Annotated in this window: 114 protein-coding genes, 5 tRNA genes and 12 pseudogenes (1 of these 131 running past the window's edge); 52 read left to right on the top strand and 79 right to left on the bottom strand. The window is 66.0% G+C overall.

From position 1 onward, the window contains the following. Positions 1–564 precede the first annotated feature (564 nt). A complete protein-coding gene (locus ACVWWN_RS10675; RefSeq protein WP_457143870.1) occupies positions 565–726 on the bottom strand; it encodes a hypothetical protein in 162 nt (53 codons plus the stop codon). 140 nt (positions 727–866) lie between these two features. On the opposite strand from ACVWWN_RS10675, the pseudogene ACVWWN_RS10670 reads away from it, so the two are divergent. Continuing rightward, a pseudogene (locus tag ACVWWN_RS10670) lies at positions 867–1,048 on the top strand (recombinase family protein); the annotation flags it as partial. Positions 1,049–2,404: 1,356 nt separating this feature from the next. Continuing rightward, positions 2,405–2,545, top strand: a pseudogene (locus tag ACVWWN_RS10665) (tyrosine-type recombinase/integrase); the annotation flags it as partial. A 91-nt stretch (positions 2,546–2,636) separates the two neighbouring features. Here ACVWWN_RS10665 and ACVWWN_RS10660 read toward each other — a convergent pair. The 3 genes from ACVWWN_RS10660 to ACVWWN_RS10650 all read right to left on the bottom strand — a co-directional run bounded on the left by ACVWWN_RS10660 (position 2,637) and on the right by ACVWWN_RS10650 (position 2,935). Next, positions 2,637–2,710 (bottom strand) — tRNA-Phe (locus ACVWWN_RS10660). 44 nt (positions 2,711–2,754) lie between these two features. Next, a tRNA-Asp gene (locus ACVWWN_RS10655) sits at positions 2,755–2,831 on the bottom strand. Between the two features lie 31 nt (positions 2,832–2,862). Beyond that, a tRNA-Glu gene (locus ACVWWN_RS10650) sits at positions 2,863–2,935 on the bottom strand. 134 nt (positions 2,936–3,069) lie between these two features. On the opposite strand from ACVWWN_RS10650, the gene ACVWWN_RS10645 reads away from it, so the two are divergent. After that, positions 3,070–3,142 (top strand) — tRNA-Lys (locus ACVWWN_RS10645). Between the two features lie 142 nt (positions 3,143–3,284). On the opposite strand, the gene ACVWWN_RS10640 is transcribed toward ACVWWN_RS10645, so the two are convergent. Together ACVWWN_RS10640 and ACVWWN_RS10635 are read right to left on the bottom strand one after the other, a co-directional pair. Next, complete coding sequence (locus ACVWWN_RS10640) at positions 3,285–3,599, bottom strand: hypothetical protein (RefSeq protein ID WP_457143869.1); 315 nt, start codon at positions 3,597–3,599, stop codon at positions 3,285–3,287. A gap of 160 nt (positions 3,600–3,759) precedes the next feature. After that, positions 3,760–3,924: a hypothetical protein gene (locus ACVWWN_RS10635; RefSeq protein ID WP_457143868.1), complete on the bottom strand. Its 165-nt coding sequence runs from the start codon at positions 3,922–3,924 to the stop codon at positions 3,760–3,762. 106 nt (positions 3,925–4,030) lie between these two features. On the opposite strand from ACVWWN_RS10635, the gene ACVWWN_RS10630 reads away from it, so the two are divergent. From ACVWWN_RS10630 to ACVWWN_RS10620, 3 genes are all read left to right on the top strand, one after another. Further along, entirely contained in the window at positions 4,031–4,234 is a 204-nt protein-coding gene (locus ACVWWN_RS10630; RefSeq protein WP_457143867.1) for a hypothetical protein, read from the top strand. A 19-nt stretch (positions 4,235–4,253) separates the two neighbouring features. Further along, positions 4,254–4,562: a DUF732 domain-containing protein gene (locus ACVWWN_RS10625; RefSeq protein WP_457143866.1), complete on the top strand. Its 309-nt coding sequence runs from the start codon at positions 4,254–4,256 to the stop codon at positions 4,560–4,562. A gap of 650 nt (positions 4,563–5,212) precedes the next feature. Continuing rightward, entirely contained in the window at positions 5,213–5,347 is a 135-nt protein-coding gene (locus ACVWWN_RS10620) for a hypothetical protein (RefSeq protein ID WP_457143865.1), read from the top strand. Positions 5,348–5,608: 261 nt separating this feature from the next. On the opposite strand, the gene ACVWWN_RS10615 is transcribed toward ACVWWN_RS10620, so the two are convergent. From ACVWWN_RS10615 to ACVWWN_RS10585, 7 genes are all read right to left on the bottom strand, one after another. Then, positions 5,609–6,238 carry a hypothetical protein gene (locus ACVWWN_RS10615; protein ID WP_457143864.1) on the bottom strand — a complete coding sequence of 210 codons (630 nt, stop codon included), beginning with the start codon at positions 6,236–6,238 and terminating at the stop codon, positions 5,609–5,611. Between the two features lie 20 nt (positions 6,239–6,258). Then, a complete protein-coding gene (locus ACVWWN_RS10610) occupies positions 6,259–6,447 on the bottom strand; it encodes a hypothetical protein (RefSeq protein ID WP_457143863.1) in 189 nt (62 codons plus the stop codon). Positions 6,448–6,519: 72 nt separating this feature from the next. After that, positions 6,520–6,732: a hypothetical protein gene (locus ACVWWN_RS10605; protein ID WP_457143862.1), complete on the bottom strand. Its 213-nt coding sequence runs from the start codon at positions 6,730–6,732 to the stop codon at positions 6,520–6,522. Continuing rightward, positions 6,729–7,103, bottom strand: coding sequence for a terminase (locus tag ACVWWN_RS10600; RefSeq protein ID WP_457143861.1), 375 nt, complete (start codon positions 7,101–7,103; stop codon positions 6,729–6,731). Before ACVWWN_RS10600 ends, ACVWWN_RS10605 begins: the two co-directional genes overlap by 4 nt. 253 nt (positions 7,104–7,356) lie before the next feature. After that, the gene (locus ACVWWN_RS10595; RefSeq protein ID WP_457143860.1) at positions 7,357–8,166 is read right to left on the bottom strand and encodes a hypothetical protein; all 810 of its coding nucleotides are present in this window, start codon (positions 8,164–8,166) and stop codon (positions 7,357–7,359) included. A 36-nt stretch (positions 8,167–8,202) separates the two neighbouring features. Next, entirely contained in the window at positions 8,203–8,439 is a 237-nt protein-coding gene (locus ACVWWN_RS10590) for a hypothetical protein (protein ID WP_457143859.1), read from the bottom strand. Further along, positions 8,436–8,807 carry a hypothetical protein gene (locus tag ACVWWN_RS10585; protein ID WP_457143858.1) on the bottom strand — a complete coding sequence of 124 codons (372 nt, stop codon included), beginning with the start codon at positions 8,805–8,807 and terminating at the stop codon, positions 8,436–8,438. Before ACVWWN_RS10585 ends, ACVWWN_RS10590 begins: the two co-directional genes overlap by 4 nt. Positions 8,808–8,911: 104 nt before the next feature. Between ACVWWN_RS10585 and ACVWWN_RS10580 the strand changes: the two genes are divergently transcribed. Continuing rightward, positions 8,912–9,214, top strand: a complete 303-nt coding sequence (locus ACVWWN_RS10580) for a hypothetical protein (protein ID WP_457143857.1) — start codon at positions 8,912–8,914, stop codon at positions 9,212–9,214. A gap of 73 nt (positions 9,215–9,287) precedes the next feature. Further along, a complete protein-coding gene (locus ACVWWN_RS10575; RefSeq protein ID WP_457143856.1) occupies positions 9,288–9,560 on the top strand; it encodes a hypothetical protein in 273 nt (90 codons plus the stop codon). Here the strand turns inward: ACVWWN_RS10575 and ACVWWN_RS10570 are convergent. The 4 genes from ACVWWN_RS10570 to ACVWWN_RS10555 all read right to left on the bottom strand — a co-directional run bounded on the left by ACVWWN_RS10570 (position 9,550) and on the right by ACVWWN_RS10555 (position 13,487). Beyond that, positions 9,550–9,768 (bottom strand): hypothetical protein, encoded by a 219-nt coding sequence (locus tag ACVWWN_RS10570; protein ID WP_457143855.1) that lies wholly within the window; start codon positions 9,766–9,768, stop codon positions 9,550–9,552. The two genes, ACVWWN_RS10575 and ACVWWN_RS10570, sit on opposite strands and share 11 nt — an antisense overlap. Before the next feature lie 444 nt (positions 9,769–10,212). After that, a complete protein-coding gene (locus tag ACVWWN_RS10565) occupies positions 10,213–11,817 on the bottom strand; it encodes an AAA family ATPase (protein ID WP_457143854.1) in 1,605 nt (534 codons plus the stop codon). A gap of 72 nt (positions 11,818–11,889) precedes the next feature. Then, on the bottom strand, positions 11,890–12,084 hold the full coding sequence (locus ACVWWN_RS10560) for a helix-turn-helix domain-containing protein (RefSeq protein ID WP_457143853.1): 195 nt from the start codon (positions 12,082–12,084) through the stop codon (positions 11,890–11,892). 188 nt (positions 12,085–12,272) lie between these two features. Then, entirely contained in the window at positions 12,273–13,487 is a 1,215-nt protein-coding gene (locus ACVWWN_RS10555; RefSeq protein WP_457143852.1) for a tyrosine-type recombinase/integrase, read from the bottom strand. A gap of 110 nt (positions 13,488–13,597) precedes the next feature. On the opposite strand from ACVWWN_RS10555, the gene ACVWWN_RS10550 reads away from it, so the two are divergent. The 3 genes from ACVWWN_RS10550 (at position 13,598) to ACVWWN_RS10540 (ending at position 17,046) form a co-directional block, all read left to right on the top strand. Beyond that, a tRNA-OTHER gene (locus ACVWWN_RS10550) sits at positions 13,598–13,657 on the top strand. 537 nt (positions 13,658–14,194) lie between these two features. Then, positions 14,195–15,607, top strand: coding sequence for a DNA methyltransferase (locus ACVWWN_RS10545; RefSeq protein WP_457143851.1), 1,413 nt, complete (start codon positions 14,195–14,197; stop codon positions 15,605–15,607). A gap of 320 nt (positions 15,608–15,927) precedes the next feature. After that, the gene (locus ACVWWN_RS10540; protein ID WP_457143850.1) at positions 15,928–17,046 is read left to right on the top strand and encodes a hypothetical protein; all 1,119 of its coding nucleotides are present in this window, start codon (positions 15,928–15,930) and stop codon (positions 17,044–17,046) included. Here the strand turns inward: ACVWWN_RS10540 and ACVWWN_RS10535 are convergent. The 8 genes from ACVWWN_RS10535 to ACVWWN_RS10500 form a co-directional block, all read right to left on the bottom strand. Then, a complete protein-coding gene (locus ACVWWN_RS10535) occupies positions 17,043–18,488 on the bottom strand; it encodes a tyrosine-type recombinase/integrase (RefSeq protein ID WP_457143849.1) in 1,446 nt (481 codons plus the stop codon). The two genes, ACVWWN_RS10540 and ACVWWN_RS10535, sit on opposite strands and share 4 nt — an antisense overlap. A gap of 2 nt (positions 18,489–18,490) precedes the next feature. After that, entirely contained in the window at positions 18,491–18,787 is a 297-nt protein-coding gene (locus tag ACVWWN_RS10530; protein ID WP_457143848.1) for a hypothetical protein, read from the bottom strand. A gap of 310 nt (positions 18,788–19,097) precedes the next feature. Continuing rightward, complete coding sequence (locus tag ACVWWN_RS10525; RefSeq protein ID WP_457143847.1) at positions 19,098–19,784, bottom strand: recombinase family protein; 687 nt, start codon at positions 19,782–19,784, stop codon at positions 19,098–19,100. Continuing rightward, positions 19,781–20,197 carry a hypothetical protein gene (locus ACVWWN_RS10520; RefSeq protein WP_457143846.1) on the bottom strand — a complete coding sequence of 139 codons (417 nt, stop codon included), beginning with the start codon at positions 20,195–20,197 and terminating at the stop codon, positions 19,781–19,783. Before ACVWWN_RS10520 ends, ACVWWN_RS10525 begins: the two co-directional genes overlap by 4 nt. 141 nt (positions 20,198–20,338) lie before the next feature. After that, positions 20,339–21,265 (bottom strand): hypothetical protein, encoded by a 927-nt coding sequence (locus tag ACVWWN_RS10515; protein WP_457143845.1) that lies wholly within the window; start codon positions 21,263–21,265, stop codon positions 20,339–20,341. 265 nt (positions 21,266–21,530) lie between these two features. Beyond that, positions 21,531–23,078 carry an AAA family ATPase gene (locus ACVWWN_RS10510; RefSeq protein WP_457143844.1) on the bottom strand — a complete coding sequence of 516 codons (1,548 nt, stop codon included), beginning with the start codon at positions 23,076–23,078 and terminating at the stop codon, positions 21,531–21,533. Between the two features lie 118 nt (positions 23,079–23,196). Beyond that, positions 23,197–23,790, bottom strand: coding sequence for a hypothetical protein (locus tag ACVWWN_RS10505; protein WP_457143843.1), 594 nt, complete (start codon positions 23,788–23,790; stop codon positions 23,197–23,199). Continuing rightward, entirely contained in the window at positions 23,787–24,065 is a 279-nt protein-coding gene (locus tag ACVWWN_RS10500; protein ID WP_457143842.1) for a hypothetical protein, read from the bottom strand. The genes ACVWWN_RS10505 and ACVWWN_RS10500 overlap by 4 nt, the downstream gene beginning before the upstream one ends. A gap of 340 nt (positions 24,066–24,405) precedes the next feature. Here ACVWWN_RS10500 and ACVWWN_RS10495 point away from each other — a divergent pair, with 340 nt between their 5' ends. Beyond that, positions 24,406–25,596, top strand: coding sequence for a hypothetical protein (locus ACVWWN_RS10495; RefSeq protein ID WP_457143841.1), 1,191 nt, complete (start codon positions 24,406–24,408; stop codon positions 25,594–25,596). 305 nt (positions 25,597–25,901) lie between these two features. Here ACVWWN_RS10495 and ACVWWN_RS10490 read toward each other — a convergent pair whose 3' ends face one another. Further along, on the bottom strand, positions 25,902–26,219 hold the full coding sequence (locus tag ACVWWN_RS10490; protein ID WP_457143840.1) for a hypothetical protein: 318 nt from the start codon (positions 26,217–26,219) through the stop codon (positions 25,902–25,904). A gap of 891 nt (positions 26,220–27,110) precedes the next feature. Continuing rightward, entirely contained in the window at positions 27,111–27,746 is a 636-nt protein-coding gene (locus ACVWWN_RS10485) for a TetR/AcrR family transcriptional regulator (RefSeq protein WP_457143839.1), read from the bottom strand. A gap of 76 nt (positions 27,747–27,822) precedes the next feature. On the opposite strand from ACVWWN_RS10485, the gene ACVWWN_RS10480 reads away from it, so the two are divergent. Beyond that, on the top strand, positions 27,823–28,353 hold the full coding sequence (locus ACVWWN_RS10480; RefSeq protein WP_457143838.1) for a cupin domain-containing protein: 531 nt from the start codon (positions 27,823–27,825) through the stop codon (positions 28,351–28,353). Here ACVWWN_RS10480 and ACVWWN_RS10475 read toward each other — a convergent pair. From ACVWWN_RS10475 to ACVWWN_RS10465, 3 genes are all read right to left on the bottom strand, one after another. Then, entirely contained in the window at positions 28,350–29,534 is a 1,185-nt protein-coding gene (locus ACVWWN_RS10475) for a serine/threonine-protein kinase (protein WP_457143837.1), read from the bottom strand. The genes ACVWWN_RS10480 and ACVWWN_RS10475 overlap by 4 nt on opposite strands. 38 nt (positions 29,535–29,572) lie before the next feature. Further along, complete coding sequence (locus tag ACVWWN_RS10470; RefSeq protein ID WP_457143836.1) at positions 29,573–29,908, bottom strand: hypothetical protein; 336 nt, start codon at positions 29,906–29,908, stop codon at positions 29,573–29,575. 244 nt (positions 29,909–30,152) lie between these two features. Then, positions 30,153–31,607 (bottom strand): PE-PPE domain-containing protein, encoded by a 1,455-nt coding sequence (locus ACVWWN_RS10465; RefSeq protein WP_457143835.1) that lies wholly within the window; start codon positions 31,605–31,607, stop codon positions 30,153–30,155. Between the two features lie 66 nt (positions 31,608–31,673). Here ACVWWN_RS10465 and ACVWWN_RS10460 point away from each other — a divergent pair, with 66 nt between their 5' ends. Beyond that, on the top strand, positions 31,674–32,030 hold the full coding sequence (locus ACVWWN_RS10460) for a DUF2510 domain-containing protein (RefSeq protein ID WP_457143834.1): 357 nt from the start codon (positions 31,674–31,676) through the stop codon (positions 32,028–32,030). A gap of 3 nt (positions 32,031–32,033) precedes the next feature. On the opposite strand, the gene ACVWWN_RS10455 is transcribed toward ACVWWN_RS10460, so the two are convergent. Further along, positions 32,034–33,032, bottom strand: a complete 999-nt coding sequence (locus tag ACVWWN_RS10455; protein ID WP_457143833.1) for an oxygenase MpaB family protein — start codon at positions 33,030–33,032, stop codon at positions 32,034–32,036. 74 nt (positions 33,033–33,106) lie between these two features. Here ACVWWN_RS10455 and ACVWWN_RS10450 point away from each other — a divergent pair, with 74 nt between their 5' ends. Continuing rightward, a complete protein-coding gene (locus tag ACVWWN_RS10450) occupies positions 33,107–33,691 on the top strand; it encodes a TetR/AcrR family transcriptional regulator (protein ID WP_457143832.1) in 585 nt (194 codons plus the stop codon). 3 nt (positions 33,692–33,694) lie between these two features. Here ACVWWN_RS10450 and ACVWWN_RS10445 read toward each other — a convergent pair whose 3' ends face one another. Next, a complete protein-coding gene (locus ACVWWN_RS10445) occupies positions 33,695–34,120 on the bottom strand; it encodes a hypothetical protein (protein ID WP_457143831.1) in 426 nt (141 codons plus the stop codon). Between the two features lie 365 nt (positions 34,121–34,485). Here ACVWWN_RS10445 and ACVWWN_RS10440 point away from each other — a divergent pair, with 365 nt between their 5' ends. From ACVWWN_RS10440 to phoU, 4 genes are all read left to right on the top strand, one after another. Next, positions 34,486–35,490, top strand: a complete 1,005-nt coding sequence (locus ACVWWN_RS10440; RefSeq protein WP_457143830.1) for an acyl-ACP desaturase — start codon at positions 34,486–34,488, stop codon at positions 35,488–35,490. Then, a complete protein-coding gene (gene dusB / locus ACVWWN_RS10435) occupies positions 35,385–36,638 on the top strand; it encodes a tRNA dihydrouridine synthase DusB (protein WP_457143829.1) in 1,254 nt (417 codons plus the stop codon). Before ACVWWN_RS10440 ends, dusB begins: the two co-directional genes overlap by 106 nt. Before the next feature lie 197 nt (positions 36,639–36,835). After that, complete coding sequence (locus ACVWWN_RS10430; RefSeq protein WP_457143828.1) at positions 36,836–38,980, top strand: LCP family protein; 2,145 nt, start codon at positions 36,836–36,838, stop codon at positions 38,978–38,980. A gap of 104 nt (positions 38,981–39,084) precedes the next feature. Then, on the top strand, positions 39,085–39,753 hold the full coding sequence (gene phoU, locus ACVWWN_RS10425) for a phosphate signaling complex protein PhoU (protein ID WP_457143827.1): 669 nt from the start codon (positions 39,085–39,087) through the stop codon (positions 39,751–39,753). A gap of 3 nt (positions 39,754–39,756) precedes the next feature. Here phoU and ACVWWN_RS10420 read toward each other — a convergent pair whose 3' ends face one another. Both ACVWWN_RS10420 and ACVWWN_RS10415 read right to left on the bottom strand, forming a co-directional pair. Continuing rightward, positions 39,757–40,683, bottom strand: a complete 927-nt coding sequence (locus ACVWWN_RS10420; RefSeq protein ID WP_457143826.1) for an NADP-dependent oxidoreductase — start codon at positions 40,681–40,683, stop codon at positions 39,757–39,759. Positions 40,684–40,711: 28 nt separating this feature from the next. Then, positions 40,712–41,032, bottom strand: a pseudogene (locus ACVWWN_RS10415) (MarR family winged helix-turn-helix transcriptional regulator); the annotation flags it as partial. Positions 41,033–41,107: 75 nt separating this feature from the next. Between ACVWWN_RS10415 and ACVWWN_RS10410 the strand changes: the two are divergent. Next, positions 41,108–41,605: pseudogene (locus tag ACVWWN_RS10410) on the top strand (zinc-binding alcohol dehydrogenase family protein); the annotation flags it as partial. On the opposite strand, the gene pstB reads toward ACVWWN_RS10410, so the two are convergent. The 6 genes from pstB to ACVWWN_RS10380 form a co-directional block, all read right to left on the bottom strand. Next, positions 41,592–42,368, bottom strand: a complete 777-nt coding sequence (gene pstB, locus ACVWWN_RS10405) for a phosphate ABC transporter ATP-binding protein PstB (RefSeq protein ID WP_457143825.1) — start codon at positions 42,366–42,368, stop codon at positions 41,592–41,594. The pseudogene ACVWWN_RS10410 and the gene pstB sit on opposite strands and share 14 nt — an antisense overlap. Before the next feature lie 11 nt (positions 42,369–42,379). Beyond that, positions 42,380–43,294, bottom strand: coding sequence for a phosphate ABC transporter permease PstA (pstA, locus tag ACVWWN_RS10400; RefSeq protein WP_457143824.1), 915 nt, complete (start codon positions 43,292–43,294; stop codon positions 42,380–42,382). Next, a complete protein-coding gene (gene pstC, locus ACVWWN_RS10395) occupies positions 43,291–44,334 on the bottom strand; it encodes a phosphate ABC transporter permease subunit PstC (protein ID WP_457143823.1) in 1,044 nt (347 codons plus the stop codon). Before pstC ends, pstA begins: the two co-directional genes overlap by 4 nt. A gap of 48 nt (positions 44,335–44,382) precedes the next feature. Then, positions 44,383–45,528, bottom strand: coding sequence for a phosphate ABC transporter substrate-binding protein PstS (pstS, locus tag ACVWWN_RS10390; RefSeq protein WP_457143822.1), 1,146 nt, complete (start codon positions 45,526–45,528; stop codon positions 44,383–44,385). A 101-nt stretch (positions 45,529–45,629) separates the two neighbouring features. Then, complete coding sequence (gene mshD / locus ACVWWN_RS10385) at positions 45,630–46,538, bottom strand: mycothiol synthase (protein WP_457143821.1); 909 nt, start codon at positions 46,536–46,538, stop codon at positions 45,630–45,632. Next, the gene (locus ACVWWN_RS10380) at positions 46,535–47,314 is read right to left on the bottom strand and encodes a winged helix-turn-helix transcriptional regulator (protein ID WP_457143820.1); all 780 of its coding nucleotides are present in this window, start codon (positions 47,312–47,314) and stop codon (positions 46,535–46,537) included. Before ACVWWN_RS10380 ends, mshD begins: the two co-directional genes overlap by 4 nt. Positions 47,315–47,467: 153 nt before the next feature. Here ACVWWN_RS10380 and lmeA point away from each other — a divergent pair, with 153 nt between their 5' ends. The 9 genes from lmeA (at position 47,468) to ACVWWN_RS10335 (ending at position 52,131) form a co-directional block, all read left to right on the top strand. Next, a complete protein-coding gene (lmeA, locus tag ACVWWN_RS10375) occupies positions 47,468–48,289 on the top strand; it encodes a mannan chain length control protein LmeA (RefSeq protein ID WP_457143819.1) in 822 nt (273 codons plus the stop codon). Next, positions 48,286–48,708 carry a thioredoxin family protein gene (locus ACVWWN_RS10370; protein WP_457143818.1) on the top strand — a complete coding sequence of 141 codons (423 nt, stop codon included), beginning with the start codon at positions 48,286–48,288 and terminating at the stop codon, positions 48,706–48,708. The genes lmeA and ACVWWN_RS10370 overlap by 4 nt, the downstream gene beginning before the upstream one ends. A 5-nt stretch (positions 48,709–48,713) precedes the next feature. Beyond that, positions 48,714–48,830: an Ms5788A family Cys-rich leader peptide gene (locus ACVWWN_RS10365; RefSeq protein ID WP_457149073.1), complete on the top strand. Its 117-nt coding sequence runs from the start codon at positions 48,714–48,716 to the stop codon at positions 48,828–48,830. 90 nt (positions 48,831–48,920) lie between these two features. After that, the gene (locus ACVWWN_RS10360; protein ID WP_457143817.1) at positions 48,921–49,400 is read left to right on the top strand and encodes a DUF4395 domain-containing protein; all 480 of its coding nucleotides are present in this window, start codon (positions 48,921–48,923) and stop codon (positions 49,398–49,400) included. A 34-nt stretch (positions 49,401–49,434) separates the two neighbouring features. Next, complete coding sequence (locus ACVWWN_RS10355; RefSeq protein WP_457143816.1) at positions 49,435–50,268, top strand: sulfurtransferase; 834 nt, start codon at positions 49,435–49,437, stop codon at positions 50,266–50,268. A gap of 1 nt (position 50,269) precedes the next feature. Beyond that, positions 50,270–50,572 carry a DUF1416 domain-containing protein gene (locus ACVWWN_RS10350; RefSeq protein WP_015309369.1) on the top strand — a complete coding sequence of 101 codons (303 nt, stop codon included), beginning with the start codon at positions 50,270–50,272 and terminating at the stop codon, positions 50,570–50,572. Between the two features lie 199 nt (positions 50,573–50,771). Then, positions 50,772–51,092, top strand: coding sequence for a DUF732 domain-containing protein (locus ACVWWN_RS10345; protein ID WP_457143815.1), 321 nt, complete (start codon positions 50,772–50,774; stop codon positions 51,090–51,092). Between the two features lie 152 nt (positions 51,093–51,244). Further along, positions 51,245–51,874, top strand: a complete 630-nt coding sequence (locus tag ACVWWN_RS10340; protein WP_457143814.1) for an FABP family protein — start codon at positions 51,245–51,247, stop codon at positions 51,872–51,874. Beyond that, positions 51,874–52,131, top strand: a complete 258-nt coding sequence (locus ACVWWN_RS10335) for a hypothetical protein (protein WP_457143813.1) — start codon at positions 51,874–51,876, stop codon at positions 52,129–52,131. The genes ACVWWN_RS10340 and ACVWWN_RS10335 overlap by 1 nt, the downstream gene beginning before the upstream one ends. A 270-nt stretch (positions 52,132–52,401) precedes the next feature. Here ACVWWN_RS10335 and ACVWWN_RS10330 read toward each other — a convergent pair whose 3' ends face one another. Next, the gene (locus ACVWWN_RS10330; RefSeq protein WP_457143812.1) at positions 52,402–53,283 is read right to left on the bottom strand and encodes an aminodeoxychorismate lyase; all 882 of its coding nucleotides are present in this window, start codon (positions 53,281–53,283) and stop codon (positions 52,402–52,404) included. A 51-nt stretch (positions 53,284–53,334) separates the two neighbouring features. Here ACVWWN_RS10330 and ygfZ point away from each other — a divergent pair, with 51 nt between their 5' ends. Together ygfZ and ACVWWN_RS10320 are read left to right on the top strand one after the other, a co-directional pair. Continuing rightward, positions 53,335–54,408 (top strand): CAF17-like 4Fe-4S cluster assembly/insertion protein YgfZ, encoded by a 1,074-nt coding sequence (ygfZ, locus tag ACVWWN_RS10325; RefSeq protein ID WP_457143811.1) that lies wholly within the window; start codon positions 53,335–53,337, stop codon positions 54,406–54,408. 123 nt (positions 54,409–54,531) lie between these two features. After that, entirely contained in the window at positions 54,532–54,720 is a 189-nt protein-coding gene (locus ACVWWN_RS10320; protein WP_457143810.1) for a DUF3073 domain-containing protein, read from the top strand. On the opposite strand, the gene purM is transcribed toward ACVWWN_RS10320, so the two are convergent. Further along, a complete protein-coding gene (gene purM, locus ACVWWN_RS10315; RefSeq protein WP_457143809.1) occupies positions 54,717–55,790 on the bottom strand; it encodes a phosphoribosylformylglycinamidine cyclo-ligase in 1,074 nt (357 codons plus the stop codon). The two genes, ACVWWN_RS10320 and purM, sit on opposite strands and share 4 nt — an antisense overlap. Positions 55,791–56,057: 267 nt before the next feature. On the opposite strand from purM, the gene ACVWWN_RS10310 reads away from it, so the two are divergent. Beyond that, positions 56,058–57,008: an NAD(P)H-binding protein gene (locus ACVWWN_RS10310; RefSeq protein WP_457143808.1), complete on the top strand. Its 951-nt coding sequence runs from the start codon at positions 56,058–56,060 to the stop codon at positions 57,006–57,008. A gap of 1 nt (position 57,009) precedes the next feature. Here ACVWWN_RS10310 and purF read toward each other — a convergent pair whose 3' ends face one another. Together purF and ACVWWN_RS10300 are read right to left on the bottom strand one after the other, a co-directional pair. Further along, entirely contained in the window at positions 57,010–58,578 is a 1,569-nt protein-coding gene (gene purF / locus ACVWWN_RS10305; RefSeq protein WP_457143807.1) for an amidophosphoribosyltransferase, read from the bottom strand. Positions 58,579–58,797: 219 nt separating this feature from the next. Further along, positions 58,798–59,193: a sterol carrier family protein gene (locus ACVWWN_RS10300; protein WP_457143806.1), complete on the bottom strand. Its 396-nt coding sequence runs from the start codon at positions 59,191–59,193 to the stop codon at positions 58,798–58,800. Between the two features lie 16 nt (positions 59,194–59,209). On the opposite strand from ACVWWN_RS10300, the pseudogene ACVWWN_RS10295 reads away from it, so the two are divergent. The 3 genes and pseudogenes from ACVWWN_RS10295 to ACVWWN_RS10285 all read left to right on the top strand — a co-directional run bounded on the left by ACVWWN_RS10295 (position 59,210) and on the right by ACVWWN_RS10285 (position 62,173). Next, positions 59,210–60,273: pseudogene (locus tag ACVWWN_RS10295) on the top strand (MCE family protein). A gap of 40 nt (positions 60,274–60,313) precedes the next feature. Beyond that, positions 60,314–60,736, top strand: coding sequence for a PPOX class F420-dependent oxidoreductase (locus ACVWWN_RS10290; protein WP_457143805.1), 423 nt, complete (start codon positions 60,314–60,316; stop codon positions 60,734–60,736). Between the two features lie 120 nt (positions 60,737–60,856). Then, a complete protein-coding gene (locus ACVWWN_RS10285) occupies positions 60,857–62,173 on the top strand; it encodes an MFS transporter (protein WP_457143804.1) in 1,317 nt (438 codons plus the stop codon). Between the two features lie 25 nt (positions 62,174–62,198). On the opposite strand, the gene ACVWWN_RS10280 is transcribed toward ACVWWN_RS10285, so the two are convergent. The 5 genes from ACVWWN_RS10280 to ACVWWN_RS10260 form a co-directional block, all read right to left on the bottom strand. Beyond that, positions 62,199–62,810 (bottom strand): Rv0804 family intramembrane glutamic endopeptidase, encoded by a 612-nt coding sequence (locus ACVWWN_RS10280; RefSeq protein ID WP_457143803.1) that lies wholly within the window; start codon positions 62,808–62,810, stop codon positions 62,199–62,201. Next, a complete protein-coding gene (locus tag ACVWWN_RS10275; protein ID WP_457143802.1) occupies positions 62,810–64,534 on the bottom strand; it encodes an alpha/beta hydrolase in 1,725 nt (574 codons plus the stop codon). Before ACVWWN_RS10275 ends, ACVWWN_RS10280 begins: the two co-directional genes overlap by 1 nt. Continuing rightward, positions 64,531–66,828: a phosphoribosylformylglycinamidine synthase subunit PurL gene (gene purL, locus ACVWWN_RS10270; protein WP_457149072.1), complete on the bottom strand. Its 2,298-nt coding sequence runs from the start codon at positions 66,826–66,828 to the stop codon at positions 64,531–64,533. The genes ACVWWN_RS10275 and purL overlap by 4 nt, the downstream gene beginning before the upstream one ends. A 20-nt stretch (positions 66,829–66,848) precedes the next feature. Further along, complete coding sequence (locus ACVWWN_RS10265; protein ID WP_457143801.1) at positions 66,849–68,057, bottom strand: cation:proton antiporter; 1,209 nt, start codon at positions 68,055–68,057, stop codon at positions 66,849–66,851. Between the two features lie 137 nt (positions 68,058–68,194). Beyond that, a complete protein-coding gene (locus tag ACVWWN_RS10260; RefSeq protein WP_457143800.1) occupies positions 68,195–68,539 on the bottom strand; it encodes a VOC family protein in 345 nt (114 codons plus the stop codon). Between the two features lie 114 nt (positions 68,540–68,653). Between ACVWWN_RS10260 and ACVWWN_RS10255 the strand changes: the two genes are divergently transcribed. Then, positions 68,654–68,881, top strand: coding sequence for a hypothetical protein (locus ACVWWN_RS10255; protein WP_457143799.1), 228 nt, complete (start codon positions 68,654–68,656; stop codon positions 68,879–68,881). 2 nt (positions 68,882–68,883) lie between these two features. On the opposite strand, the gene ACVWWN_RS10250 is transcribed toward ACVWWN_RS10255, so the two are convergent. Next, entirely contained in the window at positions 68,884–70,143 is a 1,260-nt protein-coding gene (locus ACVWWN_RS10250; protein WP_457143798.1) for a M18 family aminopeptidase, read from the bottom strand. A gap of 44 nt (positions 70,144–70,187) precedes the next feature. Between ACVWWN_RS10250 and ACVWWN_RS10245 the strand changes: the two genes are divergently transcribed. Next, positions 70,188–71,222, top strand: coding sequence for a Dyp-type peroxidase (locus ACVWWN_RS10245; protein WP_457143797.1), 1,035 nt, complete (start codon positions 70,188–70,190; stop codon positions 71,220–71,222). Continuing rightward, the gene (locus ACVWWN_RS10240; protein ID WP_457143796.1) at positions 71,219–72,016 is read left to right on the top strand and encodes a family 1 encapsulin nanocompartment shell protein; all 798 of its coding nucleotides are present in this window, start codon (positions 71,219–71,221) and stop codon (positions 72,014–72,016) included. Before ACVWWN_RS10245 ends, ACVWWN_RS10240 begins: the two co-directional genes overlap by 4 nt. A gap of 226 nt (positions 72,017–72,242) precedes the next feature. Here ACVWWN_RS10240 and purQ read toward each other — a convergent pair whose 3' ends face one another. The 3 genes from purQ to ACVWWN_RS10225 are packed head-to-tail and all read right to left on the bottom strand — an operon-like array spanning position 72,243 to position 73,861. Beyond that, positions 72,243–72,917, bottom strand: a complete 675-nt coding sequence (gene purQ / locus ACVWWN_RS10235; RefSeq protein WP_457143795.1) for a phosphoribosylformylglycinamidine synthase subunit PurQ — start codon at positions 72,915–72,917, stop codon at positions 72,243–72,245. Further along, on the bottom strand, positions 72,914–73,153 hold the full coding sequence (gene purS / locus ACVWWN_RS10230) for a phosphoribosylformylglycinamidine synthase subunit PurS (RefSeq protein WP_457143794.1): 240 nt from the start codon (positions 73,151–73,153) through the stop codon (positions 72,914–72,916). The genes purQ and purS overlap by 4 nt, the downstream gene beginning before the upstream one ends. A 36-nt stretch (positions 73,154–73,189) precedes the next feature. Then, complete coding sequence (locus tag ACVWWN_RS10225; protein WP_457143793.1) at positions 73,190–73,861, bottom strand: ATPase; 672 nt, start codon at positions 73,859–73,861, stop codon at positions 73,190–73,192. 43 nt (positions 73,862–73,904) lie between these two features. On the opposite strand from ACVWWN_RS10225, the gene ACVWWN_RS10220 reads away from it, so the two are divergent. Then, on the top strand, positions 73,905–74,558 hold the full coding sequence (locus ACVWWN_RS10220; protein ID WP_457143792.1) for an MBL fold metallo-hydrolase: 654 nt from the start codon (positions 73,905–73,907) through the stop codon (positions 74,556–74,558). A gap of 7 nt (positions 74,559–74,565) precedes the next feature. Here the strand turns inward: ACVWWN_RS10220 and ACVWWN_RS10215 are convergent, their stop codons facing one another. From ACVWWN_RS10215 to ACVWWN_RS10200, 4 genes and pseudogenes are all read right to left on the bottom strand, one after another. Beyond that, positions 74,566–76,236 (bottom strand): FAD-binding dehydrogenase, encoded by a 1,671-nt coding sequence (locus ACVWWN_RS10215; RefSeq protein WP_457143791.1) that lies wholly within the window; start codon positions 76,234–76,236, stop codon positions 74,566–74,568. Between the two features lie 27 nt (positions 76,237–76,263). After that, complete coding sequence (locus tag ACVWWN_RS10210; RefSeq protein WP_457143790.1) at positions 76,264–76,968, bottom strand: DUF2334 domain-containing protein; 705 nt, start codon at positions 76,966–76,968, stop codon at positions 76,264–76,266. 66 nt (positions 76,969–77,034) lie between these two features. Next, positions 77,035–77,335 (bottom strand): annotated as a pseudogene (locus ACVWWN_RS10205) (hypothetical protein). A 26-nt stretch (positions 77,336–77,361) separates the two neighbouring features. Further along, the gene (locus ACVWWN_RS10200) at positions 77,362–77,916 is read right to left on the bottom strand and encodes a TetR/AcrR family transcriptional regulator (RefSeq protein WP_457143789.1); all 555 of its coding nucleotides are present in this window, start codon (positions 77,914–77,916) and stop codon (positions 77,362–77,364) included. Positions 77,917–78,032: 116 nt separating this feature from the next. Here ACVWWN_RS10200 and ACVWWN_RS10195 point away from each other — a divergent pair. Then, positions 78,033–78,401: pseudogene (locus ACVWWN_RS10195) on the top strand (DoxX family protein); the annotation flags it as partial. On the opposite strand, the gene ACVWWN_RS10190 reads toward ACVWWN_RS10195, so the two are convergent. Then, positions 78,357–80,483, bottom strand: coding sequence for a S9 family peptidase (locus tag ACVWWN_RS10190; RefSeq protein WP_457143788.1), 2,127 nt, complete (start codon positions 80,481–80,483; stop codon positions 78,357–78,359). The pseudogene ACVWWN_RS10195 and the gene ACVWWN_RS10190 sit on opposite strands and share 45 nt — an antisense overlap. Beyond that, positions 80,480–81,373, bottom strand: a complete 894-nt coding sequence (locus ACVWWN_RS10185; RefSeq protein ID WP_457143787.1) for a phosphoribosylaminoimidazolesuccinocarboxamide synthase — start codon at positions 81,371–81,373, stop codon at positions 80,480–80,482. Before ACVWWN_RS10185 ends, ACVWWN_RS10190 begins: the two co-directional genes overlap by 4 nt. A gap of 29 nt (positions 81,374–81,402) precedes the next feature. Here ACVWWN_RS10185 and ACVWWN_RS10180 point away from each other — a divergent pair, with 29 nt between their 5' ends. Then, positions 81,403–82,041 carry a hypothetical protein gene (locus ACVWWN_RS10180; protein WP_457143786.1) on the top strand — a complete coding sequence of 213 codons (639 nt, stop codon included), beginning with the start codon at positions 81,403–81,405 and terminating at the stop codon, positions 82,039–82,041. 234 nt (positions 82,042–82,275) lie between these two features. On the opposite strand, the gene ACVWWN_RS10175 is transcribed toward ACVWWN_RS10180, so the two are convergent. After that, positions 82,276–83,136: a GNAT family N-acetyltransferase gene (locus ACVWWN_RS10175; RefSeq protein WP_457143785.1), complete on the bottom strand. Its 861-nt coding sequence runs from the start codon at positions 83,134–83,136 to the stop codon at positions 82,276–82,278. A gap of 444 nt (positions 83,137–83,580) precedes the next feature. Between ACVWWN_RS10175 and ACVWWN_RS10170 the strand changes: the two genes are divergently transcribed. Further along, entirely contained in the window at positions 83,581–84,162 is a 582-nt protein-coding gene (locus ACVWWN_RS10170) for a hypothetical protein (RefSeq protein ID WP_457143784.1), read from the top strand. Next, a pseudogene (locus ACVWWN_RS10165) lies at positions 84,132–84,305 on the top strand (hypothetical protein); the annotation flags it as partial. The gene ACVWWN_RS10170 and the pseudogene ACVWWN_RS10165, both read left to right, overlap by 31 nt. Positions 84,306–84,485: 180 nt before the next feature. Here ACVWWN_RS10165 and ACVWWN_RS10160 read toward each other — a convergent pair. Genes ACVWWN_RS10160 through purB form a run of 4 tightly spaced genes read right to left on the bottom strand, consistent with a single transcriptional unit; the run spans position 84,486 to position 89,110 of the window. After that, complete coding sequence (locus tag ACVWWN_RS10160; RefSeq protein ID WP_457143783.1) at positions 84,486–85,523, bottom strand: nitronate monooxygenase; 1,038 nt, start codon at positions 85,521–85,523, stop codon at positions 84,486–84,488. A gap of 34 nt (positions 85,524–85,557) precedes the next feature. Further along, positions 85,558–86,490: a tellurite resistance/C4-dicarboxylate transporter family protein gene (locus ACVWWN_RS10155; RefSeq protein ID WP_457143782.1), complete on the bottom strand. Its 933-nt coding sequence runs from the start codon at positions 86,488–86,490 to the stop codon at positions 85,558–85,560. Next, on the bottom strand, positions 86,487–87,668 hold the full coding sequence (locus ACVWWN_RS10150) for a cytochrome P450 (RefSeq protein ID WP_457143781.1): 1,182 nt from the start codon (positions 87,666–87,668) through the stop codon (positions 86,487–86,489). Before ACVWWN_RS10150 ends, ACVWWN_RS10155 begins: the two co-directional genes overlap by 4 nt. Beyond that, positions 87,665–89,110, bottom strand: a complete 1,446-nt coding sequence (purB, locus tag ACVWWN_RS10145; protein ID WP_457143780.1) for an adenylosuccinate lyase — start codon at positions 89,108–89,110, stop codon at positions 87,665–87,667. The genes ACVWWN_RS10150 and purB overlap by 4 nt, the downstream gene beginning before the upstream one ends. A gap of 41 nt (positions 89,111–89,151) precedes the next feature. Between purB and relZ the strand changes: the two genes are divergently transcribed. Beyond that, entirely contained in the window at positions 89,152–90,885 is a 1,734-nt protein-coding gene (relZ, locus tag ACVWWN_RS10140) for a bifunctional ribonuclease/(p)ppGpp synthase (protein ID WP_457143779.1), read from the top strand. 163 nt (positions 90,886–91,048) lie between these two features. Here relZ and ACVWWN_RS10135 read toward each other — a convergent pair. The 6 genes and pseudogenes from ACVWWN_RS10135 to ACVWWN_RS10110 all read right to left on the bottom strand — a co-directional run bounded on the left by ACVWWN_RS10135 (position 91,049) and on the right by ACVWWN_RS10110 (position 96,205). Further along, a pseudogene (locus ACVWWN_RS10135) lies at positions 91,049–91,956 on the bottom strand (DUF222 domain-containing protein). A gap of 264 nt (positions 91,957–92,220) precedes the next feature. Next, on the bottom strand, positions 92,221–93,645 hold the full coding sequence (locus tag ACVWWN_RS10130) for an APC family permease (RefSeq protein WP_457143778.1): 1,425 nt from the start codon (positions 93,643–93,645) through the stop codon (positions 92,221–92,223). Between the two features lie 38 nt (positions 93,646–93,683). After that, positions 93,684–94,061 (bottom strand): hypothetical protein, encoded by a 378-nt coding sequence (locus tag ACVWWN_RS10125; RefSeq protein WP_457143777.1) that lies wholly within the window; start codon positions 94,059–94,061, stop codon positions 93,684–93,686. Then, positions 94,048–94,704, bottom strand: coding sequence for an SDR family NAD(P)-dependent oxidoreductase (locus tag ACVWWN_RS10120; protein WP_457143776.1), 657 nt, complete (start codon positions 94,702–94,704; stop codon positions 94,048–94,050). Before ACVWWN_RS10120 ends, ACVWWN_RS10125 begins: the two co-directional genes overlap by 14 nt. A gap of 5 nt (positions 94,705–94,709) precedes the next feature. Then, positions 94,710–95,321 carry a TetR/AcrR family transcriptional regulator gene (locus ACVWWN_RS10115; RefSeq protein WP_457149071.1) on the bottom strand — a complete coding sequence of 204 codons (612 nt, stop codon included), beginning with the start codon at positions 95,319–95,321 and terminating at the stop codon, positions 94,710–94,712. 50 nt (positions 95,322–95,371) lie between these two features. Further along, a complete protein-coding gene (locus ACVWWN_RS10110; RefSeq protein ID WP_457149070.1) occupies positions 95,372–96,205 on the bottom strand; it encodes an oxidoreductase in 834 nt (277 codons plus the stop codon). 91 nt (positions 96,206–96,296) lie between these two features. On the opposite strand from ACVWWN_RS10110, the gene ACVWWN_RS10105 reads away from it, so the two are divergent. Both ACVWWN_RS10105 and ACVWWN_RS10100 read left to right on the top strand, forming a co-directional pair. Further along, complete coding sequence (locus tag ACVWWN_RS10105) at positions 96,297–96,881, top strand: TetR/AcrR family transcriptional regulator (RefSeq protein ID WP_457143775.1); 585 nt, start codon at positions 96,297–96,299, stop codon at positions 96,879–96,881. A 12-nt stretch (positions 96,882–96,893) separates the two neighbouring features. Beyond that, a complete protein-coding gene (locus ACVWWN_RS10100) occupies positions 96,894–97,781 on the top strand; it encodes an alpha/beta hydrolase (RefSeq protein ID WP_457143774.1) in 888 nt (295 codons plus the stop codon). Here ACVWWN_RS10100 and purD read toward each other — a convergent pair. Continuing rightward, positions 97,778–99,046: a phosphoribosylamine--glycine ligase gene (gene purD, locus ACVWWN_RS10095; protein WP_457143773.1), complete on the bottom strand. Its 1,269-nt coding sequence runs from the start codon at positions 99,044–99,046 to the stop codon at positions 97,778–97,780. The two genes, ACVWWN_RS10100 and purD, sit on opposite strands and share 4 nt — an antisense overlap. 268 nt (positions 99,047–99,314) lie before the next feature. Between purD and ACVWWN_RS10090 the strand changes: the two are divergent. After that, a pseudogene (locus ACVWWN_RS10090) lies at positions 99,315–100,447 on the top strand (cytochrome P450). 2 nt (positions 100,448–100,449) lie between these two features. Here ACVWWN_RS10090 and ACVWWN_RS10085 read toward each other — a convergent pair. Further along, positions 100,450–100,575, bottom strand: coding sequence for a hypothetical protein (locus tag ACVWWN_RS10085; protein ID WP_457149473.1), 126 nt, complete (start codon positions 100,573–100,575; stop codon positions 100,450–100,452). Here ACVWWN_RS10085 and ACVWWN_RS10080 point away from each other — a divergent pair. Beyond that, a pseudogene (locus ACVWWN_RS10080) lies at positions 100,523–101,077 on the top strand (TetR/AcrR family transcriptional regulator). The gene ACVWWN_RS10085 and the pseudogene ACVWWN_RS10080 overlap by 53 nt on opposite strands. A 6-nt stretch (positions 101,078–101,083) precedes the next feature. Here ACVWWN_RS10080 and ACVWWN_RS10075 read toward each other — a convergent pair. The 7 genes from ACVWWN_RS10075 to ACVWWN_RS10045 are packed head-to-tail and all read right to left on the bottom strand — an operon-like array spanning position 101,084 to position 106,966. Then, the gene (locus ACVWWN_RS10075) at positions 101,084–101,356 is read right to left on the bottom strand and encodes a DUF6295 family protein (RefSeq protein WP_457143772.1); all 273 of its coding nucleotides are present in this window, start codon (positions 101,354–101,356) and stop codon (positions 101,084–101,086) included. 3 nt (positions 101,357–101,359) lie between these two features. Then, on the bottom strand, positions 101,360–102,118 hold the full coding sequence (locus ACVWWN_RS10070) for a dienelactone hydrolase family protein (protein WP_457143771.1): 759 nt from the start codon (positions 102,116–102,118) through the stop codon (positions 101,360–101,362). Between the two features lie 43 nt (positions 102,119–102,161). After that, positions 102,162–103,388: a hypothetical protein gene (locus ACVWWN_RS10065; protein ID WP_457143770.1), complete on the bottom strand. Its 1,227-nt coding sequence runs from the start codon at positions 103,386–103,388 to the stop codon at positions 102,162–102,164. Further along, positions 103,378–103,842, bottom strand: a complete 465-nt coding sequence (locus ACVWWN_RS10060) for a carboxymuconolactone decarboxylase family protein (RefSeq protein ID WP_457143769.1) — start codon at positions 103,840–103,842, stop codon at positions 103,378–103,380. Before ACVWWN_RS10060 ends, ACVWWN_RS10065 begins: the two co-directional genes overlap by 11 nt. Before the next feature lie 2 nt (positions 103,843–103,844). Next, positions 103,845–104,714 carry an NAD(P)-dependent oxidoreductase gene (locus ACVWWN_RS10055; RefSeq protein WP_457143768.1) on the bottom strand — a complete coding sequence of 290 codons (870 nt, stop codon included), beginning with the start codon at positions 104,712–104,714 and terminating at the stop codon, positions 103,845–103,847. Further along, on the bottom strand, positions 104,711–105,475 hold the full coding sequence (locus ACVWWN_RS10050; protein ID WP_457143767.1) for an SDR family oxidoreductase: 765 nt from the start codon (positions 105,473–105,475) through the stop codon (positions 104,711–104,713). The genes ACVWWN_RS10055 and ACVWWN_RS10050 overlap by 4 nt, the downstream gene beginning before the upstream one ends. A 9-nt stretch (positions 105,476–105,484) precedes the next feature. Then, positions 105,485–106,966 carry an aldehyde dehydrogenase gene (locus tag ACVWWN_RS10045; RefSeq protein ID WP_457143766.1) on the bottom strand — a complete coding sequence of 494 codons (1,482 nt, stop codon included), beginning with the start codon at positions 106,964–106,966 and terminating at the stop codon, positions 105,485–105,487. Positions 106,967–107,150: 184 nt separating this feature from the next. Here ACVWWN_RS10045 and ACVWWN_RS10040 point away from each other — a divergent pair, with 184 nt between their 5' ends. The 4 genes and pseudogenes from ACVWWN_RS10040 to ACVWWN_RS10025 all read left to right on the top strand — a co-directional run. Further along, entirely contained in the window at positions 107,151–107,747 is a 597-nt protein-coding gene (locus ACVWWN_RS10040; protein ID WP_457143765.1) for a TetR family transcriptional regulator, read from the top strand. Continuing rightward, positions 107,744–108,958, top strand: coding sequence for a cytochrome P450 (locus ACVWWN_RS10035; protein ID WP_457143764.1), 1,215 nt, complete (start codon positions 107,744–107,746; stop codon positions 108,956–108,958). The genes ACVWWN_RS10040 and ACVWWN_RS10035 overlap by 4 nt, the downstream gene beginning before the upstream one ends. Then, positions 108,958–109,785 (top strand): SDR family oxidoreductase, encoded by an 828-nt coding sequence (locus ACVWWN_RS10030; protein ID WP_457143763.1) that lies wholly within the window; start codon positions 108,958–108,960, stop codon positions 109,783–109,785. The genes ACVWWN_RS10035 and ACVWWN_RS10030 overlap by 1 nt, the downstream gene beginning before the upstream one ends. Then, positions 109,782–110,913 (top strand): annotated as a pseudogene (locus ACVWWN_RS10025) (cytochrome P450) (it continues 222 nt past the right edge of the window). The gene ACVWWN_RS10030 and the pseudogene ACVWWN_RS10025 overlap by 4 nt, the downstream one beginning before the upstream one ends.

Genomic DNA, 110,913 nt, shown 5'->3' with positions numbered 1-110,913 from the left:
GGTAGGTGGCTTCGGTTCGAGGTGGCGGCTACCTGGAGTTAGAGTCAGAAGTCAACCGCGGCCTTTGGGCGCGCCTTCATGAAAGGCTCCCCGCCATGGCGTTCTCTGTCTACGCGATCGCACCACCCGAAGAAGGCTCGGAGCCGCATGACAGGTGGGTTATCCACCATTTCGGTGATGGGGCTCGTTACGTTGTCCATCCGGGTGGAGTGCTTGGGATTGAGGTAGAGGGCACCAACTTCTGGTTGCTGAGCCCCGACCGCTGGCAGTGGGTCCGGAGTGACAACCACCCGCCAGGTCGGGTGGTGGGTTAGCGCCACAATGACCCGAGCGTGTTTAACGCCCTTTGCGTCTTTGTGTGGCGGTCCTGCCGCAGGTGTTCGGCCACTCCTTGATGGCGCGTAGAAGGTCGGGGATCGAGAATCAGTCATGTGGCTCTTCCTCGTCCCGGTCGCTGATGGAGATGACCCGGATAGGCGGTGTCTGAGGGACTCGCACTCGTGCTCTGCGACAGCGGGGGCGGCTCGCCCCGCACCTTGCATGGGTCAGTTACGGCCCCGAAGGTTATCCCTCGCCGCCCATCTCGGCTTCGTCCCGCTCGGTCTCGGCGGTGTCCTGGGCCATCACCGACTCGTCGAGCCACTTCTGGATATCGCCGCCGAGTCGATCCGCGGACAGGTGGGCGAAGTCCAGGGCCTGTACCGCCAGCGCTGCCAAGACATTCATGTGGCCCGTCCGCTGCGGTGGATCTCCGCCATCAGCGCACCAAGCGCCTGATTGCCTTCGGCGCACAACGCCGACAGGTACCGCAAGTGGTGAGACGTATGCGTATGACGGTGATGCTCGGCTAGGCGCGGGTCAGCACCATCGGCCAGGACCTGGAGTTCGACTTGCCGCACTTGATGCCGGAGTCGATCCGAGTCGGGTGTTCACCGACAAACTCTCAGGGTCAGCCAAGACGGTCCGGCCGGGATTGGTCGCGCTGCTCGACTATGCCCGACCCGGAGACAGCGTGGTCATTGCCCGCAAGCACCGACTGCTTCGATCCCAGTATTTCGCAACGGTTTTCGTGCAGCTTGAGGGCCATACCTAGGCGAGTTCAACAGATTCTGTGCCCAATGGGATACTGCTACTGTTTTGTGGCGGCGGCCGCGGTAGTCATAGCGATGTGACAACTCGACCCCTTCGGCCTGGGCCTTATCGAGATCGGCGCTCATTGCGCGGACATGGCGCGGTCCCCGCTTGCCCCGAGTCTCGACCCACCTGGCCCGCTACTCGGGCAACCACACCAACAGCAAAATGCCGGTCGGCATGCCGTTCAGTTAGTTAGGTGTAGTACTTGTCGCGGCACTTGAGCTATTTGCATATCAGCGGCATATCCTCTGCCTCTACAGGAACCATCTGTTCTGTTCGACCCGTTTGCGCTTTGCACACAACGCATTGCCGACCCAACGTAATCTTCCGAATTGGCTTGTCAGGGAACAACTTATGGAAGCAATCAAAGCAAATTTTCTGAGTCATCAGATCGGATCTTTCAGTCAGAGATCACGTAGTGGTCGAGGTTCGTGACCCCGGCCTGGCGGCGACGACGCGGGTTCGGTGTAGCGGATGTGTAGATCGCGACGCGAGTCGATCGTGGACCCAACACCTTTCGCGATTGCGCAACTCAGTCGCGAGCCCGAGGTGCCGCCGGTAGCCAGGCAGTCCTCCACCGCGGCCCAGCGGTGAAACCGGCGGGTGGCCGTTGATCGACACACCGGGTCGCCCGGCCTGCGTCCACTAGTCGGCACTTCTCAAGCTTAAGGCCGCGGGGCGCGTTAGCGCGTGCTGCTCACGCTCCGCCTCCCGACCCCGGCGATAAGGCCCCCAATTGCGGCGTACTCACGGTTCAACCACGCGTACAGCCAATGCGCCAAACGCACCGCGCCCGACGACGTGAGCGTCAAGAACTCGGCACGCGGCACGTCACTGAGCCCATCGAGCTCCCCCGGCTCACCGTTGGGTCCTTTGCATAGACCGGCGAGCGCGGACACGGCAACGATCATCAGCCAGCAGTCGTCAATCCCGACTCGTTGAGGATGATGAGCAGCCGTCGGAGTCACCCTGAAGTCGTGCTCAACGATGCACGAACCGAAGTCATCCTTCGGCCCCTCAGCCGCGAAGACTTCTCAGCGGTCTGGCAATGGGGAAAGAACGGCCGGTTCATCTTCCCGATTCCACAAGAGGGCGGCGGTTCCGGCGACAGCGCTCGAGCGTCCGTTTGACGCGGTCGCCGCACGCATCCGCGAAACAGCAAGTATGTGGGATGAGGAGCCGCCCGAGTGGTTCGGCTGGTCAGTCGCCTGAAGGCAACGTGGCCGCCGAACACTAACCTCACACAACCTCCGCAGTGGGTGGGTGCCCCGGACTCCTCCAAGAGGCGATGGGCCACGCATCGACCACCGTCACCGCACATACCTACGCGGACCTGTTTGACGATGAGCTTGACCACATCGCCACCGCGCTCGACTCGCTCGACGATGCGTCTCGCGCAGCTGGCAGCTGATGCAGTTTGGCCCCATTCCGTCCGCTTTCTCAGGGAACGGCGTGCCGGCCAAAGATGGTCTACAGCACTTTGATCTGCATAAATAACGCTGTGGCCAGGGCCGGGATCGAACCGGCGACCTTCCGCTTTTCAGGCGGACGCTCATACCAACTGAGCTACCTGGCCCGGAAGGCACCGGTCATGTCGTGAACCGACGTGCCTCGCCGTAATGGCGACCCTGACGGGACTCGAACCCGCGACCTCCGCCGTGACAGGGCGGCGCGCTAACCAACTGCGCCACAGGGCCTTGCTGTGCGACCCCATCGTAGTGCCGCGCGTACCCCCTACGGGATTCGAACCCGCGCTACCGCCTTGAAAGGGCGGCGTCCTAGGCCGCTAGACGAAGGGGGCCAAGCCGAATCTCTCCGGGGTACTCGCAACGCTGTGACGTTGGGAGCCTCGATAGCTTAGGTCACACGGACCCCAATCCTCAAACGAGGCGGCAGTCGGCAGGCAGTATCCTTTTCAGGATTCAGTTCAACACCGCCCCTATAGCTCAGTTGGTAGAGCTACGGACTTTTAATCCGCAGGTCGTAGGTTCGAGCCCTACTGGGGGCACCGATAACAGCAGCTCACAGCGTTATCTAGGTCAGCTCGACACGGCTACTGGTGTCACGGGTGGTGACAAGGCCCGCGCCTTGACCAGCGGAAACCCGAAGCCCCCCAAGCTTGGATCACGTCTGCCCGCCGGAGATCTGGATCACACCTCGGCGTCGATCTCGTCGGCGGCGTCGATCAGGTCGGCGGCTAGGTCGCGGGCGCTGGCCGCGTCGAGCTCGGCGGCCCCGTGCCGGTCGTTCGGGTAGACACTGATGATCCGGTTCAAGACTTCGCCACTGTGATCCTGTTCGCCGTAGATCGTCACGCGGACCGCGGTGCCGCGTGACGCGCCGGCGAACACGCGGGTAACTCGCTCATCTGCGCCGACCCCCCAGCTATCCGCCGCGGTGGCGTCTGGCGGCAGTGGAATCCGCGACGTGGTGGAGTTGCCAATTGTCTGGTGCGTTGTCGTCATGACATGGGACGGTACGCTGAAACCCGTTGTGCAGCAAGCGATTTCATGTCCAGCTTTCGGACATTTTGTCCAGTTTTCGGACATTTAGTCCCGAATATGGACAGAGGCCCCGCTGCTGCGCATCACGCGGTAGCGGGGCCGTTTAGCGTGGCGACGCGATTTAGCCCCTCGGCGTCTGCGTGCCGTGCTTCTCGCAGTAGTACGAGATCCTGTCGGGCCTCGTGATCGTGCCCTGCCAGGTGCGTTTCGACAGACCCGGCTCGACCTCTTTCACCAATTCGAGATCACAATCCGTGACGGGGCACACCAGCGGTTCATCGGCCATACCCAAGGCTATGTCGACGCCCCGTTTGGATTGTTGCGAATGCAAGAAAATGATGCTCTCATCTCCTACGCTCCGTGTGTCCACACCATACGAGAAGGGGGTTGCAGTGACTGCACCCGACCCGTTCCCCATCGCGGCGGAGATCACGCGCTACCGGATGCAGCATCCGCTACGTTTCGGCGGCCAGGGGATGAGTGCCGAGGCCGCTTGGGAATACGCGGACCATGTCGCCGACCAGGTCATAGCACTCGAGAAGCAGGTCGCCGAGCAGTTCTCGGCGCTCGTACGAGAGCTCACCGGCGGCATCTAACAGAGGGGGCGCCCACCGCATGAAACTGTTCACCGCCACCCTCGTCGCCCTGGTGCTGACCACCGCGGCGCCGTCGGCCACCGCGCGCGCTGACACTGCCGACACCGCGTATCTCCGCGCGGTGCGTGACATCGGGATCACCGACAGTACGTACACCGCCGAACAGAATGACGCGGTCATCACGCTCGGAAAGACGGCGTGCACCGACCTTGAGGGCGGTTCTTCGCGGGAGTCCGTCGCAGGGTCACTCGAAATCGGTGTGATCACCGAACTGCAGGCGTTGCGGTGGGTCGCCGCGGCCGCCGACGCCTACTGCCCTACCTACTGATCAGCTGCCGCATCTAGGTCCACAACAACAAGAAGCGCCGCCGGATACCCCCCTTGAGGGCACGGCGGCGCTTCGTCGTTCTCAGGGTCAGGCAGCGTCGCCGTGCAAATCGTTGACGGCCCGCGTCACCGTGACGCCCTCAGCCACCTGGCGGGCAGCAGCCGCTGCGGAGTGAGGCCCGCCTGAAGACCCGCCGACGGCCCGTCATCGTGAAGATGGCGGGCCGTCGGGCGTGCGAGGATGAATTTCTGGCGATCTCCCGCGGAAGCCATTAGCTAATGGCATCTTGGTCGACGTGACAACCCCATGCCAGGTGTATCGATGCACCGCCGAAGCGACTGTTATGCCCTTCACCCTCCGGGAACGGAAAGCGTGGATGGATTACCCCATGGAATTCGCGGTCTGCGAACCGCACCGAGACGAACTCTCTAGGCCAGAGACAGAGTGGATGCTGAGCAACGACGCGGACGGACGAAAATTGCAGCTCGGGCAGTCATTACGCGACCTCGACGAGTACATACTGCTCGACGCGCCAACAAGATTGGTCGGATATGGGGCAGGCCGAGACTTCAGCCACCCCGAGCACGACGGATATCACCTTCCATTGAGTGTGCGGCGTCGCGGCGATACGGCCGCAACCGAGGCTCACCGTGGTCATCCCCGCCGGCCTGATCGCCGACTTCGCGGATTTCTTACAGAAGGTCGTGCCCGAGTCTGAGCGACAGCTCGGTTCCCGCGCGATGCCGTGGCCTCCGGTCGAGGGCGAACACCGGCCCGTGACCTAGCCCAGCGAACGGTCCGCCATCGTGAAGGTGGCGGGCCGTTTGGCGTGTTGCGTCGACGGGGCTACGCGGGGACTAGATCGTCTGCCCGAACGAATCGGTCGATCGGATCGTCGGCCCCATCCAGAGTGACGCTCACGTGGAGGTGGTGGCCGCGAACGCTGGTGACAACACCCTCGACCATGTGCGCTCCAAATCGGATGCGCACGCGGTCGCCGGGGCGCGGGACTGCTTCGTGGCGCCGTGCCATCTGGTCTTCCCCTTTCACCAAGCTTTGCTTCCCGTTAAGTCCAACAAGTATGTACCGACGACTTTATCCATCGCCCTAGCCGCGCTGTTGAGGGAACTTCGCCACGTTCTGAACGTCCTCAACGTAAGCCCATGTTCGCGGTCAACCCTGACAAGCTTCTCAGTGTCGCTATGCGCAACACCGTTGCGAGCTTCGTTTAGCCTGTTCAGGGTAGTTTTCCACTTCGGGGTCATGGATGGATAAGCGACCGCGAGATCAGCCCATAGGTCCATCGAAAGTATCGAATAGTCACTCGATAGCGCATCGACATTGACGTTCCCCATATCCAATCGTCGCTTCTTCTCTGATTTCGTGACCGAAATGCTCCGCTCACGCACGAGCGCGCCGAGCACTACGGGGGCAATCGCGGCGTTCTCCGGGACCAGCGCCACGCTCGCGGTGATATGAATCGCTGCGTCTTCGTGCAAGTCGCGGGCAAAGCCTTGAAACTCTGCGCAAAGCGCAACGAACAGCGCTCGATTCAAGTGCTTGGTAGCGCGCTGACGCCCACGCTGTCGACCAGTGACCTTGCCGTGTATCTCTTCGAGGCTATCGAGCCCCGCGCAGCGCTCGGTGGACCACCGCTCTAACGCGCTAGACGCCACGTGCGCGAGCGTAGCGCTGGCTAACCCATTCGCCACTCATCCACGCCGTTAAATCTTCCAATTGGAAGATTTAACCCCCAGGGTCGCAGCTCGTCATCAGCGGTCAGCACGAACTCGTCATACTCGCCGCCGGCGAAACGCTCGACATGATCGTCGGGCAGATCGTTGCGTCGTAGCCGATACTCACCGCCGCCGGCCAACTGCTGCACCGGGCGGTCGAGTTCCCCGTGAATAGCGGCCTCGACCTCCGGGCTGTTGCGGGAAGGGCGCTGCCTGATCTTTCAACCCCACGGCGTCACATGCCACAAGGCACGACACTCCGCATCGCACGGCGACGGCAGACCATGCGCCTCGAGGTACTCGTGCGCGGCCGTCTCATCCCAACCCACCAACTCGCCGGTCTCCTCATCAACGATCGCCACCGCGTCGGGCACGGCGCCGGCCAGCTCGATCGGATCAACCTGTTCCGGCTCCGGCCGGCGGGCCCGCTTCATGACCGCTGAGCTTGACGCGTATAGCCGGAGCCGGCATACACACCGCGCACCGCGCCGCGAGGCTTCGGCTCATCGTCCTCGGAGCGGATCCCCAGCGACGCGGTCAAGCGGGCAACGACAATCCGCTGCTGGCGAATTTCCGCGATCGCCGGATGCATCTTCGGGCCCCGTTGGCCATCCACGACCGTGCCATCGGTGTCCAGCCGGCGTTGCAACACCTCGCACAGAGACACGGTGCGGCACAATTCGAGCAGTGTTGCGCGCTCGTGCGGCTCAGGCGAAAACTCGGCCGTCAGCTCACGCCACAGCGTCAAACCGGACCCGTCCAACATATCGGGATCCTGGAGCGGTTCTAGCTCATTCTCGGCCATCTGAGGCCCCTAACTGACTTGGTTTGAACTTGCGGGAGGCTTTTATTGGCATATGCCAGGAGTGGCGTCGCAGGGTCGGGTGGAGTTACCCCCCAGGTGGCCATTGGGCTGCGATTATGTTGCGTACAGCAAACCCAGCGGCGCGCGGACATCTCACGCATTGAAAAGGACACGGGCCGCTGGGCTGCTGGCATGCTCGGCCATGCCCGGCGAGCGGATGCTCGCCTGTGACGGGGCATGGTCGATGGTCATATCAGGGTGCGAAGGCGTGGCTATCAGCGGTCTGCTGCTTGCGCACCTCGGCCAATCGTTGCGCCTTGCCCTGCTCCTCGTACGCGATGGGCTCGGCCTGAGCCAGCGCCTCATCCTTGTTCGGAAACCAGAGCTTGCCGCCGCTTCGGATGCCGCGCAGCAGCGCCGAGCCCAACGTCTGCTCATCCGTCCGGTGGGGCTGGCCATGATGTGCAGCACTGTGATGGTCGGGCAGGCGTGGATCCATCCACTGACTGCAGTCGGTGACGCCGATGCGCATCGCCTTGGCCCCGCCCGACACGATGTAATTGTCGCGCAAGTTGTACAGCGCGAGGAGTTCCTCAGCTGATGTTTCGAGCTCAGCCATCGCTTTCGCGTCGTCGGTGCGTCCTTGGCGTACCAGGTCCGCCAGCCTGATGTCGGGATCCAGTGATGCCACCGTGGTGATGACCGTAATCAACTGCTGCGCCTGCTCGGCGAGCTGCTCAAAGATGGCGTCGTGCTCCTCCCTGAATGCTTGCAGGACGCGGATTGCAGCTTCCCGTTCCGCTTGCTGGTACTCGGCGAACAAGCGGGAGTGCCCGATGTCGTCGACGACGGCGGCGCTGATCAACTCCGGGCCGACGTCGGCCAAGATGAGTTGCCGGATTGTGTCGGCGGCTGGTTGGGTGGGTCGCTGCACGGTGACCCATTCCATGGTGGCCACCGCGGCAGTCACCGTGTCGGGCAGTTTGATTTTGCGGGCCGCGAATTCCTTCAACGCGGTGCGCGCCGTGTAATGCTGGGTTGCGCTTTCGCTGTTCCAAGCCATCTCGTGAATGTCCTTCTGTGCGTAGGTGTTTCGAGCCTATTTGCTGCGAAATTTGCGCATCGCAGCCGCGGCGCGCGCTTTATTGGCAGCGCTGGTGCCGGTGCCGCGTGCGTGAATGCCGAGCTCGCGGCGCATCGCGCTGATTGCGCGCTCCTTCGGGTCGAGCGGGAGTGGTTCATCCAACGGCCGTACCCGGGCGCACAAAGCGTTGAAGTCTGCGGTACTCATCTCGCCGAGCTGCTCCTCAGCCTCCAGCGATAATTCCTCGCTCACTGCTCAATCTCCTTGCTCTGCAATGCTTTCCGATATGTTTCAATACTTGCTGCCGGAAACCATAGTCGGCCGCCGATCAACTGCCCGTCGAGGTCCGCGGAATGCCGCTGCACTTTCCGCGCATTCCATCCCAGCGTTTGCGCTGCGAGCCTCGTACCCATCCATGCACTCAATTCTGTCTCGCCCCCACCCGTTTCATGTCGCGACGGCGACACCGCTGTGCGGGGTTGCATCATGACCGGATCCAACCGGCGGTACAACGCCTCCGCCTGATGCGGTACCGGCCGATCCGACTTCTCGTGCATCCGAATGAAAATCTTGACCGCCGCATACGCGGCACGGACCTCGTCGTAATCCAGTGTGATCACTGTGCGCCACCGGTCGGCCAGCCGTGCCGTTCACGGGCCGCGCGGAGCAGGGTTTCGACACAGTACGTTCTGCGCCCACTGCGACCCTTGGACAACGTCACCTGATGACCGACCCTGTTTGTGCACAGGACCGGCCGCAGAACTTGACCTTTCACGTGGCGGCGGGCACCGGCTGTGTCGACGACGGTTCGCGGCAGGGATCGCACGGTGCCGACGCGCAAGTTGATCGCATAGTGCGGGTTGTTCTCGACCGCCCTAACCCATTCGGCGTTCACGGCTGGGCCTCGCTCATCCGCATGGAGATGCCGCGCGAGATACGCGAGCTGTGTGTCTTCCGTGCCCGGCAGGGCTCGCCGGCCGGCGCGTGGCACCCGGCCGTCGTGCATGACACGTTCTGGATGGCGTAGCGCTCGACTTGCTGGCGGGTGGTCATGAGGCGGGCCGCATCAGCGTGCGGGCGAGCTCGATCACGCTCGGGCAATGGGTGCAGGTGCACAACAGACTGTCGGCCACCAGCTGGTCGCCGTATTCGACGTCCTGGGCGATGGCGTCGGCGAGGATTTTCCGCGCGATGCTGGCCCGCCTGTGGCGTTGATGGGCGGCGCAGGCGATACCTCGGACGGCTACCGGGGTGCCGCAGTTGTGGCCGTCGTGGCGTGGCTGGCCGCAGCGGGGTTGATGACCGTTCACCGGGCGGCCGCCATCGAACGCCAGGCCCAGCATCTTGGTTGTTCCGATCGGATCATCGCGTAACCACACGGAATCGGATGTCTCCGTCGCGCATGCCGGTGACGGCTAGGTCGCCTCGGCGCCATGCGTCGACACATGTGGCGCCCGCAATGAGCGTCTCGAAGGCGAGTAGTGCGGCGCCGGCTTCATCTTCGGTGACGCCTTCGGGGCGCTTGGCCAGTTCGATGAGGAGTCGGTCTGTTTCCTCATCGGTGAGTGGCTCGATCTTCATGTTTCTGGTTCTCCCCTGACTGCTTGTTGATGGATTGTTTGGCGGCCGTCGCGATGGTGGCCATCGTCGGCGCTCTTCTGGTCACCCGGCGGCGTGATGGATTGGAGCCACCGGTGGCTGCCACGGGCAACCTGTTCGACCGTGACTTTGCTTGGTTGTTGCGCTTCCCGGGCCGCCTAGCTTCCCTGCTCCCGACTCCCTAAGGGTCGTCGGGAAACAGGGAAACTGGCTGTACCGCTGCTCCTGGAAGTAGGGAAGCTAGGGAAGCTGGACTGATTTAATGCTTCTACCTGCGGTTCCAGTTTCCCTACCCGCATCCGGGAAGCTAGGGAAGCCGACTGGGCAGAGTTTGCTGGGTGTCCATTTTCCGGACAGGGGTAGGGAAACTGGAACCGCAGGTCAGAGCGTTGCGCCGAAACTGCCCGGAAAGCTCGGGAGGCTGGCTCATTCGCACTCGCGGTGCGTGTTCCGATCCGTCTCCGCGACCGGGTTACCGCACCGTTGGCACGGGTTCGCGAGACGGTAGACCTTCGCTCCCCGCTGCCCAACATCTAGAGCGACGGATCCGTCGGCGACACCCTTCGCGATGGCGTCATCGGTCTTGTTCCGCCCGATCCGGTGGTGCAAAGACAGCAGGTCGACCAGATCTTGACGCTTCATCCCAGCGCCGTCAGCGAGGTGATCGTCGACGAGGGCCGCGATGATGTGATGGAGCGCTTCGCCGGCACGGACCGCGGCGGCAGCCTCTTTCCGTCCGCCCTCGTCGTAGGTGTAGCGGCCGGTGGCCTTATCGAAGGTGAGCGCGCCCTCGGCGACCTCGCACAGTCGGCCGAACGCTTTGAAGTAGCGCTGAGAGGCGGGGTCGTCGGTGTCTTCGCGGATCATGCGCCAGGTCTGGTCGGGCCAGTCCATGAAGCGGGAATCACCGCGCGCCCGCTCCCCTGTGTGACCCATGTGCTGGACGACGAGCGCGTTGCGTATCCCAGCTTCGTCGCACAGCGCGTCGAACGCGGTGAGGAATCGGCCGCCGTCGTGGTTCTCGTCCAAGCCGAGGGCGTCGAGGACGGGGCGTAGGCAGTCCAGCATCAGGTAGTCGGCGTTGACGTCGCGGAGTCGTCGCGCCCACCGCGACCGGGTTTTGTCGTCGAGCAGGTTGAGGGTGCCGGTCTTGCCGCGCAGCGAGATCACGTCGGCCACCGCGTCCGTGTTCTTGATGCCGGATCGGCGTAGCCATCGGCGCAGCATGTCCTCGTCGAGTTCGTCGTCGATCAGGACGAGTCCGGTCACGGTTTGGTTGACGGTGAAGCGGCCGAGGAACGGTGTGCCGTCGACCAGTGCCGGTATCAGGTTGCCGTGCAGCAGCGTCGATTTGCCGGACTTGTACTGGGCCAGCAGCATGACGCGGGACCCTTGGGTTGCGAGGTCTTCGATGAGGTAGGGGTCGTCGGTGTCTGGTTCAGCGAGCAGCGCGGTCAACGATCTGACTGGCGGCAGTTCTGGTGTGGGGTTTTGGGTTTCGTTGAAGCGGCGCCGCGCCTCCGCATCAATCTCCAGCGTCTTCAGCTTGAGTTGTACCGCGTCCTCGTATGGGTCGGTGATTACGGGTAGCGGGACCGCGCTGCTGTCGATGCCCTTCGCTGCGAGGACTTGAGGAGCAGATTTGGCTGCGGAAACGAGTCCATCGGTGCCGCGTTCGGCAGCGGCAATGGTGCCGAGGGTGCCCGCGCCGTAGGCGGCGAGCAGCATCATCTTGTCCTGTTCGGTGAGGCCGCCTGCCGCGACAGCCTTTTCGATCGCTGCGGTCGTATTGACGCTGAGTAGGCCGGCGGTGACGGCGGCCTGGGCTTGCAGGTCGAGCAGGTCGAGCGCGTGCAGCTTTTCGAGTGGGGCCACCGGCTCATTGGTGGACGCTTTGATCATCACCGTATGCGGGGCCGCGGCGACGTTTTCGTCTGCTGTGGTGTCGTTCCAGAAGTCGACTTGACTCTGCCACGCGTCTGCGTGACCGACGTTCTGGGTTTGGTGGTCACTTCGTGCTAAGCTCGACATCAGGAGCCCTTCTCGATAGCGGGAAGCGAAAAGCCCAGACACTCGCAATGTCTGGGCTTTCTGTTTGTGGTGTTATGCGGCGGGACCGGTTTCGGATTCGAGGCTGGCGACGAACTCCGCGATCGCCGATGCCGGTATCAATCGCCTGCGCCCAATCGTGATGCTGCGTAGACGGCCGCTGCCGAGAAGATCGAACATGGTGGATCGTCCGATGCGAAGTAGTTCCTGCGCTTCGGGGATCCGGTAGAGCGTGACGGTGTCAGGCATGGGTTGTTCCCTCCGAATAGGTGTTGAAACAAGAACGCGCGCAGCATGTTTCGCTACGCGCGTCAGTATTCCTGGTGTGCGGTCCGGGGTGGTGGACCTGGATGCGGACAGACCGGTATTGCTGCAAAATCGATTGTAAGGCGATAATCGCGTACCGCCGCGTACCCCAACAGAGCTGCGGTGATCAGCTACGGCAGCAGCGCACCAAGGCTCCCGGCCGCCGTGCGCGCCAACGACAGATCAACATGCTGATACCCACGCGTAACAACCACATCGGAATGCCCGAGTATCGCGGCGATTATGTGCGCGTCGACGCCGGCCTCAAGCAACAATGTCGCAGTCGTGTGCCTGGCCGTGTGAATCGGCACGGGCTCAATCTTCGCGGCGGCCAACAGGTCACGCCAGGCGTGGTGATCGTCGCGGGGACTGACCGGGCGGCCATCATCATGTCGCCACACAAGGCGATGTGGATTCACGCCGGACGGGCGGGCGTGCTCGACAAGCATTAGGCGCAAAGGTTCAGCCAACGGGACGACACGCGTACCGGCCGCCGATTTTGGGCGCGTCAGGCAGAGCGAGCGGTGTATGACTCGGTGCTCGAACCCTGGCGGCAGGCTCCAACGCCGCTCGGGGCACCATCCGGGCCGCGTCTTGCCGCACGTGCCGCCGCAGCCGTGCACCTGCTGCAACTGCTGCAACTGCCAAGCCAAATCGATCGTCCCGGCGTCGAGGTTGACACGGTCCCACGTCAGGCCCAACAGTTCGGCCTGGCGGGCGCCGGTGAGGAACGCGGCTGCCCACCTCGTCGCCAGGAACGGCGGACCCTGCTCGCGGTCGATCGCGGTGCGGATGACATGCCGCGCCACATCAGCAGACAGGGCGTCACGACGTGCGGGTGTGTGGCGCGGCTTCCTGACGGCCGCGGCCACGTTGAAACGCAACAGATCTTCCGCGATCGCGTCGTCGAGGGCGCGCGCCAACGTTTGGTGTGCTTTCTGCGCCGCCCTGGTCGATGATGCCTGCACGGCGCGATGCATTCTGCGGACGTCGTCGGCCGACAGCTTGTCAAGCCGCCTGTCACCGATATGAGGCTTGATGTACAGGCGGATCGCCTGCTCATAGTGCCGGCGGGTCGAAGGGCGCACGTGGTCGCCGTGGATGTCATCAAGCCACTGGTCGAGCCACGCGCCTACTGTCATCGACGGCGCAGCGGTGACCTTGCCGTCCTTGACGTCGCGTCGTAGATCGTCGAGCTTGTCGGCGGCCGTCCCGCGGTCGCGGCTGTAGACACTCTTGGCCTTGCGCTTCCCGGTGGCCGGGTCGATGACGTGGACGCGTCCTGTCCACATGCCGTCAGGACGCTTGTACAGTCCGCCCTCGCCCGGTGCCCGTCGCTTCCCCATAGCGGTGACGGTACCGCGCTACTGGTGTCACCACTGGTGTTTCGCCGGTACTACTGTGCACTACTGCACGGCAGTGCGGGCGGGCGTGACCTGGCGTTTCCCCAGCTAGGGCACCCTATCAATGCGGACTTTTAATCCGCAGGTCGTAGGTTCGAGCCCTACTGGGGGCACTCAGTCCGGCCTGGTCAGGCCGTGATCTAGAAGTTAGTCCTACTAAGAGTCGGCGTCTCACCCCGGCGATACCCCGGCGGACGAGCGGAACGGCTGGTTGTCGACTTAGTTCGCAGGGGGCTTGCCTAGCTCGTCAGCGAGCTGTTGGAGGTCGGACAAGTCATTACCCATCTGCTCGATGGTCTCGGGTGCGCTAGGGCTCCCGTGCCGCTCGTCACGTGCCGTATGCCATCCTTTGCGCCACACCAAAGCGCGGCTTCTGTCGCCCGCGTACGGACATTCGAGCGTCTCCGGGAAAGCGTCCTTACCCTCTTCGAAAATGCGTGTGAACTCACTTGCGTTACTCATGGGCAGCCACTCAACGGAAGTTAGCCGCTAAACCACTAACCGCGTGGTCATTTACTGGTCCGTCTCTGCAGCGAGGGCTAGTTGCGGAGCCGAGGAATCCGGCTCGCCGTTCGGCTTACTGCAGTCTGTCGGCACGACGTCATACGCTCGCGGCGTGGACAAGAACCGGCTGTATTACGGCGACAACCTTGAGGTGCTCCCATGAGCACATCGGTACCGAAACCGTCGACCTGATCTATCTCGACCCGCCGTTCAACTCCAACAAGAATTACTCTGCCATCTTCAGCCGCGACCGTACGGAAGATGAGAACGCTGCTCAGATTCAGGCCTTTGAGGACACTTGGCGGTGGACTCCGACAACTGATGCTCAGTACGACGAATTTATTATTCAAGCCAGCGGGACAGTCGCAGACACGCTTGCCGCTTTCCGAAACTTGCTCGGCGAGAACAGCGCAATGGCCTACCTCGTAAACATGGCCCCTCGGCTAGTTGAATTACATCGCGTCCTAAAGCCGACCGGTTCTCTGTATCTTCATTGCGATCCTACAATGAGCCACTACCTAAAGATATTACTCGACGCGATTTTCGCTCCCCCCGGGGGATTTGTCAATGAAATCATCTGGTCGTATAAGTCCGGAGGCGCGTCAAAAGCTCACTTCAGCCGTAAGCACGACACAATTTTCCTCTATGCCAAAGACAACAAGAAGCGCAAATTTAATACTCAGAAAGAGAAGTCTTATAATAGGGGTTTCAAACCATATCGGTTCAAAGGCGTTGAAGAGTTTCAGGACGACGTGGGTTGGTACACGATGGTTAATATGGTCGACGTTTGGCAGATCAACATGGTAGGGCGCACATCAAGCGAACGCCTCGGGTACGCAACGCAAAAGCCACTCAAGCTCGTCGAACGAATAATCGAGGCTTCTTCTGACGCGGGCGACTTGGTGCTTGATCCGTTCTGCGGTTGTGGTACGAGCGTGGACGCTGCTCAACGTCTTAATCGCCGATGGATTGGGATCGACGTCACATATATCGCGGTGGACCTCATCGCTAAACGCCTTGAGCATACTTACGGGAAGAAGATTCTCGACACATTTGACATAATTGGCAATCCTAAAGATGTCACCGGCGCCAGGGCGTTGTTCGCCCAATCGCCTCTCGACTTCGAGCGATGGTCGGTATCAATGGTCGGTGCCGAGCCAAATCAAAAGCAGGTCGGCGACAAGGGTATCGACGGCGTAGCCCGGTTCCCTCTTGGCGCCAAGGGGCAGCTCGGCCGGGTACTCGTCTCCGTCAAAGGCGGACGGAATCTCAATCCCAGTATGGTGCGGGACCTTGCGGGCACCGTGCAGACGCAAAATGCGCAAATGGGTGTGCTCGTAACACTTGAGCCTGGAACAAGGGGCGTTCAGGACGCGATCAATCGCGGCGGAACTTACAAACACCCAGGTAACGGCCAGGTCTATCCCAAGCTTCAGCACATCACAATTGCGGAGCTGTTTGAGGGAAAGCGGCCGAACCTACCGCCTACTGTCCTGCCTTACATTGCTGCGCAGAAGTTGCCCGAGGTCGCCGAGGCGGACACACTCCCCTTCGACTAGCCAAACGGCCGCACTACCGACGAGTCCGACGACGGAATTGCCGTTGCTTGGCGGCTCGGGAAGATGGCTGACGTCGGCGGCGTCCTCTTCAGGAATCCAGTCGCCATACGTGTTGAGGGTCAGCGTATACGTCGCGTGGCCGAGCCATTTTGAGACCTGCATGAAATGCGTTCCCGCCATCAAGTGCATGGTGGCGAACGAGTGACGCAGATCGTGCAGCCGGACGCCACGTGTGCCCGGCTCATCCTTCGTGGCGCGCGTGCTCGGGCAGACCAACATCCTCCAGGGCGGGTCGAAAGATCGTTCGGTAGAAACCCGTCATGTCGATCGGCTCGTACCACCCCTTCGCGGCGCTCGGAGGTGAGCGTATTCGGCGCGGCGGAACCGCCAGGGAGGGTGTCCTCCATAGACTCAGAGTTGTGACTGATCGAGGGCCAGCAGCGAAGCCAAAGTGGCCGCTTGAGGGATATTTCGGGTTTGGAAGCAGTGGGCTTCACGTCAAGCTCGAGTGCCTCGGTATGACATTCGAGTCACGTACGGAGTCACACGCGCTCACGATCACGCTGCCGCATCTTGACTCACCCAAATCGCAAGCCCCGCTTGCCCGCCCACCCTGGAAGTTTGTGCGAGCAGACAGACCTAACGACGCCATCGCAATCGCGGATGACGAGTGGGGGACAATCGGGTCGATGCGCGAAAAGGGCGAGGAGTTCCCTGCTTACGCCATAGTCCACCGGTGCGTTATTGAGTCCGAGATCGAAGCTTCCGACGAGTGGGAGTTTCGCAATGGTGTCTCAGCCCTCAGCCGGGAAATGGACTCATGGTTGATCGCCGTCACTGACTGGCTTGCAGCGTTGACAGATCAGAACTTCGTACAACTCGGTAGCTCGCAGCTCAGTGTCTCCGAGATCGGGTTTCGCGCTTGGAGCGGCGATGAGGCTGGCAGGCGGCATACTTCGTCTGGCTCGAATCTCATTAATGTCAGGCGAGAGCCCGAGGCAGTAAGTGCCAAGGAACTGCACGTTTGCATGCACTTGGCGCGGAAATGCCACAAGCCCCCGACCGAGTGGCTGTTGATCCGAGATGCGCGCTCGCTCGCCGCAGAAGGGGAATCGCGACGCGCAGTGCTCGACGCAGGGAGCGCGGCAGAACTAGCGCTGACAGCGCTACTGGAAACTCATCTCTACCCGGCGGGCGACAAAATCCGGAAGGCATTGTTCGAGCGCTACACGACATTAGGCTCGCTTAAAGAGTTGGCCCTGAAGCTCATTCCAGACAAGGTGCCCGGACAGCTACAAGAAGACGTAATAACTCCGAGGAATCGCGCCGTACATCAGGCTGACGAACCCGTCACGAGAGATACAGCGGCAAAGGCGATCGCGAAGGCAGCTGAGGTCGTTGCAACCGCGCATCCGATTCCCGATGTCCTGGGTGTCTAGCCAATCCGCCTTGGCAGGCTGACTACATTGCCGTTGCTTGGCGGCTCGGGAAGATGGCTGACGTCGGCGGCGTCCTCTTCAGGAATCCAGTCGCCATACGTGTTGAGGGTCAGCGTATACGTCGCGTGGCCGAGCCATTTTGAGACCTGCATGAAATGCGTTCCCGCCATCAAGTGCATGGTGGCGAACGAGTGACGAAGGTCATGTAGCCGAACTCCGCGCTCCGCAGGAACCGGCGTGCCGTCGGGAAGGGTCTGGGCAGGCGTACTTGCAGGCAGACCAACTGCCTCCAGGGCCGGTCGGAAGATCCGACGGTAGAACCCGGTCATGTCAATCGGCTCCGACCAGTCGAGGGCAATTTCGCGGCGGACCGTCTTGTTCTCACCACGAGTAGCGCGCCAGCCTCCGGCATTCGTGCGCCCCGGCCATAACGGGGCATCCGGCTCGTCGGCGCGCGGGTGCTCCGTCGCCAGGTACGCATGCATGCGCTCCGCCAGCCAAGGCGGGAGGGGCACGCTGCGACGGCTGCGCTTGCTCTTGGGCGTGCCCGTCAACCATCCGCCGTCTCGACGGTCCTTCGTCCGACGAACCTGCACGCTTGCGCGTACGGGCTGGTTGGGGGCCGTCTTGAACACAAGGTCTCGGACCTCCAGGCCTGCGTTCTCCGCTGCGCGTAGACCGGTGTAGGCCAGTAAAGCCACCATCAGCCCATACACGGGATATGCCGGAAGGTCGGCGATACCCTCCCCGGCGATAGCGTCGCACAATGCAGCGACCTGTGCAGCCGTCAGTGGATGGTGCTCGAACCTGGCGTGGTCGCCGGTGGCGCGTCCTGCTGCGAAGTCAACCCGCTCGCACGGATTCGACAGGATGGCGTCGTGGCGAAGGGCGTACCGCATCACCGAGCGCAGGATTCCCCAGGCGTGCGCGACCGTGGCCGGCGCGAGCGTGCCCTGCGTCCCCTGGCGGCAGCGCTGGTTGACGAGCACGGCAAGGAACTCCTCGCAGTCGCGCGGCGTGATGCTCGCGATGGCCTTCGGCCCGAACCGATCGAGCACGTAATGCCGCAGACGCTTCCGGCAGTCGTCGTACGTCCGCTGCTTAAGTCGACCCTGGTTGACCCGAACCTGGAGACTGTCAAGCCAGGCCTGGGCGTAGTACCCGAATGTCAGGTCACCCGCCTTCTTCTGGTCCGCCAGTGTGGAGGTGCCGGTTGTGTGGCGGGCAGCGTTCAGCTCATCACGCCGAGCCTCGGCCTCCTCTCGGCTGGCGTACGACTCCTGACGGGACCGCATCTTCTTCGACCCCTCCGGATGGTCCGGATTCTCGGGCACGGGCAGTCCGAACGCATCGTGTACCGGCTCCCGCCAGCAGACCTCGTACCTCTTGACCGGCTTGCCCTTCTTGCGCTGGGCAGTCTCGTGGGCGCGGATGTACGCCATTGCTATAACTCCTCCTCTGCCCGGAGGACGACGTCACCGATGATCTCGGCACCCTCCTCGACCTCATACCTGTCAGGGTCAATGCCGTCGTCGCCGCCGACGAGGGGCTTGGTCATGCGTACGTCCCACCACTCCTGGTTGACCGCCAGATGCTCTGGATTGATATCCAGCGTGGCGCTGCGGAATATCGCGTCCTCCTGTACCTGGCGCCGCCGTCGGTTCTCGCGAGCCTCAATGTCAATCGGATCGTGGTACCCGTATCTCGGACCGCGATACCTGCTCTCGTTGCCGTTGCTCATCGGCGCACCTTTCGTAGTGGGGTCGTCCGTGCGTCGCACCGCACGATCGGAGGGGCCTGCACGCTCCGTGCACGCGATGGCGGGGTGGGACGGGCCGGTTGGCTAGGCCGGAAGCTCGCCACCGTTGCCGAGGCGCGTGCATAGTCCGCAGCGCAGCGAGCCTCCACAGCAGCACGTCGGGCTTGCCTCCGGTCGTACATAAATGCGGCCGCGCCGATTGTGAGGACAGGAATCATGACCTCTGGGTAGGCCACCAGAAGTAGGAGAGCGAACATGAGCGCACAGGCCATCGGCCAGTTGAGTTTTCGCATCACGCCGTCTCCTTCGCGCCGTTGGCGCGGTCGAAAATGCGGCGCACGGTACTGGTCTCCCATTTCGTGTGGCCAGCAGGCGACAGGATGCCATCCGCCACGAGTTCGGCTGCGATAGCGGCATAGGTGTCTCCGCTGTTGCGGCCTTTGACAATTCGCCGCACGACAGCTGGTTCGACTAGCGGCTTCCGACCGAGCGGCTCCCTGCGCGCCTTCTTGGCCGCGAGAGCAGCCTTGGTCCGCTCGCTGATCAGCTCGCGCTCATACTGCGCGAAGTTCATCAGGTTGTGGGCGATCATGCGTCCTGCCGCAGTCGTGAGGTCAAGGTTGATATCAAGCAGCACCAGCGACCAGCCCTGGTCATTGGCGCGCTGAATGATGTCCGCTGCGTTGATGATCGAGCGAGACAAGCGGTCGAGCTTCGCCACCACAAGGCCGTTCGCCTGCCCGGACCCCAGCATCCCCAACACTTCCCGAAGCTGCGGGCCGATAATCTTCCCACTCACGCCCTCGTCCGAGAAGTGCTCAACGACCCAGCCCCGACGGTCGGCCTCGGTGTCGATGGCATGGCGCTGCGCCTCTAGACCCAGGCCGCTGTTGGCCTGCTCCTCGGTGCTGACCCTCGTGTATGCCAGGAACAGAGGAGCTCGCGCTCCCCCGTCCAGTTGGCCATTCGCCCTGGTCACGCGCTCAGTGCCTCGGTCTTGGCGGGAGCCTTGCTGTTCCGCCGTACGGACGCAGGCTTGGGCTCCTCAGGCTCGGGCGATGCCGCGCCGGTCGACTCAATGCCGCTGGCCAGGCGCTCGAGCTCGGCCACGCGCTCCTTCGCCTTGGCCAGACGATCTGCCAGCTTCTCTTGGCGCTCGGCAGCACGCGCCCGGTGCTCAGCATCGCGCTTGGCCTTGGCCTCCTGCTCTGCCTTCCGCTGGGCCGCGCGAACCTCGGACTTCTGGAACTCACCGTGGTACATCAGGATTCCGCGAACCTGCGCAGCAGTGACCTCGATCCCCTTGGCATCAAGCAACCACTGGGCCTCGGCTTCCGCCAGCGGGCCTGGCGACTCAACACTGAAGCGGGGCTTCTTGACACCAGCATTCACCTGAGATCCTTGCTCTGACATGGGTTTTCCTTTCATTCGGGCGGGGCGCAAACGGACGTTAACGCCTCACGCCCCGAAACGTACGCCATGCCTCGGAGTATGGCTATCCCCGAATCCTCTGCGAGTCAACAGCTTTCACTGCTACTTCCGCCGGAGTCGCGTGTTGGGCGTGGGCTTGACCCCTCGCTGTAAGCGCATCTCGGCAGCAACCTGCTCGCGGGTGTGCGTGATGTTGCGACGGTCGGAGATTGGAGCGGGGCTGTGGTGGCGGACCTCGGTATCGACCTCGCCAGCTGCCTGCCGACTCTTGTTGTCCGCCTCCCAGACGGCATCGTCCTTCTCCGACTGGCGATCTCGGAGTGCTCCTCGACGTTCGGTCTTGTCGCGAATCGCGCGCTCCTCGTCGGTCATAACCGCCAGGGCCGAGAGGGCCTCTCCTGCAAGGCCCATAGCCGATGGCGGGCCGTCGCTTGGGCCGGTTACCCCGCCTGTGCCGGCAATGTCGTGCATGCCGCGTGCAGGCTCGTGCTCGGTTGGGTCGTGCGCCTCGTCGGGCCAGCCGCCAGCGGGCTCCTCAACGACCTCGGCCTCGATTACGTCGTCGGGCTCAAACTGTCCAGAGGACAGGGCTGGTTGACCCGCTCGGAGTGCTCGGCTCTCCTCGCGGGTCATCGTGGCCATGCCCGTGACCTGCCCGAGGATGCGCTCGTATGGCTTGACCTCAACGCCGACCTCGACTTTGTCAGCAGGCCTGTGGCCGGCTCGGTCGAGCATGTCGCGCGCAGCAGCGAGCGCGACGGCGGGCGGAACGTCCTCACTATCGGCGATTCCCAACACACGCAGCACCATCCGATCCGCTGCTTCCTGGATGCGCTGTTGGGTCCTCGCCCGGACCTGCCGGGCCTTTCCCCCATGGGACGGACACACCGTGCCGCCGACGATCGCGACCTTGGTGCAGCGCTCGCCGGTTTTCTTGTGCGCGGTACAGCGTCGGTCGGGGTTCCTTGCCCCCGTCCAGGGACGGCTCTGAAGGCCCTCGATGGGTTGCTGGCTCGATAGGTCAGTCATTGGTGTTGTCCTTTCGATTTCGTGCTCAATCGTGTTTCCATGGCGTTTTGTCCCTCCCCGGTACTCCCGCCTAGGGGTAAACCCCTATAGGCGGGGGGAGTACCGGTACTCCGGGTTTGCGGTACCGGTACGGGTACCACCCTCTGACCAGGCCTTTCAGTGGGGTACCGGTCGGGTACCGTTAGCGCATTTTGACGAGGGTGGTACCGGACGGAGGGGGTACCACTATCGCGCCTGGTCAGAGGCGTTTCAGCTCCATCACGAATCACGGCCCTGCACCAGCCAAATTCACGTTGAACGAATGGTCATCAGCAGGGCTCTTCTGCGCTCGGGAGTGCCATATCGGCTTGCCGGCACCGGCGCTGTCATCAATCAAGATCCATCCCTTATCCCCCGCCAAGCGGATTGCGCCCACGCATTCGTCGCGCTTCCTGCCCTTGCCCTTCACGCCCATTGCTTCAAGCAACTTGGTCTGGTTCAGCTTCTCGTCGGCCTGCCATACGACCCGCGCTGCCTTCTTGGCAAGCTCAAGCTGCCGATTGTCGGCGCGGCTGCCGCCCTCGGGCGAAACGGTCAGCTCGCCAGTTGCAGAATTCCAGTCAATCGCCGTCTCGGGCAGGTCAATCCGCCGCCCGAATGCCCGCAGATACCGTTTGTTGTCTGGCGGCAGGCTTCCGTGGTCGCCGCCGTGGCGGTACTCAAGCAGCACATCGGGGTTGCCCAACATGGCTGAGGTACCACGATGGCGTCCATCACCAGCATGACCCGAGTGGTGAACGAGCACGACCACTCGCACGCCAGCGCGCTTCGCGATTTCTTCGAGAATCGCCCACCACTGGTTGAACTCCGTGCTGCTGTTCTCTTCGCCGTGATACAGCTTGCTCAGGGGGTCAATAACCCAGACCTTGATGTTGCGCTCGCGCAGCCAGCCAACCGCCCACTCGACAGCGATCGGGTTCCGGAAGTCAACAGCCCTATTGCCCCGCAGGCATTGGGGGAAAATGCGCTTCCGCTCCTCGTCGGGGATGCCGATCTTGTCGAGCTGATCAACAAGGTCTTGGCGGTCAACCTCCATGTTCCAGATCCCGACGCACTCATCGGGACCGAAGTTGACGCCGAACCGGCCGAGGAACGGCTGGCCCGTCACGAGAGCCTTGGGCAGATTGACCGACAGCAGCGCCGTCTTGCCAACCTTGTACTGCGCCCCGAGGCTGACAATGCCGCGCGATCGGATCAGCCCCTCAACAAGATGCCCGATATTGGGCTCGGGGTTCGCGATCTGGTGACCGAGGTGGCCCTCGTTCTCGGGCTCTTCCCAGTCCTCTAGCGCTGCAAGCGATCTGGCATCCTTCCGCGCAGTAGTGCGCACTACCTCGGTGCTCAGCTGCTTCGGGAAGTCCGGATGGGTACGAGGGTCGTCGGTAAGCGGGTCAAAGCCGGTCGGATCCTTGCCCTCCAACAAGTAACCTGCGCTAGTCATGAGCTTGTCGGAGTTCGGCGACGTCACCAGGCCATAAACAACCGCGGAGACGAGCTCGAGGCTCTTAGGAGGGATTGGGCCGAGTTCGCGAACAGCCGCTGCGACTTTGGCCGCGGCCTTGGCGTTCACGGCGCTATCGCCGAGCCCTGCAGAGGCCGTGGAGCCGTCGTCACCGGACGGGTGGGCCGTTGGGCCGGGATCGGCTTCACCATTAGCTGCACAGCCGTCGCCGCCGAACAAATTGGCATTTTGCAAGACATTATCTGCGTCCCATGCTGAATTGTCGGGTAGCTCGGCACCGGGGTACAGAGGTAAAGTTTTAGTCGTACTCACTCGGTTCCTTTCAATTGGGAAGCCCCACCAAGCTCGTCACTTGGCGGGGCTTTCTTTTGTCGGTAAGTCAGTCCGTCAGTCGGTCACATGTCGCCAGTTTCTCCGGTGGAGAACCCCATTACTGTTGCGAGCCGGAAATGCCAGAGTCGTGAAATGCGACCGACCAGTCACCGCCCAGCCATTTCAGGCAGAAATCGCAGCAGGGCGTCGCATTCAACCATTGACCCCGAGCGGCGATAATGACATTGCTGACTTTTGTCGGCAGGAGGTCATAGCACTTCCTGACGACGCAGGACTGGCTTTGCCGAATATGCTCCAACCACCTCAGCACCTCGCCCGAGGCGATAACATAGACGTTCGCGTCATCGGACGAGACGATTCCGAGGATCTTTCCGCCGACGCTCTCTTGGCGGATGAACTCCCGAATCTCGTTGGTTTCGCCGATGAGCTCCGACTTGACCCGCCAGCGGTCAGGCTCGAACTCAATCTTGAGGATCGGCACGGTCGCTGTCATTTTGCGATTGATGGCCGGCGACATGTGGCCCTCAAGACGCTGCGAGTAGTGGAGCCCGAAGCTGTCAACATTGTCGTGGTCGGCTGCCTCCGCCACGGCGGCTTCCGCCTGCTCCGTGCCCGCGTGAATGGCATCGACGTACTCCCGAGGAATGCCAAGGCGTGCCATCTCGTCGTCGGTCAGCCTTGCGCCACTCATCGGGACACCGCCAAGCGGTCGGTCTCCGACGGACGACGGTGGCTCATCATCCAGCGCCACAGGTCGCGAGTGCTGAACCGGATCGCACCCATGTACAGCGAGCTGCTGAGCTTGCCGTTCCTGAGAGCCTTGTCGATGGTGACCTCGGAACACGGCAATCCCAGGGTCTCAATGACCCACTCGGCTGCGGCAGCCTTGCCCTTGATCGACGGCAGGTCAGACAGATTGAGCTCTGGCGGCTCGGGCGGATACGGCGGGAGTGGTGGCTTTGACACGAATGCTCCTCGATGGTTTCCGGCATCGTTCCCCGAGAAGCAGAAAGACGACGCAAGTCGGAGAAGCGACACCTGCGGGTTGGCAGGGTTTGCTTTCCGATGCACGCCGTCTCATGGTTTAGCGCATCGCGTTGTGGTCCGTAGAGATGCTGCCCGAATCCAGCGGGCTCGCTCATGTGGCCTATGCGGTTGTAACCCAAGCGTACCGCGTTGTGGGGGCGCAACGGTATCTGCGTGAGGGCGAATCGAATTACCATTGTTAGGGCAAATCACTTACCAACTGGTTGGTTGGCATTTCCGCGTAACGTAATTATTTAAGGAACCAACAAAGGAGTTCAACATGAATACGAGTTTTCTCGACCTGCTTGATGACCACGAATTGTCGGGTGGCCAAGGCCCCGGATACTTCACGTGGGATGACGCTGTTTCCCGCAAGCACGGCGACACATTCAAGACCACTGACGGAATCACGCTCGGCGTCGTCATTCAGGAGTTCCTTGACACGCTGGCGGTCTATAACAGTAAGCAGCGAAAGCTTGTTTCTCTGCTGAGCTACCCAACCACGGATTTCTTCGCGGCCGATGCGACCGACGGAAACGTCAAGTTTGAGAAGGCCACTGAGTTTGGTGTGCCGAAGGGCATTGAGACTGGCGACCTGATCACGCTCGGGTTCGACTTCAAGGACTACGACGCGGCAACACGATACACATGGAAGTACCTCCGCGAGACAAGCTCGGTAGAGCTCGCGCGGGTTCACGGTGAGGTCATGGCCGCCGATCAAGAGTTGCTGACGAAGTCGATCCTGCGGCGGATTATGACCCCGACCGCCGCTAGCCCGGTTAAGAACGAGCGCGGCCATTCGGTCTATTCGCTGTACAATGGCGCTGATGGTGTGGTTCCTCCGTCCTTTGAGGGGAAGACCTTCTCAAATTCGACAACCCAGTACCTGAGCACGGATAGCGCCACCATTGACAGCGGCGATATCGAGGCAGGAATTAGGGCTGTTCAAGAGCACGGCTTCGGCATTCAGGAAAAGGGCCAGCAGCTCGTCATCCTGGCCAACGCTGCCGAGTCCAGCCAGATCCAGAAATTCCGAGCTGGCGTGGAGAACAACAACGAGCAAATCGCGTCCTACGATTTCATTCCGAGCACAAATGCACCAGCTCGGATTGAGAACGGCACCCTGTTCGGTAGCGAGCCTGCTGGTGACTTCCATGGCGTGCCGATCAAGGGCTCGTACGGTCCTGCCCTGCTGGCGGAGTCCTATCTAATGCCTGCGGGCTGGGTCCTCGTGTTCAGCACAGCTGGTCCTGACAGCGTCGAGAACGTCTGCGCCTTCCGCGAGCATCCGGACGCTGTGTGGCAAGGACTTCGCCTCCTGCCCGGAAATCAGGTGGCATACCCGCTCGTTGACAGCTTCTACGCTCGCGCATTCGGTACGGGCGTGCGCCATCGTGGTGCTGCCTGCGCGATCAAGGTGGCGGCCAGCACCACGTACACCGCCCCGTCGATCGCTTTGCCCCTCTCGTAGGCAAGTCATGTCTCGCGACCCTGACAAGATCTATGACCAAAGTGCGCCAAGCGAATTCGGCGGACGAAACATCGGAGCTCACGACCATCCGCCAGGGCAGCCTGAGCCGTATCGGGGCAAGGCGGCAAGCCAAGGCGAACGGCCTCCGAAGAACCAGCGCCGCGTCCGATAACCCAGCGCCGGACGCGCGGCACACCCAGGCTCACCAAGCCGGCGAGAAACGGGCTGCACCTTCCCCAGGGTTGTGATCGTCGGCCCGGTGGGCCGCTTTACCCGACCGGACGCGCCATAGCGTGCAGGCTGGCTCAGCCGCCGACCTGAGCTTCCGGGGAAACCCTGGTGCCGATCTTGCCGACCAATGAGCCTGCCACTCTCCCCTTGATCGTCAGCTCGCCGCCCTGGTTGTGCGCATCGCCGGAACACGTGCCGTCGAGATCAGCCTTGCCGCCAGGCTCGACAACGAGACGGCCAACCGTCCCACATACGTGTGCGTAACCACCGGTGCCGACGGTCAGCGTGCCATTGATCATCCCAAAGAGGGTTAGCGAGCCGCCATCACTCACGAGCACGTCTTCCCCCATAGATCCGTGCTCAATCTTTGCGTTCGCAATAACAATCGTCATTGCCTGAGGGTACGGCTGTTTGTTACATCTATTGGGAGTGACACGACCCGGCCCGAACGCCGTTCGAAACCCGGCCCCACCCCGGCGTCACCCCGGCGGCCGAGGGGGTATCTAAGCGGTATTGCGTCGGTACCTAGGTGAGCCCGCAGCGGTACCGCAGATAGGGCCTGACCTGCGCGTTATGGCAAGAACCGATTCAATCGCCGCACGTAGCGACGCTAGGCGAAAACCGGCGCGGGGTTCTTTTAATCCGCAGGTCGTAGGTTCGAGCCCTACTGGGGGCACTAAGCAAACGCCCAGGTGACGGCGTCACTGGCGGGAGTGCACCGCACCGGGCACCCCAGCTGGCATGCCATCTCCACACCACGTCCACATTCGATTTCTGCCACGTGTTGTCACCCGTGCCAGCAACCCCCACCCTGCACTGTCTGGTCACCTGGCCGGACTGCTGTGGGCGTAGTTGCTCCTGAGACGCCGACAACCGAGCCTGAACCGGAGCTTGCGTCGACAGCGGCTGACTAGGCGGCAGCTATCGGTGATCGGCGGTTCCCGCCGGATGAGGCCTCGACTGCCGACGCCGGCCCGAAGAAAGCCAACGCTGCGGATGAACGCCAGAAGTCGAGCGATCAACTAATTAACTGCAGCGTGAATAAGCGTGTCAACGCGGTTCCACCGCGAGCGATGGCGGCTCGGCATCGCGCATGTGAAACGTCGCCGTCATTCGAGAGATGCCCGTGGCGGCCGAATGCGCCGCTGTTTGCTGGGGTCGCATCTGTTCGCACCGCTGCTTTTGCTCCTGACCGTTGACGCGCGCCTCGGCCTGATCTCGCTTGAGCTACGGACTTCTCATCGCAGTCGTGGGTTCGAGCCCTCCTGGGCGCACCGCACCGTTCAGTCCGCGTTGAGCACGGCCGTCTCGACGCGCGTACGCAGCCATTTCTCGACCTCGTCCCACGTCCATCCCAGTTCGACCACGAAGGTGAGCCAGGCCTGGTGTCCGAGATAGAACCAGAGCAGGTCGGCGGCGTGCTGATCGGTGAGATCGTCTCGAAGCGGAGCCAATTCACGTAGTCGCGGCAGTACGTCGGCCAGGGCCTGACGGTAGATGCGATCGGAACGCAGCAGGATCTCCATCGCATTCTCGTCGACGGCGGCCGCCGTCCTGTTCACCCGGATGATGTCGTGATAGCGCTCGTTGTCGAGCCTGACGCCGTGGACCAGCACCCGGATCGCCTCGCGCGCGTCGCCCGCCCTGCGCACCCCGGCGAGCGTGGCGTCGACGACGGGGTCACGGACGGCTTCGTCGATGATCGTGGCCAGGATCGCCGTCTTGCCCCCGGCACTGGCATAGACGGTCGGCACCGCCACGGCCGCCTCCCGTGCGATGTCATTGACGGTGACGTTGCCGTAGCCCTTGCCGACGAACAGCCGCATGGCGGCGTCGAGAATGCGCGCGCGCGTGTCTTCGGCGGCCTCGGCGCGGCGTGCGGATCGGTACGGCCGCCCTTCCGGTGTTTCCGAGCTCATCTCCGACCTTCGATATAGGTATCCTATAATGAATGGAGCATCAGAATGATTTTAGAGCCGAAGGGGCTGATGGCACGTGAAATCAGAGTTCAGCACGGTCTTCCACAATTTGGCCGCTGAGCCGCCCACCGAGAGTTATGAGGTGTTCGGCGGAGTTGTCGAGTTCCTCAGCTGGTCCGAGGAGTTCTGCGTGTTGCGCGGCACCGTGGCCCCGGGTTCGGTGGTGGCGCTGCACAGCCATCCCGACGCGGAGGATTTCTTCATCCTGTCCGGTAGCCAACAGGTTCTGGTGCAGAGGGTGGGCGGCGACCTGGAGTGGCGCGACGCACATGCCGGCGACTACATCCGCGTACCTGGCGACGTGCTGCATGCGTGGCGAAATGTGACGGATCAGCCGGCCGTCGACCTCATCGTCACGACGGCTCGGCTCGGACGGTTCTTTGCCGAGGTCGGCCGCCCGGTGACCGATACCCTCGGGCCGCCCACACCGGAGGAGGTGGCGAATTTCGTCGCGGTGTCGGAGAAGTACGGCTACGTACTGGGCACCCCGGAGGAAAACGCCGCGGTCGGTATCACGCTGCCGATGTTCTCGTCGGCGGACGGTTAGCCATCGTCATTGCCGCCCTTGGGCTTCCGCCCATGGCCGTGATCGCCATGCTTGCGGTGCCCGGGCGGTAGATACTCCGCGGACACCGGTGGCGCGACGCTGGGCGACGGCATCGTGCTGGCCGGTGACGGCGGAGCCGGAGCCCGAGCCGGCGCAGGCGCCGGAGTGCTCGTGCTTGCGGGTGCCGGTGCGGGCGGCCCCGATTCCACCGCCACCAGCACGAGGGCAAGGGCAATGGCGGCCACCACGGCGCCCAGCACCAGGATCTTCCGCGCCGGCCTCGGCCGAGCCGCCGGCGACACCGTCACCGTCGGCGGCGGAGGAAGCGGCGCGGCCATCACCCGGGTGGCCGGCCGCGGCAACACACCCGGGACGGAAAGGCCATCAAGCGCCGAGCGCATCGCGGCCGCACTGTCGAACCGCCGCCGCGGATCCCGCGCCATCGAGCGTTCGAGAACGGCGGCAAGGGCCGGATCGACGTCGGGTCGCACCAGCCCCAGCGGCGGCGGGGTGTCTTCGGCAATGGCGCGGGCCAATGCGGCCAAGTTCTGCTGCGGAAATGCCCTGCACCCCGTCAGTGCTTCATAGCCGACCACGCCAACCGCATAGACGTCGTCGGCAGCAGAGCCGGAGCCGCCCGCAACGCGGTCCGCGCTGAGGTAGGCCATGGTCCCGACGATCTGACCGGTCACGGTATGGGGCGTTTCGGCACTCTTCGCGATACCGAAGTCGGCCACCTTCACGTCGCCGGAGGCGGTGAACAGGATGTTGGCCGGCTTGATGTCGCGGTGCAGAACGCCTGCGGCATGCGCGGCGGACAGCGCCGACAACACGCTGTCCAGAATCATCCGCACCTGCCGCTGCGGTAACGGCCCGTGTTCGATGGCGTCGGCAAGCGTCCGCCCCGACAGCCGCTCCATCACGATGTAAGGCACTCCCCCGTGCTCACCACTGTCGTGCACCGCCACGATGTGCGGATGGGTCAGCGCGGCGGCCGCCCGCGCCTCGACCTCGAATCGCCGGCGATTATCAGGTTCTGCGCTGATCCCCGGATAGAGCAGCTTGACCGCGACCGCGCGACCGAGGCGAGTATCCCAGCCGTCGCGGACTTCGGCCATCCCGCCGCGGCCCAGAACCCCCCGCAGCTCATAGCGGCCGCCAAGAATTTCTGGCGCCTGCATACTCCCAAACTAGCCGGTGAGCGCCGGCAAACGTTCAGCTAGGTGGCGCGCGGAGCGGGGATGGCGATCGGCGGAGGCGTGCTGACGACCTCGACGACATTCGCGATGGCCTCCGCGATCGCCTCGATGAGACGCATGCCCAGTGTCACCGGAACGTATGGCACGAAGTCCTGATCGTTCAAAAGGGACGCGGCCAGATTCCCGTTGGCCACGTGGCCGTGGTCTTCATTCGACGTGGGCACGAGGGACCCCGTGGCCGCAAGCGGCGTGGTGGTGAACCCGATCACCAGCGCGGCCACCACCGTCAGAATCGACAGGCCGATGGACCGAGATGCCCGCGCGATGGTGTGCCGAGGCTTCTTCCCTCGCGACACATGAGAATCGTGCCCGACTGCCGCGGAAAGGCCCAGCCGAAACGCCGAACTCTCATCAGCTTGTTACCTTGCGGGCACGGTTGGCGCTGCTGCGCTAAGCGGCCAGCAACCCCACGGGCCGATGCCGGCTTCGCGCCCGACCTCGAGACATTCGCTGACCAGCGCATCGATCTCGTTGCACACCGCTGCGTTGTCCGGTGGCAATTTATTGGTGGCACAGCAACATTGGCCCGATACGCCGGGATCATGAGTCGCTGTCGCCGCCGTCTGGTCCGCCGCCGATCCCGGATCCCGAGGCGCTGCCCGCCGACGAATCGGATGAATCTGAAGGAGACGGTTCGCGGTCGCGGGTCTTCGCGGACTCGGCGTCGGTGACCTCGTCGCGCTCGGCATCGTCGCGCTTGTCGTCATCTTTGGCATCGTCGCCCATGACGGCGTCGTCCTTGACGACCGACTCCTCGACGTCGTCGGCCACAACCTCGTCGGTCCCGACTTCTCCCACCGGCGCTTGCTGCGGCGTCGGCGACGATCCGCCCGCCGGCTTTGCGACAGGTTCGGCGTCCTCCGGTGGGGCGAAGCGAAAGGCATTCACATCAGCCGGTGCGCCGGCTGGCAACGGCTGCTCCCGTTTCGCCGACGGTTCGGGTGCCATCTGTGGCGCGGCGACCGCCCCCGGAATGGCAGCCGGCGGTGGTGCCCCCAGAAGCGCCATCGTGTTGACGACCTTCCGGTTGACCGCGGCGAGGAAGTCGCTGATGACCTTGGCGGGATCGTGCATCGGGATCAACCTCACCGGCGACGGCACCCACGGCTCGATGTCGCGCCGGTAGCCCAATTCCACGATGAACGTGGTGAGCGGCTCGACGACGTCGATGAGGGCCTCGGGGACGCCGAGACTGCGCAAGGGACCGAACAACGGCAGGTTCTCGGTGTTGAAGAAGTAGTAATCGGTGTCGCCGTGGCTGCCGTCGAAATGCAGAGCCGGGTCCGGCGCGAGCGTGACATCCGCGTATTCCTCGTGCACGTAAAAGAACCCCAGCACCGCGTTGAGGACCGCAGGCGCGTCGATCGGGTAGATCGGGAAGTCGGCGAAGCCGTCCCATCTCTGGGTGACGATGTCGGTGTGGAACGGGGTGTCCGTCGGGGCGGGGCCGTTGAAGTAGAAGTCGACGGACGGCAGGTACAGCCCCCACAGCCGGGTCATCACGCCGCCGTTCGGCAGGTTGAGCGTGCCGATGGTGACGAAGTTGATGTTCGGCGGGTTCGGGTCTCCCGCGAATTGCGCTGCGAGCTTTCGCTTCTCGAGGTAGGAGATCACCGAGCTCTGCGAGTGGCCGAAGATCACCAGGTCGTCGTTGCCGTGCGCGGCCATCGCCTTCTCGAGATCGCTCAGGCCGATCCGAACGGACACCCCGAACGGGTAGTCGAACAGTCCGGTGACGGGCCAGGCCTGTTCGGGGGTGTCGACCGCCTCGAACTGATTGTCGAAGTCGACCGTCGGATGTGTGGGCACGATGAACTGGTTCTCGGCCATCTTCACGAACCAGGGCGGCGGGTCGGGGGTGAACGTCCCGCTCATGATCAACGCCGTCGTCGCGAGAAGTTGGACGGCCGTCGACACGGTGGCCACCAGGGCCAGCGCGACGGTGGTCAGCAGCACCAGAAGCGCGACGACGGTCGACCGCGCCACCCGGATCATCGATTGATCGTCCTCGCAAGTGCGACTCCGGCGTAGGGGAACACCGAAGTCGGTAATCTCGACCTCATGCTCTACCAGCAGGTTCGGCGGGCGTTCTGGCGGCGACACCCCCTGATGAGCGGCCTCGGGCTCGCCGTGATCGCGTGGTGGCTCTGGCTCGGCTGGTACGAGGCAGTGGCGGTCACGGTCGTCGCCGGCCTGCTGATGTACGCCTCTCGCCGCCGGCGCGCACGGACGCTTCGCGACGCCGCACTGCGCGCCCGCGCCGACTTCGAGTACCGGCTGGACTTGGCCGGTGACCCCCGAGGAGTGTTCGGCCGGTATCCGCCGGTGCAGCCCGGCTGGTTTCCCGATCCCCGGAACGGCCGCGCGATGCGCTATTTCGACGGATCGATGTGGACGGGTTACGCGGTCTGGCGGTAGCCCTCAGACATTCGGGCAGTAATGCATCGGTTGGCCTCGCTTGTCCAGCGGCGGCAGATTGCGACCCGGCGTCTGCGGCAGCGGAGCGTCGGCGCGGATCCGTCCGGTGGCACGATCCCAGCCCGCCCGGGCCCGTGGATGCTTACGGGCGCGTTTCGGCAAGAGGGAGAACATGATTCGTACGGCCTGGCCGAAGCGCCGGTGCAGCAATTCGTCGCGCCGCGACCACCTGAAGCCGAGCAGGTCCCGCACCGGTTGGTCGTAGAGCCCAATGCACAGCCAGCGCATGAACGGCGCGACCAGATGTCGCTGCATCGGCCTGAACAAGATGTCGGGGACCCGCTTCATGAACCAGGGCTTCCCGTAATTCTCCAGAGCAAGCACGTCGCGGGTTGCCTGGTTGTCCTCCAACACGTTTCGGCACATGTGATCCCAGTAGTCCTGAAAGTCCTCCCAGGTTCCCGGTACCGGCCGCATGCTCATGCCGTACATGCGGTACCAGGCGACGTGCTCGTCGAACAGTCGGCGCTTGTCGTCCTCGCTGATCCCACCGCAGAAGTTTTCGGCCACCAGGATGGTGCCGACGAAGAACGTCGAGTGCGCCCAGTAGAAGACATCGGGGTTGAGGGCGTGATAACGCCTGCCCTTGGCGTCCACCCCCTTGATCGTCGTGTGGTAGTCGCGCACCTCGGCACCGGTGACCGGCGCCCGCTCTCCGTCGAATACCACGCCGCCGATCGGATACAGCGAGCGCAGCACCCGGGGCCAGGGTTCGCGACGAAACGTCGAATGCTCCTCGACCGCCGCGCCGAGTTGGGGATGCATGTTCTGCATTGAACCCGCCCACGGGCCCTGCAACATCCCGCGCCAGTCACCGAAGTACTTCCACGTCAGCGAATCGGGTCCCAGCGGCGGCGCGTGATAGCCGCCGGGCGCCGCGGGACAGCCGATCGCCGGCGGCCCGGTGGCCACCGTGCACGCCTCAGAAGTATCTTGAGTCACTGGTTGACTTCCTATCCGGCCAGGACAGCAGATTGTGACTACATGCGTTGTCACCGTCCGAGCTTAGGAGTGATGTGTCTTCCGGTCAACGACGGAGCCGCTGGTCGGGCGTCCCCCTGCAGGACCGCCAGGTGCTGCGGCGCGACGAACTGATCGCGGCAGGCGTCGAATTATTGGGCGGTGAGTCGGGTCCCGCGCTGACCGTGCGCGCGGTCTGCCGCGCCGCCGAACTGACCGAACGTTACTTCTACGAGAGTTTCACCGACCGGGACCAGTTCGTCCGCGCCGTCTATGACGACGTGTGTGCGCGCGCGATGTCGACCCTGATGAGCTCGGAGAGCCCGCGCGACGCCGTCGAGCGGTTCGTGGCGCTGATGGTCGACGACCCCGCCCGCGGCCGGGTGCTGCTGCTGGCGCCGGAACGCGAACCGGTGCTCATCCGCTCGGGTGCGGAATGGATGCCGGACTTCATCGATCTGTTGCAGCGCAAGCTGACACGCATCACCGACCCCGCAGTGCAGGCCATGGTGGCCACCGGGTTGATCGGCGCGCTGACGGCGCTGTTCACCGCCTACCTGAACGGACGGCTGCCGGCCACCAGGGAGCAGTTCATCGACTATTGCGTCGACATGCTGCTCAGCCGGGTGTCGAGTTACTAGCGACTACTCGTCGGGCGTGCTGACCTCTTCGAGCGCCTGCTCTTCCTCTTGTTGGGCCTGCTCGTCGGCCGCCGCCTTGGCCTCGCGGCCCGTCTGCGAGCCCAGCGAATCGCCAGGGGTGGTGGCGGTGGCGTATCCGCCGTTGCAGTTGAGGTAGAACTGCACCTGGCCGTCGACGTGCGTGCCGTCGTCGGCGTCGGCGAACGGTGCGGTCTGAGACCTGGTCACGATGCAGTCATCCTGCGCCAGCTTGTCTCCTACCCGGCCGGCGACCACCACGGTCAGCCCGGCGTCACTGGCAGCCGACGAGGCGTCGGCGTAAGTCTGGCCCGCATAGTCGTCCGCCGCGGCGACGCCGGCGCCGAACAAAGCCATGCAGGCTGATGCGGCCACGACGGAACCGGCCGCTGCGACCATAGACTTCTTCACTGAGCCCGACCTCCGATATGTCTGAGTGATTACTGCCACTTTGATGGTGGCAGCTTATTGCCTGGCCTGTTCAACCGCCACCGAACACGACAGGTCCGGGTCTCACGCAACCAAGGCAGCCGAGGCCACCGCCGGGTATCGCGGCGAAGCAGGCGAAAGCCGTGGGCGTCTGCACGGGAAAAACGTCCTTCGAAACGGTCGATCCGGTCGGCGAACCGGGCTCCCCGCAGTGCCCGCGGCGGTGGTACCGCGACAGGAGTTGTCGCGTGTGGCCTGTGTGACACTCTGGCGCGGAGCTTGATGTCACCGGGTTACACAGATATATTGAGTGCAACCAACAGGTACAGATAACTGGGGAGGGGCACATGACGACGTCGGACCTGACGGATCTGCGGCTACTACATGAGCTTGAGCCCGTGGTCGAGAAGAATCTCAACCGGCACCTGACCATGCGCAAGGACTGGAATCCCCACGACTACATCCCGTGGTCGGACGGCAAGAACTATTACGCCCTCGGCGGCAAGGACTGGGACCCGGACGACTCCAAGCTCTCCGAGGTCGCTCAGGTCGCAATGCTGCAGAACCTGCTGACCGAGGACAATTTGCCGTCCTATCACCGTGAGATCGCGATGAACTTCGGCATGGACGGCGCGTGGGGCCAGTGGGTCAACCGCTGGACCGCCGAGGAGAACCGGCACGGCATCGCCCTGCGCGACTATCTGGTCGTCACCCGCGCGATCGATCCGGTCGAGCTCGAACAATTGCGGATCGAACAGATGACCCGCGGTTTCAGCCCGGGCCAGAACCAGCAGGGCGACCTGTTCGCGGAGAGCCTGTTCGACTCCGTCATCTATGTGACGTTCCAGGAGCTGGCCACCCGGGTTTCGCACCGCAACACGGGTAAGGCCTGCCAGGAGACGGTCGCCGACCAACTGCTGCAACGCGTTTCGGCCGACGAGAACCTGCACATGATCTTCTACCGCGACGTCTCCGAGGCCGGCTTCGAGATATCGCCCAGCCAGGCGATGGCCTCGCTGCACCGCGTGCTGACCAACTTCAAGATGCCCGGCTTCACCGTGCCGGAGTTCAGGCGTAAGGCTGTGGTCATCGCGGTCGGCGGCGTGTATGACCCGCGGATTCACCTCGACGACGTCGTCATGCCGGTTCTCAAGAAATGGCGCATCTTCGAGCGTGAGGACTTCAACGGCGAGGCGGCGCGGTTACGCGACGAACTGGGCGTGCTTGTCGACGAGCTCGAGGAGACATGCCAGAAGTTCGAGATCGCCAAACAGCGCCGGCTCGAACGCCAGGCCAAGGTCGCCGAGAAGAAGGCGGCCAAGAACCTCTTGGTGACCTCATCAGCGTCCTGACCGAGGAGGCTCCGCTTCAGATCGGTCCGATCGCCCTGCGGAGCCCCGTCGTCCTGGCGCCGATGGCCGGCGTGACGAACGTCGCCTTCCGGACCCTGTGCCGCGAGCTCGAGCAGGCCCGGGCCGGCACGGTCAGCGGCCTCTATGTGTGCGAGATGGTGACCGCGCGTGCACTCGTCGAGCGCCACCCGGTGACCATGCACATGACGACGTTCGCCCCCGACGAGTCGCCCCGCTCCCTGCAGCTCTACACCGTCGATCCCGACACCACCTTCGCCGCGGCCCGCATGATCGCCGATGAAGGGCTCGCCGACCACATCGACATGAACTTCGGCTGCCCGGTGCCGAAAGTCACCCGGCGCGGCGGGGGTGCGGCCCTGCCGTTCAAGCGGCGGCTGTTCGGCCAGATCGTGGCGGCGGCTGTTCGCGGCACTGAGGGCAGCCCGATACCGGTGACGGTGAAATTTCGGATCGGCATCGACGATGCCCATCACACCCACCTGGACGCCGGCCGGATCGCCGCTGAAGAAGGGGCCGCCGCCGTCGCGCTGCACGCCCGCACCGCGGCGCAGCGCTACTCCGGCACCGCCGACTGGGAGCAGGTGGCCGCGCTGAAACAGCATGTCACGACTGTCCCGGTACTCGGCAACGGCGACATCTTCGATGCCGACGACGCGCTGGCCATGATGGCCACGACCGGCTGCGACGGTGTCGTCATCGGCCGCGGTTGCCTGGGCCGGCCCTGGCTGTTCGCCGAGCTCTCGGCCGCGTTCACGGGCCGTCCGCAGGCGACGCCGCCCACGCTGGGCGAGGTGGCGACCATCGTGCGCCGCCACGGCGAGCTGCTGGCCGACCATTTCGGCGAGGACAAGGCCATGCGGGACATCCGCAAACACGTCGCCTGGTACCTGCACGGCTTCCCCGCGGGCGCCGAGTTGCGCAGGGCACTGGCCCTGGTGAAGACGCTTGCCGAACTGGATGCGCTGCTCGATCAGCTGGATGCCGGAGTGCCGTTTCCGCAGGCCGCTCAGGGTCCGCGCGGCAGACAGGGTTCTCCGGCTTCGGTGGCACTGCCAGACGGATGGCTGACCGATCCCGACGACTGCGCAGTGCCCGCGGGCGCGGACGTCATGCACTCCGGAGGCTAAGTCGTCTCGATACCGAGACGACTCTGACATCTGATCTCTCAGGATGTCTCAGTACGATATGAATCTCGTCGAAGGTGGCCTCCGGTGGCGGAGCCACATGAAGTGCTGGTAGAAGACTATAGGCACTGCTTGATACCCATGCGCACCGACGCGCACAATGCCATCAGGGGCCATCAGAGTTGGAGGCCGGTAGGAACATGAGTGACGGCGACAGCGCCACTCCTGGCCCCCGTGGCTCGTCTTCAGGTGCCCACGGACCGTCGGACCACGACGGGTCCAATCAATGGCTTACCCGAAGTCCACGACCTTCACCAGGCGCCGCGCCGTGGGAACGTCACGCCGCTTCCGAATCCGAACCGCCCGCGGTCTCCGAGTCGACCGGTAATCACACCGACGGGGTGACCGTCGCCGACCTGATCGCCAGGGTCAGCGGTGACGCCAGCGTGCCCGAGGAGCTGAGACGTAACCGCGCCGAATCCGTGCGCGAACTCCCGCCGCCCCCGCCGCCTGCACCAGTCCCACAGCCCACCGAGATCATCGACGCGGTGCGCGAGGAGCCCGAGCCCATCGCGCCCGCCTTCGCCTACAAATCCGGCCGTGCCTACGAATCCGCTCGTGCGGACACCGAGATAATCCCGCTCGGGTCGCTGCGGTCCTTCAACCTGCCGAACCGGGCATTGCGTCGGGTCCGACGACTGTCGCCGCTGCAGGTCGGCGCGGAACCGGGCACCAAGCCCCAGACGACTCCGACGACGCGCCGCAGTCGCCGGAAGACGATCATCGCCGGGCGCGCGATCGCTGCCCTCATCGCCGTGCTCGCCCTCGCCGTGACCGGTGGGGCCTGGCAGTGGCAGTCGGCGAAGAACAACATGCTCAACAAGGTGTCGGCGCTGGACCTCGGCTCCCGGGACATCCTCGATCCCACCGCGCAGTTCGGCGACGAGAACTTCCTGATCGTCGGCGTGGACAGCCGATTCGGCGAGAACAGCGACATGGGCGTTGGCACCACCGAGGACGCAGGTGGGTCCCGGTCCGACACGGTGATGCTGGTCAACATTCCCGCCAATCGCAAACGCGTTGTGGCTGTGTCGTTTCCGCGCGACCTGGCCATCACGCCGATGCAGTGCCAGGCCTGGAACCCCGAGACCGGCCAATACGGTCCGCTCTATGACGAGGACACCGGGACGTATGGCCCCGATCAGGTCTACACCGAGACCAAGCTGAACTCGGCGTATTCGCTGGGCGGCCCCAAGTGCCTGGTCAAGCTGGTCCAGAAACTGTCGGGGCTGTCCGTGAACCGGTTCATGGCAGTCGATTTCGCCGGCTTCGCGAAGATGGTGGACGCACTGGGCGGCGTCGAGGTGTGCAGCACGACGCCGCTGGAGGATTACGAGCTCGGCACCGTGCTCGCCAACGCCGGCCGCCAGATCGTCGACGGGCACACCGCCCTGCAATATGTGCGTGCCCGCCAGGTGACCACGGAGACCAACGGTGATTACGGGCGGATCAAGCGGCAACAGCTGTTCCTGTCATCGCTGCTTCGTTCGCTGATCTCCAAGGAAGTGTTCTTCTCGCTGTCCAAGCTGAACGAAGTGGTCAACATGTTCATTCAGGACAGCTACGTCGACAACATCAAGACCAAGGATCTGGTCGACCTCGGCCAGTCGGTACAGGGCGTCAACGCCGGGCGGATCACCTTCGTGACCATCCCGACCGGCGAGACCGATTCCGAGGGCAACGAGCCGCCGCGCACCGGAGACATGCGCGCGCTGTTCGACGCGATCATCAATGACGATCCGCTGCCCGAGGAGAAGAACGCCGACAACACGCCGGTACCGGGGACGCCCGAGTCCGCGGCCAGCGTGGCACCGGATTCGGGCGAGTCGGCCTCGTCGGCGCCGGCTCCATCGTCCTCAGCCGCCGAGCTGGTCGACGCGGTCACCACCAACCCTCAGGACGTCACCGTGCGGGTGTCGAACTCCACCGGCGAGAACGGGCTGGCTTCCACGGCCGCCGGCGAATTGCAGTCACACGGCTTCAACGTCACGACCCCCGACGACTACCCGGGTCCGCTGAACTCGACGACGGTGTTCTTCTCGCCGGGCAATGAGCAGGCGGCCGCGACCGTCGCGTCGGCCTTCACCAATCCGACGATCGAACGGGTGTCGGGCATGGGAGAGGTGGTGCAGGTGGTCCTGGGCAGCGACTTCTATTCCGTCGCCGCGCCGTCGCCGAGCGGTTCGCCGGTGCAGGTCCACGTCATGCGCGGAACCAGTAGCCCGCCGACTCGTCTCCCGGAGGATCTGACCGTCACCAACGCGGCCGACACCACGTGTGAGTAGCCGCTCCAGGCCCGGTCGCCGTCCACGTTTCGGCAGGTGGCATTCACCTTTCGTTCACCGCCCGCATCGTGACGATTTGATGCCGATACCCGTAGGCTGAGCGCATGCGAACCGCGTACCACGAGCAGCTAGAAGCCTTGACGGACCAGCTCGGCGAGATGTGCGGGCTGGCGGGTGCGGCAATGGAGCGCGCGACGCAGGCCCTGCTGCAGGCCGACCTTGTGCTTGCCGAGCAGGTGATCACCGACCACGAACAGATCGCCGCGATGAGCGGCCGCGCCGAGGAGGCCGCATTCGTGCTGCTGGCACTTCAGGCGCCGGTGGCAGGTGACCTGCGGGCCATCGTCAGCTCGATCCAGATCGTCGCGGACGTCGACCGGATGGGCGCGCTCGCGCTGCACGTCGCCAAGATCGCGCGGCGGCGCCACCCGCAACACGCGCTGCCGGAAGAAGTCAACGGGTATTTCGCCGAAATGGGCCGCGTCGCAGTCGAATTGGGTAACAGCGCGCAAGAGGTGCTGGTCAGCCGCGACCCGGAGAAGGCCGCCAGGATCAGCGAGGAAGACGATGCGATGGACGACCTGCATCGTCACCTGTTCACGGTGCTGATGGACCGCGAGTGGAAGCACGGGGTTGCCGCCGCCGTCGACGTGACATTGCTGGGGCGCTTCTACGAGCGCTTCGCCGACCACGCCGTCGAGGTGGCCAACCGGGTGATCTTCCAGGTCACGGGCAAGCACCCCGACGAAGAAGCGATCCCGACCCCACGCTGACCCTTACGGCACGAGCACCAGCTTGCCCCTGGTGTGCCGCTCTTCCAGGATGCGAAACGCCCGCCGGACATCGTCGAGGGGAAACACCTCCGCGATCGGCACCTCCAGCTGACCTGTCGCGATGAGCGCGGCCAGCTCTGCCAGCACGGCCGGATTCGATCCCTCGGCACTGCCGACGGATTGAGTCCCGAACCGTTCGACGGCCGCGAAATCGATGATGGTGTCCACCCGCTGCGGTTCGATGCCCAGCTCGGTCACGGCGAACTCCACGTAACCGCCGCCGAAGAAGTCGAGGAACGCGTCGACACGGCCGTTCGGTGCCGCTGCCCGCAGGCGGTTGGCCAGATCGGGTCCGTAGTTGACCGGGGTGACGCCGTGCGCGGTCAGCCAGTCGTCGTTCGACGGGCCGGCGATGCCGAGCACGGTCGCCCCGCTCCGTCTGGCCAGCTGCACGGCGATGGAGCCGACCCCGCCCGCGGCACCGGCGACCGCGACGGTGTCGTCCGCCGTCAGGCCGACCGAACCCACCGCGGCATACGCCGTCGCCCCCGCGACATACAGGGCTCCGGCCACCTCCCACGGAACGGCTTGCGGCTTCGCCGTGACCTGGTCGGCCGGGACCGATACGAATTCGGCCTGACTGTTGCGGCGGTCGCTGAAGCCGATCACCTCGTCGCCCTCCGCGAAGTCCTGCACCCCGGGACCCACTTCTGCGATCACCCCTGCAAGATCGCTGCCCTGACCGGACGGGAAGGTGGCCGGCCATCGGTCGTGCAGGGCGCCCCGGCGAATCATCGCCTCGCCGGGGTTGATGCCCGCCGCCTTGACCGCGACCAGCACCTCACCCTGCCCTGGCACCGGTCTGTCCACGTCGCGCACCTCGAGCACATCGATTTCGCCGTACCGGTCGAACTGCACCGCCTTGCCCATAGGAGTTACGACCGACCGCGACGCCGCTCTATTCCGCGGGCGCGATGCGGACCTCGACCTTCTCGGCGGCCATCACGTCGCCGAGCACTTTGGTCAACACGGCCAGCTCCGCATTGCTGTAGCGCTTCAGGAAGTCGGCCGGTCCGTCGGCGGTCAGCGTCAACTCGATCTCCTTGCGGTCGCCCGGCACCGGCGTGCGTCGCATCAGGCCGGCGTCGACCAGACGCTGGACGTGCTCGGACACCGTGCCCTTGCGCTGGCCCGACCGGGGCGCGAGTCCGACAACGCTCACCGGGCCGTCGTCGATGTGGTCGAGCAGATGCATGGACAACGTGGCCAGCTTCCGCACCGTCCCCCACCGCGCGGACCAGCTGTCCGATCCCGTCGATGAGCCTTCAAACCATTTCTGGAGCGAGGAGTCGCCATGAAAGCCGCGGTGGTCGAAAACTGGGGTGAACCGCCGACCTATACCGACTTCCCGGATCCGGCCCCGTCCGAGTCCGCCGTGGTCGCCGAGGTCGAGGCGTCGGCGCTGACCAACCTGACCCGCGGGCGGGTATCGGGAAAGCACTACGCCAGCAACGACATCCGGCTCCCCGCCGGACCCGGGGTCGACGGGGTGACGCGCCTCGAGGACGGTCGCCGGGTGTACACGGGCGCGCTGGCTCCGTACGGGATGATGGCCGAACGAACGAGGATCGACCCCGGCGGGGGGATGTCGGCATGGATGACACTGGAACACGCCACCGCGATACGCCCCGGTGACCACATCGTGGTGCTGGGCGCCACGGGAGTCACGGGCTCCCTCGCGGTCCAACTCGCCGGTCGGTGTTCGACGCGGGCCGGATCGTCGTCGCCTGTCGTGACGTCACGGCTCGAATGGCTGGGTGGTGTTGAGGCCGTGGCGATTATCCGAAGCGGCCGGAGATGTAGTCCTCGGTGGCCTTCTGTGTCGGGTTGGAGAAGATCTTCTCGGTGTCGTCGATCTCGACCAGTCGGCCCGGCTTGCCGGTGGCCTCCAGGTTGAAGAACGCGGTCTGGTCGCTGACGCGGGCCGCCTGCTGCATGTTGTGCGTGACGATGACGATGGTGAAATCCTGCTTCAGCTCGGAGATCAAATCCTCGATCGCCAGCGTGGAGATCGGGTCCAGCGCCGAGCATGGTTCGTCCATCAACAACACGTCGGGCTGCACGGCGATCGCGCGGGCGATGCACAGCCGCTGCTGCTGACCACCCGAGAGGCCGCCGCCGGGCTTGTCCAGACGGTCCTTGACCTCGTTCCAGAGGTTGGCCCCCTTGAGCGAGCGCTCGGCGACCTCGTCGAGGGTCTTCTTGCTGCGCACTCCCTGAAGCTTCAGTCCGGCCACCACGTTGTCGCGAATCGACATGGTGGGGAACGGATTCGGCCGCTGGAAGACCATTCCGATGGTCTTGCGGACACCGACCGGATCCACGCCGGCCCCGTAGATGTCCTCACCGTCGAGCAGCACCGATCCCTCGACGCGGGCGCCGGGGATCACCTCGTGCATGCGGTTCAGCGTCCGCAGCACCGTCGACTTACCGCAGCCCGAGGGTCCGATGAACGCCGTCACACTGCGTGGCTGGACGGACAGCGCCACGTCGGCAACGGCGTGGAACGAGCCGTAGTAGATGTTGACGTCCTTGAGGTCCAAACGCTTGGCCATGTGCGTTGCTCCTAAACCTTCTTGGGGGCGAAGATCTTCGCGACCAGGCGCGCCCCGATGTTGAGAATGGCGACCAACAGGATCAATGTCAGAGCGGCACCCCAGAGTCGGTCGGTGGGAACGACATTGGCTCCGGCGCCCGCCGAGATCTGGTCATACATCATGCCCGGCAGCGACCCCATGAACCCCGAGAACATGTCGAAGTTCATCGCCTGGGCGTACCCGACCAGGATCAGCAGGGGTGCCGTCTCGCCCATCACCCGGGCCAGCGCCAGCATGATGCCGGTCACGATGCCCGACAGCGCCGTCGGGATGACGATCCGTGCGATCGTCTTCCATTTCGGGACGCCCAGCGCATAGCTGGCTTCCCGCAGATCCATCGGCACGATCCGCAACATCTCTTCCGTGGCGCGCACGATGACCGGAATCATCAACAACACCAAGGCGAGTGCGACGGCGAAGCCCGAGCGCTCGAAACCGAGGGTGGCGACCCACAGTGCGTAGATGAACAACGCGGCCACGATCGACGGCACACCGGTGAGGATGTCCACCATGAACGTGGTGATCTTGCCGAGGCGCGTTCCGCCGCCGTACTCGACGAGATAGATGGCGACGAAGATGCCGATCGGTATCGAGATGATCGAACAGACCAGGCCCTGCAGCAGAGTCCCGATGATGGCGTGATAGACGCCACCGCCCGGAGAGAACGTCGTCATCCCCGCTTGCGAGTGGGTGAACCAGGTGGGCGACGTTATCGCCTTGAAGCCCCTGACGAACACCGAGTACAGCACCCACAGCAGAGGCACCAGCGCGATGAGCACCGAGAGAGTCACGAGCACGGTCGCGGCGTTGTTGGTCACCTTGCGTCGCATGCTGACACCCTGGAAGACGGGCGCCTTTACTGGACGGTCCAGAGTCGACGTCATCGGGCACCCTTCCCGGCGACCGCAGCCCGCGCCAGCGAGTTCACCACGAACGTCAGGATGAACAGCACCAGGCCCGCCGCGATGTAGGCGCCCGCTTTGTACTGGTCGTTGAATTCGCTTGCGGTAGCGGCGATTTTGCTGGCGAAGGTGTATCCGCCGTCGAACAGCGACCAGCCGAATGCCGTCTGCGTGCCGCGCAGGATGATCAGCAGTGCGATCGTTTCGCCGAGCGCGCGACCGAGGCCGAGCATCGCACCGCTGATGTAGCCCGACAGTCCGAACGGCAGCACCGTCGTCTTCACGACCTCCCAGCGGGTGGCGCCGAGTGCCAGGGCCGCCTCGATCTGACCACGCGGCGTCTGGATGAAGACCTCGCGGGTGACCGCGGTGATGATCGGCAGGATCATCACCGCGAGAACGATTCCCGCGGTGAAGATGGTGCCGCCACCGGCTAGTGAGACGTTGCCGGTCTGGAACAGAAACAGCCAGCCGAGACTTTCGTTGAGCCAGACCGCGAATGGCTTCAACGCCGGCGCCAGCACGTACAGGCCCCAGACGCCGTAGACGATCGACGGCACCGCGGCCAGCAGATCCACCATGTAGGCGAGCGGACCGGCCAGGCGCCGAGGCGAATACTGCGTCAAGAAAATCGCGATGCCCAGCGCCACCGGCATGGCCAGCAGCAGCGAGAACACCGAAACGAACACCGTCACCTGCAGCAGGTCGAAGATGCCGAAATGCATCGCCGACGTGTCGGTGGTGACCCAGTTTCCGCCGAAGAGAAAGAAGTTCTCCTCGTTGCGGGCCAGCGCCGGAACCGCGCGCCAGAGCAGGAACAGTCCGATCGCCGCGATGAGGACGACGATGAAGACCCCGGAGCCCTCCGCCAACCCGCGGAAGATCCGGTCGCCCAACCGGACCTTCCCGCCCTTGGAGGGGTTGGTCGAGATGGGCGACGGTTCGGGGAAGGGTGAGGCGATTACCTCACCCGACCCCGCGTCCGCTGGATTAGGTGTTGTCACATCGAGCCTATCCGTCATCGGTCACAACACCCATCCTCATTGCGATCGTGCTGGCGCGCTAGGTAACTATGCAATTGCATCGACGGACTTGAGCAGGCGCTCCTTGAACTTGTCGGGCAGCGGGATGTAGCCGGCTGCCGACAGGTTCGCCTGCCCCTGGTTCGCCGAAACCGTCAGGAACGACTTCACCGCGGCGGCAGTGTCGGCGTCATAGCCCTTCGAGCAAACGACCTCGTAGGTCGCGAGCATCAACGGGTATGCGCCGGCTTCGTTGGTGGCGTAGATCGAATTCAGATCGAGCGCCAGGTCGTTGCCCTCGGCAGCGAACTTGGCCGCCTCGATGGCCTTCTTCGCCGTGTCGTCGTTCAACTCCACTGCACCGCCGCCGTTGTCGATCTGCGCGAACGGGAGACCGGCCGCCGCCGCGGGGCTCTTCTCGACGTAGCCGATGGCGCCCGGGGTAGCCTGGACCGCCTGGACGACACCGGAGGACTTCTGCGCGCCCTCGCCGGCGCCGCCCTGGAATTCGCTGCCCGCACCCTTGGTCCAGCTCTGCGGCGCGGCCGCGCCCAGGTACTTCTGGAAGTTGTCGGTGGTGCCCGAGGAGTCGGACCGGTATACCGGCTTGATGTCGGTGTCGGGCAGGGTCGCGCCACTGTTCAGGGCGGCGATGGCCGGGTCGTTCCACTTCTTGATCTGGCCCTGGAAGATCTTGGCCAGCACGTCGCCGTTGACGACCAGCTTGTCGACGCCTTCGAGGTTGTAGGCCATTGCGACGGGTCCGAACACCAGCGGCAGGTTCCACGCCGGATTGCCGCCGCAGCGGTCCGCGGCCGCCTTGACCTGATCGGCTCCGAGCGCCGAGTCGGACCCGGCGAAATCGACCTGCTTGGCAATGAACTGATCCCGGCCCGCACCGGAACCCGTCGGGTTGTACGACAGGTTCTTGCCCGAGCAGGTTTGGCCCCACGCCTTGTTGAATTCGGCGATCGCGTTCTGCTGGGCGGTCGAGCCCTCACCAGTGAGCTGGTTCTTGCCACCGCAATCAGCGGATGCCGTCGCGGTCCCCGAACCGGATGCCGCCGGGGAGGAGGACGTCCCGGCGTTGTTGTCGCTGCCGCATGCGGTCAGCGTCATCGCCGCGATCGCCGCCGCGGACAGTGCCATTTGAAGCGGCGTGCCAACGACCCGGCCAATGCTGTTGAGCTTCACTGATCCCACTTTCTTCTGAAGGCTTTGAACTCCCCGGCAACGTATGCGGCCGCAGTGGACGATGCACTGATGGAAAGTGAACAGACCGTGAACAGGTCCAGCTAGTTCGCGGTTCCGACCGCGTAGGCAACATCAATGTTGTAGACCTCGAAACCCAGCCGTTGATAAGTCTTCACGGCCGCGGCGTTATCCCCTTCGACGTAGAGCATCACCGTCGGGTTTCGACTCTGGGAGAGGCCCTCGGCGAGGTGGTGCAGACCGATCAGGGTGAGCACACCGCCGAGCCCGCGGCCCTGCGCTGCGGGGTCGACGCCGACGATGTAGACCTCACCCAGATCGGGCGTGTGACGCTTCGTCCAGTGGAAGCCGAGCAACATGCCCGAATTTTGATCGACGGCCATGAACAGACCGTCAGGGTCGAACCACGGTTCGGCGCGGCGCTCGGCGATGTCGGCGTCCGTCCACCCGCCCTGCTCGGGATGCCAGTCGAACGCGGCGTTGTTCACCCGCAGCAGTTCGGCGTCGTCGCCGGGCCCGGTGTAGGTGGTGATGCGAACACCCTCCGGGACGGCGACGGCCGGAAGGTCGGTCAGCGATCGCCGCATCTGCAGCAGTTCGCGGACGGCGTCGAGGCCGAGCGCCGTCGCGGTCGCGCGGGCGGGCCCGATGTTGCCGTGCGCCCAGATGCGGGTCGCGTCGCCGCCCTCGGCCAGCCCAGTGCGCGCCATCGCCGAGCCGATTCCGCGCCGCCTGGCCCCGGGGTGCACGACCAGTTCGGCCATGGCCGACGCCGCGTCGCCGGCGAGGTTCAGGTAGCCGACAACGTCGTTGCCCCGGTCGCCCCCGACCGCCAGCAGGTGTCTGGTGCGATCGTGCGGGAGTTCACGCAGAACCTGGTCGCCGACGGGGGCGACCCCGTCCTCGCGGGACGCCGCCGCGAAGAGTTCGCGAATGTGACGCTGTTGGGCGTCGGTGAGGCCGGTGTGCCAGCCGATATCTGCGCCTGTCACTGAGTGCGCAGCGGGTCAGCCAGCACGTCGGGCAGGCTGTCGGCGTCGAAGGCCGGATCGTCGGGCAGCTCCTCGGGCGGCTCGGAGCCCTGCGCGGCCGGGCGGCCCCGCGCCGGGCGCACGGCCTTGTAGCCGACGTTTCGGACGGTGCCGATCAGCGATTCGTACTCCGGGCCCAGCTTGGCGCGGAGCCGTCGCACATGGACGTCGACGGTGCGGGTGCCACCGAAGAAGTCATAGCCCCACACCTCCTGAAGCAACTGTGCGCGGGTGAACACGCGGCCGGCGTGCTGGGCGAGGTACTTCAGCAGCTCGAATTCCTTGTAGGTCAGATCGAGCGGGCGGCCACGCAGCCGGGCCGTGTAGGTGCCCTCGTCGATGCCCAGCTCACCGAGGCTGATCTTGCCGGCGTTCTCCTGGTTGGCCAGCCCGCCGCGGCGCCCCACCAACAGCCGGAGCCGGGCGTCGATCTCCGCCGGGCCGGTGCTGGGCAACAAAATCTCGTCGAGCCCCCACTCGATGTTGACGGCCACCAGGCCGCCCTCGTTGACGACAGCCACCACGGGAACCGATGTGCCGGTCGTGCCGAGCAGGCGGCACAGGCCGCGCGCGGCGGCCAGGTCAGCGCGCGCGTCGACGATCGCGACATCCGCGGTGCCGGCCTCGAGCAGAGACGACACCTCTGTCGGCGCCGTCCGCACGTTGTGGGCGAGCAAAGACAACGACGGCAGCACTGATTCCGGATGCGGATCGACGGTCAGTAGCAGTAGATCCAACTGGCCCTCCTGCAGCCATGGGGACCTCTCCGATGACAACAGTGTCGGTGGTGACTTCCCAGATTCATGCTTGACACACGGCCGTTACCCGCCCGTTGGTCACCCTACGATAGCGCGCTACCTGCTCGTTAGCCGTGCGGAGGTCGGCAGAGGATGCCGGTGGGCCAGAATGTGCGGGTGCGCAAGGTGCTGATCGGTATCGTCGCGACGGTGCTGGTGCTGATCCTGGGCGCCTTGGGGATTGATTTCGGGACGGCGATCTTCGCCGAATACCACCTGGCCAGGACCGTGCGCACGGCGGCAAACCTGAACTCCGATCCGTCGGTGGCGATTCTCGGCTTCCCGTTCATCCCCCAGGCCGCGAACCGCCATTACAAAGAGATCGAGATCAAGGCCACCGGTGTCGATCACGCGGTCGTCGGCAAGGCGTCGCTCGAGGCGACGATGCATTCGATCGATCTCGCCGACGCGTCGTGGCTGATCGGACCCGACGCCACGCTGCCGATCGGCAAGCTGGAAAGCCGCATCATCATCGACTCCACCCACGTCGGACGGTTCATGGGAATCCCCGACCTACTGGTCGAGGCGCCGTCGCGCGAGACGAACGACGCCACCGGCGGCACCACCGAGTCGGGCATCTCGGGCAACACCGGGCTGGTGTTCACCGGCACGCCCACGAAGGCCGGCTACGACAATAAGGTCAGCGTGGCCGTCGACCTGTCGGTCGCCGGGCCGGAACAGACCACGCTGACCTTCACCGGAACCGGCGTGCTCACCGGCGCCGGCACCGCCGACCAGACGGTGCCCGATGACAAGGTGCACGCGGTCCTCGCGGCGTTCAGCATGGACATGCCCGGCCAGAAGTTACCGTTCGGGGTCGCGCCCACCAGTGAGGGCGTACGCGGCTCCGACATCATCATCGAAGGCATCACCGAGGGAGTAACCGTGCACCTCGATCGGTTCAGGTTGTCATGAGCACGTCATGGGCCCTCGTCATCGTGGTGTTGATCGCCGCGTTCGGGCTCGCCTACGTGGTCGGGCGGTTGCTCACGCTGCGGGCGGGCCTGCTCAGGGAAAGCGTCAAGCCGATCGATGTGGACACCACCGATCTCGGCCTGTCCACGACCGGTCCGACGGTGGTTCACTTCAGCGCGGTGTGGTGCGGGCCCTGCGCCGGGGTCCGGCGGGTGGTCGATCAGGTGTGCGCGGAACTGCCCGGTGTGACACATGTGGAGATCGACATGGACGCCAATCCGGAAGCGGCCCGGCGGCTTTCGGTGCTGTCCCTGCCGACCACGTTCATCTTCGACGCCCATGGTGCTCAGCGGTATCGCACCTCCGGCGTGCCGACCGCCGCTGACCTGCGGTCGGCGCTGACACCGCTGTTGGCTTGATCACCATGTCTTTGGGTAAGCTGACGGGCGTGTTCGCCCGCCTTGAGCCGATGCTCACCAAGCGCCGCGCAGTTGATCTGTGCCGCATCGCGGGTTCTTGCTGTTGTTGTTGTAGCTGCTGAGCGCAGCCGCGCGGTTTCGCGCACTCGCTCGGAGCAGGTGTTTTCCCCTGTTCACCCCCAGCCCCCTCCAACACAACAGGAGTCTGTTCCATGTCGACCTACATGCCCGGGACCGCCCGCGGAGCCGGCGGGCAGGTCGACGTGCGGGGTCCTCGGTTCGCCGCGTGGGTGACCACCGCGGTGCTGGTGGCCACGTTGGTCGTCTCCGGCGTCAGCGCCGTCGCCGCCGCGGCGCTTCTCGGCCTGCAGGCGGTGGCCTTCGCGATCGGCGCGGCACTCGGCCCGCGCCACCACCCCTACGGCCTGGTGTTCGCCAACCTCATCGCGCCGCGGCTGAGCCCGGTCAGCGAGCGTGAACCGGCGCCGCCGCTGAAGTTCGCCCAACTGGTGGGCTTCGTATTCGCCGTCGTGGGCACCGTCGGATTCGCGGCGGGCGTCCCACTCCTGGGCCCGATCGCCGCCGGCCTTGCGCTGGTGGCTGCCTTCCTGAACGCGGCCTTCGGCATCTGCCTGGGCTGTCGGCTCTACCCGCTCGTCGCACGGCTGCGCCGTGCGCCTTTTCCCGCATAACCTCAAATAGCAAGCAACCGAAGGGATTTCGTACATGGCACGCTCAGACGTCCTGGTCACGACAGACTGGGCCGAGAGCAATCTCGACGCGCCGAACACCGTGTTCGTCGAGGTGGACGAGGACACCAGCGCCTACGACAACGGCCACATCGCGGGCGCGGTCCGGCTGGACTGGAGAACCGACCTCCAGGACCCGGTCAAGCGCGACTTCGTCGACACTGCGCAGTTCTCGAAGCTGCTCAGCGAACGCGGAATCGGCAACGACGACACCGTGATCCTCTACGGTGGCAACAACAACTGGTTCGCCGCCTACGCGTACTGGTACTTCAAGCTCTACGGCCATGACAAGGTCAAGCTGCTCGACGGTGGCCGCAAGAAGTGGGAGCTCGACGGACGTCCGCTGTCCACCGACTCGGTCAGCCGCCCGGAGACCAGCTACACCGCCAAGGAGCCCGACAACTCGATCCGGGCTTTCCGGGACGAGGTGATCGCCTCCATTGGCGTCAAGAACCTCGTCGACGTGCGCTCCCCCGACGAGTTCTCCGGCAAGATCCTCGCTCCCGCGCACCTGCCGCAGGAACAGAGCCAGCGGCCGGGCCACATCCCCGGGGCACTCAACGTGCCCTGGAGCAAGGCGGCCAACGAGGACGGCACCTTCAAGTCCGACGAGGACCTGGCCAAGCTCTACGCCGAGGCCGGCTTGGACGGTGAGAAGGACATCATCGCGTACTGCCGCATCGGTGAGCGGTCGTCGCACACCTGGTTCGTGCTGCAGGAATTGTTGGGACACCACAACGTCAAGAACTACGACGGCAGTTGGTGCGAATACGGCTCCCTGGTGGGGGCCCCGATCGAGTTGGGAAGTTGATATGTGCTCTGCACCCAAGCAAGGACTGACGTTGCCCGCCAGCGTTGATCTCGAAAAGGAAACGGTCATCACCGGTCGCGTCGTCGATGGTTCCGGCCAGGCGGTCGGCGGGGCCTTCGTGCGCCTGCTGGACGCCTCGGACGAGTTCACCGCCGAGGTCGTCGCGTCGGCGACCGGCGACTTCCGGTTCTTCGCCGCGCCCGGCACCTGGACCCTGCGTGCGTTGTCCCCGGCGGGCAACGGCGATGCCAGCGTGGCGCCGTCCGGCGCAGGCATCCACGAGGTCGACGTCAAGGTCGCCTAGCGACGATCAAGGCGAGGAACGAGCCGATGAGGAGCTAGGCCATCAGCCTCGCCTAGCGACGATCAAGGCGAGGAACGCGTCCGTTACGGCCGTTGCTGCGTCTTCCCAGTGAAAACGCTGCGAACTTAGCTGGTTCGGTCCAAGATGTGGTTACATCCCGCGCTGACGCGCGGGATTACCACAATGGACAGGACCGACTATGAAGATCACCATTGCTGGCGTCGCGGTGGCCGCCTTCGCGGCTGTTGCCATGGTCTCCGCGCCGCTCGCCAGTGCTGGACCGGATGACGACTTTCTGAACGTGATCGCGGGCGAAGGAATCGATTGGCCCGCCAGCAAGACGCAGAACGTGATCGACACCGGCCACGCGGTCTGCACCGACTGGCGGAACGGCGCCACGCTGGCCACCGAGGTGACGGATCTGCAAAGCGTCACCGACTGGGACGACTATCAAACCGGCGTCTTCATCGGCGCGGCGACAGGCGCGTTCTGCCCCGAGTACGAGCACAAGCTCGGCTGAGTCCGGCTACCGACGGCCGCCGAGAATCGCGGAGTTCCGGCGGCTAGACTCTCCGACGTGGTGTTGTTCTTCGAGATCATGCTCGTCGCGGCCGTCGTGGTCATCACGTGGTTCGCGCTTTACGCGCTGTATCGCCTCATCACCGACGAGTCGTGAGCTCCGGCGACGAAGCAGTGGCCGCCGCGGCCGAACGGGCCAAGTCGACGGCCACCCGCAACATTCCGGTGTTCGGCGACCTGCCGGTCCCCGCGGACACCGCGAACCTCCGCGAGGGCGCGAACCTCAGTGACGCGCTGCTTGCCCTGCTGCCGCTGGTCGGTGTGTGGCGTGGCGAGGGCGAGGGCCGCGGATCCGGCGGCGACTATCGGTTCGGCCAGCAGATCGTCGTGTCCCACGACGGCGGCGACTACCTGAACTGGGAGGCGCGGTCCTGGCGGCTGAGCGAGTCCGGTGACTACGACGGTCCGGGGCTGCGGGAAACGGGCTTCTGGCGGTTCGTCGACGATCCGGCCGATCCGTCCGAATCGCAGGCGATCGAACTGCTGCTGGCCCACTCCGAGGGCTATGTCGAGTTGTTCTACGGCCGGCCGCGCAACCAGTCGTCGTGGGAGCTGGCCACTGATGCGCTGGCGCGCAGCAAGTCGGGAATGCTCGTCGGCGGGGCCAAGCGGCTCTACGGCATCGTCGAGGGCGGTGATCTGGCCTATGTCGAAGAGCGGGTCGACGCCGACGGCGGTCTGGTCCCGAACCTCTCCGCACGGCTGACCCGGTACGTCGGCTAGTGCGGATCGCCCTGGTGGCCGCGGCGATTGCCGCGGCGGGATTCTTGGTTGCCTGCTCCGCAAGCGAGACGCCGCCACAACCGACTTCGACGCCGGTCGCGCCGGCCGGTCACGGCTCGTTCGCCCACTGCCTGGGCGAGCACGGCGTGCCCGCAGCGCCGGGCCCCGCCGCCGGACCGCCACCGGGTGTCGATCCTGGCACGTGGCACAAGGCCATGCAGTCGTGCTCGACGTTGGCGCCGGGACCCGCGAGCTAGCCGCCCGACCCCAGACATGGAGCGGCCCCCGAGCCGTCGTTCTCAGTCGGACAAAACTGTAGGCTCGGGGGCCGGGTGACTGCGGGGAATTCGCCAGCGCGCGCAGAGCGCTTTCGCGTAGAGCGTTCAGCTCATCCCCTGGCGCTGCTAGCTCGCAGCCACCTCACATGTCCATAAGTCACTCAATTTGACGGACCACCTCCTTCCCTGTGTACGGCCGACCGTACCCGCGCTTCGGCGGACCGACAAGCGATTTAGGGACCGTCGCGCTCAGCGGTCGCAGACGATCGCGGCATCGACGAGTTCGGCGACCTCGTCGGCCAGCGGCGATGGCTGCAAGAGCTTGCCGTCCAAGGTGTGCACCCGCGCCGCCAGCGTGATGCTCGACACGAGCCAAACACCTTGCGCCACTAGCAGATCGGTGAGGCGCAGGGCTCGGTAGTCACAGTCGTACCCCTTGTTGCGGGCGACCTCGAACAGGGCCTGCTGCGTGGTGCCCCGCAGGATCGGATACCACGGCGGCGGGGTCAGGAAGCAGGTGCCGCCGCTGTCCGACTCGGTGGCGATGACCACCGTCGAACGCGGGCCCTCGAGGATCTGGCCCTCGGAGCTGACGAAGATGACATCGCCCGCGCCCTCCCGCTCGGCATGCCGCAACGCGGCCATATTCACCGCGTAGGACAGTGTTTTCGCGCCGGCCAGCAGCCACGGCATGTCCGCGGCGGTGTCGGCGGGCAGGCCGCGGGCCAGCGCCACCGCCGCCACGCCCTCACGCCTGACCGTGGCGACCCGGGCCGGGACGTCACCGATCGTCGCGAACGCCGTAGGGGGCGAACCACCTTCGCGTCCGCGGCTGTACACCAACCGCAGCACTCCATCGCCCCTGCCCCCGGCGGTCCATCGCTCGACACCCGCCGTCACGGCCGCCCGCCACGCAGGCAGATCCGGTGCGGGCAGATCGGTCATCCGGGCCGACTGCGTCAGCCGGGCCAGATGCGCCTCGAGCAGGCATGGCCTGCCGTCGCGCACCAGTAGCGTCTCGAAGATCCCGTCACCGCGGACCGCGGCCAGATCGTCGGCGTGCAGCAGGGGGGCCTGCGGGTCGTGGAGTCGGCCGTCGAGCGTGACCACAACAGCGGGATGGCTGGCCATGGGGCATCAGCGTAGCGGCGGGCGGAGAGGCACCGAACGTAGAGTTGGCTTATGTCTGCAGTCCCCGTACCCGAGGGTGGTCCCGACGCCGGCGCCGTGTGGCACTACGGCGATCCGCTCGGCGAACAGCGCGCCGCCGCCGACGAGGCTGTGCTGGTGGACCGCTCCCACCGCGCGGTCGTGACCATCGCCGGCGGCGAACGCAAGAGCTGGCTGCACACCATCTCCACCCAGCACGTCAGCGACCTCCCCGACGGCGTCGTAACCCAGAACCTGAGCCTCGACGGGCAGGGTCGTGTCGAAGATCACTGGGTACAGACGCAACTGGACGGGATCACCGTCCTGGACACCGAACCGTGGCGCGGCGAGCCGCTGCTGGCTTTCCTGCGCAAGATGGTGTTCTGGGCCGACGTCACCGTCGAACCCGCCGATCTCGCGGTGTTGTCGCTGCTCGGCCCCCGGCTGGCAGACGCGCCGGTCCTCGATGCCCTTGGTGTGGAGTCGCTGCCGGCGGAGGGCGTGGCTGTCGCACTTCCGGACGGTGGCTTCCTGCGCAGAATGCCGGCTCAGGGCCTCGAGTTCGACCTGGTGGCGCCTCGCGACCAGGTCGATCGATGGGGTCGGCGGCTCGTCGACGCCGGCGTGCGGCCGGCGGGAATGTGGGCGTACGAGGCGCATCGGGTCGCGGCGCTGCGACCGCGGCTCGGGGTGGACACCGACGAGCGCACGATCCCGCACGAGGTGGGCTGGATCGGCCCGGCCGTTCATCTGGACAAGGGGTGCTACCGCGGCCAGGAGACCGTCGCGCGCGTCCACAACCTGGGAAAACCGCCTCGCATGCTGGTTCTTGTGCACCTCGACGGCTCGACCGATCGACCGGCCGCCGGTGACCCCGTGCTGGCCGGCGGACGCACCGTCGGGCGGCTGGGCACCGTCGTCGACCATGTCGATCTCGGACCGATCGCGCTGGCGCTGCTCAAACGCGGGCTGCCCGCGGACACAGCCCTGACGACCGGTGGTGAGTCCGAAACGGCCGCCGTCATCGACATCGACTCCATGCCGGCCGCCGATGTGGCGGGCGCGGGTCGGCTGGCGGTGGAACAGTTGCGCGGCGGAGCGCGTTAACGGCATAGGCCTGCCAGCGCACCGAAGCATGGCACGGTAAAGTGTTGGCAGGACAATAAAGACACACAGATCGGAGCCGCCTGCTAGTTGGGCCGCTCCGTTATTGCGCGAGGGGGTACCCCCATGGGCCGCGGCCGGGCAAAGGCAAAGCAGACCAAGGTTGCTCGTGAACTCAAATACAGTTCACCGCAGACCGACTTCGACAGGCTTCAGCGCGAGTTGGCGGGCGCTGAGGCCGACGACGTGACCGGTTCCGACGGGTTGTCCGACGACACTTGGGCCGACGACGACGACTGGCGCGCCAGGTCTTAGAAGCGCGGGTGCAGGCCCACGAGCATTGCGCGTGGGCTGTCCTTGCTGGCCTTCTTGATGGTGCCGAGGGTCCAGCATTTCAGGTGTCGGGCGGTGAGAACCGCCAGTGCGCGGTCCGTGTCCTGCGGTGAGACGACGGCGACCATGCCGACACCCATGTTGAAGGTCTTCTCCATTTCGGCTCGCTCCACGCGGCCGCGCTGCGCGATCATCCCGAACACCGGCGCGGGAGTCCAGGTTCCGCGGTCCAGTTCAGCCTGCAGTCCGGCCGGAATGACCCGTTCCAGGTTCTGAGCCAGCCCGCCGCCGGTGACGTGGCAGAAGGTGCGAACCTGCGTCTCGGCGGCCAGCGCCAGGCAGTCCTTGGCGTAGATCCGGGTCGGCTCGAGCAGTTCCTCGCCCAAGGTGCGGCCGAACTCCTCGACGTGGCCGGCCAGGTTCATCCGGTCGATTTCCAGCAGGACCTTGCGGGCCAGCGAATACCCGTTGGAATGCAGGCCGGTGGATGCCATCGCGATGATCACGTCACCGGGCCTGACCCGCTCGGGACCGAGGACATCGTCGGCCTCGACGACGCCGACACCGGTGGCAGAGATGTCGTAGTGGTCCGGCGCCATCAGGCCGGGGTGTTCGGCCGTTTCGCCGCCGAGCAGCGCACAGCCGGCCATCACGCAGCCGTTGGCGATGCCTGAGACCAGTTCGCTGACCCGCTCGGGCACCGTGCGGCTCACCGCGATGTAGTCCTGCAGAAACAACGGCTCCGCACCACAGACCACGAGGTCGTCGACGACCATCGCGACCAGGTCGACTCCGACGGTGTCGTGCTTGTCCATCGCCTGTGCGACCGCCAGCTTGGTGCCGACGCCGTCGGTCGATGATGCCAGCAGTGGCTCGCGGTACCCGCCGCGCAGTGCGAAGAGCCCGGCGAATCCGCCGAGCCCGCCCAGCACTTCGGGCCTGGTGGCCCTTTTCGCCAGTGGCTTGAAGAGTTCGACGGCGCGGTCACCTGCATCGATGTCCACCCCCGCCGATGCGTAGGAGATACCGTGCTGTTCGGCGCGATCGGTCATCGACAGCAAGGCTACCGCCGTTTTCGACGGCCCGGTAACGGCTCATCCAATGCGGTGATCCCCTCGCAGCCGGGTGGGCCGCCAGCGGCCGTGAGAATCTGACCGACCATGTAAACAGTTCGCTGGTTTGCCCTCGCTGCCGGAGTGAAGCCGGTGACCGCAGTCGCGGCACCGGTGTCTGCCGACTTGCCGGATCGAAGCTGTGGTTTGCCTGACGCGGTAAACGGACATCCGGCGTTGGTGTCATCTGACCGGATCCGTTGCCTGGTGACGGGAGCGACAGGGTACATCGGCGGCCGCCTAGCGGCTCGGCTTCTCGACCGCGGTCACTCCGTGCGCGCCCTGGCGCGCAATCCCGAGAAGCTGAATGCCCTGCCGTGGCGCGACCGTGCCGAGATCGCCCGTGGTGATCTGGGCGAGGTCGAGTCGTTGAGCGCGGCGTTCGAGGGCACCGATGTCGTCTACTACCTCGTGCATTCCATGGGAACCTCGCCGGACTTCGTCGCCGAGGAGGCGAGATCGGCCCGCAACGTCGTAGCCGCGGCACGCGAGGCCGGAGTGAAGCGGTTCGTCTACCTCAGCGGGCTGCACCCCGGCGGCGTCCCGCTGTCCCCGCATCTGCAGTCGCGGACCGCAGTCGGCGACATCCTGATCGGATCCGGCATCGAGACCGTGGTGCTGCAGGCCGGCATCGTCATCGGGTCGGGTTCGGCGTCGTTCGAGATGATCCGGCACCTGACCAACCGTCTTCCCGCGATGACGACGCCGAAGTGGGTGCACAACAAGATTCAGCCGATCGCCATCGGCGATGTACTCCATTACCTGGTCGAGGCCGCGGCCGCGGACGTGCCGACGTCACGCACGTGGGACATCGGCGGTCCTGATGTACTCGAGTACGGCGATGCGATGCAGGTCTACGCCGAGGTGGCCGGTCTGCGGCGGCGGCTGATCGTGGTACTGCCGTGGCTGACGCCGACGATCGCGAGTTGGTGGGTGGGACTGGTGACGCCGATTCCGTCGGGCCTGGCCCGGCCGTTGGTCGAGTCACTCGAATTCGACGCGGTGATGGCCGATCACGATGTCGGCACGGTCATTCCGGCACCGCCGGGAGGCCTCACCGGGTACCGGGATGCCGTTGCGCAGGCGTTGCGGCGTGGCCCACTGCCCAGCGATCCCAAATGGGCGCAGGTGGGACGGACTACGGCCGATCCCGCTTGAGCTAGGGCCGGCGAAGAGCCGAGACGTTGTCGTTGTCGGATTGCAGCGGGATCCCGGTGCGCGCCGCGGTGGCCAGCATGTGCTCGATCACGTTCTTGCCCAATGCGGATTCGCCGGGCAGCTCTATCGGATAGTTGCCGTCGAAGCACGCGGTGCACAGCCGGGTGGCCGGCTGTTCGGTGGCGGCGACCATGCCGTGCTGTGAGATGTAGCCGAGCGTGTCCGCGCCGATCGCATGCCGCACACCGTCGAGCATCTCGTCTGTCTCCGCCCCGGTACTGACGGCGTTGGCGATCAGCTCGGCGGGGGTGGCGAAGTCGATGCCGTAGAAGCACGGCCACTTCACCGGCGGTGAGGCGATCCGCACATGCACCTCGACGGCGCCGGCCTCGCGCAGCATCCGGATCAGGGCGCGCTGGGTGTTGCCGCGCACGATCGAATCGTCGACGACGATCAGCCTCTTACCGCGGATGACCTCTTTGAGCGGGTTGAGCTTGAGCCGGATGCCCAGTTGACGGATGGTCTGCGACGGCTGGATGAAGGTCCGCCCCACATAGGCGTTCTTCATCAGGCCCTGCCCGTAGGGAATTCCGGACTCCTGCGCGTAGCCGACCGCGGCGGGTGTGCCGGACTCCGGCACGCCGATGACCAGGTCGGCCTCGATTGGATGCTCACGGGCCAGGGCTCTGCCGATGTCGACACGCGTCTTGTGCACCGACCGTCCGCCCAGCGTGCTGTCCGGCCGCGCGAGGTATACGTACTCGAAGACACAGCCCTTGGGCGTGGGATTGGCGAACCGGGTAGAGCGCACCCCGTCGGCGTCGATCGCCAGCAGTTCGCCCGGCTCGATGTCGCGGACGAACGACGCGCCGACGATGTCGAGCGCCGCGGTCTCGGAGGCGACCACCCAGCCGCGGTCGAGGCGCCCCAACGACAACGGCCGCACGCCGTAGGGGTCACGGGCCGCATACAGGGTGTTCTCGTCCATGAATGTCAGACAGAAGGCACCGCGCACGGTAGGCAGCAGCTCCAGAGCTGCCTGCTCCAGGGTGGAGTCGGCCGCCCCGTGCGCCAGCAGTGCACCGAGGATGTCGGAGTCCGTGGTGGCGGCGGGTGCGCCACGCGTCCCCATCAAGCCGGCCTCGCGGGCGCGGGCGGCAAGCTCGGTGGCGTTGACCAGGTTGCCGTTGTGACCGAGTGCGACGCCGGTGCCTGCCGCCGTGTTACGGAACACCGGCTGGGCATTCTCCCAGGTCGTGGAGCCACTGGTTGAGTAGCGGCAGTGGCCGATCGCGACGTGGCCCTCCATCGCGGCCAGGGTCTGCTCGTCGAACACCTGGCTGACCAGGCCGAGGTCCTTGAAGACGAGCACCTGTGAACCGTCGGCGACTGCGATGCCCGCCGCCTCCTGGCCGCGGTGCTGCAGCGCGTACAGGCCGTAGTAGGTGAGTTTGGCGACGTCTTCACCCGGCGCCCAGACACCGAATACGCCACACTCTTCGCGGGGTTCGTCTGGCGATGAGCCGCTTGCGCAAGGAGCATCGACGGAGACGGTCTGCGGGCCGGTCACGATAGGGCTGCTCCCAGGGGCGCTGTGGGTGACGTGTCGAGTCTACGGTCATCCGGGGTTAATCACGGAATCGAACTGCCGTGTCCTTCGTTATCTGTAAACAGGCGTGACGGCGGTCTCAATTCCATTGCGGTGCCGACAGTGACGAAGATCGCGTTTCTCTTCTGATTGGTCGGCGTGTCGGTGTCTCCGCGTGGCGAGGAAACGGTCACGGCGGGCTCACGAATCGGGCAGGCTGACCAGCGGCAGCCAGTCGCCCACCTCACCGGCCCTGGATCCGGACAGCTGCACCAGGCCGCGCGCCGCCGCATCGGTGACATCGAGCGACCCCGTGGCGAGCAACAGCCAGGTACGCGCATCCGTCTCCACCACATTGGGCGGGTTGCCGCGGGTGTGCCGGGGACCCGAGATGCATTGCACGGCAACGAACGGTGGCACCCGGACCTCGACGCTGGCGCCCGGCGCGACCGCAGCCAGGGTCCGGACCGTCAGGCGGACGGCCTCGGCGAGTTCGGCCCGTTCGGGTTGGGGCCGGCGCGCATCATGGAGCCAGTCCGCAACCGCCGCCACCGCGGCGCGGGTCTTCGCCGGATCGGCGCTGCGGCGGGCGACCATACTCTAGGGTCTCAAAATGGTTGTCGACCGCCATCATCCGCCCTACAAGGTGGCTGGCGCGGCGGTCTTGACGGTGGCCGCGGTGGCGGTCGCGCTGATCTATCTTCAGTTCCGCGGCGACTTCGCAACACCGACACAGCTGACGTTGCAGTCGTCACGTGCGGGCCTGGTCGTTGAGCCCGGGTCGAAGGTGACCTACAACGGGGTGGAGATCGGCACGGTGTCGCGGATCGGCATGGCCGACGTGGACGGTGCGGAGAAAGCCCGGCTCACCCTCGATGTCGACCCCGGTTCATCAAGTTCATTCCGTCCAACGTGACCGCCGAGATCAGGGCGACCACAGTGTTCGGCAACAAGTACATCTCGTTCAGCAGTCCTAAAAGTCCTGTCGCACAGCATGTCTCGAGCAATGAGATCATCGACGCCGCGTCGGTCACCACGGAGTTCAACACCGTGTTCGAGACGGTCACCGCCATCGCCGAACAGGTCGACCCCGTCAAACTGAACCAGACGCTGGCGGCGGCGGCCGAGGCGCTCTCGGGACTTGGTGACGAGTTCGGCGAGTCGTTGCTCAAAGGCAACCGCATCCTCGGGGACCTGAACGGGCGGATGCCACAGATCCGCGTCGACACCCAGCGGGTGGCCGGCCTGGCCGACGTCTACGCCGACGCGTCGCCGGACCTGTGGGCCGGTCTGGAGAACGCGGTGCAGGCCGCGCGGACGTTCAACGACTACCGCGGCATGATCTTCTGCACCATCCGCAACTATCACGACGTCGCACCGGACTTCGCCCGCGTGCTGGGCAACAACGGGTATTCACTGGCCTCCGCGGGCACCATCCTGGGCGCCGGGAACCCGTTCGTGTACCCCGACAACCTGCCACGGGTGAACGCGCACGGCGGTCCCGAAGGGCGGCCCGGGTGCTGGCAGAAGATCACCCGCGAGCTGTGGCCGAATCCCTATCTGGTGATGGACACCGGCTACAGTCTGGCTGCCTACAACCATGTCGAGATCGGCCAGCCGTTCCTCATCGATTACGTGTGCGGCCGTCAGATCGGCGAGCCCACCATCAACCCCTGAGGTTTGACATCAACAAATATTGAGGTCCTACCGTGGCCTCATGACCCTCAAAACGCATGAGATCGAGTTCCTGCGCCAGGCCGATCTGGGCCGGTTGGCCACGATCCAGCCCGACGGGACGCCGCAGAACAGCCCGGTCGGGTTCACCTACAACTCGGAGTTGGGCACCATCGACATCGCCGGGTTCCGCATGTCGCACAGCCAGAAGTACCGCAACATCGCGCGCAACGACAAGGTGGCGTTCGTCGTCGACGACATCACCTCACGCGATCCGTGGCGGGTGCGGTGCCTGGAGATCCGCGGCACCGCCGAGCAGGCCGAGATCGCCCCGGCACGTGGGGCGGCCGGCGATGATCTCGACACCGCGATCATCCGGGTCACCCCCCGGCGGATCATCAGTTTCGGGATCGACGACCGAGACAGCGAGCCCCACCAATTGCAACCGGACATCCGCGACGCCTGAACTGGCCGGTGTTGCCGCCACAACCCCGACCTCATTGATCGCCGGCTGATGTGACCGGGGATCGATGAAATCGGCCGCGATGGGCGTTAGCTCTCCGGGGTCGATCGGAGGGGGTGGCGGTTGTCCGAACGCGGAACCGTAGATGTCAGAGTTCTCATCGGCAGCAGCCGGTTCAGCCGGGTGCGGATTGCCGGGGTCCTGCTGTGCGCTGTCGTCGTCTTGTTCGACGGTTTCGATCTGCAGATCATTGGTCTCGCCGCGCCGTCGATCGCCAAGACGATGAACCTGCCGGCGTCCGCGCTCGGTGAGGTGTTCTCCGCCGCCGTCGCCGGACTCGCCGCGGGAAGTCTCGCGCTGGCCCCGTGGTCGGATCGCTTCGGCCGCAAGGCCGTATTGGTACCCGCCGTAGTTGTCTTCGCAATGTTCACGCTGGCCACGCCGGCGGCAGGAACCCTCGCAGTGCTCTTGGCGTACCGCTTTGTCACCGGGCTTGGTCTTGGCGCCGCCGTTGTCTGTGCGGTGACCCTGGCCTCGGAGCTCGTCGGACCGCACCGGCGAGGAGTCATCGCCGGCACCCTTTACACGGGTTTTCCCTTGGGTGGTGTCTTGGCAGGTCTGCTGGGTAGCACGCTCAGCGCCGCCACCGGTTGGCAGAGCTTGTTCATTGTGGGCGCGGTAGGTCCACTTGTGACGGCTGTGCTGTTGATCGCCGTGCTGCCCGAATCGCTGACATTCCTCGTGGGAAAGCAGGCGCCGCGAGAACGCGTCAGACGGGCGATGGAACGCATCGTCCCTGACGCCGATGTCGATCCCGATCGGCTCTTCGCGGAGCGGCGTGTCGACGGTCCTGGTATGCAGGTCGGCCGGCTGTTCGCCGACGGCCGTCGTCTTGCGACGGTATTGCTGTGGACCGTCTCGTTCGTGGTGTTCGGCATCCTCGTCATCGACTCATCCTGGGTGCCTACGTTGCTTGCGCCCGCTGGCCTTTCAGTCACGCGGTCTGCGTTGGCGCTGGCGCTGTTCAACGCCGCGAGCATGGTAGCGACAGCGGCAGGCGGCTGGTTGGTGGCGCGTCTCGGCGCCGGCCGGGTGATATCCACAGCGTGTGTCGTGGCAGCCGTAGGTCTCGGTGGAGTCGGATTGGTCGCGCCGTCTTTCCTCGGTGTCGCCGCGATGGAAGTTCTTGTCGGCCTTGGTCTTGGATGCGCGAGTTCGGGTGTCATCGCCCTTGCCGCTGCTGCCTATCCGACCGTGCTCCGCTCGACGGGTCTCGGCTGGACGATGGGACTCGGCCGCATCGGTTCCTTCGTCGGCCCCCTGCTTATCGGCACATTGGCCACCATGGCATGGCGTATTGCCGCTATTTTCGGCGTTCTGAGTGCAGCCTGCTTGGTCGGCGCGGTGGCCGCCCTGGCGCTCCGAAACATCGCGACGTGAGCCAACGGTCGGAAACGCGCGGCGGTCAGCGTCTGCCCTGCACGACCAGGGTCGCCACCGCACCGACTTCGTTGATGGCCAGATGGGCCAGCATCGGTGCGGCGAGGCTGCCGGATCTGTCGTGCAGCCATCCGAGACTCCAGCCGGTGACCGCGGTGGCGAAGACGGTCCCGAGCACGGGGTGTCCCGTGAGCCGGGCGTCGACGATGTGCCACAGCCCGAATGTCACCGACTGGAGCCACCGCGCGCCGACCGGTCCGAACGCCTCCTGCGCCATGCCGCCGAGCATCGCCCGGAAGGCGACCTCCTCGGGCCAGACGGTGCCCAACGGGATGTCCAGCAGCAGCCAACGTACCGGATGGTCGGACCGTTTCCGCCGCACCATATCGGCCCGCACCTGGGGGACCGCCGTGATCACGGCGCCGACGAGCGCGATGGCCGCGGCGGCGGGCACGCCGTTGCGCAGGCCCGAGGTGAGCGCGGGCGGGCGCAGCCCCAGCGGCGGCCGGGTGAGCGCGGCGAGTCCGGTGCCCAGCGCCGCGTTCAGGACGGGGTGGAAACGGACCCGGGGCGCGGCGAAACTCCAGCCGACCAGAGCCGCCGCCGTCGCGAGTGCCCGAAACTTGCCGGCACGCATCAGTATTCGGGCCCATCGGCCGCTTCGGTCTTTTCCAGCGCCAGCCGGATCCGCTCGGTGTCCGCGGATGTCCACCCGTCGGGCGGTGCAACGGCGGCCCAGCCGTCCAGCACCAGGTCGCCGTAGTTGTGGCCGTGCCCTCCCGGTACCGAGCTCGCGTTGGTCATATCCGCGGCGACCTGCCAGAACGTGATGATCGGGTACCAGCGCATCGATGCCGTGCGGTCGCGGCCGGGTGGTTCCCGCAGCCAATCGGGCCGGGCGAACAGTAGATCGGCCGACCACCACACGATCGGATCGGACGGGTGCTGCAGGAACAGCACGCGGGTGCCCTGCCACGGCGCGGACGTGTCGCGGTCGATCTGGGTGCCGTCGACGGCCTGGGAGAACCGGACGGTGCGGCCGTTGTCGTAGCGCGGCTCGACCTCCCGGGTGCCCGGGTCGCGTCGCGCTGTGATGCCACGCCAGAGCGGGCTGGCGTTGGGCGGCCCCACCCACAGCACCGAGGAGAAGCCCATCTGCGCGATATCGGGCAGCCAGTCGAACGCTCCCTGGCCCGCCATCGAGCCGAGGCTCTCGCCGTACAGCACTAGTTTCGGGCGGTGGTCCGGCGGCAGTTTCATCCAGCGGTCGTGGATGGCGACGATCATCATCCGGCCGGACTTCATCGACTTCTCTTCATCGCCGAGAAACGAAATCCAGCTGGGCAGATAAGAATACTGCGATCCGACAAGTGCGGTATCGCCGTTGTACATCAATTCCAGCGATCGAGCGGCCACCGGGTTGATCCACCCGGTGCCGGTGGTCGGGATGATGACCAGCACCTTGCGATCGAAGGCGCCGGTGCGCTCGAGTTCGCTCATCAGCACCGCCATCCGCGCGTCGTCGGTGGCGGCCGTCTGCAATCCGACATACAGCCGGATGGGTTCCTTGGCCGGTCTGCCGTTGAGACGGGTCAACTCGTCGACGTCGGGCCCGGTGGCGACGAAGTTGCGCCCCTGGAAGCCCAGGCTGTCCCACGGCGCGAAAGACGTTGGGCTGCCGGAGCGTTCGGGTGCCAGCGGTTGGGTGATTCCGGCTCGGGTGGTGGTGTTCTGGGGCTGGAACACGCGGTTCGCGCCGACCAGAAAGCCACGGATGAGAACACCGTTGATCAAGGTGATCGCCAGCACGACGACGACCGCGGTACCGATGAACAACGCGGTCTCGTCATGCAGGTGCCAGCGCCTGATCAGATACCTGGCCATCGTCTTGATGAGGTCCAGAATCACCCGCGCCCCGCCCACGCAGACCCCGCCGACCAACAGCGCGATCACCAGCGTTCGAAGGTAGCCCAGCGTCGACGGGCCTTCCATGCCCATCACCGCTGACACCTGACGCTGCCAAGAGGCAGACGGAATTAGCATCACCAGGCTGGCCGCGATCGAGCCCACGACGCTGACCACCTTGGCCCAGTATCGCACCCGCTTCGGGGGTGGCCACCAGGTGCGTCGATGTAACACGAAGCGGTGCACAATCTTTCGCGTGAAGACACCGATCCCGTAACCGATCGCAGCATTCACGCCGCTGATGAGACCCTGAAACAGCCAGTCACGCGGCAGCAGCGACGGGGTCAGCGACAGACAGAAGAAGAGCGTGCCGAACACGACCCCGATGAAGTCGAGATGCACCAGGCTCCACGCCCAGACCAGCAGCGGATGTCGTTCGCGTGGGGGTGCACTCACCCGAACAACCCGGGAAGCACGCCCTCCGACGTGCTGCGCAGATCCTCCAGAGAAACGGTGAACAAGCCCTGAACCTCGACGGCCGGCCCTTCTCCCGGCTGTCCCTGATCCACCACGCCGATGCGGGTCGCCGGCAATCCGCGAGCCTCGCACATCGCCACGAACCTGCTCTCCTCGGTGCGCGGAACCGCCACCAGCGCACGGCCTGCCGACTCCGAGAAGAGAAACGTAAACGGGCCTGTGCCTGATTGGAGACCTTCGGGAACAACTATGCGACAACCGGTTTCGCCCGCGAGCGCCGCCTCGACGACGGCCTGGATCAGACCGCCCTCGGAAAGGTCATGAGCGGCGGACACCAGCCCGTCGCGAGATGCGGCGGCCAGCACCTCGGCCAGTAGTTTCTCCCGGTCGAGGTCGACCTTCGGCGGCAGCCCGCCCAGATGGTCTGCGGTCACCTGCGCCCAGATCGAGCCGTCGAGCTCGTCGCGGGTGTCGCCGAGCAGGATCAGCGTCTCCCCCGGTTCGGTGCCCAGCCCGGTGGGGATACGGCGCTTGACATCGTCGATCACACCCAGCACCCCGACGACCGGCGTAGGTAGGATCGCCGTGGTGCCGGTCTGGTTGTAGAAGCTGACGTTGCCGCCGGTGACCGGAATACCCAGTGCCGCACAGCCGTCCGCGAGACCACGGACGGCCTGCTCGAACTGCCACATCACGCCGGGGTCCTCCGGCGAGCCGAAGTTCAGGCAGTTGGTCACCGCGATGGGCGTGGCGCCCGTGACCGCGACGTTGCGATAGGCCTCGGCCAGCGCCAGCTGCGCACCGGTGTAGGGATCGAGTTGGGTGTAGCGCCCCGACGCGTCGGTCGAGATGGCGATGCCGCGGCCGGTGGCCTCATCGACGCGCAGCACGCCACCGTCGGAATCCTGTGCCAGCACGGTGTTGCCCCGGACGTACCGGTCGTACTGCTCGGTGATGTAAGCACGGCTGCACAGCTGCGGACTACCCACCATCGCAAGCAGCGTCGTGCGCAGCTCGTCGCCGGTGACCGGGCGGGGCAACCCGGCCGAGGTGTCGGCGTTGAGCGCGTCCTGGCTCTCCGGCCGCTCGACGGGCCGTTCATAGACCGGTCCTTCGTGGGCGACCGTCCGCGGCGGGACGTCGACGACCGTCTCGCCGCGCCAGGTGATCTCGAGCCGGTCGCCGTCGGTGACCTCACCGATGACCGTCGCCAGCACCTCCCACTTACGGCACACCGCCATGAACTTGTCGACGTTCTCCGGCGTGACGACCGCGCACATCCGTTCCTGCGACTCGCTGGACAGAATCTCGGCCGGGGTCATGTTGGCCGCGCGCAATGGAACGGAATCCAGTTCGACCCGCATGCCACCATCACCGGCTGATGCGAGTTCAGATGTCGCGCAGGACAATCCGGCCCCACCGAGGTCTTGGATGCCGACCACCAGGCCGTTGGCGTACAGCTCGAGACAGCATTCGATGAGCACCTTCTCCATGAAGGGGTCGCCCACCTGAACCGACGGCAGCTTCTTGCGTCCGGGCGCGCCGCTCTCGTCGCCGCCGAACGTCTCCGACGCCAGCACCGATACGCCGCCGATCCCGTCCAGGCCGGTGCGGGCGCCGAACAGGATGATCTTGTTGCCCGTGCCCGACGCAAAGGCCAGGTGCAGGTCCTCCTTACGCAGCACGCCGACGCACAGCGCATTCACCAGCGGGTTGCCCCCGTACGACGCGTCGAACACCGTCTCGCCGCCGATGTTCGGCAGACCGAGCGAGTTGCCGTAGCCACCGATGCCGCGCACGACACCGTCCACGACGCGGCGGGTGTCCGGCGCATCGGCCGCGCCGAACCTCAGCTGGTCCATCACGGCGACCGGCCGCGCGCCCATCGCCATGATGTCGCGGACGATGCCGCCGACACCGGTGGCCGCGCCCTGGTAGGGCTCGATGTAGGACGGATGGTTGTGCGACTCCACCTTGAACGTGGCGGCCCAGCCGTCGCCGATGTCGACGACCCCGGCGTTCTCACCGATGCCGGCGAGCATGGCCGCTCGCATCTTCTCGGTGGTGGTCTCACCGAAGTAGCGCAGGTGCACCTTCGAGGATTTGTAGGAGCAGTGCTCGCTCCACATCACCGAATACATCGCCAGCTCGGCGTCGGTCGGGCGACGGCCGAGAATTTCGCGTATCCGCTGGTACTCGTCGTCCTTCAGGCCGAGTTCGCGGAAAGGCTGCGGATGGTCGGGAGTGGTGGCGGCCCTCTCGACCGTGTCGATCTCGTGGGAGAGCCCGGACGTCACCCGCTCAGTCTAGTTTGGGGGTTGCGATAAGCGCGGGCAGCCGCGGGCGCGCCGACGCCGTGCAACACGACACTGCCCAGCACCGCGACCACCATCGTCATCAGCGCCGCGTGTTCGGCCTCCCCGACCAGCACGTTGAAGGCGAGCAGGCCGAAGACGATCGACGTGGTGCCCCGCGGCCCGAGCCAGCCGATCAGCAATCGTTCCCGCCAGGAGAACGGTGACCCGAGCATCGCGATCAGCACCGGCACCACACGCACGACGGTGAGCGCCAGCAGGCAGAACACCACCATCGTCCACGACACGCCCGACGACAGCGCCAACACGGCGGTGGCCCCGAAGACGAACCACATGCCCGCGGAGAGCAGGAACCCCATGTCGTCGAGCAATGTCAGTTCGCCGCGGAGCGCCGACGACTGCCGCAGATAGTTGAAGGCGATCCCGCAGACGAACGCCGAGACGAAGCCGTTCCCGTGAAGCGCCAGGCTCAGCCCGTAGGCCAGCAAGGGGGCCGTCACCAGGATCACCCGCTTGCTCTGATCGGTCATCGCGCCGCGACTCTCGGCGGCGTTGATGAGCAGCGCCAGCGCGGATCCCATCGCAAGACCGACCAGGATCGCCTTGACCGCCTGCGGGACGGCGGATGCCACGGCTGCGATCGGCGTGTCGGCATGGGAACGGTCACCGGCGACCGCCAGGGCGAAGATGAAGATCGGCGACACGATGCCGTCGTTGTAGCCCGCCTCGACGTTGAGCACGTTGCGGACCCGGACGGGGACCCGATCGTCTCGCAGGATCGAGGCGGCGGGCGCGAAGTCGGTCGGCACCACCACGCAGGCCACGATGAGCAGCACCGCCCACGACAGTCCGGGAAGCAGCCACAGTCCCGCGGCGACCGACAATGCCAGGCTCAGCGGCATCGCCACGAACAGGATGCGCACCGCCGAGCGCGGCTCACGGCCGAACAGTCCGCCGCGGATATCGGTTGCATCGACGAAAAGCAGGACCGCCAGGATGATTTCGGCGACGTGCTGGGCGGCGTCGGTGTTGAGCGAGTCCGCCAGCACGTCCTGAGTGGTGAAGCCGACCGCCACTCCGGCCAGCACCAGCACCATCGGCGCGGTGAGCCGCATTCGCTCCAGGCGTGCCGCTCCCAGTGCCCACGCAGCGAGCACCACGCAGACCGCGATCAGGGAGAGCAGCACGACCGCGATCTTTCCAGCGATCGCCCGGGCTCACCCGGTGCAACGCCACGTGTCGCCGATCGCCAAGACCGCGACGTCGGCGGTCCACAGAAACGGCGATCACGTTGAGGCCACGCGCGATTGGTCGGCCGCCGCCGTCACCCTCCGGCGATGCAGAAGGCGTTGCCGTCCGGGTCGGCCAGCACCACCCATTCGAAATCGCCGAAGTTACCCCGGCCGGTCTCGCTGGCCCCGAGCCCGACCAGCCGCTTGACCTCGGCCTCCATGTCGGAGGCACTGAAGTCGACGTGCACGCGGTTCTTGCCGGGAGTGGGGTCGTCGACCTTCTGGAACGCCAGCCCGGGGCCCTCCGGCCGGGACACGGTGACAAAAAACGGTGGTGCGACAGGGTTTACCTGCCCGTCGAGCGCGCGGGCCCACCAGTCGGCGAGCCGTTCCGGGTCGGTGCTGTCGAACGTGATGTTCTCGGTTTTGAGCGCCATACGCCCGACCCTAGCTTTCCAGCGCCGGCAAAGTTCACCGATTCCGTTTGCGTCCGGCAGCGACGGGTAGGTCTGCCGTGTCACGCAAAAAACGAATCGGAAGGAGACGTGACCATGACTTCCAGCACCGAAACCGGCCAAGTCACCGGCACCAAGGACAAGGCCTATAACCTGGTCTGGTTCACCGAGAAGTGTCTCGACAACGCGCTGCGGCTGGAGACCTACATTCAGGACGCCGAACGCGACGGGGACAATGCGGTCGCCGATCTCTTCCGCAAGGCGCAGGCGGACAGCCGCAAGGGCGCGGAGATGGCCAAGGATCTACTCAAAACGCGCCTGTAGCGTCAAGCCGCTGACAGAAACGCCGACAGCGCGGCCGAGTAGGCAGCGACATCATCGACACCCATCACCTCGCGTGCCGAATGCATCGCGAGCTGCGCGGCGCCGACATCCACGGTGGCAATGCCGGTCCGCGCGGAGGTCATCGGCCCGATGGTCGAGCCGCACGGCAGATCTGCCCGGTGTTCGTAGCGCTGCAGCGGAACGCCGGCCTGGGCGCACGCCAACGCGAAAGCCGCCGCGGTGCGACCGTCGGTGGCGTAGCGCAGGTTCGGCTGCACCTTCAGCACCGGGCCCGCGTTCACCTCGATCAGATGGCCGGGCTCGTGGCGCTCGGGATAGTTCGGGTGGGTGGCGTGCGCCATGTCACCAGAAGCGACCATCGATCCGGGCAACCGACGAAGGAACTCCTCCCGTCCCCCGCCGGCCGCCAGCGTGATTCGCTCCAGCGTCGTCAGCAGCAGGTCGGATTGCGCGCCGTGGTCCGACTGCGAGCCGACCTCTTCGTGGTCGAAGAGGACGAGCACCGGCACATGGTCCCCCGGCCGTGCGGCGAGGAACGCTTCCAGCCCGGCATAGCAGGTGGCCTGGTTGTCCAGGCGGGGTGCGCTGAGTAGTGCGCGGTCGACGCCGGTCAGCCCCGATGGGGTCAGGTCGTGGGTCATCAGATCCGCACCCAGCACCGCGTCGCCATCGACGCCGGCCTGCGCGGCGACGTAGGCCAGGAAAGACCGGGTGCCGCTGCCCACCCCCCAGACGGCGTTGACATGGCGCTGCGGGTCCAGCGTCACGGCCTTGCGGTCCTCGGCGAGGTGGATCGCCAGCTGAGGAACCCGAAGGATCGGTGCGTCGACGCGCACCAGACGGTGCTCGATGCGGTTGTCGACACGCACCGACAACCGGCCACTGACGCCGAGGTCGCGGTCGAGCCACGAGTTCAGCCACGCGCCGCCGTAGGGCTCGAGTGCCACCACCTGCCAGCCGGCGACGAACCGGTCGGGATGCTGCTTGACCCTCAGGTTCGGGCTGTCGGTGTGCGCGCCGACGATGCGGAACGGCCGGCCCGGCTGGTCACCGCTCTGCCAGGCGATCAGCGAGCCGGCCCGCACCGTGTAGAAGTTCCCCCGGCTCGGCCAGCCGTCCGCCTCCGACAGTTCGGTGAAGCCTGCGGTGTCGAGTCGCCGCGCAACCGTCTCGCAGACGTGGAACGGCGATGGTGACGCGTCGATGAACTCACACAACCCCTGCGCGCTGGCCCCTGTCATGGTTCACCATCATTGCCGACCGACCTATTCGCTAGGGTCTAACGGTGCCCGACCCACTGCCACAACCGGTAACGGCGCCGTTGACACCCGCAGCCATCTTCCTCGTGATGACCATCGATGAGGGCGGTGAGGAGGCCGTTCACGACGCGCTGTCCGATATCTCGGGTCTGGTGCGCGCCGTCGGCTTCCGCGATTCTGACAAGCGCCTGTCAGTGATTACCTCGATCGGCTCAGATGCCTGGGACCGCTTGTTCTCCGGGCCGCGGCCCGTCGAGCTGACCCCGTTCGCCGAACTACACGGGCCGAGTCACGATGCACCAGCGACCCCGGGCGACTTGCTCTTCCATATCAAGGCGCTGTCCATGGACATGTGCTTCGAGCTGGCCTCCCGGCTCGTCAAGGCGATGGGCGCGGTGACCGTGGTCGACGAGACGCACGGCTTCCGGTTCTTCGACAACCGCGACCTGCTCGGCTTCGTCGACGGCACCGAGAACCCCGAGGGCCCACTTGCCGTGTCGGCCACCGAAATTGGCGATGAGGACCCCGACTTCGCCGGCGGTTGTTACGTGCACGTGCAGAAGTACGTCCACGACATGGGCTCGTGGGAGGCGCTGTCGGTCACCGAACAGGAGTTGGTGATCGGACGCACGAAACTCGAGGACATCGAGATGGACGACGACGCGAAACCGGCCACCGCCCACATCGCGCTCAACGTGATCGAAGACGACGACGGCAACGAGCTGAAGATCGTCCGGCACAACATGCCGTTCGGGGAGATCGGCAAGGGCGAGTTCGGCACGTATTTCATCGGTTATTCACGCACCGCCGCGGTCACCGAGCGGATGCTGCGCAATATGTTCATCGGTGATCCGCCCGGCACCACCGACCGCATCCTGGATTTCTCGACCGCCGTCACCGGCGGCAAGTTCTTCACACCGATCGTCGACTTCCTCAACGATCCACCGCCCCTGCCTGATTCACGACCCGAAGAAGAGCCAGAGGTCACCGCTGCGCCCTCTATGCCCGTCATCACCAACGGGTCGCTCGGCATCGGCAGCCTGAAAGGAAACCCGCAATGAACAACCTGTATCGCGAACTGGCCCCGGTCACCGATGCCGCATGGCAGGAGATCGAGACCGAGGCGACGCGAACGTTCAAGCGGCACATCGCCGGCCGGCGGGTGGTCGACGTCAGCGACGCGGGCGGACCGGTGACGGCCGCGATCAGCACCGGCCACCTCACCGACGTCGCCGCGCCGAGCGACGGCGTGATCGCACATCTGCGTGCCGCCAAGCCGTTGGTCCGGCTGCGCGTGCCCTTCACCGTGACCCGCGATGCCATCGATGACGTCGAGCGCGGCTCGCAGGACTCGGACTGGGATTCGGTCAAGGAGGCCGCGCAGAAGCTGGCGTTCGTCGAGGACCGGGCGATCTTCGAGGGTTACCCGGCCGCCTCCATCGAGGGGATCCGGGCGTGTAGCTCCAATCCGGCGCTGGCGCTGCCCGACGACCCGCGCGAGATTCCCGACGTTATGGCGCAGGCGCTGTCGGAGCTGCGGCTGGCGGGCGTCGACGGGCCGTACTGCGTGCTGTTGTCGGCCGAGGTGTACACCAAGGTCAGCGAGACCACCGAGCACGGCTATCCGATCCGCGAGCACCTCAGCCGTCTGGTCGACGGTGAGATCATCTGGGCGCCCGCCATCGACGGTGCATTCGTGTTGTCTACTCGCGGTGGAGATTTCGACCTCCAGCTGGGCACCGACGTGTCGATCGGCTACCTGTCCCACGACGCGGAAACGGTGCAGCTGTACCTGGAGGAGACGATGACGTTCCTGTGCTACACCGCGGAGGCATCGGTCGCGCTCACGGCGTAGCCGTCAGGAGTGCGCTCGCCGGTGTCGAAAGCCACCGGGACATGAACCGGTGGGCCGCGAAAGCCGATCTTGCCCACCTCCAGTTCCATCGGCGACCTCGAGCCCTGACCCGGTCAGCCGCCCGGCGATCGCAGGATGCGTACCCACCAGAAGAGGTGCACCCCGAACATCCGGGCGATCACGGTGCGTCGAAGGACAGGTATCACCCGCTCGTTCACGCCGCAGCTCAGGCGGCCAGCACGACGTCCAGGGCGGAGTAGAACAGGCCCAGACCGTCGTCAGAGGGGCCGGTGAGGGCCTCGGTGGCGTGCTCGGGATGCGGCATCAACCCGACCACCCTTCCGTTGGCCGAGGAGATGCCCGCGATATCGCGCATCGATCCGTTCGGGTTGTCGCGGTAGCGGAACACCACGCGGCCCTCGCCCTCGAGCTCGTCGAGCACCTTGGCGTCGGCGACGTAGCGTCCCTCGCCGGACTTGAGCGGCACCAGCAGGTCAGCCCCCAGCTCGTAGCGCGACGTCCACGCCGACGTGTTCGACGCGACCTCCAGCCAGAGGTCCCGGCAGACGAAATGCAGGCCTGCGTTGCGGGTCAACGCACCCGGCAGCAGACCGGCCTCGCACAAGACCTGAAACCCGTTGCAAATCCCGAGTACCGGCATTCCGCGGCCCGCGGCGGCCACCACCTCACCCATCACCGGCGCGAACTTCGCGATGGCGCCGCAACGCAGGTAGTCGCCGTAGGAGAACCCGCCGGGCACCACCACGGCGTCGACACCTTTCAGGTCGGCATCGGCGTGCCACAGGTTGACGGATTCGGCACCGGCCAAGCGGACGGCGCGCGCCGCGTCCACGTCGTCGAGCGTGCCGGGGAAGGTGATCACGCCCACCCGCGCGGTCATGATTGCTCCCTGCTGACCGACCAGTCCTCGATCACCGTGTTCGCCAGCAGCGATTCGGCGATCTCGGCGACCGTCTCGTCGGCGAGGCCGTCATCGACCTCGAGCTCAAAACGCTTGCCCTGCCGGACATCTGATACTCCACCAAAGCCGAGACGTCCCAGCGCACCGACGATCGCCTGCCCCTGCGGGTCCAAGATCTCGGCCTTGGGCATCACATGCACCACCACCCTTGCCACGGCGACAACTCTACCGGCGGGCCCGGTCGGCGTGGCTCACCGGCACGATCCGAGATATGCGCTGCACAGGGGCGTGGCCATGGCGTCGAGTACCCGCGCATCCGGCACCGCCTGCCAGTCGACGTGGGTCGGCAGGGTGGCCCACAGGGCGAGTTCGACGACCGTGCTGCTGGCGGGGTCGGCGAGCAGGTATTCGTGCATCACCCGCTGGTCCGCCGTGCTGATCACCGCGGCGATCCGGCCGGGTTCGCTCAGGGTGATCGACGGCGACGTCTGCGGAGCGGTCTGCTGACAGCCCCACAGCCGCGACCTCGCGGTTTCGAGGGCGAGCATCGCGGTCGGCCCACCCGCGACGGTGTCGCCGCGCCAGTGCATGATCTGCGCCCGAAGCTGCCAGTGTCCGTCCCGGTTGGGCACCACCGTGCGGGCGGCCACGGCATAGTCGCGCGGGTCGCCGGCAACGGGCGGACTGGCGCACAGCTCCTCGAACCCGAAGCGCGGAGAACGCACCGTGACCGCCAATCCCGCCAGGCCGGGCCACCGGTAGCTCGAGTTGAGCGGAATCGACGTGGGGGCCATCCATGCCGAATCGGGGATCGCATCGCAAATCGGCGGGCAGAAGCCCGGCACGGCACCGGCCCGCGGAACGGACACGGGGGCGATCCCCAGCCCGCAGGCCGCCAACGCGACCGCCAGCATCAATCGCACGTCTCCCGCACCCCCTGGGGCCCCTCCACGTCACAATATAGGCATGCAATTGACGCATTTCGGCCATTCATGCCTACTCGCGAGCTTCCGCAATAATTCCGGTGATGACACCACAGTCTTGTTCGACCCGGGCAACTTTTCGCACGGATTCGAGGGCGTCACCGGGCTGTCGGCGATCCTGATCACCCACCAGCATCCCGACCACGCCGATAAGGACAGGCTGCCCGCACTGGTCGAGGCCAACCCGCAGGCCGCGCTGTATGCCGATCCGCAGACCGCCGCGCAACTCGGCGGAGGATGGATGGCCGTCAACGTCGGCGACGAACTCGGCATCGGGCATCTGACCGTCCGCGGCGTCGGCGGGCGGCACGCGGTGATCCACCCGGAAATTCCTGTGATCGACAACATCTCGTATCTCGTCGGCGACGGCGACCACCCCGCGCGTCTCATGCATCCCGGCGATGCGTTGTTCGCCCCTGGTGAGCCGGTCGACGTCTTGGCCGCTCCTGCGGCCGCGCCCTGGATGAGGATCTCCGAGGCCGTCGACTACCTGCGGGCCGTGGCACCGTCGCGCGCCGTGCCGATCCATCAGGCGATGGTCGAACCCGCCGCCCGCGGCATCTACTACGGCCGGCTGACGGAGATGACCGACACGGACTTCCAGGTACTCACCGAGGAAAGCGGAACGGAATTCTGATTCGCAGCTAGCCGATGTCGCGTGCGGCCGCGCGTCCGGCCGCCCGGCCGGAGAACACGCACCCGCCGAGGAATGTGCCCTCCAACGAGCGGTAGCCGTGCACGCCGCCGCCGCCGAAACCGGCGGCCTCGCCCGAGGCGTAGAGCCCGGGGAACACCGAGCCGTCGGATTTGAGCACCCGCGCGTCGAGATCGGTTTCCAGACCGCCCAAGGACTTGCGGGTCAGGATGTGCAGCTTGACGGCGATCAGTGGACCCGCCTTCGGATCGGTGATGCGGTGCGGAGCGACGACACGGCTGATCCGGTCGGGCAGGAAGGCCCGCGCCCCGCGAATCGCGGTGACCTGGCTGTCCTTGGTGAACTTGTTGGCCACCTCGCGATCGCGTGCGGTGACCTCCGCCTCCACCACGTCATAGTCGAGTGGCGCCACGTCGGGCAGCTGGTTCATCGCGGATATCAAGTCCCGCAACGAGTTCGCCGTCACGAAGTCGATCCCCTCGTCGACGAATGCCTGGACCGGTGGGGGTGCACCGGGTCTGACGCGGGCGAGCAACTGGCGCACGCTGCGCCCGGTGAGATCGGGGTTCTGCTCCTGGCCGGACAGACTGAACTCCTTCTCGATGATGCGGGCATTCAGCACGAACCACGTGTAGTCCTGGCCGGTTCGGGCGATGTGCTCGAGCGTGCCGAGGGTGTCGAAGCCGGGATAGAGCGGCGGCGGCAACCGCTTTCCCGTCGCGTCCAGCCACAGCGATGATGGGCCCGGGATGATCCGGATGCCGTGCAGCGGCCAGATCGGGTCGTAGTTGGTGATGCCCTCGGTGTAGTGCCACATTCGGTCGCTGTTGATGACGCGACCGCCCGCCGCCTCGGTGATGCCGATCATCCGCCCGTCGACGTGGGCGGGCACACCGCTCAGCAGTTGGTCGGGGACCCGGCCCATGCGCTCCGGCCAGTTCTTGCGCACCAGATCGTGGTTGCCGCCGATGCCGCCGCTGGCGACGATCACGGCCGATGCCCGGAGTTCGAACTCGCCCAAAGTGTTTCGCGACGACGCCACGCCGCGCGCAGTGTCCGCCGGCTCCAGCACCGCACCGCGCACACCGACGACGGCGCCGTTTTCGACGATCAATTCATCGACGCGGTGACGTTGGACGAACTGCGCATCGGACGCCTCGCGCAGCCGGCGCGCGAAGATGTCGACGATCGCGGGCCCGGTGCCCCAGGTGATGTGGAACCGCGGCACCGAGTTTCCGTGTCCGCGCGCGTCATAGCCGCCGCGCTCGGCCCAGCCGACGAGTGCGAACGTCTGCAGCCCGCGCTCGCGCAGCCAGCTGCGCTTCTCCCCCGCCGCGAAATCCACGTAGGCATGCGCCCACTGCCGCGGCCAGTGGTCCTCCGGCCGGTCGAACCCCGCGGCGCCCAGCCAGTCCTGAAGGGCCAGCTCGTGACTGTCCTTGATGCCCAGCCGCCGCTGTTCGGGGCTGTCGACGAAGAACAACCCGCCGAACGACCAGTACGCCTGGCCGCCGATGTTGGCGGCGTTCTCCTGGTCCACGATCAGCACCCGCCGACCCCGGTCGATCACTTCACAGGCGGCGACCAGGCCGGCCAGCCCTGCACCTACGACGATGACGTCGGCTTCGCGCACGCGAGGAGCATCAAGACCATCTGCCATGGCCGCCAATCTAGCGGCCGCCGCCAATCAGGCGGCGTCGGTCAGGGCCGGGTACGGGAGCCACTGGTACACGGCGGGCACGCACTGGTGCATCAGGGCTAGGTCGACGGCGTCGAGCATGGCCTGCCTGGGTCCGGACCGGCCCAGGTGCCGCGCCGCCACCGCCACCCGGACGATCCCGTCGCGCCGCGCGGTGCGTTCGGCCGACAACACCAGCGTGCGGCACCACCACGGCTCGGCCAGGAAGCCCTCGCCGATACCGAGCACCCTGGTGCGCACCGTGTTCTGACGCACCAGATCGGTCATCCCGGACAGCCCGGCCAGTAGTCGAAATCCATTGCGCGGCAAAGCTGTTACCGTACCCGCCGACACTGTCCAGCCGGGGGCGGCAAAGAGCCGGGTGCGCAGGCCGAGGTGCTCCAACACCCGGTCGGCGGCCATCAGCCGCAAGTTGGCCTCGTGCGCGGGCAGCGTCGCGAACTCGCCACGGCGCGTCTTGGTGGCGGCCTCGTCGAATCCGTGCAGCACAATGGCGTCGCCTCGGTCGCGACGCCCGGCCAGCCACTCGACGGTCGGCCCGTCCTGATCGAGCCGGTAACCGCCCTTGATCCGCGGTGCCACCAGGAAGGAAGCGGGCACCCCGCGTGCGCCGAGTTGGCCGCAGAATGCCTCGACCTCTGGCAAGGTGCGGTCGCTGATCCCCGAAACGGAGACGATCAGTTGTCCAGCCACGTATGCAGTATGGCAACGAGTGGTGTCGCAACGGTTGCCAACACGTGGGCGGCAGTTGACGTTCCGCTATCGCGGTAAAACTTTTTCGATCGCCGCGATCACCTCGGGATCGTCCGGAACGGTTCGCGGACGGAACCGATTCGCCACCCTCCCGCCGGGTGCGAGCAGGAACTTCTCGAAATTCCACCGGATATCACGGTATACAGCGGGTGCCGGTCGGGACCGTCGACATCGGTCTTGGCCAGTAGCGGAAACGTCACGCCGACACGCCGACCGCTGCCAGACCGCGGTCCGCCGATTCGGCGAGCGTCGTCGGCCGGCCGTCCAGCGTGGTCAGGGCGATGTCGGTCAGCGGCGTGTGCGTCATGGTCGGCACGGTACCCGCGCGGCGAGTCAGCTCTTGAACAGCATCTGGGCGATCCGCTCGGCCTTCGCCGCCGGGTCCGTGTCGGTGTCGATCGCCCCGTTGAGCCAGAGCATGGCGAAGCCGTGCACGAGCGACCACGCCGCGAGCGCGGCGCCGTCGGGGTCCGACCTGGCCCGCGGATCGTCGAGTGTGCCGACACCGGTGGCCAGTTCGGCTCCCGCCGCCTCTCGGGCGGCGACGAGTTCGGCATCGTCGGGATTGACCAGCGACCGGTCGAACATCACCGCGTAGTGGCCGGGATGATCGAGCGCGAACCGCACGTATGCCAGTGCGGCGTCGATGAAGTCGGGCCGTGCCCCGGCAAGAGCGGCGGACAGCAGCCGCCAGCCCTGCGCCGCCAGCGCGGTGAACAGGCCGCGGCGATCGGCGAAGTGGTGCGCGGGTGCGGCGTGGGAGACGCCGGCGGCGCGTGCGAGTTCGCGCAGCGAGATCCCGTCGGCGCCCCGCTCGGCCACCAGCTCTGCGGCTTGCCCGAGAATGACGGCCTTCAGGTCTCCGTGGTGGTACGTGTCCCTGCTCATCCGGCGATCCTAACCTCTAATCTTGACAATGCCTAGATCATTGCCTACCGTGTATCTTGTCACTGACTAGATCGGAGAGAGGGCGAGATGGCCGTCATCATCACCCCCGTGCTCGGCCCGAAGCCGTGGCCGTGGGCCTGGCCGCGATGTTCCTGGTGACCGGGATCGCCCACTTCGTCAACCCGCTCCGACGGGACATGATCGCGATCGTGCCGCCGCGGCTGCCCGCGCCGGCACTTCTCGTCACCATCACCGGTGCGCTCGAACTGCTGGGCGCCGCCGGACTGCTCTATCCGCCGACCCGGGTCGCGGCGGCGGTCTGCCTGTTCCTGTTGATGGTGGCGATGTTCCCGGCGAACGTGTACGCATCGCGCATGCCGGCCGCACCGAAGTCCATGACCACCCGGCTCGACGTTCGGACGGCCGAAGAGGCCCTCTACCTAGCCGCTGTCGCCGTCGTCTTCGGCCTTGGCGGCATCCAGTAACCAGGCGTACTGGAAGGCGGTTTCCTTCCACCGCTCGTAGCGTCCGCTGATGCCACCGTGGCCGGCGTTCATCTCGGTCTTGAGCAGGACCGAGGCGGCGCCGGCGCCTGAATTGATCTGCGTGTATCGAAGCGCCGCAATCCATTTCGCGGGTTCTACGTAGAAGACCCGGGTGTCGTTCAGCGACGTCATCGCAAGGATCGGCGGATACTGCTTGGCCTCGACGTTCTCGTACGGGGAGTAGGACTTCATATAGGCGTAGACGTCGGGATCCTCCAACGGGTTTCCCCACTCGTCCCACTCTGTGACAGTCAGCGGCAGCGACGGATCGAGGATCGTGGTGAGCGGATCGACGAACGGGACCGCCGCGAGGATGCCGGCGAACAGTCCGGGCGCCATGTTGGCCACGGCACCCATCAGCAGACCGCCCGCGCTGCCGCCGAGCGCGACGAGGTTTTCCGGCCGGGTCACATCGGTGTCGACGAGATACTGTGCGACCGCGATGAAATCGGTGAAGCTGTTCTTCTTCTCGAGCAGCTTGCCGTGCTCGTACCAAAGCCGGCCGAGCTCACCGCCGCCGCGGACATGGGCGACCGCGAAGACCATGCCGCGGTCCAGCAGCGACAAGCGGGCGATGGAGAATCGCGGGTCCTCGCACGACTCATAGGCGCCGTACCCGTACAGCAATGCCGGCGCCGGATAATGCACCCCGGTGCGGTGCACGATCGAGATCGGGACGCGCGCGCCGTCGGGAGCGATCGCCCAGTCCCGACGCTCCACATATTCGTCTGGGTGGTAATCGCCCAGCACCGGTTGTTCGCGCAGCAGCGTGCGCTCTCCGCTGGCCAGGTCGATGTCATAGATCCGCACCGGGGTGACGAACGACGTCACACCGACCCGCAGCTTCGGCGAGCTCCAGTTGGGGTTGCCGGACAGACCCGCCGACATCAGCTCCGATTCGAACGTGATGTCCTCGGGGTGGCCGTAATCGCCGTCGGCGTAGATGGGCCACAGCTGGATTCGCGGCAAAGCTTCACTGCGGTAGCTGACCACCAGATGGCCTTCGAACGCATCGACGGCGTCCAGCCGCACGTCGTCGCGGTGCTCGATCAACGTGCGAAACGCGGTGGGGTCGCCGACCGGGGCCTCGACCAGCGTGAAGTTCTCCGCGCCGTCGTTGTGCAGGATCAGGAAGCGGTCTTCACCGCCGATCACCGCGTGTTCGATGGAGTACTCGACCAGTTCGCGGCGCGGCCAGACCATGGTGAACTCGGTTTGCGGGTCCGCGGCGTCGCCAAAGCGCATCTCGGAAGTGACCGCGCTGCCCGCCGCGATGATGATGTATTTGTCGCTGCGCGTGCGCCCCACCGCGAGCCAATATTTCTCGTCCGCTTCGTGATGCACCCGTTCGGCGGGCAGCCCGGCGCCCAGCCGGTGGCGCCAGACGGTGTCGGGCCGCCAGGCCTCGTCGACAGTGACGTAATAGACCGTCCGGTTGTCGGCCGCCCAGGTGGCTCCTGCGCCAATGCCAACGATCTCGTCGTCATAACGCACCCCGGTCCGCAAGTCTTTGAACCGCAACGTATATCGCTCGTCGCCCTTGACGTCCACCGAGTACGCCAGCACGTTGCCGTCCAGGCTGACGGTGGCGGCGCCGAGTGCGAAGAAGTCGTGTCCCTCGGCCTCGGCGTTCTCGTCGAGCAGCACCTGTTCGCCGGGTATCTCGGCCTGCTCCTCCAACTGCGGTGGCGCCCAGTCATCGGGATCGGTGACCGGGCAACGGCAGTGCACGCTGTACTGCTTGCCCTCGAAGCTGCGGCCGTAATACCACCAGTAGCCGCGACGCATGGGCACCGACAGATCGGTCTCCTTGGTGCGGGCCTTGATCTCGTCGAAGATCTTCTGCCGCAACGGTGCCAGCTCCGACGTGACATGTTCGGTGTAGTCGTTCTCCGCCTCGAGGTATGCGACGACCTCGGGATCGGTCTTGTCGCGCAGCCACTCATAGGGGTCGATGAACACGTCGCCGTGATGCTCGCGGCGGTGCTCAACACGCTTGGCGACCGGCGGGTTGGCGCTCACGCGGCCGCCCCCAGCCAATCGTCGAAGCGCAGGCCGGAGATGCGTTCGTAGGCCTCGATATAGCGCGCGCGGGTCACCTCGACGATGTCGGGGGGCAGGGCGGGCGGCGGCTTGTCGCCGTTACGGTCCCAGCCCGACTCGGGACCGGTCAGCCAGTTGCGGACGAACTGTTTGTCGAAGCTCTGCTGCACAACGCCTTCGCGCCAGTCCTCGGCACGCCAGTAGCGCGACGAGTCCGGTGTGAAGACCTCGTCGGCCAGCCGCAGGTTGCCGTCCCTGTCGACGCCGAATTCGAACTTGGTGTCCGCGACGATGATTCCCTTCGTGAGTGCGTGGTCGGCACCCTGGAGGTAGGTCTGCAGGGTGCGCTCGCGCAGCTGGTTGGCGCGCACGGGTCCGACCAACGCGATCACGTCGTCGAACGTGATGTTCTCGTCGTGGCTGCCCAGTTCGGCCTTGGTGGCGGGGGTGAACAGCGGTTCGGCGAACTTGCTCGCCTCTCGGAGGCCGGCCGGAAGCGCGATGCCGCAGACCTTGCCGGTCCTCTGGTAGTCGAGCAGTCCGGAGCCCGTCAGGTACCCGCGGGCGACCGCTTCCACCGGCAGCATCTCGAGTTCGGAGACCACCAGCGCGCGCCCCAACACCTTTTCGGGAATGCGGTCGTCGTCCGGCGGGCCGGCCAGATGGTTGGGCGCCTCGACATAATCGAAGAAGAACACGCTCATCGCGGTCAGGATGCGGCCCTTGTCGGGAATCTCCGAGCCGAGGATGTAGTCGTAGGCCGAGATCCGGTCGGTGGCGACAAACAGCAGGTGCCGGTCGTCGATGCGATACAGCTCGCGGACCTTACCGCTGGCCAGATGCAGGTAGTCGGACAGAGCGGGGCGCATCGGGTCAGCCTATCGGGCAGCATCAGTCCATGAGTTCCCGCTATGTGCCCTACGCCACCACGCCCGCCCGCCTGCTCGTGCAGCTGGTCAGCGATGCCGTGGTCCTGATCTGGACAGCCATCTGGGTGTTCGTCGGAATAGCCGTCTACGACGCCGTGGCGGCGGTCGCCGAGTTCGGTGGGCAGGTCGACACCGGGGCCACCGGCATCGCCCACAACTTGGACTCGGCGGGCAGCAACGCCAGCCAGTGGCCGTTGATCGGCGGTGCACTGAGCTCGTCGCTGAGCGGCGCGGCCCGCGCGGCACGCGACATCGCGGGCGCGGGGCACAACCTCGACACCACCGCGAGCTGGCTGGCGTGGCTGCTCGCCCTTGCGGTCGCCGCCCCGCCGATTCTTGCACTGGCGATGCCGTGGCTGTTCCTGCGCATCAGGTTCTTCACCCGGAAGTGGGCCGCCGTCACGCTGGCCTCGACGGCCGCCGGCGAGCAACTGCTCGCTCTGCGGGCCCTGGCCAACCGGCCGCTGGCCAAACTCGCCGAAATCACCCCTGACCCGGTGGGCGCCTGGCGCAACTATGACGCGATCGCGATCCGCGGCCTGGCGGCACTCGAGCTGCGCTCCGCGGGTGTGCGCATTCGCCGGGTGCCCAATCCACCTCTGCAGTGAATGTCCACAGGACGGGAATCGTTCATCTAGGCGGTTCGATCTCGGTCTCAGAACAGGTGCGCAGCAGCTGTGGGACGGCATCGTCGCCGAGGGCGGCCCGCAGCGCAATGCCAGGGAATCCGTCGACGCCCCGAAGAAGCGGTACCAGAATGCTGCGGCCGACCGGTCAGGTCGATGGCTGGATCCCCAGCTCGCCGTCCCCGCGGTGCGTGATCGGGTCGACGCCGAGCGTGGTCAGTAGCCCACCGACGCCAGGTATGCGCCTCGCGGCTGTTGGTAGAAGCCGATCGTCATCAGGTTCATCGTGTGCGTGATACGCAGGCCGTGGTCGAGACACCAGCGCAGCAGTTCGGAGTTGCGCAACGGCGCCAGGAATCCGGATCCGCCGAACCGGGGTGCGGCGGCTATCAACGCGGCAAGGTCGTCGTCGGTCTCGGCGACGGAGTGGCCGAAGAATCCGATTCCGGTGCTGTAACCGGTGATCCGGTCCCGACGCTCCACCACGCTGGCCGCACCGGCCGCGACGGCGTCCCGCAACTCACCATCCCGGTCATGGCCGTGCACCCTGGCGCACACCGAGTTACAGGCGGTGATGTCGTTATCGGTGGCAGGCCGAACCGCACGGCCCGGAACGCGAAGATCGAGCGGCGCCCCGTTGACGGTCACAAATGACTCCCGCACATCGAACCCGAGTTTCGTGTAGAGGCTCAACGACCGGCTGTGATAACCGGCCTGGAGCAGTCGCACGCCGAGGGACTCCCGCTGTGCGGCGCGCTCCAACGCCTCGTTTACCAGGACCCGGCCTGTCCCCCGGTTCTGTTGTTCGGGGTCGACCGTCACCGGGCCGACCGAGCGGATGACCGACCGCTCGTCCAGGAAGTTGCTCCCGACCACCCGTCCCGCTCGCTCGGCCAGCAGCGAGAAAAAGCCGGGATGGGTGGCGAGGTGTGATACCGCCGCCGTCGCCTCCGAGACAGTCGCGAAATCATGTGGGAAGCCATGGCGGTCGGCAATCGAGGCGAACGCCTCATAACAGATCCGACCGCATTCGGCCATGTCGTCCGCGTTCATTCGGCGGATCCGGATCTCGTCCACAGCACTATCGGACACAGTGGTTAAGACGCACTGCGAGTCGTCAGTTTCCCACTGCCCACCGGTGACTCACATCACCCGACGGTCATCGACAGAACGCCGTGTTCTTCGCCGTTGGTCAAGTGGAAGGCAGTCCACTCTTCGGGAGGAACCTCGTGACCTCAGCCGCGCCGTATCACGTACCGGCTCGTGACGAACTCGTGGCACGGGCGGTCGCGTTGCACCCTGCGCTGCGCCGGCAATCGACCGATGCCGACGTGAACCGGCGGTTGTCCGGCAGCGTCATATCGGCCGTAGCCGACGCGGGATTGTTCCGACTGCTGACACCCACCCGCTTCGGCGGCTTCGAGGCCGACGTCCGAACCGTGGTCGAGGTGTTGGCCGCCCTCGGCGCGGCCGACGGCGCGGCCGCGTGGCAGGCCGGCATCGTGGCGGGATCGCAATGGGGTGGCGGGCCACTTCCCCGAACGCGCGCAGCAGGAAATCTTCGGTCCGGGACCCGACGTGCGGTTCGCGGGCAGTCTGAGGCCTATGCCCGCGCGGCGTGTCGTCGGGGGTCTACGCGTCAGCGGCCGCTGGCCGTATGCCTCCGGATCGGCCCACGCGCAGTGGGCCATCTTGGGCGTGATCGTCACCGATGGCAGTGTCGGACGGGAGGGACAACCCGACCCGATGATGTGCATGGCCCCGATCGGTGACCTCACCATCGAGGACACCTGGCACACCGTCGGCATGCGGGGGACGAGCAGCAACACGCTCGTGGCCGACGAGGTGTTCATCCCCGAGCACAGGACTGTGCGCGCTGAGGAATTGCTCCGCGGACCGGTGACGGCCACCGACACCAGCCGGTACACAATGGGTTTCGTACCGTTCGGCCCGCTGCTGCTGTGCGCCCCGATACTCGGGCTCGGGCAGGCCGCACTGAGCCTCGCGATCGCGGCCGCTCAGGAGAAGCCGTTGGCGCATACGTTTTCGCCCACCAGAGCGACTCTGCCGGCATCCAGGTACAGATCACCGAGGCGGCGGTGAAGTTGCAGACCGCGCGGCTGCACGCCTACCACGTCGCCGACATCGTGGACGGTGACGTCGTGCACGGCACGAAGAGCGGCCACGACATCCGCGCCCGCGCGATGGCGGAGTGCGGCTACGCAACTCAACAGGCTCTCGGCGCGATCGACGTCCTGGTGAACGTGCACGGCGCGGGAAGTTTCGCCAAAACCAACCCTATGCAACAGATCGGCGTGATACCAACACGGCGGCCCGGCATGCCGGCCTCAACGCCTACGTCGGCCTCGAGGTGCTCGGCAAGGCCCTTCTCGGGGTCGAGGAACGCGTCAGCACGATGCTCTAGCTCAGCTACGCTGCGGCACCAGCTGCGCCAGTTCCGCGGTGATCTCGGCGGCGGAAGCTGTTTTGGCGCTGCGAAATTCGGTGCCTGCCCACAGGCTGAAGCCGTGCGGGTCGCCTGCCTGGGCGGCGGCGGCGATCAGCGGTGCGGTCATGATGGCGACCTGGGGGAAGCCGAACACCGCTTCCGCCTCATGCGCGTCGATGAACCGGTTTCGCAACGCCCTCGCATACCGGCCGGTGAATGCGCGGGTGAGCACTGTTCCGCTGAATTCGGGACTCGAGAGCGCTGCCCGGTGTACCGGAGCGGTTCCGGCCTCCTGTGCCAGCAGGAACGCCGTGCCGCATTGTGCGGCCGCCGCACCGGCGGCGACCACCCGGCGTACGTCAGCGGCGGTCGCAAGCCCACCCGCGGCGACAATGGGAACGTCAGTGTCCCTGACCAGTTCGGTGACGAGCTCGTCCAGTGATTCGTCGGTGAGGGCCGCCGCGGCCTCGAACGTGCCGCGATGGCCGCCGGCCCTGGGCCCCTGCACCACGAGGGCGTCGATCCCGATGGCAATTGCCTGCCGGGCTTCGGGCATCGACGTCACCATCGCGAGAACCGTGCTGCCGGACTCCTTCAGCCGGTTGCACTCGCCCACCGACGGCAGACCGAACGTGAAGGACACCACCTCGGGTCTGACGTCTTGCAGCACATCCAGTTTCGCCTGCCACTGGAAATCGTCATACCGCGGCTCGCCGAGCTGTACCCCGTGCCGCTGTGCCTCGTCGGCGAGCGCGGCGGCGTATCCCGTCCACTGCGCGCTGGCGTCGTTACGCGGTTGGGGTACGAACAGGTTCACCGCGAGCGGCCCCGAGGTGAGCCCCCGGGTCGCGAGCAACTGACCGGCGAGCGCGTGCGCACTCAGCAGACCACCAGCGATGAACCCCAGTCCACCGTGGTTGGTCACACTGGCGGCAAGCTCGGGCGTCGATGGCCCGCCGGCCATCGGCGCAGCGATCACCGGCACAGCCAGATCGGTCAGGCCGAAACGCTTCATGCCTATACACAACGTCGCTTCGCCGAGGACAAGTTCATGTCGACGGCATGGCTTTACCCCGCCGGCGGGTGAGCAATTTGCCGCCCATCCCGACCAGCGTCGCCGTCCACGCCGCCAGCGCGATCCACAGGAACACCAGCGACACCGTCACCAGAGTGCGCCAGCCGGTTTCGACGGCCGTCGCAAAGGTGGCCGACGAGTACATGCCCAGCGGGAACACGGCCGCCCACCACATCCCGGGTGTAAGCCCGCGACGCCGGCGAATACGTTGCAGACCGATGAGGATCAACGGAGGGATCCACGCGGTGGCAACGACCCACGTGACGACGGTGACCGGGCGAACGCCGTCGACACCCGCCGCGTGAATGTGGTCACCGGCCAGTGTTGCGATCGCCAATGCGCCCATCAAAATCCACATGTCGGGCGCCAGCAGCTCCGGTGCCGACGGGTCGTGCGCCACCCGCCACAACACCAGACCGGTCATCGCGACGTACAGGCAGAGTGCGATAGCCAGCAGTCCGACCGCCGGTCCGGGCATGGCGAGATCCGCCGCCATGATGGCCAGGCCGGATGTCGCCACGCTCACCAGTTCGCCGCCACCGCGCGCGCGGTCGCGCAACCTCGTCCACCGGTGCCGCCACATCGCCCGGGCTGCCAACGGCAACAACACCAACCACGCCAGTAGCCCGATGACGGCAAGCGGCCTGTGCACGTAGGGCGACCAACTCAGCCGCGAGCCGACGACTGCGCACGCTGCGACGAATGTCATCAGCTGCACCGGGATCTCGGGTTCGGAGAGGTCCAGCGGCGTCCGCCGCCATGCCGCCACAGCCACGGCCGCCAAGACCGGCAGGCCCACCGCGGCCAGTACCAACAGGGCGACGCTGATGAGGTGATAGTCGTGATCCGCGGCGGCGATCGACACGATTCCCGTCGCCATCACCGCGGCGAATACGTCGGGCCTCACGCGCCGAACTCGACCACCAGATGGCGGATTCCGGTGTGCCGGTTGCTGCGGGTCCACCGGGCCAGGTTGGCGCCCAGGCAGTAATGCACTCCCTGACCGAAGCCCAGGTGCGGATTCGGTTTACGGCCGATATCGAGAGTGTCTGGGTCGGCGAACACCGACTCGTCGCGGTTGGCCGAGCCCTCCCAGATCTGGACCTTATGGCCGGCCTCGATCTGGCATCCGGCGAGTTCCACGCCGCGGGTGGCGGTCCGCCGCTTCGACGGCGACGGAGACGTCCAGCGCACCATCTCCTCGGCCGCGGTCGGCAGTAGCCCGAAATCCGCACGCAACGCCCGCAATTGGTCCGGATGGTCGGCCAACGCCAGCAGTCCATCCGCGATCGCGTTGCGCGTCGTTTCCGCCCCCGCGCTGAACAGCAGCCTGAAGAACAGGTACAGCTCCGGTTCCGGCAGCGGCGCGGATGAGCCATCGTCGTCGAGCGCGGCGTTCGCGACGATCGACAAAAGGTCGTCGGTCGGGTTCTCGCGCTTCGACGTGATCAACTGCAGGCCGTAGGAATACATCCGCGAACCGGCTTCGTCGACGGACATCTGCCCGACTGTGCCTATCCGGGCCCTACGGGCCTCCCCGAAGTCGAACTGCGGTTCGATGGCGTGGAACAACCAATGCCGGTCGGATTCAGGCACTCCCAGCAGGATGCAGATCATCTGCATCGGCAGTTCGGCGGCGATGTCGACGAGGAAGTCAAGAGGATCGCCCACTACCACCTCATCGAGCAGCCCACGCGCCCGGGCCCGCAGATCGTCCTCGACGCGACGGATCATCCGCGGCGTCAGGCCGGAACCGACCAATCGGCGGATCCGCGAATGTCTCGGGTCGTCCATCATGTTGAGGACCTGACCGGCGATGGACAGGTCCTGCAGCAGCGTCCCGCCGAACGGCCGCGACCCACCGGTCTGCGACGAGAACGTTCCCGGATCACGAAATACCGCAACCGTTTCCGCGTAGGTGGCGACCGACCAGAAGCCTTCGCCGTCGGGCGTGTTGTCGGTCGGGCCGTGCCAGTAGACCGGCGCCTCGCGCCGGTGCACGGCGAACAGGTGGTGGGGGAAGCCCGACGCGAAGTTGTCCAGATCCGTGAAGTCCATCCGGGCAAGCGCGCCGGCCGGCGTCACAGAATCGCGCCCGACGTGTACTTGGCCGCCTCCGGATACCGGCTGACCAACTCGTCCACCGCATCGACCACGCGGTCGACCTGGTCGCCCGCCGCGCCGGTGAAGGCCTGCTTGTCGGCCAGCGCCGCGTCCAACCCCGGCCGGTCCAACGGCAGCCGCGGGTCGGCGGCCAGCCGATCCAGCAGGTCGGGCTCGGCGCCCCTCTCGCGCATCGCCAGCGCCACCGCGACGGCGTGCTCCTTGATCACCTCGTGCGCGGTTTCACGGCCCACGCCGGCGCGCACCGTGGCGATGAGGATCCGCGTGGTGGCCAGGAACGGCAGGTACCGGTCGAGCTCCCGCTGGATCACTGCCGGATACGCGCCGAACTCGTCGAGCACGGTCAGGAACGTCTCGGTTTGTCCGTCGATCGCGAAGAACGCGTCGGGCAGGGCCACCCGACGCACCACCGAGCAGAACACGTCGCCCTCGTTCCACTGCGCGCCCGCCAGTTCGGCCGCCATCGATGCGTAACCGCGCAGCACCACCTGCAGACCGTTGACCCGCTCACACGAACGCGTGTTCATCTTGTGCGGCATCGCCGACGAACCCACCTGCCCGGGGGCGAACCCCTCGGTCACCAGTTCGTGGCCCGCCATCAGCCGGATGGTGTGCGCCAGCGACGACGGGCCCGCACCGACCTGCACGAGTGCGGAGACGACGTCGTGGTCCAGCGATCGGGGATAGACCTGCCCGACGCTGGTGAAGATCTCGGTGAAACCCAGGAACTCCGCGACCCGCGTTTCGAGTTCCGCCAGCCGCGCTGATGCTGATTCGCTCCTCGCGTGCGCCGGGTCACCGCCCAACAAATCGAGCATGTCCTGCGCCGTGCCCATCGGGCCCTTGATGCCCCGCAGCGGATAGCGGTCGATCAAGTCGCGTAGCCGGCGCAGCGCAATCAACATCTCCTCGGCCGCCGACGCGAATCGCTTCCCCAGCGTGGTGGCCTGCGCGGCGACATTGTGGCTGCGGCCCGCCATCACCAGGTCGCGGTAGCTGATCGCCTTCTCGGCCAGCCGCGCCACCACGGCAACCCCGTGAGCGTGGACGAGTTCCATCGACCGGCGAATCTGCAGCTGCTCGACGTTCTCGGTGAGGTCGCGGCTGGTCATGCCCTTGTGCACATGCTCGTGTCCGGCGAGGGCGTTGAACTCCTCGATGCGGGCCTTGACGTCGTGACGGAGCACCCGCTCGCGCGCGGCGATCGACGATAGATCGACTTCGTCGAGCACCCGCTCGTAGTCGGCTACCACCGCGTCCGGCACACCGACACCCAGTTCCGCCTGGGCCCTCAGTACCGCCAGCCACAACCGGCGTTCGGCGACGATCTTGGCCTCGGGCGACCAGATCGCCACCATCTCGTCGCTGGCATACCGATTGGCCAGCACATTGGGGATCGCCACAGACACACAGCTTACGGTCCGGGTGAGGCAAGCTAGCCGATGTGTACTTCGTCGGACTCGATCTCGCGTGGGGTGAGCGCAAGCCGACGGGCGTTGCCGTCGTGGACGATCAGGGTGGACTCGTGCACCTGTCCGCGCAGACCGACGACGAGAGCATCCTCGGGTCGATCACCCCATTCGTCGCCGACGACTGCGTAGTCGGCATCGACGCGCCGCTGATCGTCACGAACCCCACCGGCAACAGGCCGTGCGAGGCCGCGCTGAACAGAGACTTCCGCGCTTTCCAATCCGGCGCACACCCGTCCAACACCGGGAAGCCCGAGTTCGCCGACGGAACTCGGGGCGGACGGTTGGCCGCCGCGCTCGACCTCGACCTCGACCCGTTCTCGGCGCGCCCCCGCCGCGCGCTCGAGGTGTATCCGCACGCCGCGTCGGTGGCGCTGTTCCGCCTGGGCCGGACGCTGAAATACAAGGCCAAACCCGGGCGCAACGTGGAAAAGCTGCGCTCCGAACTGCTCACGCTGATGGACCTGATCGAGGGACTCCAGGACCGCGACGTCGCACTCCGCGTCGCGCACCATGACGACTGGCGACGGCTGCGCCGCGCGGCCGAGACTGCGACCCGCAAGAGCGAGTTGCGCCGCGTCGAGGATCCGGTCGACTCGGTGCTCTGCGCCTACGTCGCGCGCTATTCCGTCCAGCGACCCGACGACGTCACCGTGTACGGAGACGCCGGCACCGGCTATATCCTCACCCCGACGCTGCCCGCCGGGCTGACTCCTCAACCCGCCGAACCGATTCCGCCCGTTGTGCGGACCGCCATCGCCGATTACGAGGCACGACGCCCCGGCCTCGTCGAGGCCACCGACCACTACCTCCAGTTGGTGACGGCGCTGCTGGACGACGCGGGCATCAACTATCTGAGCATCACCGCGCGGACCAAGAGCGTCGAGTCGTTCGCGGCCAAGGCCGAGCGCGCCGTGGACGGACGGCGGCTCTTCAGCGACCCGCTGGTCGAGATCACCGATCAGATCGGGCTGCGGGTCATCACCTATCTCCGCGAGGACGTCGATGCGGTCGCGACGCTGCTCGCCGATGAGATGCGCCTGCTCGACGACCGCGACATGGGCCTGCAGACCGCCCGCGAGGGCCGATGGGGCTATGCCAGCCGGCACCTACTGGTCGGTGTGGAAGGTGAGCAGCAGCCGGCATCCATCCAGATCCGCACGGTGCTGCAACACGCGTGGGCGGAGTTCGAGCACGACATCCGCTACAAGGGCTCGATCCCCGCCGAGCACGTCCCCGATCTGGATCGCCGGTTCACGCTGGCGGCCGGGTTGCTCGAACTCGCCGACCGCGAGTTCACCGCCATCCGCGATCGGCTGCGGGTCACGATGACCGACGACGAGATGACGGACGACGACTCCGATCCGTCGACCGATCCCCGGATCGGCACCCCGGTGCTGGCCACCTACCTGGGCAACCGCTACGCCGACGCCGGCTGGTCGCGCACCGACCACTACGCCTGGATCTCGGGGCTGCTGCTCGAACTGGGCATCACCTCGCTCGACGAGCTGACCGCCCTGCTCGACGGGGTGGACGCCGACGCGATCAACCGGGCCATGGGCTATCGTTACCCGGCTGGCGCCGTGCGCCGCCTCGACGACGCGCTGCTGGCCGTCTTCGGGGACCGCTACCTGCGCCTGCACGGCAATGCGCACCGGGTGACGCTGCTGCAGAACCGGCTCAAGCGGCTCCGCAACGGCGACAACTGATTCCGATCAGTCCGGTGCGTCGGCGAGATGTGTCGGCATCAGAACGGTGGCGGGTCATGGTCTGCCGAGCGTCGCGGCCGGGGTGGGAAATCGGCGTCCCCGCAAGCCTTTCCGGGATCCTCGCCAAGTTCCCGCGGTTCGGGTGGCGCGTCACCGGGATGGATCACCCCGCCGAATGGTCGCGATGGGCCCGACTTTGGCCGCCAACAGCGGGGGGCAACACCCCACCGCCCACAATCAGCCCCGGGTTCGTCGCCGCGACGCCGGTCGGGGCATCCGGGGCCAGCGCTTGGGTGAAGGTCTGCTCCCGCAGGGGGATCGCGTCCTGTTCCCGCGGCGGTTCTTGCCCGTCGAGGAGGACCGGGGTGTCATCGGCCAGGCTGTCGACCCCGGCGACGACATGCACCACCAACGATGCCGACCGGCCAGCGCCGTCTCCGTCTGCGGCGGGGCAGTCGGTGCTGCCGCACAGACAACCCAGCTGCAGCTGGCCGCGGCCCAGGGCTCCCATCGCATCCGCGCGGCGCTGCTGGGTGGTGCGGGGATCACCATTGCAAACCGCGGCGGCCATCGCGTCTAGCCGCTGATCCAGGGCGGCGGCGTCGTGGCCGAGCAACACGCCCTCCACTCCGGCGGTGCCTGCGGCGTCGGGGGTGATGTCGAGGTGGCGGCCGCGGGCGCGGCTCTCCCCCCGTCGCAGGGCATAGGGGTCGTGGCGCTCGATGAGTTCGTCGATGGCGAGCTCGGTCTTGGCCACCGACAGTGGCCCCCATCCCACTATCTGCCCGGCCAGTTCGATATCGACTGTGGCGCGGGCCTGCGGGTCGGTGATCAACCCGGTGGGATACACGATGGTGGTAATCAGTCGCGTCGAGACCAGCCCGGCGCCAAACACCTCGGCCCCCGCTCGCGCAGCGCCTTGGCCAAAGTCAACTGATGCGAGGCCACCCCCAACGACACCTGCAGCGCCGCGCCGACCTCGGCGCACACCGCATCCCCATTGTCCACACACCACTGCTCACGCTCAGCGCTACCCGCAGCGCCCTGCCGCCGCTCCAACAGATCGGCCATCGCCGCCAGCTTGCGTGCGCACGCCGCGTTCTCCACCCGCGCCCAGCTACCAGCACCACCCCCCGGGGCCATTGGCCGCCGCAACGAACTCATCGAACATAGTTTCGAATGTAACCGCGCCCGACCACGCCCACCCGCCAGGCCAGCACCCCCACCAGCAACCTGTGGACGAAACCGCAACGGTGCACAACCCGGGACTGCGCTCTCACTGTGCACAGGCAGGGCTGATCAACTCGGCGCTGCGGCTTCACAACCCAGCAGAAACTAGTCCGGTGCGTCGGCGAGGTGCGTCGGATCGGTGATGCCGGCGTCGCGGACGCCGAGTTGTTTGTTGATCGCCATGGTGACGAAGAACAGCACGATGCCGATGAGAACCAGGATGCCCCCGAGCAGATACTGCTGAGCGGGCCGCCCGGACAGCGGTGTCACCAGGTACACCGAGCAGACGAATCCGATGACCGGCAGCGCCGTCGGGGTCGTGAAGTGTCCGCCGGCCTCTCGCACATCCCGGCGCAGCACCAGCACCGCGACGTTCACGACGGCGAACACCGCGAGCAGCAACAGCGACGTGGTTCCGCCGAGCACGCTGATCGCCTTGTCATTGGCGAACGCCGTGACGTAGATGATCAGACCGAAGGCAATCGAGGTGGTGAACAGGATGGCGATCCACGGGCTGCGGGTGCGCGGATGGACCCGGCCGAGCACCGGCGGCAGGACATGCTGGCGGGCCATGCCGTAGATCAGCCTACTGGCCATCAGCATGTTGATCAGGGCCGTGTTGGACACCGCGAACATGGTGATGAACGGCAGGATCTTGTCGATCGGCAGTCCGGGCGCTCCGGCCTTGACCACCTCCACCAGCGGCGTGTCGCTGGCCTCCAGCTCTCCCACCGGCACCAGCGCCACGGCCACGATCGACACCAGGATGTAGACAACGCCCGCGATGGTCAGGCCCGACAGCAGCATCTTGGGAAAGATCTTGACCGGGTCTTTGGTCTCCTCGGCCATGTTCACCGAGTCCTCGAACCCGACCATCGCGAAGAACGCCAGCGAGGTCGCCGCCGTGACGGCCATGAACGCGTTCTTGTCCTCAGCGGTGTCGAACGCCACGACACGGGAGAAATCCACATCGGCGCCGCCGGTGAACGCCCACATGCCGACCATGATCACCACCAGCAGGCCGGTGATCTCGATGATCGTCAGGAACACGTTGAGCTTGACGCTCTCGCCAACACCGCGCAGGTTGATCAGCGCCAGGGCGGTCATGAAGAACAGTGCCAGAACCACGACACCGGTTGTGCCCCAACTGAAATCGAAGCCCTTGAAGAAGTTGGACGAGAAGGTGCGGGCCGCGGTGGATGCCGACGTGATGCCGGAGCACATCACCACGAACGCCACCAGGAACGTCACGAACTGGACACCAAATGCCTTGTGCGCGTAGAGCGCAGCGCCGGCTGCCTGCGGATACTTGGTGACCAGCTCCAGATAGCTGAACGCGGTGACGGTGGCGATCAGGAACGCGACCAGGAACGGAAGCCACGCGGCCCCGCCGACCTCGGCCGCGACGTCGCCAGTCAGCGCATAGACCCCGGTGCCGAGGATGTCTCCGACGACGAACAGCAGAAGCAGACCCGGACCCATCACCCGTTTCAGCTCTGGTTGCTTCTCGGTGATTGCCGACTCCGACATGTCGCCTCCCTGAGGGTTGGCTGTGAGTGCCCTCTCTATTAAACGGCTGACCCGACCCAATTCCGCGTTGTTTTGGTCATTGTCGACACTTCGTCGAGGAAACGTGCCACCACCGCGTCCTCCTCGGAGCGCTGCCATCCGACGGTGGTCGGCCGCTGCGCCCGGTCATGCCAGAAATGCCCCGCCAGCGACACCGGCCTGGTGGCGACCAGCCACACGGCGGTGTCGGCACCGTCCGCCGTGTCGCGGAGCAGGGGCCGGGTCAGCTTCTGGAACGTGGGAAGGGCCTCGGCCACGCCGGGCGTCTCGACCCAACCCGGATGCATGCTCTCGACGCGGACATCGGCTGCCGTGCCGGAGGTCGCCGACCGGGCGGCTCCGGCCAGCCGCTGCGCCCACGCGTCAGCGAGGACCACCTGCATCCGCTTGGTCCGGGGCATAGGCGCGAGCGCCGCGGTAGCTGCCGGATTCCGACTCCAGGTCGTCGGCCGACAACGGTGCGGTGTACATGCCACCGGAGGACATGAACACCACCGATGCGCCAGCGGCTTTCTGCAGCAGCGGAAGAAGTCGTTCGGTCATCAGATGCGGGCCGAGAACGTGGCACGCCAGCTGGGTTTCGTGACCCTGGGGTGTCTCGATGCGCTCGTTGGGCATCGCACCGGCGTTGTGCACGAGGCCGTGCAGGGCGTCGACACGGCCCGACAGATCGTCGGTCCACGCGCGCACGGCGTCCAGATCGGCGACGTCGCAGACCTCTTCGATCACCGTTGCGCCGGACACGGCGTCACGGATCGCGCCTGCACTCTGTGCGACCTTCTCTCGGTTGCGTCCGAGCAGATGGACCGTTGCGCCGAGTCGGGCGAATCCGGCGGCGATCGCCTCGCCGATGCCTGCCGTGGCACCGGTGACCACTACCCGCTTGGCCCCCATGGCATTCGGGCCGGGGTCGTCGGGCCACCAGAGCCGACGGACGCGCGGACCGATTTTGGTGTAGCCCAGCACGACCGAGCGATCGAGGGCGTCATCAAGGACTCGGTGGACTCCGGTGATGTGCATCCGCGTCAGTCGAACGGCGCGAGCACGTCGATCACGTCGATCAACGTCGCCCGTGCCGTCGCGCGGGGCCCGTCACCGTCGCCGACGAGAGCCGCCACCACGGCCCCGTCGACGGCACACACCAGCGCCGTGAGCAATTCGGCGCGCACCGACCGGCCGGACCGCTCCACGGCCTCGACCACGGCATCGGTGCGCTGCTGCAGAATATGTCGCTGTACTTCGCGCAGCCCGGGCTGGCGCGCGCACGCGATGTAGCGCTCGTAGCGGCTGATCAACTGCTCACTCGCCCGCTGTTCCGGCGACTCACCGACCAACAGATCGACCAACACCTCGGCCGTCGATTCGGCGCCCCTGCGCCGCCGCGACAATGTCGCGACCCGGCTGCGCAACTGCTCGGCCTCACGGCTTCCGGCATGTTCGACGGCCTTTGCGATCAGATCGTCGAGCGATGAGAAGTAGTACGTCGTCGACGCCAGGGGCAGCCCTGCGCGGCGCGCGACGGCACGGTGCCGCACCGCGTCGAAGCCGCCCTCGCACAGCAAGTCAGCGGCAGCGCTGACCAGCGCATACCGTCGACGTTCTCCCTTGGGAGTGACCGCTGCCGTCACGCCTAGCATGCTGCCAGTCACCGGGTTGCGGCATAGTGCTTTCGACTAATCATCAGTCTTTACTCAGGGAAGTCGGCGCTGCGACTGACCGCGGCCCATCGCCGGGCTTCCTCATCGCGCTCAGCGCCGGCGGCCAGTGCCTGCTCGACGGCGCCAGCGCCCAGCAGCAACCGCCGCGGCGGTTGCGGATCGCCGACGACGTCGATGATGACGTCCGCGGCACGGGCCGGGTCGCCTGGCTGAGATCCGTTGGTGGACCGCCGGAATTCGTGTATCCGGCCGACCGTATCGCGATAGTCGGGACCCGGTTCACGCATCGTCATCGACGAGCCCTGCCAGTCCGTGCGGAACGCGCCGGGTTCGACGATGACCACGTTGACGCCGAACGGTCGCACCTCGCTGGCGAGCACTTCGGAGAAACCCTCGACGGCGAACTTCGCGGTCTGGTAGGCGCCCATGCCCGGCGTTCCGCCGACCCGCCCGCCGACGGACGAGAACTGGACGACGACACCGGATCTCTGCCTCCGCAGCACGGGAAGCGCGGCGCGGGTCACGTTGACCACCCCGAACAGGTTCGCCTCGATCTGGGCACGGAAGTCGCCCGGTTCCATCTCCTCGATCGCGGCGCTGTTGGCGTAGCCGGCGTTGTTCACCACGACGTCGATCCGGCCGAATTCGGCGACCGCGAATTCGACTGCGGCGACGGCGGCCTCGGCGTCGGTCACGTCGAGGGGGAACACCCGCGCCCGATCGCCGTGACCATCGACGAGTGCACGCAACTGCTCGGGGTGCCGCGCCGTCGCGACCACCCGGTCGCCGCGGGCGAGCACGGCGCGCACCAACTCGGCTCCGAAACCACGCGCGCTTCCGGTGACGAACCAGACCTTGCCCATTTTCATCGCACACCTCCGTGATCTACAGACGTAGACTTTTGTCAGGTATACATACGTAGACTTCGCGGCTTCTATTCCCTACCGTCGAGCCATGGCGCCGGCATCGAAACGACCCCGCAACGCCGCGGCCACCCGCGACGCGATCCTGCAGTCGGCGATCCGAAACTTCGCCCGCTCCGGATACGACGGTGTCGGTGTGCGCGACATCGCGGGCGACGCCGGTGTCACCGCGATGATGGTGAACCGGTATTTCGGTTCCAAGGAGCACTTGTTCGCCGAGGCCGTCGAGGTTGCGTTCGCGCCGCCCACAGTCATCGCCGAGGACGCCGCGGCGCTGGCCCGCGACTCCGCCGCCGCGCTGGTCGCCAGGACGCAACCGGACGCCGACGGGCTCGAACCCTTCCTGATCATGCTGCGGTCGGTGTCCAATCCGCGCGCCGCGGAGATCGTGCGTGGCGGGATCGAACGCCACGTCGGGGCCCGTCTCACCCGCCAGCTTCCCGAGCCGGGACGGCAGCTGCGCAACGAGCTGATGTTGTCGGTCATCGCAGGCGTGTTGTTGATGCGCCGCGTGGTCGCCACCCGCGCACTGTCCGCGACCGACCCTGCCGAGTTGGTCGACCTTCTCGATGCGGTGTTCGGATCGATCATCGAAACGCCTCTGCACGGGCGCTGAGTCGCCGATGGCATGATGGCCCGCATGTCCGAAGTGAGCCGTCGCGCGATTCTGCGTCTCGGCGCCGGCGCCGCCGCGGGTGCGGCGGGCGCGTTCGCATTGGGTGCCGCGGTGCGCGAGCCCGCGGCCGCCGGCGCCCCGCTCGCACCGCCGGCTCCGCCCGCTCCGCTGGAACCACCGAGGGCGGCGGCGGCTACCTACACCGACGGCTCCTTCGTATCGGCGGCCCGCGGCGGCGTGCCCACGCATTGGGCGATCGCCAGGCCGCCCGGCCAGACCGCCCCGCTTCGTCCGGTCATCGCCCTGCACGGTAAGGGCCAGGACGCGGCCGGAGTGATGGCCGGCGGCGTCGAACAGGGACTGGCCGAGGCGGTCGCGGCCGGACTACCCCCCTTCGCGGTCGTCGCCGTCGACGGCGGCGGAAGCTATTGGCACAAGCGCGCGTCCGGCGAGGACTCCGGCGGCATGGTCCTCGATGAACTGATCCCCATGCTCGGATCGCAGGGACTCGACACCTCGCGTGTCGCGTTCCTGGGCTGGTCCATGGGCGGTTACGGCGCGCTGCTGCTCGGAGCGCGGTTGGGCGCAGCCCGCACGGCGGCCATCTGCGCGGTGAGCCCGGCGTTGTGGACGTCGTCCGGTGCGACCGCTCCCGGTGCGTTCGACGGCGTCGACGACTACGCCGCGAACAGTGTCTGGGGCCTGCCGCAGCTCGGCTCCATTCCGATCCGGATCGACTGCGGCAACAGCGATCCGTTCTATTCGGCGACCCAACAGTTCATCGCCCAGTTGCCCAATCCGCCCGCGGGCGGGTTCTCGCCAGGTGGCCACGACGGGGCCTTCTGGAGTTCGCAACTGCCTGCCGAACTGACCTGGATGGCGCCGCTTCTCACGGCTTAGACGCTGACCCGGCCCTCGGCCGCGGCCAGGCCGATGTCGCTGCGGAAGTGGCTGCCCGGCAAGCGAACCGCGTTCATCAGGCCGTACGCTGCAGCACGCGCGGCGGTCAGGTCGGGGCCGGTTCCCACCACCGACAGCACCCGTCCGCCCGAGGAGACGATCGCTCCGTCATCGCGACGCTTGGTGCCCGCGTGCAGCACGCCGTCAGCCTCCGCGCCGGAGATCGCGTCCCCCACCCGCGGGCGGCCGGGATAATTCTCAGCGGCCAGCACCACCGTGACCGCGGCGCCGTCGTGCCACCGCAGCGGCGGCTGGCCGGCCAGATGACCGGTGGCCGCGGCGCGCAGCAGCTGACCGAGCGGGCTCTCCAGCAACGCCAGCACCGCCTGGGTCTCGGGATCGCCGAAGCGACAGTTGAATTCGACGACAGCCGGGCCAAGCGAGGTGATCGCCAGCCCGGCATACAGCAGACCCGAGAATGAGCTACCCCGGGTAACCATCTCGGCGGCAACGGGTTTGATGATGTCGTCGACGATCTGCGTGACCACCTCGCCGGGCAGCCAGTTCAGCGGCGCGTAGGCGCCCATACCGCCGGTATTGGGCCCGGTGTCCTTGTCGCCGACGCGCTTGAAGTCCTGTGCCGGCAGCAGCGGGACCACGGTCTCGCCGTCGACCACACAGAACAGCGACACCTCCGGGCCGTCGAGGTACGACTCGAGCAGCACAGGGTGGCCCGCGTCGAGCAGGCTGGCCGCGTGCGCGCGGGCGGCATCGCGGTCGGCGGTCACCACCACACCTTTGCCCGCGGCCAGACCGTCGTCCTTGACCACCCAGGCGGGATCACCACCCGGCGGCCCGAACCTGTCGAGCGCGGCGTCGAGGTGTGCCGGGTTGTCCACGATCTCGCTGCGCGCGGTGCGCACCCCGGCAGCGGTCATCACGTCCTTGGCGAACGACTTGGAACCCTCGATGCGCGCCGCGTCCTTCGTCGGACCGAAGCACGCAATGCCCGCGTCGCGCACCGCGTCCGCCACGCCGAGCACCAACGGCACCTCGGGCCCGATGATGACCAGGTCGGCGCCGATCCGCCGGGCCAGACCCACCACCTCCTCGCCGGAGGTGATGTCGACGTCGTACTGGTCGGACACGATTGCGGTACCGGCGTTGCCCGGCGCGACGGCCACCGCCTCGACCTCGGGATCCTGGCGCAGCGAGAGCAGCAAGGAGTGCTCACGGGCTCCGGATCCGATCACCAGGACGCGCACAAGTGCCCACCCTAACCCACCCTGATCTGCCGATTACACCTGTGTCCCTTCGAGTATCCGGGCGCGATGACTGGCGATGCCGACGTGAGGTACTACGCGTGGGGCGACGGCTACGGAACCGCCGGATGCTGCCTCGCGCGGGGCGCCGTCCTTGATGAGGCGTTTCGGCGCCCCGCCTTTCGTGCCGATGCGGTAACCTTTTCGGCCATACACTTGACACTGCGACGTATGGTCGGTCGGCCAGGGATATGACTTCACCGACCCCGACATCCTGGTTCAGGGCATCCCGGTCACCGAGTTCGCCGAACTCAGCAGGACCGCACCGGTGTGGTCGAACGAACAGAAGGAGTCGATCTCCCGTAACGGCGACCTGTGGTCCACCAATCGCAAGGGCGCCGTCATGCGGATGCCCGACGGCACCACCGCCGAGCAGTTGGACCTGACCAAAGCGCTGCTGATCAACCACGACGCGCCCGAGCACACCCGACTCCGCAAGATAGTGTCCCGGCTCTTCACACCGCGCGCGGTGGCCACGCTCGAGCAGAAACTCGCGGTCGCGGCCCGCGAAATCGTCCGCGCCGCCGCGGAAGAAGAGTCGGGAAACTTTGTCGACGACGTCGCGACGAGCCTGCCGCTGCTGGCCATCGCCGATTTGTTGGGCGTGCCAAAAGCGGACCGTGAGAGGTTGTTTCACTGGACCAACTCGATCATGAACACCGACGATCTGGACTTCGAGACCGACTACGCCGCCGCCAATGCGGAGTAATGGGATACGCGTACACCATGGCGGAGGAGCGCCGCCGTTGCCCGGCCGACGACATCGTCACCCGGCTGGTTCAGGCCGACATGAACGGCGGCGAAGCCGGCGAATCCATCGACGATATCGAGTTCGCATTCCTCGTGATCCTGCTCGCCGTCGCGGGCAATGAGACCACCCGCAACGCCATGACGCACGGCATGAACGCGTTCTTCGAAAACCCGGATCAGTGGGAATTGTTCAAGCGCGAACGCCCGGAGACCGCGGCCGACGAGATCGTTCGCTGGGCGACGCCTGTGCACTGCTTTCAGCGAACGGCGTTGGCCGACACCGAACTCGGCGGCGTCACCATCCGCGAGGGCCAGCGTGTCGGCCTGTTCTACAGCTCTGCCAACTACGACGACGCCGTGTTCGACCGGCCATTCGACTTCAACATCCTGCGCGAGCCCAACCCCCATCTCGGTTTCGGCGGCAACGGCGCGCACTACTGCATCGGCGCGAACCTGGCCCGGATGGAGATCAGGCTGATCTTCAACGAGAACGCCGATCAGATGCCCGGTATCGTCAAACTGGCTGAACCCCAACGGATTCGGTCGGGTTGGCTCAACGGGGTCAAGCAGCTCCAGGTCTCGTATCGGGGTTAGCGCTAGTATCCCAGCGTGCGTACCCACGGCTGGTCCGGATCGACGCCCGCCACCGACGACGAGGCGATCACCCGGATCCTCGACGCGGCGGGCAAGGCGATCGACGCCCGCGGCGCGGACTTCTCCATCGCCGACGTGGCGCGCCGCGCTGGGCGTCACCCGGCAGACGGTGTACCGCTACTTCCCCAGCACGGACGCCCTGCTGGTGGCCGCGGCAGTGCACGCGGCAGCGGGTTTCCTCGACCGGTTGGCCGTCCACCTGGCGGGCATCACCGATCCCGTCGAAGCAGTGACCGAGGCCATCGCCACCGCGCTCGAGTGTTTGCCGGAAGACAAACACATCGGGCTGCTGATCATTCCCGGCCGAGCCGACGCGCACACCGAGTCGGTGACATCGGACGTCGCCCTGCAGTTCGCGAACTCCATGCTGCGGCGTTTCGACGTCGGTGGTCGGCGCTCGGCTTCACCGACGCCGAACTCGACGAACTCGCCGAACACCTGTTGAGGACCATCCAGTCGTTCGTCCTCGACCCAGGCCGTCCTCCCCGCCGGGCAGCGGCGCTGAGGGCATACCTGCGCCGGTGGGTGGCGCCGGCGGTGGACACGGCGCGGGTCAGCGGCCCGGCATAGCCGGCGCTACTGGTCCTTGGAAGCCAGCCCCTCAGGGGCGGAGTCGATGGCCCGGTGAATGGCCGCCGCCAAAGCCAGCGCGGTTTCTTCGGTCAACTCGAGCGCGACTCGCGCCGAGGGACCGAGCGCGGGGTTGAGGACATCGATGTTCACGGTGTGGCCGTACTGCGCGTGCACCGGGTGGTCGACGTAAACGGTTGCCTCCGTGGCCCCGAACCAGCCCTTCGCGCCTTTGCCGCTGCCGTCGATGCCGATCTTCTCGGTCAGATAGGTGCACATGCGTCAGTCCCCCAGGTGCTTGCCGAAGAAGTCGGCGATGTGTCCCCAGCCGTCGAGCGCGGCCTCGACCCGGTAGGCCGGGCGGTCCACCGAGAAGAACGAGTGTCCGGCTCCGTCATAGGAGTGGAAGTCGTGCTCCTTGCCCAGCCGGGTCAGCTCGGTGTCCAGTTTGGCGACGGCCTCTGTCGACGGATAACGGTCGTCCTTCCCGAACAGGCCGAGCAGGGGGCAGCTCAGGTCGGGTGCAAGTCCGAGAATGGGTTTCATTGTGGGCGGCATGCCCTCCGGCGGGTCCTCGACGACGAACGCGCCGTAGCAGTCGACCGCGGCATCCACCGTCAGTGAGCATGCCGCCAGGAACGCCTGCCGGCCACCGGAACAGTGTCCGATCACGCCGATCTTGCCGTTGGCATTGTCCAGTCCGCGCAGGTACTCCGCCGCACCGCTGACATCGCCCACCAGGCGGTCATCGGGCACACCGCCCGCAGCACGGGCGGTGGCCGCGGCGTCATCCGGGTCGGCGCCCGGCGCCTCCCGCGAGTACAGGTTCGGACAGATCGCGTTGTACCCCTCGACGGCCAACCGGCGGACGAATTCCTTGGTTTCACGGTCGTATCCCGGCATGTGGTGAATCCACACCACGCCACCGCGCGAACCGGGCGTCAACGGGACGGCCCGGTAGGCCTCGACCGCGTCGCCACCGTGACCCGTGATGCTGATCGTCTCCGCGAGAATTGCGTCTGCACTGGCTGAGGTCGCCACACCTGTCTCCTCTGTAGTCCATAGAGGGCGACCCGTGCCGCCCTCACACCACAGTAAGCGGAAGCGATCTCCTCGGCTCGAACACGAAGGTCGGCCCGGCGCTCACTTTTGCAACGGACACCTCGGGCAATTGCTTTGCTGCGGTGTCGGTCTCGATCACGCGGACCGTCCAGCCCTCGTGGGCGCCGGTTACCTCGACGTCGAGGTGGGGATCCACGGCGGCAACGGCCGCCTGCAGCGGGCGCTTCTCCGACGGTCCCACCAGCGAGACCCAGGCGCCGTCCTGGTGTGCCGGCGACCTGCGCACCTCGACGGCGTCCGGCCGGAAATCGGCGTTGACATATGCCACCGGATTGAACATCGGATGAAGTTCGAGCGTGCGGACCGCGCCCTCGATCCCCCCGGGCAAACCCAGCGCGTGATGGATCCGTTCGGCGGCGACGCCCGAGATACCGGTGAGCTGATTGGTGCAGATCTTCGTGGCGAGCGCGGTGTCGGTGCCCGCGCGCTTGCCGACGGCCAGCACGAACGACAAGTTGAGCAGATGCATCTGCAGACAGATCTCGTCGACGATGCGCACCAACGCCGAGTGTGAGTACGCACCGAAGTCGACATCGGACACCAGCGGGCCGGAGTAATCGGCCTGGCCTTCGTCGCTTGGGTCGATCGGGTCGAGTTCGGTTCCGGCGGCCCGGGTTCGACGGATGACATCGAGCGCGGGATGGTCCTCGACCTCGGGATAGGACTCGTCGATGATCACGGTCCACGCGCAGTGCGGCTGCCGGTGAGCGGGTGTGCGGGGCGGACGGTGGATCGGGCGGATCTGGGCCCTGCGGTTCGTCGCGACGGCGGTGGCGTCGAACGTCGGGTCCTCGATGTCGTGGCACATGCCCCGCACGTAATCGTCACCCATGGGCTCCACGTCGAGCAGCGCGCCGCAGTGGTCGAGGTGGAACTCGCCGTGCCAGCGATCGTGCAGGGTGTAGCGGAAGTCCATGAACTGCGGCGGTGCGCCGATGTCGAGTTGCAAGCCCTTGAAGATCGTGACGACGTCTGTGCCCTCGTAGTTGAGTGCCTTCTGCATCCGCTTGGTGTAGATGGGGCTGGCGCCCATCCACTCCTCGATGGCAATCTCCAGCATCCCCGGATGCCCGAAGGGTTTGATGCACCAGCCCATCCCGGACCGGTCGATCAGCTGACCGATCAGCAGCAGTTCGGGTACCAGAACCGCCAGTTCAGCACGGGTCAGCCCGGCATACCTACTTGTCATGGATCTTGTCATGGATGTTCCTGCCGACATGCATCTGGACCGCGTCGTTGACGTTGTCTCGCCTTGCTTCGGTCGTGCCAGCGCCCCTGCCCTTCTCCTCGGCCTTCTTCCGCTTGGCCACCACCCGCTTGAACGCTCCGTCGACCTTCGAGCCCAGCGGGAAACCGACATAGTGCGTGACGAAGATCGCGATCTCGCGCAATTCCTCGCGCGTCATCTCCTCGTTGTGCAGGATCGCATTGCCCTGCACTTCCAGCAGTTCTTCCATGCCCTGGGCGGCGAGCACGCCGATCAGCATCATCCGCCGGTCCCGCATCGACAGGCCGGGTCTGCTCCAGATGTTTCCGAAAAGGTGGTCGACCGTCAGGGCGAAGTATTCGCCGGGCATGTCCGGCATTTCCCAGCCGTAGACCTCGTTCATCTTCTCGAGGCCCTTTTTGCGCAACTCGTCCATGGTTACTCCTTCGCGCTCGTCGACTTGTGCGGCACGCCAAGGCCTGCGGCCAGATTCTGCAGCGCCGCCTCGGCCAATGGCAGGTCGACGCCCAACTGCTCCCCCAGGGAGAGGGCGAGGCCGAGGTCCTTCTCACCGAGTCCGCGGGTGTGCAGGAACGGCTGGTACAGGAAATGGCCCGGGTCAAGCGGTTTCATGTCGTCGCGGAACATGATGGCGCCCGCACCGCCGGTCAGCTTGTCGCTGTGCCGCACGACGTTGCCGAGGTCCTGCAGGTTGACGCCGGCCGCTTCCGCGAGCTTCGATGCTTCGCATGCCGCCGTGAACGAGATGAAGTGCAACATGTTTCGCGCCAGCTTCATCCTCGTCCCTGCGCCGGGCTGACCCGCATGGACGATCAACGAGGCCCACTGCGAGAACGGCTCCTGAACGAGTGCGTATGCCTCGTCGGTCGCACCCACCATGACGGCAAGTTCGCCCCTCTTCGCCGCCCCGCCGCCACCGGTCACCGGTGCGTCGACGATGTGGATGCCCTGCGGTTCCCACCGCTCGGCGAGTTCGACAGCGGTGTCGGGACTGATCGTGGAATGGATGGCGATCACGGTTCCCGGCTTGGCGTTGGTCGCCAACTCGCCGACCACATCGCGCACCTGCTCGTCGTCGAGCACGGTGACGCTGATGACGTCGGCAGTCGCGACATCGGCAACGCTGTCCGCCAGGGTCGCGCCTTTTTCGGCCAGCCGCGTCATGGCTTCGGGGCGCACGTCGAACACGATCAGGCCGCCGGGCCGGTCGACCAGCTTCCTGGCCATCGGAGCGCCCATCTTCCCCAGCCCGATGTAGCCCAGTGCGACGTCCCCACCCGTACTCATGACCGGATGATCTGTCCGCCGTCGACGTTGAAGATCTGGCCGGTGATCCACTTGGCCTGATCCGACAGCAGGAACAGACACATGCCGACGAGGTCCTCCGGTTGGCCCATCCGCGACAGCGGGATGTTCTTCACGATGTCGGCGACCATCTCCTGCGGTGTGGTGGTCCGGTTCGCCTCGGTGTCGATGGGCCCCGGCGCGATCGCGTTGACGCGGATGTTCTGCCCGCCGAGTTCGGTGGCCAGTTGCTGGGTGAGCCCGTTGACGCCGACCTTCGCCAGCCCGTAGAAGTTCGAGTACAGCCATGCCGCAGTGGACGATTGGTTGACGATCGCACCCCCGCCCCGTTTGGCCATCTTGCGGTAGACGGCGCGGGTGCAGACCAACGCTCCGTCGAGGTTCACGCTCATGAACTTCTTGTAGTAGTCCCAGTCGACGGTGATCAGGAAGTCCAGCTTCATGCCGCCGAAGATCGCCGCGTTGTTCACCAGGTAGTCGATGCCACCGAATTCCGAGAGCGTCGCGGCGGCCATCTCCTTGGCGGAGTCGGGATCGCTGACGTCGACCGGCACCGCCAGCGCCGTCCCGCCCTCGCCCGTGATGCCGTCGGCCACCTTCCGGGCGCCCTCGGTGTTGATGTCGGCGATCACCACCGCCGCGCCCTCGCGGGCCAGTGCCTCGGCGTACGCCTGCCCGATGCCACCGCCCGCACCGGTGACGATCGCCACCTTCTCCTTGAACTGATCGCCGTACAGTCCCACTGACGTCTCCTAATTCACCGCTTGATGCGCCGCTGTGGCAATAACTTTGGTTTCCAGATATTCCTCGAAACCGGCGAGACCCATTTCCCTGCCGATGCCGGATTGCTTGTAGCCGCCGAAGGGCATGTCCGCCGAATACCAGACGCCGCCGTTGATGTTGACCGTGCCGACGCGCATCCTGGCCGCGATGCCCGCCGCCCGCTCCTCGTCGCCGGATAACACCGTGCCCGACAGTCCGTACGCCGAGTCGTTGGCGATGCGCACCGCATCGTCGTCGCCGTCGTGGGCGATCACCGTCAACACCGGGCCGAAGATCTCCTCGCGCGCCACCTTCGCGTTGTTGTCCAGGCCGGCGATCACCGTCGGTTCGATGAAGAACCCGGTGTCGCGGTCCGCCGGCCGTCCACCGCCGCAGGCGAACGTGCCGCCCTCGGCGGTCGCGGAGTCGAGGTAGCCCTGGATGCGGTCGCGCTGCCGTGCGGAGATCACCGGCCCGCAGATGGTGCCCGCATCGGTCGGGTCGCCCGTTTTGAGCCCCGCCATCGTCGCGGCCGCTGCCTCGACGGCCTCGTCGTAGCGGGCCCGCGGGACCACCAGCCGCGTCGTGATCGCACACCCCTGCCCGGCATGCATCGACGCGGTGAACGCCGACATCGCGCATGCACCGGCCAGATCCGCGTCGTCGAGCACCAGGAACGCCGACTTGCCGCCGAGCTCCAGGAACACCTTCTTCAGCGTGGCCGAGCCGTCGGCCATCACCGCGCGCCCGGTGGTGGTCGACCCGGTGAACGACACCATGTCCACCCGGGGATCTTTCGACAGCAGCGCGCCCACGCCGTGATCGCTGGAGGTGACGATGTTCACGACACCCGCCGGGATGTCGGTGTGCTCGACGATCAACTCGCCGAGCACCGCTGCCGCCCAAGGGGTGTCGGGCGCGGGCTTGAGCACCACCGTGTTACCCGCCGCCAGGGCCGGCCCGATCTTGGCGAGATTGATCTGGTGCGGGAAATTCCATGGCGTGATCGCGCCGACGACGCCGACGGCTTCCCGCGCGACGGTGCGATGCGTCCTGATACCCATCGGTGAGGCGATGCCGAAGTCAGTCGTCCACGGATAAGCCTCCGCAGTGTCCGCGCAGAAGCTCAGGTCCTCGACCGGGCCCTCGAGCTGCGCCATCGAGGTCGTCATCCGCGGAGCGCCCACCTCGGCAATGGTCAGCTCCCGCAGTTCCTCCACGTGGTCGCGCAGGGCCTGCTGCAACTGACGGATGCACCGCACTCGACGCCCGGTGTCAGTCGACCAGTCGGTTCCGTCGAAGGCGCGGCGGGCCGCCTCGATCGCCTGGCCCATGTCGTCGGCACTCGCGTCGGCGGCGACGCCGAGCACCTCTTCGGTGGCGGGGTTGAGCGTGGGGAACGTGCCCGCACCGCCCGCCACGAGCTTGCCGTCGACGAGCAACCGACTCTGGCGATCGTCCAGAATCCCCATTCCAACTCCCGCTTTTGTTGCTGGACAGCTGTCCGACTCTGTTCAGTCGAACCATAGCCGCAGATCGGCGCGGGAAGCAAGGGTAGGTCGGCACGCACCGGAACGTCGCGGCCAACAGCGCCGTTATGCTGGCTTTTCAACAGCGCGCTTGCCTCGGCCGAAGCGCGTCGGTTACGGTGGACATGTGTCCAGCGATGCCGTGGTCGCCCTTCCGGAAGACTCAGGCGATTCGCCGCGCAACCGTCGCCAGGAAGAGACTTTCCGCAAAGTGCTGGCGGCCGGGGTGGACATGCTGCGGGAATCGTCGTACGCGGACCTGACCGTGCGGGCAGTCGCTGCCCGCGCCAAGGTCGCGCCCGCGACGGCCTACACCTACTTCTCTTCGAAGAATCACCTGATCGCCGAGGTCTACCTCGATCTGGTCCGCCAGGTGCCGTACTTCACCGACGTCAACGACACCATGACGGAGCGGGTGGAGAAGGCACTGCGCGCGCTGACGCTGATGATCGCCGACGAACCGGAGGTCGCGGCGGCATGCACCACGGCACTGCTCAGCGGTAACGATGCGGCGGTGCGCACGGTCCGCGACCGCATCGGCGCCGAGATCCACCGCCGCATCCGCTCCGCGATCGGCCCCGACGCCGACCCTCGCCGCATCTCGGCGCTGGAGATGACGTACTTCGGGGCGCTGGTACACGCGGGCAGCGGCGCCGTCACCTACCACGAGATCGCTGACCGGCTGAGGTACGTGGTCGGACTCATCCTGGGAGAAGACCGATGACTCTTGATGTCTCCGACATCGTCCTCGATCCGTACGACTACGACTTCCACGAGGACCCGTATCCGTACTACCGGCGACTGCGGGACGAGGCGCCGCTGTACCACAACGAGGAGCTCGGCTTCTGGGCGCTGTCGCGGCACCAGGATGTTTTACAGGGGTTCCGCAACAGCATGACACTGTCCAACCGCGACGGCGTCTCCCTCGACCCGGTGTCGCGCGGCCGGCACGCGTCGAAGACCATGTCGTTCCTGGCCATGGACGATCCGGCGCACCTGCGTCTACGCACCCTGGTCTCCAAGGGATTCACCCCGCGGCGCATCCGCGAGCTGGAGCCCCGCGTCACCGAACTCGCGGTCAGGCACCTCGATGCGCTGCTCGAGAAGGCCTGCACGGGCGACACCGTCGACTACGTGGCGGAATTCGCCGGAAAGCTCCCGATGGACGTCATCTCCGAACTGATGGGTGTGCCCGAGCCGGACCGAGACCGCATCCGGGCCATGGCGGATGGCGTCATGCACCGCGAGGACGGCGTCAACGACGTACCCACCGAGGCGATCGAGGCGTCGCTGAACCTGATCATCTACTACCAGGAGATGGTCGCCGAGCGGCGCAGGACACCCTCCGACGACCTGACCACCGCGCTGCTCGAGGCCGAGATCGACGGCGACCGGCTGACCGACGAAGAAGTGCTGGGCTTCATGTTCCTGATGGTCATCGCCGGCAACGAGACCACCACCAAACTGCTTGCCAATGCCGCGTTCTGGGGTCACCGGAACCCCGATCAGCTCACACCGGTGTACGACGATCCGTCGAAGGTTCCGCTGTGGGTCGAGGAGACGCTGCGCTACGACACCTCGAGTCAGATCCTGGCCCGCACCGTCGCCGGTGACCTCAGCCTCTACGACGCCACGATCCCCGACGGCGACGTGCTGTTGTTGTTGCCGGGCTCGGCGCACCGCGATGAGCGGGTGTTCGACAATCCCGACAGTTACCTGATCGGCCGCGACATCGGCTCGAAACTCATGAGTTTCGGCAGCGGCGCGCACTTCTGCCTCGGCGCTCATCTGGCGCGGATGGAGGCCCGTGTCGCGCTCACCGAATTGGTCAGGCGAATCCGGGGCTACGAAGTCGACGAGGCCAACGCCGTCCGCGTCCATTCGAGCAATGTCCGCGGGTTCGCTCACCTTCCGATCACGGTGGAGGCCGTCTGATGCCCCGTTTCGAACCACTGCCCGAGCGCAGACCCGCGATCGTCGCGGGCGCCTCGTCCGGAATCGGAGAGGCCACCGCGATCGAACTCGCCGCGCACGGCTTCCCCGTCGCCGTCGGTGCTCGCAGGGTCGAGAAGCTCGACGAACTCGTCGGCAAGATCCGCGCCGACGGCGGCGAGGCCGTCGGATTCCACCTCGACGTCACCGACCCTGACTCGGTCAAATCCTTTGTCTCGCAAGCCGTCGACGCACTCGGCGAGATCGAGGTGCTGGTGGCCGGGGCGGGTGACACGTACTTCGGCAAGCTGCAGTCGATCAGCACCGAGGAATTCGAATCGCAGCTGCAGATCCATCTGGTCGGTGCCAACCGGTTGGCTACCGCGCTGCTGCCGGGGATGCTCGAACGCCAGCGCGGCGACCTAATCTTCGTGGGTTCCGACGTGGCCCTGCGGCAACGTCCACACATGGGTGCCTACGGCGCCGCGAAGGCCGCCCTGGTGGCGATGGTGACCAACTTCCAGATGGAGCTGGAGGGCACCGGGGTGCGGGCGTCGATCGTGCACCCGGGACCGACGAAAACCAATATGGGCTGGAGCCTGCCCGCCGAGTTGATCGGCCCCGCGCTCGAGGACTGGGCCAAATGGGGCCAGGCCCGCCACGACTACTTCCTGCGCGCGTCCGACCTGGCCCGCGCCATCGCATTCGTCGCCGAGACACCCCGCGGCGGGTTCATCGCGAACATGGAACTGCAACCCGAGGCGCCACTTGCCAACGGGCCGAAGGAACGTCAACAGCTCACCCTCGGACCCGAGAGGATGCCGTCATGACGACAGCCATCGTTCCCCGCGTCTCCGGCGGCGAGGAGGAACACGGACACCTCACGGAGTTCCGCACCGACCCGATCGGCCTGATGAACCGCATCCGCGAGGAATGCGGCGACGTCGGCTGGTTCCAGCTGGTCGACAAGCACGTCATCTTCCTGTCGGGCGCCGAGGCCAACGAGTTCTTCTTCCGTTCCGCCGACGAGGATCTCGATCAGGCCGAGGCCTACCCGTTCATGACGCCGATCTTCGGCAAGGGGGTGGTGTTCGACGCCAGCCCCGAGCGGCGCAAGGAGATGCTGCACAACTCGGCGCTGCGCGGCGAGCAGATGAAGGGCCACGCGGCCACCATCGAGGGCGAAGTCGAGAAGATGATCGCCGGCTGGGCCGACGAAGGCGAGATCGAACTCCTCGACTTCTTCTCCGAGCTGACCATCTACACCTCGACGGCCTGCCTGATCGGGCTGAAGTTCCGCGAGCAGCTGGACCACCGGTTCGCGGAGTACTACCACGAACTCGAGCGTGGTACCGACCCGCTGTGCTACGTCGACCCGTACCTGCCGATCGAGAGCTTCCAGCGCCGCGACGAGGCGCGTGAAGCTCGTTGCGCTGGTTCAGGAAATCATGGAGGATCGGCTGTCCAACCCGCCGAGGGACAAGGCCGACCGCGACATGCTCGACGTGCTGGTGTCGATCCGCGACGAGGAGGGCAACGCCCGGTTCTCCGCGGACGAGGTCACCGGCATGTTCATCTCGCTGATGTTCGCGGGCCACCACACCAGTTCGGGGACGTCGTCGTGGACTCTCATCGAGCTCATCCGCCACCCTGAGGTGTACGCCGAGGTGCTCAAGGAGCTCGAGGCGCTCTACGCCGACGGCCAGGAGGTGAGTTTCCATGCGCTGCGCCAGATTCCGAAGCTGGACAACGTGGTGAAGGAGACGCTGCGGCTGCACCCGCCGCTGATCATCCTGATGCGCGTCGCCCAGGGCGAGTTCGAGGTCGAGGGCTTCCCGATCCACAAGGGTGACTTCGTCGCCGCCTCCCCCGCGATCAGCAACCGGATCCCCGAGGACTTCCCGGATCCCGACGCCTTCAATCCGGACCGCTACAACAAACCGGAGCAGGCCGACACC

It is taken from the genome of Mycobacterium sp. URHB0021, from assembly GCF_054057895.1.
The sequence above is the reverse complement of the archived record's forward strand: the minus strand, read 5'-3'. Positions and strand labels throughout refer to the sequence as shown.

Coding starts and splice junctions, on each gene's coding strand:
- ACVWWN_RS10360 (WP_457143817.1), top strand. CDS start 48,921: ATGTCGACCTACATGCCCGGGACCGCCCGCGGAGCCGGCGGGCAGGTC.
- ACVWWN_RS10540 (WP_457143850.1), top strand. CDS start 15,928: ATGTCGATCGGCTCGTACCACCCCTTCGCGGCGCTCGGAGGTGAGCGT.
- ACVWWN_RS10030 (WP_457143763.1), top strand. CDS start 108,958: ATGCCCCGTTTCGAACCACTGCCCGAGCGCAGACCCGCGATCGTCGCG.
- ACVWWN_RS10570 (WP_457143855.1), bottom strand. CDS start 9,768: ATGAAGATCGAGCCACTCACCGATGAGGAAACAGACCGACTCCTCATC.
- ACVWWN_RS10110 (WP_457149070.1), bottom strand. CDS start 96,205: ATGGGCAAGGTCTGGTTCGTCACCGGAAGCGCGCGTGGTTTCGGAGCC.
- ACVWWN_RS10200 (WP_457143789.1), bottom strand. CDS start 77,916: ATGAGCAGGGACACGTACCACCACGGAGACCTGAAGGCCGTCATTCTC.
- ACVWWN_RS10250 (WP_457143798.1), bottom strand. CDS start 70,143: ATGACAGGGGCCAGCGCGCAGGGGTTGTGTGAGTTCATCGACGCGTCA.
- ACVWWN_RS10255 (WP_457143799.1), top strand. CDS start 68,654: ATGACTTCCAGCACCGAAACCGGCCAAGTCACCGGCACCAAGGACAAG.
- lmeA (WP_457143819.1), top strand. CDS start 47,468: ATGCCGGTGGGCCAGAATGTGCGGGTGCGCAAGGTGCTGATCGGTATC.
- ACVWWN_RS10430 (WP_457143828.1), top strand. CDS start 36,836: ATGAGTGACGGCGACAGCGCCACTCCTGGCCCCCGTGGCTCGTCTTCA.
- ACVWWN_RS10055 (WP_457143768.1), bottom strand. CDS start 104,714: ATGAGTACGGGTGGGGACGTCGCACTGGGCTACATCGGGCTGGGGAAG.
- pstC (WP_457143823.1), bottom strand. CDS start 44,334: ATGACGGATAGGCTCGATGTGACAACACCTAATCCAGCGGACGCGGGG.
- ACVWWN_RS10485 (WP_457143839.1), bottom strand. CDS start 27,746: ATGAGCTCGGAAACACCGGAAGGGCGGCCGTACCGATCCGCACGCCGC.
- ACVWWN_RS10370 (WP_457143818.1), top strand. CDS start 48,286: ATGAGCACGTCATGGGCCCTCGTCATCGTGGTGTTGATCGCCGCGTTC.
- ACVWWN_RS10580 (WP_457143857.1), top strand. CDS start 8,912: ATGACCGACCCTGTTTGTGCACAGGACCGGCCGCAGAACTTGACCTTT.
- dusB (WP_457143829.1), top strand. CDS start 35,385: ATGCCAGAAGTTCGAGATCGCCAAACAGCGCCGGCTCGAACGCCAGGC.
- ACVWWN_RS10345 (WP_457143815.1), top strand. CDS start 50,772: ATGAAGATCACCATTGCTGGCGTCGCGGTGGCCGCCTTCGCGGCTGTT.
- ACVWWN_RS10565 (WP_457143854.1), bottom strand. CDS start 11,817: ATGTCGAGCTTAGCACGAAGTGACCACCAAACCCAGAACGTCGGTCAC.
- ACVWWN_RS10120 (WP_457143776.1), bottom strand. CDS start 94,704: ATGCACATCACCGGAGTCCACCGAGTCCTTGATGACGCCCTCGATCGC.
- ACVWWN_RS10625 (WP_457143866.1), top strand. CDS start 4,254: ATGAAACTGTTCACCGCCACCCTCGTCGCCCTGGTGCTGACCACCGCG.
- ACVWWN_RS10075 (WP_457143772.1), bottom strand. CDS start 101,356: ATGTGCACCTATCTGACCGAGAAGATCGGCATCGACGGCAGCGGCAAA.
- ACVWWN_RS10475 (WP_457143837.1), bottom strand. CDS start 29,534: ATGCAGGCGCCAGAAATTCTTGGCGGCCGCTATGAGCTGCGGGGGGTT.
- ACVWWN_RS10515 (WP_457143845.1), bottom strand. CDS start 21,265: ATGACTGACCTATCGAGCCAGCAACCCATCGAGGGCCTTCAGAGCCGT.
- ACVWWN_RS10365 (WP_457149073.1), top strand. CDS start 48,714: ATGTCTTTGGGTAAGCTGACGGGCGTGTTCGCCCGCCTTGAGCCGATG.
- ACVWWN_RS10595 (WP_457143860.1), bottom strand. CDS start 8,166: ATGGCTTGGAACAGCGAAAGCGCAACCCAGCATTACACGGCGCGCACC.
- ACVWWN_RS10505 (WP_457143843.1), bottom strand. CDS start 23,790: ATGAGTGGCGCAAGGCTGACCGACGACGAGATGGCACGCCTTGGCATT.
- ACVWWN_RS10535 (WP_457143849.1), bottom strand. CDS start 18,488: ATGGCGTACATCCGCGCCCACGAGACTGCCCAGCGCAAGAAGGGCAAG.
- ACVWWN_RS10215 (WP_457143791.1), bottom strand. CDS start 76,236: ATGGCAGATGGTCTTGATGCTCCTCGCGTGCGCGAAGCCGACGTCATC.
- ACVWWN_RS10240 (WP_457143796.1), top strand. CDS start 71,219: ATGAACAACCTGTATCGCGAACTGGCCCCGGTCACCGATGCCGCATGG.
- ACVWWN_RS10330 (WP_457143812.1), bottom strand. CDS start 53,283: ATGGCCAGCCATCCCGCTGTTGTGGTCACGCTCGACGGCCGACTCCAC.
- ACVWWN_RS10600 (WP_457143861.1), bottom strand. CDS start 7,103: ATGGCCGAGAATGAGCTAGAACCGCTCCAGGATCCCGATATGTTGGAC.
- ACVWWN_RS10460 (WP_457143834.1), top strand. CDS start 31,674: ATGCTCTACCAGCAGGTTCGGCGGGCGTTCTGGCGGCGACACCCCCTG.
- ACVWWN_RS10300 (WP_457143806.1), bottom strand. CDS start 59,193: ATGGTCGCCCGCCGCAGCGCCGATCCGGCGAAGACCCGCGCCGCGGTG.
- ACVWWN_RS10440 (WP_457143830.1), top strand. CDS start 34,486: ATGACGACGTCGGACCTGACGGATCTGCGGCTACTACATGAGCTTGAG.
- ACVWWN_RS10290 (WP_457143805.1), top strand. CDS start 60,314: ATGACCCTCAAAACGCATGAGATCGAGTTCCTGCGCCAGGCCGATCTG.
- ACVWWN_RS10420 (WP_457143826.1), bottom strand. CDS start 40,683: ATGGGCAAGGCGGTGCAGTTCGACCGGTACGGCGAAATCGATGTGCTC.
- ACVWWN_RS10060 (WP_457143769.1), bottom strand. CDS start 103,842: ATGGACGAGTTGCGCAAAAAGGGCCTCGAGAAGATGAACGAGGTCTAC.
- ACVWWN_RS10115 (WP_457149071.1), bottom strand. CDS start 95,321: ATGCTAGGCGTGACGGCAGCGGTCACTCCCAAGGGAGAACGTCGACGG.
- ACVWWN_RS10130 (WP_457143778.1), bottom strand. CDS start 93,645: ATGTCGGAGTCGGCAATCACCGAGAAGCAACCAGAGCTGAAACGGGTG.
- ACVWWN_RS10180 (WP_457143786.1), top strand. CDS start 81,403: ATGAGTTCCCGCTATGTGCCCTACGCCACCACGCCCGCCCGCCTGCTC.
- ACVWWN_RS10605 (WP_457143862.1), bottom strand. CDS start 6,732: ATGAAGCGGGCCCGCCGGCCGGAGCCGGAACAGGTTGATCCGATCGAG.
- ACVWWN_RS10355 (WP_457143816.1), top strand. CDS start 49,435: ATGGCACGCTCAGACGTCCTGGTCACGACAGACTGGGCCGAGAGCAAT.
- ACVWWN_RS10350 (WP_015309369.1), top strand. CDS start 50,270: ATGTGCTCTGCACCCAAGCAAGGACTGACGTTGCCCGCCAGCGTTGAT.
- ACVWWN_RS10260 (WP_457143800.1), bottom strand. CDS start 68,539: ATGGCGCTCAAAACCGAGAACATCACGTTCGACAGCACCGACCCGGAA.
- pstA (WP_457143824.1), bottom strand. CDS start 43,294: ATGACGTCGACTCTGGACCGTCCAGTAAAGGCGCCCGTCTTCCAGGGT.
- ACVWWN_RS10530 (WP_457143848.1), bottom strand. CDS start 18,787: ATGAGCAACGGCAACGAGAGCAGGTATCGCGGTCCGAGATACGGGTAC.
- ACVWWN_RS10675 (WP_457143870.1), bottom strand. CDS start 726: ATGAATGTCTTGGCAGCGCTGGCGGTACAGGCCCTGGACTTCGCCCAC.
- ACVWWN_RS10320 (WP_457143810.1), top strand. CDS start 54,532: ATGGGCCGCGGCCGGGCAAAGGCAAAGCAGACCAAGGTTGCTCGTGAA.
- ACVWWN_RS10555 (WP_457143852.1), bottom strand. CDS start 13,487: ATGGGGAAGCGACGGGCACCGGGCGAGGGCGGACTGTACAAGCGTCCT.
- ACVWWN_RS10575 (WP_457143856.1), top strand. CDS start 9,288: ATGGGTGCAGGTGCACAACAGACTGTCGGCCACCAGCTGGTCGCCGTA.
- ACVWWN_RS10065 (WP_457143770.1), bottom strand. CDS start 103,388: ATGACAAGTAGGTATGCCGGGCTGACCCGTGCTGAACTGGCGGTTCTG.
- ACVWWN_RS10495 (WP_457143841.1), top strand. CDS start 24,406: ATGAATACGAGTTTTCTCGACCTGCTTGATGACCACGAATTGTCGGGT.
- ACVWWN_RS10635 (WP_457143868.1), bottom strand. CDS start 3,924: ATGGCCGATGAACCGCTGGTGTGCCCCGTCACGGATTGTGATCTCGAA.
- ACVWWN_RS10490 (WP_457143840.1), bottom strand. CDS start 26,219: ATGACGATTGTTATTGCGAACGCAAAGATTGAGCACGGATCTATGGGG.
- ACVWWN_RS10105 (WP_457143775.1), top strand. CDS start 96,297: ATGGCGCCGGCATCGAAACGACCCCGCAACGCCGCGGCCACCCGCGAC.
- ACVWWN_RS10280 (WP_457143803.1), bottom strand. CDS start 62,810: ATGCGTGCCGGCAAGTTTCGGGCACTCGCGACGGCGGCGGCTCTGGTC.
- phoU (WP_457143827.1), top strand. CDS start 39,085: ATGCGAACCGCGTACCACGAGCAGCTAGAAGCCTTGACGGACCAGCTC.
- pstB (WP_457143825.1), bottom strand. CDS start 42,368: ATGGCCAAGCGTTTGGACCTCAAGGACGTCAACATCTACTACGGCTCG.
- ACVWWN_RS10045 (WP_457143766.1), bottom strand. CDS start 106,966: ATGGGGATTCTGGACGATCGCCAGAGTCGGTTGCTCGTCGACGGCAAG.
- purM (WP_457143809.1), bottom strand. CDS start 55,790: ATGACCGATCGCGCCGAACAGCACGGTATCTCCTACGCATCGGCGGGG.
- ACVWWN_RS10640 (WP_457143869.1), bottom strand. CDS start 3,599: ATGACGACAACGCACCAGACAATTGGCAACTCCACCACGTCGCGGATT.
- ACVWWN_RS10185 (WP_457143787.1), bottom strand. CDS start 81,373: ATGCGCCCCGCTCTGTCCGACTACCTGCATCTGGCCAGCGGTAAGGTC.
- ACVWWN_RS10220 (WP_457143792.1), top strand. CDS start 73,905: ATGCAATTGACGCATTTCGGCCATTCATGCCTACTCGCGAGCTTCCGC.
- purQ (WP_457143795.1), bottom strand. CDS start 72,917: ATGACCGCGCGGGTGGGCGTGATCACCTTCCCCGGCACGCTCGACGAC.
- ACVWWN_RS10100 (WP_457143774.1), top strand. CDS start 96,894: ATGATGGCCCGCATGTCCGAAGTGAGCCGTCGCGCGATTCTGCGTCTC.
- ACVWWN_RS10035 (WP_457143764.1), top strand. CDS start 107,744: ATGACTCTTGATGTCTCCGACATCGTCCTCGATCCGTACGACTACGAC.
- ACVWWN_RS10560 (WP_457143853.1), bottom strand. CDS start 12,084: ATGCCTGACACCGTCACGCTCTACCGGATCCCCGAAGCGCAGGAACTA.
- ACVWWN_RS10085 (WP_457149473.1), bottom strand. CDS start 100,575: ATGGAGAAGTCCGCGCCGCGGGCGTCGATCGCCTTGCCCGCCGCGTCG.
- ACVWWN_RS10160 (WP_457143783.1), bottom strand. CDS start 85,523: ATGAAGCGTTTCGGCCTGACCGATCTGGCTGTGCCGGTGATCGCTGCG.
- ACVWWN_RS10465 (WP_457143835.1), bottom strand. CDS start 31,607: ATGATCCGGGTGGCGCGGTCGACCGTCGTCGCGCTTCTGGTGCTGCTG.
- ygfZ (WP_457143811.1), top strand. CDS start 53,335: ATGTCTGCAGTCCCCGTACCCGAGGGTGGTCCCGACGCCGGCGCCGTG.